Annotated in this window: 68 protein-coding genes and 4 tRNA genes (2 of these 72 cut by a window edge); 25 read left to right on the top strand and 47 right to left on the bottom strand. The window is 61.6% G+C overall.

Translation table 11 applies throughout. The features are described from left to right. From sucC to sdhC, 8 genes are all read right to left on the bottom strand, one after another. Positions 1-360 carry the 5' end (the start) of an ADP-forming succinate--CoA ligase subunit beta gene (sucC, locus tag KBY02_RS20855; protein ID WP_003316561.1) on the bottom strand. It extends 807 nt beyond the left edge of the window, so the window shows 360 of its 1,167 coding nt (coding positions 1-360); it begins with the start codon at positions 358-360; the stop codon falls past the left edge of the window. A 208-nt stretch (positions 361-568) separates the two neighbouring features. Then, positions 569-2,005 carry a dihydrolipoyl dehydrogenase gene (gene lpdA, locus KBY02_RS20850; RefSeq protein WP_011267378.1) on the bottom strand — a complete coding sequence of 479 codons (1,437 nt, stop codon included), beginning with the start codon at positions 2,003-2,005 and terminating at the stop codon, positions 569-571. Between the two features lie 172 nt (positions 2,006-2,177). Next, on the bottom strand, positions 2,178-3,413 hold the full coding sequence (gene odhB, locus KBY02_RS20845) for a 2-oxoglutarate dehydrogenase complex dihydrolipoyllysine-residue succinyltransferase (protein ID WP_011267377.1): 1,236 nt from the start codon (positions 3,411-3,413) through the stop codon (positions 2,178-2,180). Between the two features lie 41 nt (positions 3,414-3,454). Continuing rightward, positions 3,455-6,286 carry a 2-oxoglutarate dehydrogenase E1 component gene (locus tag KBY02_RS20840; protein ID WP_003366703.1) on the bottom strand — a complete coding sequence of 944 codons (2,832 nt, stop codon included), beginning with the start codon at positions 6,284-6,286 and terminating at the stop codon, positions 3,455-3,457. A 259-nt stretch (positions 6,287-6,545) separates the two neighbouring features. Beyond that, complete coding sequence (locus KBY02_RS20835; protein ID WP_003316554.1) at positions 6,546-7,250, bottom strand: succinate dehydrogenase iron-sulfur subunit; 705 nt, start codon at positions 7,248-7,250, stop codon at positions 6,546-6,548. Between the two features lie 12 nt (positions 7,251-7,262). Then, entirely contained in the window at positions 7,263-9,035 is a 1,773-nt protein-coding gene (gene sdhA / locus KBY02_RS20830; RefSeq protein WP_003394562.1) for a succinate dehydrogenase flavoprotein subunit, read from the bottom strand. Positions 9,036-9,038: 3 nt separating this feature from the next. Next, a complete protein-coding gene (sdhD, locus tag KBY02_RS20825; RefSeq protein ID WP_003316551.1) occupies positions 9,039-9,407 on the bottom strand; it encodes a succinate dehydrogenase, hydrophobic membrane anchor protein in 369 nt (122 codons plus the stop codon). Continuing rightward, a complete protein-coding gene (gene sdhC / locus KBY02_RS20820) occupies positions 9,401-9,775 on the bottom strand; it encodes a succinate dehydrogenase, cytochrome b556 subunit (protein WP_003423585.1) in 375 nt (124 codons plus the stop codon). The genes sdhD and sdhC overlap by 7 nt, the downstream gene beginning before the upstream one ends. A gap of 361 nt (positions 9,776-10,136) precedes the next feature. Between sdhC and gltA the strand changes: the two genes are divergently transcribed. Then, positions 10,137-11,426 (top strand): citrate synthase, encoded by a 1,290-nt coding sequence (gene gltA, locus KBY02_RS20815; protein WP_003366698.1) that lies wholly within the window; start codon positions 10,137-10,139, stop codon positions 11,424-11,426. A 66-nt stretch (positions 11,427-11,492) separates the two neighbouring features. Here gltA and KBY02_RS20810 read toward each other — a convergent pair whose 3' ends face one another. The 9 genes from KBY02_RS20810 to KBY02_RS20770 all read right to left on the bottom strand — a co-directional run bounded on the left by KBY02_RS20810 (position 11,493) and on the right by KBY02_RS20770 (position 18,725). After that, entirely contained in the window at positions 11,493-12,104 is a 612-nt protein-coding gene (locus KBY02_RS20810; protein ID WP_003406158.1) for an START domain-containing protein, read from the bottom strand. 56 nt (positions 12,105-12,160) lie between these two features. Continuing rightward, positions 12,161-12,418 carry a YkgJ family cysteine cluster protein gene (locus tag KBY02_RS20805; RefSeq protein WP_003406159.1) on the bottom strand — a complete coding sequence of 86 codons (258 nt, stop codon included), beginning with the start codon at positions 12,416-12,418 and terminating at the stop codon, positions 12,161-12,163. Between the two features lie 94 nt (positions 12,419-12,512). Continuing rightward, a complete protein-coding gene (locus tag KBY02_RS20800; RefSeq protein WP_080267729.1) occupies positions 12,513-13,154 on the bottom strand; it encodes a translation initiation factor 2 in 642 nt (213 codons plus the stop codon). 114 nt (positions 13,155-13,268) lie between these two features. Further along, on the bottom strand, positions 13,269-14,708 hold the full coding sequence (locus tag KBY02_RS20795; RefSeq protein ID WP_003366691.1) for a PLP-dependent aminotransferase family protein: 1,440 nt from the start codon (positions 14,706-14,708) through the stop codon (positions 13,269-13,271). Between the two features lie 217 nt (positions 14,709-14,925). Further along, positions 14,926-15,741 carry an OmpA family protein gene (locus tag KBY02_RS20790; protein WP_024660987.1) on the bottom strand — a complete coding sequence of 272 codons (816 nt, stop codon included), beginning with the start codon at positions 15,739-15,741 and terminating at the stop codon, positions 14,926-14,928. Next, entirely contained in the window at positions 15,738-16,091 is a 354-nt protein-coding gene (locus tag KBY02_RS20785; RefSeq protein WP_003406164.1) for a DUF4398 domain-containing protein, read from the bottom strand. Before KBY02_RS20785 ends, KBY02_RS20790 begins: the two co-directional genes overlap by 4 nt. Before the next feature lie 10 nt (positions 16,092-16,101). After that, entirely contained in the window at positions 16,102-16,929 is an 828-nt protein-coding gene (locus tag KBY02_RS20780) for a substrate-binding periplasmic protein (RefSeq protein ID WP_024660988.1), read from the bottom strand. A 116-nt stretch (positions 16,930-17,045) separates the two neighbouring features. Beyond that, positions 17,046-17,975, bottom strand: a complete 930-nt coding sequence (locus tag KBY02_RS20775) for an electron transfer flavoprotein subunit alpha/FixB family protein (protein ID WP_003366683.1) — start codon at positions 17,973-17,975, stop codon at positions 17,046-17,048. Beyond that, a complete protein-coding gene (locus KBY02_RS20770) occupies positions 17,976-18,725 on the bottom strand; it encodes an electron transfer flavoprotein subunit beta/FixA family protein (RefSeq protein ID WP_011267372.1) in 750 nt (249 codons plus the stop codon). Between the two features lie 519 nt (positions 18,726-19,244). Between KBY02_RS20770 and KBY02_RS20765 the strand changes: the two genes are divergently transcribed. Further along, entirely contained in the window at positions 19,245-20,900 is a 1,656-nt protein-coding gene (locus tag KBY02_RS20765; RefSeq protein WP_003406170.1) for an electron transfer flavoprotein-ubiquinone oxidoreductase, read from the top strand. 94 nt (positions 20,901-20,994) lie between these two features. Here the strand turns inward: KBY02_RS20765 and KBY02_RS20760 are convergent, their stop codons facing one another. Continuing rightward, positions 20,995-21,888: an AraC family transcriptional regulator gene (locus KBY02_RS20760; RefSeq protein WP_032654031.1), complete on the bottom strand. Its 894-nt coding sequence runs from the start codon at positions 21,886-21,888 to the stop codon at positions 20,995-20,997. Positions 21,889-22,067: 179 nt separating this feature from the next. Here KBY02_RS20760 and KBY02_RS20755 point away from each other — a divergent pair, with 179 nt between their 5' ends. Continuing rightward, positions 22,068-23,120, top strand: coding sequence for an NAD(P)-dependent alcohol dehydrogenase (locus KBY02_RS20755; protein ID WP_003406175.1), 1,053 nt, complete (start codon positions 22,068-22,070; stop codon positions 23,118-23,120). An 11-nt stretch (positions 23,121-23,131) separates the two neighbouring features. Here KBY02_RS20755 and KBY02_RS20750 read toward each other — a convergent pair whose 3' ends face one another. From KBY02_RS20750 to leuC, 9 genes are all read right to left on the bottom strand, one after another. Then, positions 23,132-23,941, bottom strand: coding sequence for an IclR family transcriptional regulator (locus tag KBY02_RS20750; protein ID WP_011267369.1), 810 nt, complete (start codon positions 23,939-23,941; stop codon positions 23,132-23,134). Between the two features lie 79 nt (positions 23,942-24,020). Further along, positions 24,021-25,331 carry an MFS transporter gene (locus KBY02_RS20745; protein ID WP_057457295.1) on the bottom strand — a complete coding sequence of 437 codons (1,311 nt, stop codon included), beginning with the start codon at positions 25,329-25,331 and terminating at the stop codon, positions 24,021-24,023. A gap of 326 nt (positions 25,332-25,657) precedes the next feature. After that, positions 25,658-26,863: a galactonate dehydratase gene (gene dgoD / locus KBY02_RS20740; protein WP_263870189.1), complete on the bottom strand. Its 1,206-nt coding sequence runs from the start codon at positions 26,861-26,863 to the stop codon at positions 25,658-25,660. 12 nt (positions 26,864-26,875) lie between these two features. Beyond that, positions 26,876-27,511 carry a 2-dehydro-3-deoxy-6-phosphogalactonate aldolase gene (locus KBY02_RS20735; protein WP_011267366.1) on the bottom strand — a complete coding sequence of 212 codons (636 nt, stop codon included), beginning with the start codon at positions 27,509-27,511 and terminating at the stop codon, positions 26,876-26,878. 1 nt (position 27,512) lies between these two features. Next, on the bottom strand, positions 27,513-28,517 hold the full coding sequence (locus KBY02_RS20730; protein WP_011267365.1) for a 2-dehydro-3-deoxygalactonokinase: 1,005 nt from the start codon (positions 28,515-28,517) through the stop codon (positions 27,513-27,515). Between the two features lie 180 nt (positions 28,518-28,697). Beyond that, positions 28,698-29,810, bottom strand: coding sequence for an aspartate-semialdehyde dehydrogenase (gene asd, locus KBY02_RS20725; protein WP_002552957.1), 1,113 nt, complete (start codon positions 29,808-29,810; stop codon positions 28,698-28,700). A 70-nt stretch (positions 29,811-29,880) separates the two neighbouring features. After that, the gene (gene leuB / locus KBY02_RS20720; RefSeq protein WP_011267364.1) at positions 29,881-30,963 is read right to left on the bottom strand and encodes a 3-isopropylmalate dehydrogenase; all 1,083 of its coding nucleotides are present in this window, start codon (positions 30,961-30,963) and stop codon (positions 29,881-29,883) included. 155 nt (positions 30,964-31,118) lie between these two features. Continuing rightward, positions 31,119-31,760 carry a 3-isopropylmalate dehydratase small subunit gene (gene leuD / locus KBY02_RS20715; protein ID WP_011267363.1) on the bottom strand — a complete coding sequence of 214 codons (642 nt, stop codon included), beginning with the start codon at positions 31,758-31,760 and terminating at the stop codon, positions 31,119-31,121. A gap of 10 nt (positions 31,761-31,770) precedes the next feature. Continuing rightward, positions 31,771-33,195, bottom strand: coding sequence for a 3-isopropylmalate dehydratase large subunit (gene leuC, locus KBY02_RS20710; RefSeq protein ID WP_003406190.1), 1,425 nt, complete (start codon positions 33,193-33,195; stop codon positions 31,771-31,773). A gap of 145 nt (positions 33,196-33,340) precedes the next feature. Between leuC and KBY02_RS20705 the strand changes: the two genes are divergently transcribed. Both KBY02_RS20705 and KBY02_RS20700 read left to right on the top strand, forming a co-directional pair. Then, on the top strand, positions 33,341-34,213 hold the full coding sequence (locus KBY02_RS20705; RefSeq protein ID WP_003345646.1) for a LysR family transcriptional regulator: 873 nt from the start codon (positions 33,341-33,343) through the stop codon (positions 34,211-34,213). A gap of 63 nt (positions 34,214-34,276) precedes the next feature. After that, positions 34,277-36,469, top strand: coding sequence for a putative bifunctional diguanylate cyclase/phosphodiesterase (locus tag KBY02_RS20700; protein WP_024660962.1), 2,193 nt, complete (start codon positions 34,277-34,279; stop codon positions 36,467-36,469). A gap of 66 nt (positions 36,470-36,535) precedes the next feature. Here KBY02_RS20700 and KBY02_RS20695 read toward each other — a convergent pair whose 3' ends face one another. From KBY02_RS20695 to uvrB, 9 genes are all read right to left on the bottom strand, one after another. Further along, complete coding sequence (locus tag KBY02_RS20695; protein WP_003316521.1) at positions 36,536-36,979, bottom strand: Hsp20 family protein; 444 nt, start codon at positions 36,977-36,979, stop codon at positions 36,536-36,538. 129 nt (positions 36,980-37,108) lie between these two features. Further along, the gene (locus KBY02_RS20690) at positions 37,109-38,074 is read right to left on the bottom strand and encodes a tRNA dihydrouridine synthase (RefSeq protein ID WP_024660961.1); all 966 of its coding nucleotides are present in this window, start codon (positions 38,072-38,074) and stop codon (positions 37,109-37,111) included. 29 nt (positions 38,075-38,103) lie between these two features. Then, positions 38,104-38,565, bottom strand: a complete 462-nt coding sequence (locus KBY02_RS20685; protein WP_003397383.1) for an acyl-CoA thioesterase — start codon at positions 38,563-38,565, stop codon at positions 38,104-38,106. A gap of 525 nt (positions 38,566-39,090) precedes the next feature. Further along, positions 39,091-39,166, bottom strand: a tRNA-Glu gene (locus KBY02_RS20680). A gap of 46 nt (positions 39,167-39,212) precedes the next feature. Continuing rightward, a tRNA-Ala gene (locus tag KBY02_RS20675) sits at positions 39,213-39,288 on the bottom strand. Between the two features lie 51 nt (positions 39,289-39,339). After that, a tRNA-Glu gene (locus tag KBY02_RS20670) sits at positions 39,340-39,415 on the bottom strand. An 88-nt stretch (positions 39,416-39,503) separates the two neighbouring features. Then, positions 39,504-39,579 (bottom strand) — tRNA-Ala (locus tag KBY02_RS20665). A 148-nt stretch (positions 39,580-39,727) separates the two neighbouring features. Further along, positions 39,728-41,209, bottom strand: coding sequence for a glutamate--tRNA ligase (gene gltX / locus KBY02_RS20660; protein ID WP_011267360.1), 1,482 nt, complete (start codon positions 41,207-41,209; stop codon positions 39,728-39,730). A gap of 857 nt (positions 41,210-42,066) precedes the next feature. Next, positions 42,067-44,082: an excinuclease ABC subunit UvrB gene (uvrB, locus tag KBY02_RS20655; RefSeq protein ID WP_225650725.1), complete on the bottom strand. Its 2,016-nt coding sequence runs from the start codon at positions 44,080-44,082 to the stop codon at positions 42,067-42,069. Between the two features lie 401 nt (positions 44,083-44,483). Here uvrB and KBY02_RS20650 point away from each other — a divergent pair, with 401 nt between their 5' ends. Both KBY02_RS20650 and KBY02_RS20645 read left to right on the top strand, forming a co-directional pair. Then, entirely contained in the window at positions 44,484-45,680 is a 1,197-nt protein-coding gene (locus KBY02_RS20650) for an amino acid aminotransferase (RefSeq protein WP_003407696.1), read from the top strand. A gap of 208 nt (positions 45,681-45,888) precedes the next feature. Next, positions 45,889-46,200, top strand: a complete 312-nt coding sequence (locus KBY02_RS20645) for a hypothetical protein (RefSeq protein WP_003407694.1) — start codon at positions 45,889-45,891, stop codon at positions 46,198-46,200. Between the two features lie 52 nt (positions 46,201-46,252). On the opposite strand, the gene KBY02_RS20640 is transcribed toward KBY02_RS20645, so the two are convergent. After that, a complete protein-coding gene (locus KBY02_RS20640; RefSeq protein WP_096127023.1) occupies positions 46,253-48,592 on the bottom strand; it encodes an acylase in 2,340 nt (779 codons plus the stop codon). A gap of 186 nt (positions 48,593-48,778) precedes the next feature. Here KBY02_RS20640 and KBY02_RS20635 point away from each other — a divergent pair, with 186 nt between their 5' ends. The 3 genes from KBY02_RS20635 to KBY02_RS20625 are packed head-to-tail and all read left to right on the top strand — an operon-like array spanning position 48,779 to position 53,321. Beyond that, entirely contained in the window at positions 48,779-49,951 is a 1,173-nt protein-coding gene (locus KBY02_RS20635; protein ID WP_011267357.1) for an efflux RND transporter periplasmic adaptor subunit, read from the top strand. Further along, on the top strand, positions 49,952-51,925 hold the full coding sequence (locus KBY02_RS20630; RefSeq protein ID WP_011267356.1) for a MacB family efflux pump subunit: 1,974 nt from the start codon (positions 49,952-49,954) through the stop codon (positions 51,923-51,925). It begins immediately after the preceding gene. Positions 51,926-51,932: 7 nt separating this feature from the next. After that, entirely contained in the window at positions 51,933-53,321 is a 1,389-nt protein-coding gene (locus KBY02_RS20625) for an efflux transporter outer membrane subunit (RefSeq protein ID WP_024660359.1), read from the top strand. Positions 53,322-53,668: 347 nt separating this feature from the next. Here KBY02_RS20625 and KBY02_RS20620 read toward each other — a convergent pair whose 3' ends face one another. Then, the gene (locus KBY02_RS20620) at positions 53,669-55,303 is read right to left on the bottom strand and encodes a hypothetical protein (protein WP_024650678.1); all 1,635 of its coding nucleotides are present in this window, start codon (positions 55,301-55,303) and stop codon (positions 53,669-53,671) included. Between the two features lie 182 nt (positions 55,304-55,485). Here KBY02_RS20620 and pvdM point away from each other — a divergent pair, with 182 nt between their 5' ends. The 6 genes from pvdM to KBY02_RS20590 all read left to right on the top strand — a co-directional run bounded on the left by pvdM (position 55,486) and on the right by KBY02_RS20590 (position 66,026). Then, a complete protein-coding gene (gene pvdM / locus KBY02_RS20615) occupies positions 55,486-56,880 on the top strand; it encodes a pyoverdine-tailoring dipeptidase-like protein PvdM (protein WP_024659947.1) in 1,395 nt (464 codons plus the stop codon). Next, complete coding sequence (locus KBY02_RS20610; protein ID WP_024659946.1) at positions 56,873-58,153, top strand: aminotransferase class V-fold PLP-dependent enzyme; 1,281 nt, start codon at positions 56,873-56,875, stop codon at positions 58,151-58,153. The genes pvdM and KBY02_RS20610 overlap by 8 nt, the downstream gene beginning before the upstream one ends. A gap of 47 nt (positions 58,154-58,200) precedes the next feature. Further along, complete coding sequence (locus KBY02_RS20605) at positions 58,201-59,061, top strand: formylglycine-generating enzyme family protein (protein WP_024650675.1); 861 nt, start codon at positions 58,201-58,203, stop codon at positions 59,059-59,061. Positions 59,062-59,127: 66 nt separating this feature from the next. Further along, on the top strand, positions 59,128-60,804 hold the full coding sequence (locus tag KBY02_RS20600; protein ID WP_024659945.1) for a cyclic peptide export ABC transporter: 1,677 nt from the start codon (positions 59,128-59,130) through the stop codon (positions 60,802-60,804). Positions 60,805-61,110: 306 nt separating this feature from the next. Then, entirely contained in the window at positions 61,111-63,342 is a 2,232-nt protein-coding gene (locus KBY02_RS20595) for a TonB-dependent siderophore receptor (RefSeq protein ID WP_032654054.1), read from the top strand. Between the two features lie 272 nt (positions 63,343-63,614). After that, the gene (locus KBY02_RS20590; RefSeq protein WP_024660310.1) at positions 63,615-66,026 is read left to right on the top strand and encodes a TonB-dependent siderophore receptor; all 2,412 of its coding nucleotides are present in this window, start codon (positions 63,615-63,617) and stop codon (positions 66,024-66,026) included. A gap of 438 nt (positions 66,027-66,464) precedes the next feature. On the opposite strand, the gene KBY02_RS20585 is transcribed toward KBY02_RS20590, so the two are convergent. The 4 genes from KBY02_RS20585 to KBY02_RS20570 all read right to left on the bottom strand — a co-directional run bounded on the left by KBY02_RS20585 (position 66,465) and on the right by KBY02_RS20570 (position 91,174). Next, positions 66,465-75,095, bottom strand: coding sequence for an amino acid adenylation domain-containing protein (locus KBY02_RS20585; RefSeq protein WP_225650724.1), 8,631 nt, complete (start codon positions 75,093-75,095; stop codon positions 66,465-66,467). A gap of 1 nt (position 75,096) precedes the next feature. Continuing rightward, complete coding sequence (locus KBY02_RS20580; RefSeq protein WP_412548792.1) at positions 75,097-86,109, bottom strand: amino acid adenylation domain-containing protein; 11,013 nt, start codon at positions 86,107-86,109, stop codon at positions 75,097-75,099. 113 nt (positions 86,110-86,222) lie between these two features. Then, positions 86,223-89,633 (bottom strand): non-ribosomal peptide synthetase, encoded by a 3,411-nt coding sequence (locus KBY02_RS20575; RefSeq protein ID WP_225650722.1) that lies wholly within the window; start codon positions 89,631-89,633, stop codon positions 86,223-86,225. 563 nt (positions 89,634-90,196) lie between these two features. Then, positions 90,197-91,174, bottom strand: a complete 978-nt coding sequence (locus KBY02_RS20570; RefSeq protein WP_011267343.1) for a TauD/TfdA family dioxygenase — start codon at positions 91,172-91,174, stop codon at positions 90,197-90,199. Positions 91,175-91,470: 296 nt separating this feature from the next. Between KBY02_RS20570 and KBY02_RS20565 the strand changes: the two genes are divergently transcribed. From KBY02_RS20565 to KBY02_RS20530, 8 genes are read left to right on the top strand one after another with little or no spacing between them, the layout of a single operon-like run. Next, complete coding sequence (locus KBY02_RS20565; RefSeq protein ID WP_103753977.1) at positions 91,471-92,694, top strand: PepSY-associated TM helix domain-containing protein; 1,224 nt, start codon at positions 91,471-91,473, stop codon at positions 92,692-92,694. Then, on the top strand, positions 92,691-93,236 hold the full coding sequence (locus KBY02_RS20560; protein WP_003406929.1) for a hypothetical protein: 546 nt from the start codon (positions 92,691-92,693) through the stop codon (positions 93,234-93,236). Before KBY02_RS20565 ends, KBY02_RS20560 begins: the two co-directional genes overlap by 4 nt. After that, the gene (locus tag KBY02_RS20555; RefSeq protein ID WP_003406932.1) at positions 93,233-93,565 is read left to right on the top strand and encodes a hypothetical protein; all 333 of its coding nucleotides are present in this window, start codon (positions 93,233-93,235) and stop codon (positions 93,563-93,565) included. Before KBY02_RS20560 ends, KBY02_RS20555 begins: the two co-directional genes overlap by 4 nt. Next, positions 93,562-94,128 carry a DUF6162 family protein gene (locus tag KBY02_RS20550; protein WP_024650818.1) on the top strand — a complete coding sequence of 189 codons (567 nt, stop codon included), beginning with the start codon at positions 93,562-93,564 and terminating at the stop codon, positions 94,126-94,128. Before KBY02_RS20555 ends, KBY02_RS20550 begins: the two co-directional genes overlap by 4 nt. A 35-nt stretch (positions 94,129-94,163) precedes the next feature. Continuing rightward, positions 94,164-95,096 carry a metal ABC transporter substrate-binding protein gene (locus tag KBY02_RS20545; RefSeq protein WP_011267340.1) on the top strand — a complete coding sequence of 311 codons (933 nt, stop codon included), beginning with the start codon at positions 94,164-94,166 and terminating at the stop codon, positions 95,094-95,096. Then, complete coding sequence (locus KBY02_RS20540) at positions 95,093-95,857, top strand: metal ABC transporter ATP-binding protein (RefSeq protein ID WP_096135617.1); 765 nt, start codon at positions 95,093-95,095, stop codon at positions 95,855-95,857. Before KBY02_RS20545 ends, KBY02_RS20540 begins: the two co-directional genes overlap by 4 nt. Continuing rightward, a complete protein-coding gene (locus KBY02_RS20535) occupies positions 95,857-96,756 on the top strand; it encodes a metal ABC transporter permease (protein ID WP_003406943.1) in 900 nt (299 codons plus the stop codon). Before KBY02_RS20540 ends, KBY02_RS20535 begins: the two co-directional genes overlap by 1 nt. Beyond that, a complete protein-coding gene (locus KBY02_RS20530; protein ID WP_096135618.1) occupies positions 96,757-97,674 on the top strand; it encodes a metal ABC transporter substrate-binding protein in 918 nt (305 codons plus the stop codon). It begins immediately after the preceding gene. Positions 97,675-98,352: 678 nt separating this feature from the next. Here the strand turns inward: KBY02_RS20530 and KBY02_RS20525 are convergent. The 4 genes from KBY02_RS20525 to KBY02_RS20510 all read right to left on the bottom strand — a co-directional run bounded on the left by KBY02_RS20525 (position 98,353) and on the right by KBY02_RS20510 (position 114,094). Next, a complete protein-coding gene (locus KBY02_RS20525) occupies positions 98,353-98,571 on the bottom strand; it encodes an MbtH family protein (protein WP_003304661.1) in 219 nt (72 codons plus the stop codon). Positions 98,572-98,652: 81 nt separating this feature from the next. Continuing rightward, positions 98,653-100,065 (bottom strand): aspartate aminotransferase family protein, encoded by a 1,413-nt coding sequence (locus KBY02_RS20520; protein WP_011267338.1) that lies wholly within the window; start codon positions 100,063-100,065, stop codon positions 98,653-98,655. Between the two features lie 164 nt (positions 100,066-100,229). Continuing rightward, positions 100,230-113,240, bottom strand: coding sequence for a non-ribosomal peptide synthetase (locus tag KBY02_RS20515; protein WP_263870188.1), 13,011 nt, complete (start codon positions 113,238-113,240; stop codon positions 100,230-100,232). Positions 113,241-113,335: 95 nt separating this feature from the next. Further along, positions 113,336-114,094 (bottom strand): thioesterase II family protein, encoded by a 759-nt coding sequence (locus KBY02_RS20510; RefSeq protein ID WP_225650721.1) that lies wholly within the window; start codon positions 114,092-114,094, stop codon positions 113,336-113,338. A 316-nt stretch (positions 114,095-114,410) separates the two neighbouring features. Here KBY02_RS20510 and KBY02_RS20505 point away from each other — a divergent pair, with 316 nt between their 5' ends. Then, a complete protein-coding gene (locus KBY02_RS20505; protein WP_060400629.1) occupies positions 114,411-114,947 on the top strand; it encodes an RNA polymerase factor sigma-70 in 537 nt (178 codons plus the stop codon). 77 nt (positions 114,948-115,024) lie between these two features. Here KBY02_RS20505 and KBY02_RS20500 read toward each other — a convergent pair whose 3' ends face one another. Further along, a protein-coding gene (locus KBY02_RS20500) for an SgcJ/EcaC family oxidoreductase (RefSeq protein ID WP_003406965.1) crosses the window boundary here: on the bottom strand, positions 115,025-115,343 show its 3' portion. 206 nt of this gene lie beyond the right edge of the window; only the last 319 of its 525 coding nucleotides appear in the window; the start codon falls outside the window, past its right edge; its stop codon occupies positions 115,025-115,027.

Genomic DNA, 115,343 nt, shown 5'->3' with positions numbered 1-115,343 from the left:
ACGACGGCTGGAACGATCGACCACAGCGCCCAGATACAGCTCTTTGGCGATGTCGGTGCAGGACTCGACCAGGATCTTGGTCACTGGCTGACCGTTGGCGTCAGTCTGGTAAGTCACCAGGCGCTTGCCCAACCACTGTTGAGCGAACGCTGCAGCGTCTTCCTTGCTGCGAACCAGCTTTACGCCGCCCGCTTTACCGCGACCACCTGCGTGAACCTGGGCTTTGACGACCCACTCGGTCCCGCCGATCTTGTCGCAGGCTTCTGCTGCTGCTTCCGGGGTGTCTACCGCGTAACCCTTGGATACTGGCAGGCCGTACTCAGCGAACAGCTGCTTACCCTGATACTCGTGAAGATTCATGCTTATTACCGTCTTCGTTTAGGTACTGCGCATTCGGTGCTGCACGTCAGCGTGCCGCACCACCTGTGACCGCTACTCCGGGTGGACTCCGCAAATGCCGTGGGACACTCATGAAGCCGCCTGAGAGGTCGAGTCCGGCGCAGATTCCGCGGTAAGCCCTGCTTGCAAGGCCAACGACGGGCACTGCGCCGTGGTTTCTCTTGTTGTCTTAGCGTTTCTTGCGATTCTGAATGTGGATGGCGCCGCCATTCACAGCCAGTGCAGCTTCATGCAATGCCTCGGACAGGGTCGGGTGCGAGAAGACCATCATGCCGATGTCCTCTGCACTGGTACCGAACTCCATCGCGATTGCGCCCTGCTGTACCAGTTCGGCAGCGCTCGGGCCAATCACGTGAACACCCAGAACACGGTCGGTCTTGGCGTCGGCAATGATCTTGACGAAACCGCCGGTGTCGTTGGCTGCCATGGCACGGCCACTGGCTGCGAACGGGAACGTACCGACATTGACTTCAACGCCTTCGGCCTTGAGGGTCTGTTCGGTCTTGCCTACCCAGGCGATTTCCGGGTGGGTGTAGATAACCGACGGGACCAGGTTGTAGTTCATCTGGGCCTTGTGGCCCTTGATGCGCTCGACAACCATGATGCCCTCTTCCGAGGCCTTGTGCGCCAGCATCAGACCGCGAACCACGTCACCGATGGCGTATACGCCCGGTACGCTGGTGGTGCAGTAGTCATCGACGTAGATGAAACCGCGCTCGTCCAGATCGACACCGCTGTCCGAAGCCAGCAGGTCAGTGGTAACCGGACGACGGCCCACGGCAACGATCAGACGATCGAAGGTGATCGACTGTTCGCCGGCAGCGTCGGTGTAGCTGACCACAACCTGTTCGCCTTCGACCTTGGAACCGGTCACGCGAGCGCCCAGCTTGATGTCCAGGCCCTGCTTGTTGAAGGTTTTCAGTGCTTCCTTGGAAACCGCTTCGTCGGCTGCCGGGATGAACTTGTCCAGCGCTTCCAGAACGGTGACCTGGGCACCCAGGCGAGCCCACACGGAACCCAGTTCCAGACCGATCACGCCAGCGCCGATGACGCCCAGACGCTGTGGAACCTGCTGGAATTCAAGAGCACCGGTCGAGTCGACGATGATTTTCTGATCAACCGGAGCGGGTGGAATGTCGATAGGACGCGAACCCGAAGCCAGGATCACATGGTCCGCTTCGATGATTTCGACAGTGCCGTCGGCAGCGGTCAGCTCGACTTTCTTGCCGGCCAGCAGTTTGCCGTGGCCCTGCAGCGTGGTCACGCCGTTGGCCTTGAACAGGCTGGCAACGCCGCCGGTCAGGCCTTTGACGATGGTCGACTTACGGCCGATCATCGCCGGAACGTCGATGCTCACGTCGGAGGTGGAGATGCCATGTACGCTGAAACCGTTCTTGGCTTCATAGAATTTCCAGGAGCTGTCGAGCAGTGCCTTGGAAGGAATGCAACCCACGTTCAGGCAGGTACCGCCGAGGGCCAGTTTGCCCTCTTTGTCCTGATACTTCTCGATGCAGGCAGTCTTGAGACCAAGTTGCGCAGCCTTGATGGCGGCAACATAACCGCCAGGGCCTGCGCCAATCACTACCACGTCGAATTTCTGGGACATAAAAAAGAATTCCTCTATAGCTGCGAGCTTTTAGCTGCAAGCTGCAAGTCAGTCCGCGTTTCATCGCGAGGCCGACTTGCGACCTATTGAATTAGGTGAAACACATCAGCCCCGACTGCTCGCCTTTCGCTTCTGACTTGAAGCTTGAGGCTTGCAGCTCGAGGCTACTCCATCAGATATCCAGCAGCAGACGAGCAGGATCTTCCAGCAGGTTCTTGATGGTCACGAGGAAGGTTACCGCTTCCTTGCCGTCGATCAAACGGTGATCGTAGGACAACGCCAGATACATCATCGGGCGAATCACAACCTGACCATTGACTGCCATCGGACGCTGCAGAATGTTGTGCATGCCCAGAATTGCAGCCTGTGGCGGGTTGACGATCGGCGTCGACATCATCGAACCGAAAGTACCACCATTGGTGATGGTGAACGTACCGCCGGTCATCTCGTCGATGGACAGTTTACCGTCACGGGCTTTCTTGCCGAAGGTGGCGATGCCGCCTTCGATTTCAGCCAGGCTCATGTGCTCTGCGTTACGCAGAACCGGTACGACCAGACCGCGATCGCTGGAAACCGCGACACCGACGTCGGCATAGCCGTGGTAAACGATATCGGAACCGTCGATCGACGCGTTGACGGCCGGGAAGCGTTTCAGCGCCTCGGTGGCAGCCTTGACGAAGAACGACATGAAGCCCAGGCGTACGCCGTTGTGCGACTTCTCGAACAGGTCCTTGTACTTGGAACGCAGTGCCATGACTTCGGTCATGTCGACTTCGTTGAACGTGGTCAGCATCGCCATGTTCGACTGGGCTTCGACCAGACGCTTGGCAACCGTTGCACGCACGCGGGTCATCGGTACACGCTTCTCGGTGCGATCGCCAGCGGCGACGACAGGAGCGGCGGCAGCAGCAGGCTTGGCAGCAGGCGCAGCGGCCGGAGCGGATTTCTTCGCTTCAACGGCAGCAACGATGTCTTCCTTGGTAATACGGCCGTCTTTACCGGTGCCCTTGACGCTGGCCAGGTTGATGCCGTTTTCTTCAGCCAGTTGACGCGCAGCAGGCGCAGCAATCGGGTCTTCTTCGCCAGCAGTTGCAGCCGGTGCAGCGGCGGGTGCCGAAGCAGGTGCCGCGGCAGGCGCAGCAGCAGGTGCCGGAGCAGCAGATGCTGTAGCACCGTCATTCAATGTCCCAAGCACTTCGTTGGACAGGACGATGGCACCCTCTTCCTTGGTGATCGTTCCCATCACGCCGTCAGCTTCGGCCAGCACTTCGAGGACAACCTTGTCAGTCTCGATATCGACCAGCATCTCGTCGCGCTTTACCGCATCGCCCTCTTTTTTGTACCACTTGGAAATGGTGCCGTCGGCAACGGATTCCGGGAAAGAGGGGGCTTTGATCTCGATAGCCATTATCTGTAATTCCTTAATTCGGTTTCTAATGCGCGAAGGCGTTAAACAGTGAAGGCATCTTGCAGCAGTTTTTCCTGCTGCTCGGCGTGCATCGAAGCGTAACCACACGCCGGAGCGGCAGAAGCATCACGACCGGCGTACTCGAGAACGAGTTCACGTTTGTGGTTGCCCATGCTGCGACGCAGGTGGTGTTGACTGCTGTACCAGGCACCCTGGTTCATCGGCTCTTCCTGACACCAGACCACATGCTGCAGGTTGGTGTAAGGCGCGATGGTTTCCATCAAATCATCTTCAGGGAACGGATACAGCTGCTCGAGGCGAACGATGGCGATGTCTTCACGCCCTTCGGCACGGCGTTTTTCCAGCAGGTCGTAGTAAACCTTGCCGCTGCACAGCACCAGACGCGTGACCTTGGCCGGATCGAGGGTGTCGATTTCCGGAATGACGGTCTGGAACGAGCCTTCGGCCAGATCTTCCAGGGTCGAAACAGCCAGCTTGTGACGCAGCAGCGACTTCGGTGTCAGCACGATCAGCGGCTTGCGCAGCGGACGGATGACCTGACGACGCAACAAGTGATAGATCTGCGCCGGAGTCGTCGGTACGCACACCTGAATGTTGTGCTCGGCGCACAATTGCAGGTAACGCTCCAGACGGGCCGACGAGTGCTCTGGCCCCTGCCCTTCATAGCCATGAGGCAACAGCATGGTCAGACCGCACAGACGGCCCCACTTGTGCTCGCCGCTGGTGATGAACTGGTCGACAACCACCTGGGCACCGTTGGCGAAGTCGCCGAACTGGGCTTCCCAGATAACCAGTGCATCAGGCTGGGTGGTCGAATAACCGTATTCGAATGCCAGTACGGCCTCTTCCGAAAGGAACGAGTCGTACAGGTCGAAACGTGGCTGACCGGAGTACAGATTCTGCAGCGGGATATAGGTCCCGGCGTCTTTCTGGTTGTGCAGCACGGCGTGACGGTGCGAGAACGTACCACGACCGATGTCCTGGCCGGTCATGCGGATCGGGTGACCTTCGAAGGCCAGTGTGGCGTACGCCATGGTTTCGGCGTAGCCCCAGTTGATCGGCAAGCCACCGGCCTGCATCTTCTGGCGGTCTTCGTAGATTTTCTGAACCTGACGCTGCACGACGAAGCCTTCCGGCAGCTCCATGAGCTTGGCGGACAGTTCCTGCAGGGTCTTGAGATCGAAGCGGGTGTCGTGACGCGCAGTCCAGGCATGGCCCAGGTATGGACGCCAGTCGACGAACAATTCCTTGTTCGGCTCCTTGACCAGGCTTTTCACCACGTGCAGACCGTTGTCCAGCGCGCTGCGGTAGTCGTCGACCTTGGCCTGAACGCGGGCATCGTCAAGAACGCCGGTCTTGATCAGATGCTCGGCATACAACTCGCGCGTGGTGCGCTGCTTGGTGATCTGCTGGTACATCAGAGGCTGGGTACCGCTCGGCTCGTCAGCTTCGTTGTGACCACGGCGACGGTAGCAGACCAGATCGATCACGATGTCGCGCTTGAACTGCATGCGGTAATCGATGGCCAGCTGGGTCACGAACATCACGGCTTCCGGATCATCCCCATTCACGTGGAGGATCGGCGCCTGGATCATCTTGGCAACGTCGGTGGCGTACTCGGTGGAACGCGAGTCCAGCGGGTTGCTGATGGTGAAGCCCACCTGGTTGTTGATGACGATGTGGATCGTGCCGCCCGTCTTGAAGCCGCGAGTCTGCGACATCTGGAAGGTTTCCATGACCACGCCCTGGCCGGCAAAGGCCGCGTCGCCGTGGAGGGAAATCGGCAGAACCTTGTCACCGTTCGGATCGTTGCGACGATCCTGACGTGCACGCACCGACCCTTCGACCACCGGAGACACGATCTCCAGGTGAGACGGGTTGAAGGCCATGGCGAGGTGAACCTCACCGCCTGCGGTCATGACGTTGGAAGAGAAGCCCTGGTGGTATTTGACGTCACCGGAACCCAGCTCCACTTTCTTCTTGCCTTCGAACTCGTCGAACAGGTCGCGAGGATTCTTGCCGAAGGTGTTCACCAGTACGTTGAGGCGGCCACGGTGGGCCATGCCGATCACGACTTCCTTGGTGCCATAGGACCCGGAACGCTGAATCAGCTCGTCGAGCATCGGAATCAGGCTTTCGCCGCCTTCCAGACCGAAACGCTTGGTGCCCGGGTATTTGGTGCCCAGGTATTTTTCGAGGCCTTCGGCTGCGGTAACACGCTCGAGCAGGTGGCTCTGAATGTCAGCCGAGAACACCGGACGGCCACGAACACTCTCGAGACGCTGCATGAACCAGTTGCGCTGCTCGGAATCCACGATGTGAGTGAACTCGGAGCCAATGGTGCGACAATATGTCTGCTGCAACGCTTCATGAATTTCGCGTAGGCTCGCTTCCTCTTTGCCGATGAACAGGTCGCCGGCACGGAAGGTCGTATCAAGATCGGCATTGGTCAAGCCGTAATGATTGATCGACAGATCCGCAGGCGCAGGGCGCTGCCACAGGCCCAGCGGATCGAGTTGGGCAGCCTGGTGGCCACGCATCCGATATGCCTGGATCAGTCGCAGCACTTCAACCTGCTTCTTCTCGTGTTCGCTGCTCACACTGCCGGCGGATACCGGTTGAGCGCGGCGCTGGTTTTTGGCCAGCAACACGAAATGATCGCGAATGGTCGAGTGCGATACATCAGTGGCAGAGCTGCCATCAGCTGGCAACTTCTGAAAGTAGGTGCGCCATTCTTCTGGCACAGCGTTAGGGTCGTGCAGGTAAAGCTCATAGAGCTCTTCCACATAGGCAGCGTTACCACCGGATAGGTGGGCACTGTTCCACATGCGCTGCATCACGCTTTCTTGCATGCTTGGTCACCCTCGGTAAGGGGACACCACCGGCGAAGACACCAGAGCAATCCTGAAATAGTCGTGTGCAGCGACTGTATCAAGTCACCAGGGATCACGCAGATAGTCCGGGTACCAGCCCGGATGCCCCTGCTGGTCTCATTTCTTCAAAATAAGAGCCGCAGCTTTGCGAGCTACTGCTCAGGTTAAAACTACGGCGCCGGTTGAAGCCTGCGCCGTAGCCACTTCGGTGTAACGGTGTAACAGATAAAGCAATGAATCAGACGCCGTTCTGCAACAACATGTTGCGCACGTGACCGATAGCCTTGGTTGGGTTAAGGCCCTTCGGACAGACGTTGACGCAGTTCATAATGCCGCGGCAGCGGAATACGCTGAACGGATCATCAAGCGAAGCCAGACGCTCACTGGTGCGAGTATCACGGCTGTCAGCCAGGAAACGGTAGGCTTGCAGCAGTGCAGCAGGACCCAGGAACTTGTCGGGGTTCCACCAGAAGGACGGGCAGGAAGTCGAGCAGCAAGCGCACAGGATGCACTCGTACAGACCATCGAGCTTTTCGCGCTCTTCCGGCGTTTGCAGACGTTCGATGGCCGGAGCCGGCGTGTCGTTCTGCAGGAACGGCTTCACCTTCTCGTACTGCTTGTAGAAGATGCTCATATCGACGACCAGGTCACGGATAACCGGCAAACCCGGCAGCGGACGTACGATCAGCTTGTTCTTGGCAACGACAGCCGACAGCGGCGTGATGCAGGCCAGGCCGTTCTTGCCGTTGATGTTCATGCCGTCGGAACCGCACACGCCTTCACGGCACGAGCGACGGTACGAAAAGCCTTCATCCTGCTCTTTGACCAGGGCCAGCACGTCCAGCACCATCAGGTCCTTGCCACCGGTATCGACCTGAAACTCCTGCATGAATGGTGCAGCGTCCTGATCAGGGTTGTAACGATAAACACTGACTTGCAACATATCGGTCACCCCTTAATAAGTCCGAATCTTCGGTTCAAAAGTCGGGACAGTTTTCGGCGAGAAGTTCACGGCACGTTTGGTCACACTCTTGTCACCCGGGAAATACAGGGTGTGGCACAACCAGTTCTCGTCATCGCGATCTTCGAAGTCTTCACGAGCGTGAGCGCCGCGGGACTCTTTACGATGCTCTGCGGCAATCGCCGTGGCTTCGGCAACTTCCAGCAGGTTTTGCAGTTCAAGCGCTTCGATACGGGCGGTGTTGAACGCCTGGCTCTTGTCGTTGATCTTGACGTTGGCGATACGTACGCGCAGATCAGCCAGCTGGGCAATACCCTTCTGCATGTATTCGCCAGTACGGAATACACCGAAGTAGTTCTGCATGCAGCTCTGCAGTTCTTTGCGCAGGGTTGCAACGTCTTCACCAGTGGTGCGCTCGTTCAGGCCGGCAAGGCGTGCGAGGGCAGCATCGATGTCGGACTCGGAAGCGCGTGCATAATCGACGCCCTCACGCAGAGCCTGCTCCAGGTGGATACCCGCAGCGCGGCCGAACACCACCAGATCGAGCAGCGAGTTGCCGCCCAGACGGTTGGCGCCGTGAACCGATACACAAGCCACTTCACCGACCGCGAACAGACCAGGAATGATCTGATCGACGCCCGCCGCATCCTGAGTGATCGCCTGGCCATGAATGTTGGTGGCAACGCCGCCCATCATGTAGTGGCAGGTCGGTACGACAGGAATCGGCGCGGTCGCAGGATCGACGTGAGCGAAGGTCTTGGACAGTTCCATGATGCCTGGCAGACGGCTGTGCAGCACTTCTTCGCCAAGGTGATCGAGCTTGAGCATCACGTGATCGCCATCGGGACCACAGCCGTTACCGGCAATGATTTCCTTGACCATGGAACGTGCCACAACGTCACGACCGGCAAGGTCCTTGGCGTTCGGAGCGTAACGCTCCATGAAACGCTCGCCGTGCTTGTTGATCAGGTAACCGCCTTCACCGCGGCAACCTTCGGTGACCAGTACACCTGCGCCGGCAATGCCGGTCGGGTGGAACTGCCACATTTCGATGTCCTGAACCGGCACACCGGCACGCAGCGCCATGCCGATACCGTCACCGGTATTGATCAGGGCGTTGGTGGTCGACGAGTAGATACGGCCTGCACCGCCGGTCGCCAGCACGGTTGCATTGGCGCGGATGTACGAGGTTTCGCCCGTCTCGATGCAGATCGCGATGATGCCGACAAAGGCGCCATCGTTGTTCTTCACCAGATCCACTGCATAGTATTCGTTGAGGAATACAGTGCCGGCCTTCAGGTTGGCCTGATACAGGGTGTGCAGCAGCGCGTGACCGGTACGGTCGGCAGCAGCGCAGGTACGGGCAGCCTGCCCGCCCTTGCCGAAGTCCTTGGACTGGCCACCGAACGGACGCTGGTAGATACGGCCCTGCTCGGTACGGGAGAACGGCAGGCCCATGTGCTCGAGCTCGAAGACCGCTTCCGGACCTACGGAACACATGTATTCGATAGCGTCCTGGTCGCCGATGTAGTCGGAACCCTTGACGGTATCGTACATGTGCCAGCGCCAGTCATCGTTCGGATCGGCGGAAGCGATTGCACAGGTGATGCCACCTTGGGCGGATACGGTGTGCGAGCGGGTCGGGAAGACCTTGGTGACCACGGCAGTCTTGTGACCGCCCTGGGCGAGCTGCAGCGCAGCGCGCATGCCGGCACCGCCACCACCAATGATGATGGCGTCGAAAGAAAGCGCATTAATGTTAGCCATGGATCAGATACCCCAAAGAATCTGCACGCCCCAGACGAAGTAGGCGAACATCAGAACGCCGCATACCGCCTGGAACAGGAAACGTACTGCAGTGGCGGACTTGCCCAGCGCCATCGGCGTCAGGTAGTCGGTCGCAATGGTCCACATGCCGACCCAGGCGTGAGCGCCAAGGGCAACGAGGGCCAGGAGACTGAAGATACGCATTCCGTTGTGAGCGAACAGACCATGCCATTGGGCGTAGCTCAGACCCGGGTGAAAGACCATGTAGCCGATCAGGAAGATGAAATAAGCCGCGAGCACGACTGCGGAAACACGCTGAGCCATCCAGTCATAGAGACCCGAACGCGACAGGTTGGTGACGTTGGTTACCATATCCATACTCCCGCCAGAAGAATCAGAATCACGGAGACCGCGATAACGATTTTGGAGCCCAGCTTGCCGCCTTCAAGCGTCTCGCCTACCCCCGAGTCCATGATGAGGTGACGAATACCGGCCACCAGGTGGTACAGCAGGGCAGACAGAAGTCCCCAGATGATCAGCTTGGCCAGCGGACTGGTCATATACGCCTTGACTTCACCAAATCCCTCTTCGGAGGCCAGCGACTTGTCCATTGCATACAGCATGATTGCAATACCGACAAAGAGGATGACACCGGAGATGCGGTGAAGGATGGACGTGTAAGCGGTGACTGGGAGCTTGATGGTCCTTAGGTCTAGATTTACAGGTCGTTGGCTATTCACGGCTTTTTTTCACACTGAAGAGCCCCTAACAATCAGGGCAAGTTGTTGGGAAGTGCACTGGTCAGGTACCCACCACCCAGGAAGTGACGACCCCCTTGAAACAGGCCAAAAGCCTCTGGCGGTCGGACGCCGAGTATAGACAGTTAGGTTACTAATGACAACGCGCAGACGTACCGCCAATAGCGCATTGCGTTGCCGCGACAAAAGGCGTAAACGGCAGTAAACCGTCTGCAAAATCCACGGCCGGGCCCTTGCGGAACACGACTTTAGGCAAATTGACTTTAGAATTTATCTCACTATAGTGATGCGGGCCCTGCGTGGGGGGCCTGTCTGATGATTTGAAGCATAAATAGGAGGCCACATGGCTGACAAAAAAGCGCAGTTGATCATCGAGGGCGCTGCCCCCGTCGAGCTGCCAATTCTGACCGGTACAGTGGGTCCGGACGTGATCGACGTACGCGGCCTGACCGCCACCGGCCGCTTCACATTTGACCCTGGTTTCATGTCCACGGCGTCTTGCGATTCGAAGATCACCTACATCGATGGTGACAATGGCATTCTGCTGCACCGCGGCTACCCGATCGAACAACTGGCCGAGCAGTCCGACTACCTCGAAACCTGCTACCTGCTGCTCAACGGCGAACTGCCCACCGCCGAGCAGAAAGCCCAGTTCGTGGCCGTGGTCAAGAACCACACGATGGTTCACGAGCAACTCAAGACCTTTTTCAACGGTTTCCGTCGCGACGCCCACCCGATGGCCGTCATGTGTGGCGTAGTCGGTGCCCTGTCAGCGTTCTACCACGACTCGCTGGACATCAATAACCCGCAGCACCGCGAGATTTCCGCGGTACGCCTGGTCGCCAAGATGCCGACCCTGGCAGCGATGGTCTACAAGTACTCCATGGGTCAGCCCATGATGTACCCGCGCAACGACCTCAGCTACGCGGAAAACTTCCTGCACATGATGTTCAACACCCCGTGCGAGATCAAACCGATCAGCCCGGTGCTGGCCAAGGCGATGGACAAGATCTTCATCCTCCACGCCGATCACGAGCAGAACGCTTCGACCTCCACCGTGCGCATGGCAGGCTCTTCGGGCGCCAACCCGTTCGCCTGTATCGCAGCCGGCATCGCAGCGCTCTGGGGCCCTGCCCACGGCGGCGCCAACGAAGCGGTACTGACCATGCTCGATGAAATCGGCGATGTGTCGAACATCGACACGTTCATTGCCAAGGCCAAGGACAAGAACGATCCGTTCAAGCTCATGGGCTTCGGTCACCGCGTCTACAAGAACCGTGACCCGCGCGCCACTGTAATGAAGCAGACCTGCGACGAAGTACTGAAAGAGCTGGGCATCACCAACGATCCTCAACTCGAACTGGCCATGCGCCTCGAAGAGATCGCCCTGACCGATCCGTACTTCATCGAGCGCTCGCTGTACCCGAACGTCGACTTCTATTCGGGCATCATCCTCAAGGCCATCGGCATTCCGACCAGCATGTTCACCGTGATCTTCGCCCTGGCGCGGACTGTCGGCTGGATCTCGCACTGGAAAGAAATGCTCTCCAGCCCTTACAAGATCGGTCGCCCTCGCCAGCTGTACACCGGCAACGTGCAACGCGACATCGTCGCCCTGCAAGACCGCAAGTAAGCGCCACACGCAAAAAAAAGGGCTGCCATTGGCAGCCCTTTTTTTATGCGCGCTATCCGGTGCGGATCATTTGGTTTGCGCGGCACGCTCCCTGAGCGCTTTCAAGGTATTGAACGGCGCATCGACAACGAACTTGTTGGCCAGCATCGACGGCACACTGCCACCCGGCTCGGTGTGAACCTGATAGGTCACTTCAGTCTGGTTCGGCCCTTTGGGCACCATTTTCCAGAAGCCCTTGACCTCGGTTACGCGCACATACCCCTTCTCCTCGGGGATATACGAAGGCTGCTCTTCTAGGTTGCGGGTAACACTCCCGTCAGGACCTTCCTGAGTGGTGATCAACAGTACCGAATCGCGAGGCGTCACCGGCCAGGGAGTATTGAACTGGCTGTAGGTCCAGGTCTTGTTGCCTTCGTGCTTGAGCACTTTCTGCAACTTGCACTCATGGATCCAGGCGCAGGCCCCCGTGACATCCTCCTGGAGCGCACGCAACTTGCTTACGCTGGCATTGATCAGCGCAATACCCTGATACGCCTTGTAATCGGAACCAGGCACGTCGCTCAACGAGACCTTGATGCCATCCTGATTCTTGACCTCCTTCCACTCTTCAGCCTGCGCCGTTCCGGCAAGCATTACAGTGAAGCCACAAGCAACAGCCATGCGATACAGCGGACCCATTGTTTTATTCCTTGTTTTGAAGTTCCGAAGAAGCATTTGTGCTCGAAAACACTTTTTCAGGCCACCGCAGTGGCTTTTTCCCACCAACCGATCAGGCGAATGGCATCCGCCTGATCGGCACCGCAGACATCCTCTGCCGCCTTGAACTGACTGCACACCGCGGGCCGCTCAGCCCTGCCGAACAAGGCGCACAAAAACTCGACCGACAGATGCAGACAGCGTTCGCCAGCAGGCTTTCCGTCGGGCATACCGGGTATGGGAGACGTGATGGAAGGCGCTATGCAGCACGCGCCACAACCGGAACGGCAGTCCATGACCAGACACCCTTGTTTGAACATTGAAAAAGAGAAAGGATATTAACCGTCAAAACGTCTGTTTGAAAACGCCGTATCGGGCGACAGGCAGGACTTACTGCTTGAATTTGAAGTCCAGCGCAGCACCTTCTACATCGCGACGGTTGTCATTACGCATCTGCAATTGCATTTCGTTGGTCAGCAATCGCCCCTCGAGCTCGAACGGGCCGGGGTTCGCAGAATCGCCCTTGTCGCTGAACATCTGCGGCAATATCGGCTTGCGCTTGTTGGTAATCACCTTGGCAGGCGGGTCGAGCTCCTTGACCAGCTCGGGAGGCAGGCTCAGGTCCAGCCTGGGTGCTTTGATTCGCACATCCTTGACGCTGGCGGTCTTGGCATCCTTGGCGTTCTTGCGCTTGCTCGCAGGCGCCTTGGCTGCCACAACCCTGGAAGAGGTTTTTTCGGAAGTCGCCGATTTGACGCTCTGAGGTGCTGCAGGTTCTGATTTTTCCTTTCCGACCACCACAGGCACGACAGGCACGCCCGGCATCAGCTGATGCATGGTGTCCGGCGCCTTGATTTGCTTGGCATCGGTGGCGACTGCCTGCGCAGGTGCCTCAGTCTTCAGATGCACCTCGGGCGATACCGGCGCGGTGATGACCGCCTCGGCCTTGGGTTTGGGCACAGAGGTGTCCGGAGCGTCACAACCACTCAGAAGTACGACGACAAGCAATCCGAGACAGCGAAAAACATTCATAGGCAAAGAGTCAGGCAAGACAGTGGCAAAAAGCCGGAAAGAAACACATGCTGTCCTTTTGAGGCCAACCTGACAAGACAAGAGTTCCGAAGAATTGACAAAAATCTTTGCCGATCAATACGCCTGAACAGCCTCCTGACATAACTGCTTGGCCAGAATCCCCAATGTCATCAAGGCCCGTTCGGCTTCCTTGTTCCATTTCATGCCGCAATTCAAACGAATACAGTGGTTGAACTGCTCGGTGTTACTGAAAATCAATCCGGGCGCAATGCTGATGCCCTGCTCGAGCGCACGCACGTGCAACTCCTGGGTGTTGACCCTGCCCGGCAGACTGACCCAGAGGATAAAGCCTCCCGCGGGACGACTCATCTGCGTGCCTTCGGGGAAGAACTGCTGCACCGCCAGCTGATAGGCACTGAGATTCTTGCGGTATTCGAGACGGATGAAGCGCAGGTGCCGATCGTAGCCGCCGTTTTCGAGGTAAGCCGCGACAGCCATTTGCGTGACGCTGCACGCCGAGTGAGTGCTGAAGGTTTGCAGGCGCTGAATTTCCGCCTGGTATTTGCCGGCTATCATCCAGCCGATGCGCACACCCGGCGACAAGGTCTTGGAGAAGCTCGAGCAGTAAATCACCCTCCCCAACCGGTCGAACGCCTTGAGCGCCTTGGTCCGCCCTACTTCGAACATCAACTCGCCATAGACGTCGTCTTCAACCACCTGGATATCGAAATCCGAGGTGAGCCGCAGCAGATTTTTCTGCCGCTCCTCCGGCATGGTGCCGCCCAGTGGATTGCTCAGCCGTGAGGTCAGCACCAGAGCCTTGATGGACCATTGATTGGCCGCCAGCTGCAAGGCTTCAAGACTGATGCCGGTGGCCGGATCACTGGGGATTTCGATGACCTTCAAACCCAGCAGGTCGGCAAGTTGCAGCAACCCGTAATAGGCTGGCGATTCGGCGGCTATCAGATCGCCGGGCCGGGTCAGCACCCGCAGGGCCATCTGCAGCGCATCCACGCAGCCGTGAGTGATCACCACTTCAGACGGATCGACCACCACCCCGGCGTCGCGCATACGAATCGCGACCTGCCTGCGCAAGGGTTCGAAGCCGGGGCTGAACATGTAACTGAAGGCCCGCGGACTGTGAAAACGCGTGACCTTGGCCAGTTGCTGATGCAGCGCGCGTACCGGCAGGTAATCCACATGGGGCACCGCAGCCCCGAGGGCGAACACGCCTTCGCGGCGGGACTCTTCGAGGACCTGCTGGATAATGCTGCTGCGTGTAACCAGGCCGGGCCGCTCGACCCGCGCGATATCCGGGGTCGATGCCGTCAGCGCAGGCGTTTGATGGACGTAATAGCCGGACTGAGGACGTGCCCGGATCAGCCCCTGGTCTTCAAGGTTCGCGTAAGCCTGCAATACAGTTGCATGGCTGACGTTGAGCTGCGAACTCATTTTGCGAACGGACGGCACACGCTCGCCGGGCTGATAAACACCACGACGGATGTCTTCGGCCAACTGCTGAGCGATACGCTGGTAGAGCAAGAGATTGGTCATGACACAGCCTCAAAAAGACCGGTGATTTATTATTTTTGAACATACAGATGCGTAATAACCGGCACAGATCGGAAGTGTACGGGAACAGTTTGAAATCAGGCCAGCATTGATGCTTGCTGAGTGAAAATAAACGCGGGCAGAAACGCCATAATCAACGTGATTAAAGACAAAAAAGCCCGAGGCCGTTTCCGGCGTCGGGCTTTTTACCGGCTTTTTATCAGCGAGCTGCGCCCAGCTGACCTTTTTCGTCCGAGAAAACGATCTCGACACGCCTGTTTTGCGCGCGACCCCGCTCGGAGGTATTGGCATTCACAGGAAACTCCTGCCCATAGCCTTCGACATGGATACGTTTTTCATCTATGCCCAGGTCCATCAGCACGTCAGCGACGGCTTGTGCCCGGTCTTTCGACAGCTTCAGGTTTTCCTGACGATCGCCCGTGCTGTCGGTATAACCCTCGATACGGACCACTCGGCGCGGGTTGATCTGCAGAAACTGTACAACCTTGAGAATGGTGCGACTTGCCGAGTTTTTCAGCTCGGCATGTCCGGCGTCGAACAGCACATCGCCCAGGGTCATGACCAGCCCGCGGTCGGTTTCGGTGGTGGCCAGGCTGAGAATCTGATCCTCCAGCCAACGGCCCTGCTGCTGGGCGCTGGCCAGCTTGGCTTCACGCAGTGCCAGCTGCATACGCTGACGCTCCATGTCCATTTTCGCCAGACGCTCCTGGCTCAACATCAGATTGCTGTGCTCACGCGCGATCTCGCTGTAGCGGCTGCTGAGGTAGGCGTAGTGAGCGACATCGGCACCGCTTCCCAGATAACTGGACAGACGCTCGGCGCGGGCCAGTGATTCACCCGCGCGAATGACATCCTTGGGCGCACTGCGCAGCACATCGGTATCTTCCTTGACCTTCTGGAAGTCGGCACTGGCCTGCTGCAAGGCCTGGCCACTGTCCTTGTGACCGGCACAACCGTATAGGCCAGCCGCCCCCAGCAACAGACACACACTCAGGACACGAGGAATACGCTTCATTGCGCCCCCCCCAGCTGCTTGCGCAAGCGATTGAGGCGGGTATTCAACTGATTGATCTGCTCCTGGCTCTTGAGGGTCAGCACTCGCGCCTCGGCCAGGCGCGCATCAAGCTCGGCCTGCTCGGCTTTCATGCGCGCGTCCTTGTAGGCGTGGCTTGCCATGGAGGCGCGGGCTTCGGCGAATCCGGCCTGAGCGACTTCCATCTCGGGTTGATCGTCACTGGCGCCGACCGCCTTGGCCTGCTCCAGCGCCTGCTCGGTCAGTTTGAACTGCTCGGTTGGTACCGGATCACTGGCGCAGCCGGCCAGCGTGGCGATTGCCATGACGGCAATTGAAAAACGAATACTCACAAAAACATCCCTACTTGTTGGGTGCGCTGGCGCTGGCAGGCTGCAGCAGTTGGGCTTTCCACAATGCCAGGTTGTGCCTGATGACATCGCCCGCAAGGCCAGAGGCGGCCGATTCTGTCATCTTTTTCGCCAGCTGTCCGCGCAACCATGGTTCATTGCAGGCCGAGTTGAACGACAAGGCCAGGTAAAAACCCGGTGTATCGACCGGTAACGGCTGCGCTGTCAGGTCTGTGGAAAGACCTAGCGTCTGCACCATAACCATACCGGCATAACGCCCGGCAAGCACGTAATCCACCTCACCCAAGGCCAGCTTCTGAAAGGCAGGCGTGAGTGCAGGCAGGCGCTCCAGAGTCAGATTCTGTCTGGCCAGCGCATCAAAGGAAGGCGTCAAACGGGTCTTTTCCGACATGGCGCCGGGATGGCCCTGCAGCTCGCTGACGGCATTGAACGGCACGCTGTGATCGTGACGCGTCCAGACCATGATCTCGTTCTGCACGATCGGCGGATGAATGTAATCCAGCGCTTCGAGTTGTGCGGCATTCAACGGTGCGTCAGCCAGCAGGTCCATGCGCCCGGTGCGCACTTCTTCGAGTGCCTGACTGCGCTTGCCGCCATACAGAAACTCGACCTTGATACCCAGCTCGCCTGCTGCCTGCGTCAGCAGATCGGCATTGGCGCCCATCAGGTGCCGCGGGTCCTGGGGATCACGCCACAGATAAGGCGGCGCGTCCGGGCTGCCAGTCACGATCAGACGCTCGCACTTGCCTGCGGCGAAGGCCAGCGTCGGCAGCGTGATCAGCCCGAAGAGAAGCGAAGACAGCAGCCGGGAATGCACCATGAGAAGTCCTTTCGATACCCAATAAAAAACCCGTTCGATCCGGGCAGGCGCACCGTAAACCGCCGGTGCGCGAACCCCGAATCGAACGGGTTCTCTTTATAGTGCAAGCGCGTGGCTTAAACCAGCTTCTCCAGCTCGGGGATGGCTTCGAACAAGTCAGCCACCAGACCGTAATCGGCGACCTGGAAGATCGGCGCCTCTTCATCCTTGTTGATCGCAACGATCACCTTGGAATCCTTCATACCGGCCAGATGCTGAATCGCACCGGAAATACCGACCGCGATATACAACTGAGGCGCAACGATCTTACCGGTCTGACCGACCTGCATGTCGTTGGGTACGAAACCGGCGTCGACCGCAGCGCGGGAAGCACCCACTGCCGCACCGAGCTTGTCGGCCAGCGTGTACAGGTGCCTGAAGTTGTCGCCGTTCTGCATGCCGCGACCACCGGAAACGACGATCTTCGCTGCTGTCAGCTCCGGACGATCGGATTTGGCCAGTTCTTCACCCACAAAACTGGACTTGCCCGCATCGTGAGCAGCCGAAACCGCTTCAACAGCGGCCGAGCCACCCTCTGCAGCCACCGGATCGAAGCCGGTGGCACGTACGGTGATGACCTTGACCGCAGCCGTCGACTGCACGGTGGCGATGGCGTTACCGGCGTAGATCGGACGGGTGAAGGTGTCGGCGGACACCACCGAAACGATCTCGGAGATCTGGTCGACATCCAGCTGCGCAGCGACGCGCGGCAGGATGTTCTTGCCATTGGACGTTGCCGCAGCCAGAACATGGCTATGGCCCGCAGCCAGCTCTACAACCAGGGGAGCGATGTTTTCAGGCAGTTGGTGCGCGTAGGCTTCGTGGTCAGCCACCAGGACCTTCGTCACACCGGCAATTTTGGCGGCGGCGTCGGCAACGGCGCTCACGCCGGAACCGGCCACCAGCAAATGAATGTCACCGCCGATCTTCTGGGCAGCAGCAAGGGTGTTGAGCGTAGCCGGGGCTACGGTCGCATTGTCGTGTTCAGCGATAACCAGGATCGTCATTTAGATTACCTTCGCTTCGTTTTTCAGTTTCTCGACCAGTTCAGCCACCGACTTGACCTTGATGCCGGCGCTGCGTGCAGCCGGCGCTTCGACCTTGAGGGTCTTGTTGGTCGAGGCCGTGGAAACGCCCAGTGCATCCGGGGTCAGCACTTCAAGCGGCTTTTTCTTGGCCTTCATGATATTGGGCAGCGAAGCGTAGCGTGGCTCGTTCAGACGCAGGTCCGTGGTCACGATGGCTGGCAGGCTCAGGGAAACGGTTTGCAGGCCGCCGTCGATTTCACGGGTCACGGCAACCTTGTCACCGGTCACTTCAACCCTGGATGCGAACGTACCCTGCGGGTAGCCGCTCAACGCAGCCAGCATCTGGCCGGTCTGGTTGTTATCACTGTCGATGGCCTGTTTGCCAAGGATCACCAGTTGCGGCTGCTCCTTGTCGACCACGGCCTTGAGCAGCTTGGCCACGGCCAGAGAAGTCAGCTCCTCGGCGGACTCGACCAGCACGGCGCGGTCGGCACCCAGTGCCAGGGCGGTACGCAGTTGTTCCTGAGCGGTGGTCGGGCCGATGGTGACGACGACGATTTCGCTTGCTACGCCCTTCTCTTTAAGACGAACCGCCTCTTCAACGGCGATTTCGCAGAACGGGTTCATGGACATTTTGACGTTGGCAAGATCGACGCCGGAGTTGTCCGCCTTGACGCGAACCTTGACGTTGTAGTCGACCACTCGTTTGACAGCTACAAGAACCTTCATGGATTCCTCACTCTCCGGTGAAAAGAAGTCGCCCGGCGGCACCAGGCGATCGATATGTGTCCTCAACAAGCAATCGCTATGCGTGCAGGCCATTCGGACGGCTTTAAAAAGCCCTATAAAAGCCGGGAGTCACCCGTCAAGCAGCGGCTGGGTGTGTAAAATGCGCCGTGCGACGTTGACCTGTTGCCTGCAGCGCGTCTGCCTGATGCCTTTTCAGAGATTGCCCGCAATCCGGGAACCTCGTTTCAGCCTACGGCAAACGCAAAACCGCCCGTATATTGACCGCAACGCCTTTTCCGGTCAATACGCCAAATCGGCCAGTTCCGAGTCTGGTGTCTTTGATTTATCTGGCCTGCGGCCGATTCAAACAAACGTTTGTATTGGACCCGCGCAGTGGTGTAGATATAATGCGAACCATTAAAAGACGGGGCGGTTCAATACCTCCATGCGTCGGCCTGCAGCGACTAAAAAAGCAGTGCCCATAAAAACACCGTGAGCCTTGAGAGTAGGAGATAGCCTGTGGAACGCGAATACATGGAATTCGACGTCGTTATCGTCGGAGCCGGCCCGTCCGGGCTTTCTGCCGCTTGCCGCCTTAAACAGAAGGCCGCTGAAGCTGGCCAGGAAATCAGCGTCTGCGTGGTGGAAAAAGGCTCCGAAGTCGGTGCGCACATCCTCTCCGGTGCCGTGTTCGAGCCCCGCGCGCTGAATGAACTGTTCCCCAACTGGCAGGAACTGGGCGCCCCGCTCAACACGCCGGTCAAGCGCGACGACATCTATATGCTGCGCGATGCCGAAAAAGCCCAGAAAATACCGGACTTTTTCGTCCCCAAGACCATGCACAACCATGGCAACTACATCATCTCGCTGGGCAACCTGTGCCGCTGGCTGGCTCAGCAGGCTGAAAACCTCGGTGTCGAAATCTATCCGGGCTTTGCCGCCCAGGAAGCGCTGTTCGACGAGAACGGTGTGGTACGCGGCATCGTCACCGGCGATCTGGGTGTCGACCGCGAAGGCAATCCGAAGGAAGGCCTGTACACCCCCGGCATGGAACTGCGCGCCAAGTACACGCTGTTCGCCGAAGGCTGCCGTGGTCACATCGGCAAGCAGCTGCTCAAGCGCTTCAACCTCGACGACGAAGCCGACGTGCAGCATTACGCTATCGGCCTCAAGGAAATCTGGGAAGTCGACCCGGCAAAACATGAACAGGGGCTGGTGGTTCACACCGCAGGCTGGCCGCTGAACGATGACAATCCGGGCGGCTCGTTCCTCTACCACCTGGAAAACAATCAGGTAGTGGTGGGTCTGATCGTCGACCTGTCCTACAGCAATCCGTACCTGTCGCCGTTCGACGAATTCCAGCGCTACAAGCATCACCCGGTCATCAAGCAATACCTGGAAGGCGGCAAGCGCATCAGCTACGGCGCCCGCGCGATCACCAAGGGCGGCCTGAACTCCCTGCCAAAAATGGTTTTCCCCGGTGGCGCGCTGATCGGCTGCGATCTGGGCACGCTGAACTTCGCCAAGATCAAGGGCAGCCACACGGCGATGAAGTCCGGCATGCTGGCTGCCGATTCGGTGGCCGACGCGCTGCTGGCCGGCAAGGAAGGCGGCGACGTGCTGACTTCCTACGTGGATGCCTTCAAGGCCAGCTGGCTGCACGAAGAGCTGTTCGCCAGCCGCAACTTTGGCGTGGCGATCCACAAATACGGCGCGATCAAGGGCGGCGCATTCAACTTCATCGATCAGAACATTTTCGGTGGCAAGCTGCCGTTCACGCTGCATGACACCAAGCCGGACTACGCCTGCCTCAAGCTGGCAGCCGACTCGAAGAAGATCGATTACCCGAAACCCGACGGCAAGCTCAGTTTCGACAAGCTCAGTTCGGTATTCCTCTCCAGCACCAACCATGAAGAGGAACAACCCTGCCACCTGAAGCTGACCGATCCGAGCATCCCGATCAGCAAGAACTTGCCGCTGTATGACGAGCCGGCTCAGCGTTACTGCCCGGCCGGCGTGTATGAAGTCATCACCAAGGAAGACGGCGAGAAACGCTTCCAGATCAACGCGCAGAACTGCGTGCACTGCAAGACCTGCGACATCAAGGACCCGTCGCAGAACATCACCTGGGTGGCACCGGAAGGTGCTGGCGGCCCGACCTACCCGAATATGTGAGGTGAAGCAGCTGCAAGTTGTAAGCTACAAGCTACAAGCTACAAGCTACAAGCTACAAGCTTTGATCTTGAAGCTTGCAGCTTGAAGCTTGCAGCTAACCCCTACATCCCTCTTCGCCCGGTCTGCGCTCAAAGTAACGTTTGTATTCACGACTGAACTGCGACGCGCTTTGATAGCCGACCTTCAGCGCGACCTGCGCCACACCCAGGCCCTCGGCCACCAGCAATTGCTGAGCCTTGAGCAGGCGCAGGCGCTTGAGGTACTGCACCGGCGACAACAGCGTGCTGCGCTTGAAATGTTCATGAAAGGTCGACGTGCTCATGTTCGCGCAACTGGCCAGCGTGTCGACGTTCAGCGCGTGGTCATAATGCTCATGCAGATAGGTCACGGCCGAGGCAATTCGCGCAAACTGCCCCTGCTGTTCGACCAGTGCACGCAACACCCCGGACTGCGGTCCACGCAGCGCGGTGTACAGCACCTCGCGAATCCGTGCCTGGCCCATGGCCTGGCACTCCAGCGGATCATGCAGGCAACGCAGCAGACGCTCGACACTGTCACGCATGGTGTTGTCGATGCGCACCGAGGTCATGGATTCCGGTGTCTGCACCTGACTCTCGTGTCCAGTGACCGGGCCCATCGCCTGCACCAGCTCACCGAGCAATACCCGGTCGATGGCCACTGAAACACCGTAAAGCGGCTTTTCCGGATTGGCAAAGGTTTCGCACTTGAACGGCACAGAGAGCGCCTGAATCAGGTAATGCCCGGTGCCGTATTCGAACGTACGCGGCCCCAGGCACGCGACCTTGCTGCCCTGCACCACGATCATCAGGCTCGGCTCGTAGATCTGCGGGCTGCTGGCGACATAACCAAACGCCGAAAGCACGCGGACCTCCGGCAACGGCGTAGCGACAAACCCCGGGCGCACCGCCAGCGGCTGGATCAGGGAAACAAGGGTGGCATTGCCATCCGGCATAACAGGTAAGGTCATGGGCACAGCCTGACAGAGAAACAGACAGCCGTATCATCGCAGATTTGCGCCTCAGCGCCGACCCTGAAATATCAGGCCGGAGGAATAGGCATGAAACACGGAGGATTCACCATAGCCGCGAAGGGCCCGTATCAGGACAATGGTTCGCCTCTCTTCCGTCACACCTTGCGAGGTCAAACATGTACACAGCTATCGGTTACGCCGCACAGTCAGCTACCGCTCCCCTCGCCCCGATGACCTTCGAACGTCGCGCTCTGCGTGCCGACGACGTTGCCATCGAAATCCTTTATTGCGGCGTCTGCCACTCCGATATTCACCAGGCACGCAACGAATGGGGCATTGCCGTCTACCCGCTGATGCCGGGCCACGAAATTGTCGGTCGCGTCACTGCCACCGGCAGCAGTGCAACCCAATACCAGGTCGGTGACATGGTCGGTGTCGGCTGCATGGTCGATTCATGCCGTGAATGCTCGGCCTGCAAGTCGGACCTCGAGCAGTACTGCCTGGAAGGCCCGACCATGACTTACGCCACGCCGGATCGCGTGGACGGCAGCAACACCATGGGCGGTTACTCGAACAGCATCGTGGTCGCCGAGCACTTCGTCGTGCGCGTCCCGGAAAAACTCGATCCGGCCGCTGCTGCGCCGATTCTCTGCGCAGGCATCACCACCTATTCGCCGCTCAAGCACTACGGCGTCAAGGCGGGCGACAAGGTCGGCATTCTGGGCATGGGCGGCCTGGGCCACATGGGCATCAAGTTCGCCAAGGCCATGGGCGCTGAAGTGACCCTGTTCACCCGCTCCGCCGCCAAGGCTCAGGAAGCACATCGTCAAGGCGCCGATCATGTGATCGTGTCCACCGATGCCGAACAGATGAAGGCTGCTGCCGGGCACTTCGACTTCCTGCTCGACACCATTCCGGTGCAGCACGACCTGAACCCCTACCTGGAAACCCTGCGTTTCGATGGCGCCCACATTCTGGTCGGCCTGATCGAGCCGATCGAGCCACCAGTACACGCAGCCAATCTGGTAATGAGCCGCCGCGTGCTGGCCGGTTCGTTGATCGGCGGTATCGCGGAAACTCAGGAAGTGCTGGATTTCTGCGCCGAGAACGACATCACCTGCGACATCGAAATGCTCGATATCCGCAACATCAACGAAGCCTACGAGCGCATGCTGGCCGGTGACGTGAAGTACCGCTTCGTGATCGACATGGCCACGCTGAAGGCCTGATCGACTGTCGATCAGCCGCCGAGATCGGCCGAGAGTTCCGCCGCGATGGTTTTGATCAGCGGAACCAGCTCGGCCATCTTCTCCAGCGGCATGTAGGGCACGGTACTGGCGACACTGATGCCGGCAACGATCTGTTTGCTGGCATCACGTACCGGCGCTGCGACACAACGGATCGACGGTTCGTTGTCCTCCAGATCGAATGCATACCCTCCTTGTACATACTCCTCCCGCCGCGCCTTCAACTGCTCCCAGGTTTGCTGCTCATGAGCAGGCCATAGCGGATTTCTGCCTGTGCTCGGCATGCTGATTTCATACAGCCGTTGCCACTCGGACTGAGCACTGTCCAGCAGCAGTGCCTTGCCGATACCGGTGCGCACCAGCGGCATCCGATGCCCGACCCGCGAACGCATTTCCGGACCATTGCGACCGGGATTCTTGTGCAGATAGAGCACGTCATCCCCTTCCCGCACCGCCAGATGCACGGTATCGCCGGTCAGCTCCGACAAGCGATCCAGATACGGCCGGGCCAGCATCGCCAGGGGCACTTCTTCACGCGCCTGAAACCCCAGCTCGATCAATTTCGGCCCAAGCAGATAGCCCACCTGAGGAACGATGCGCAGGTAACGCTCCTCGACCAGGCAACTGGCCAGACGGTGCGTGGTACTGCGCGTGGTGCCGATCAGCCGGGCGATCTCCTTGAGGTCCCGTGCGCCACCGGCAACCGCCTGCACCACCCCCAGCCCGCGCAGCAAGGTCTGGGTCCCGGTGGGTACGGATTCCTTGCCGATAGTCTTTTCAGGAGTGATCGAATCGTTATGCATGAAAAACCTTGCTCGGATCAAAAGGGTTCGGATCGAAAACGGGCGGCATTATCACCGCCAGTGTCCAGACGCGTCGACATCAGAGCTCGATACGCTCCACCTTCCCTACCAGCAGGATGTAAGACAGCGCGCCCAGCAGTGCCAGGACCGATATGTAGGTAATGGCAGGCGCAAACGAGTCTCCCGACGCCAGAAAGCCGATCACGATCGGGGTGGCGATGGCAGAGAGGTTGCCGATGAAGTTGAACGTGCCACCGGTCAGGCCCAGCAGGCGCGCTGGCGCCAGGGTCGAGACCAGCGACCAGGTGATCGACGCCAGACCGTTGCCGAAGAACGCCAGCGCCAGAAAGGTGATCACCAGCGGCGTGGAGTCGACGAAGTTGGCACCGATGATCGAGGTCGAGATCAGCAGCCCGGCAATGATCGGCAACTTGCGCGCAAAGCCTACGCTATGCCCGCGACGGATCAGCCAGTCGGAGAAGAAGCCCGAGCACAGCACACCGACAAACGCGGCGAGGAACGGCAACGACGCCAGCAGGCCCGATTTGATGAAGTCCATGCCCCGGTATTTCACCAGGTAGGTCGGGAACCAGGTCAGGAAAAACCACAGCGTGGAGTTCAGGCAGAATTGCCCCAGGTAGATGCCCCACAGCTTGCGCTTGCTCAACACAATACCCAGGTCCAGCCAGCTGAACGCCTGCTTCTGTTTTTCGACGTCCTTCTGGATGTCCACCAGCCCGCCGCCCTCCTGGATCAGTTCGATTTCCTGCTGATTGACGCCATTGAAATCACGTGGCTCGCGATACACCGTGTACCAGATCAACGCCCACAACACGCCGACTCCACCGGTAGCGACAAACACCATGTGCCAGCCGTAGTGCGCCTGCAGCCAGGCCAGTACCGGGGTCAGAAACGCCAGGCCGACGAACTGCCCGGAGGTGTAGACGCCGATGGCGGTAGCCCGCTCGCGCTCGGGAAACCAGGTGGTGACCACGCGGCTGTTGATCGGATAAGCAGGCGCTTCCAGCGCACCAACCGCCATGCGCAGTACGAACAGGGCGATGAAGCTGGCGGCGAAGCCGAGCATGATGGTCGCGATGGACCACAGCAGCAGGGCTGCGGTGTAGAGAATGCGCGGCGGCACGCGGTCCACCAGCCAGCCCCCGGGCAGTTGCATGGCGGCGTAGGTCCAGCCGAACGCGGAAAAGATCAGCCCGACATGCACCGGGTCAAGGCCCAGTTCGGAGGTCAGCGCTGGTGCGGCAATCGACAGGTTGCTGCGGTCCAGGTAGTTGATCACTACGGTGATGAACAGCAGCACCATGATAAAGAAACGTTTGCGGGACGGCGTCACCAGGGATGCCGCACCCTCCAGAGTTCGAGTGCGCATGGAATGTAGCCTCTTGTTGGATTTATTGAGGTCTGTATTTCGATATAACCGAGCTGAAGGCACGCCGATTCTCGTTCCCACGCAGAGCGCTCATCGTTATACGCAAGTGCGCTTTTGATTCTGGCCGAAGGCCGTAGGAGCGAACTTGTTCGCGAAGACAATTGTTCAAACGAAACATTTTCAGAGAACATGTCGGCCTTTTCGCGAACAAGTTCGCTCCCACGCCCTGCGGGCAGAAGCCTGAACGCCCATTTTCCAGGCTCTTCAGGACTTATGTATGGCAATGAGCGCAGAGCGCCGAAAAGATGGCTAGCGGATTTGCTGTTCTACCACTCCGCAAAACTGCCATCCGCATGACGCCAGATCGGGTTGCGCCAGCGGTGGCCGATGGCGGCGCGTTCGATGACGTATTCTTCGTTGATTTCGATGCCCAAGCCGGGGCCGTTGGGGATCTTGACCATGCCTTTGTCGTAGTCGAAGACTTCCGGGTGTTTGACGTAATCGAGCAGGTCGTTGCTTTCGTTGTAGTGGATACCCAGGCTCTGCTCCTGGATGAAGGCGTTGTAGCAAACCGCGTCCAGTTGCAGGCACGCCGCCAGCGCGATAGGCCCCAGCGGGCAGTGCAACGCCAGTGCGACGTCGTAGGCTTCAGCCATGTTGGCGATCTTGCGGGTTTCGGTAATGCCACCGGCGTGCGAGGCATCCGGCTGGATGATGTCGACGTAGCCTTCGCTCAATACGCGCTTGAAGTCCCAGCGCGAGAACAGCCGCTCGCCCAGCGCAATCGGCGTACTGGTCAGCGGCGCCAGTTCCTTCAGTGCTTCATAGTTCTCGCTGAGCACCGGCTCTTCGATGAACATCAGCTTGTACGGGTCCAGCTCTTTCATCAGCACCTTGGCCATCGGCTTGTGGACCCTGCCGTGGAAGTCCACACCGATGCCGACATTCGGCCCCACCGCATCACGCACGGCGGCCACGTTGGCCAGCGCCAGGTCGACCTTGTCGAAGGTGTCGAGAAACTGCAGCTCTTCGGTGCCATTCATCTTCACCGCCGTAAAACCGCGCTCCACCGCTTCCTTGGCGGCGCGCGCCGTGTCGGCGGGCCGATCACCGCCAATCCACGAGTAGACGCGAATTTTGTCACGCACCTGACCGCCGAGCAGGTCGCTGACCGACACACCCAGCGCCTTGCCCTTGATGTCCCACAACGCCTGATCGATGCCGGCCAGCGCACTCATGTGGATCGCGCCGCCGCGGTAGAAGCCGCCGCGATACAGCACCGTCCAGATGTCTTCGATGTTGCGCGGGTCTTTGCCGATCAGGTAATCGGACAGCTCTTCCAAGGCAGCGGCGACGGTATGCGCGCGGCCTTCGACCACTGGCTCGCCCCAGCCGACAACGCCCTCGTCGGTCTCGACCTTGAGGAAGCACCAGCGCGGCGGAACGATGAACGTGGTGAGTTTGGTGATTTTCATGGGTGCGGTTTCTCTTGTTGATTCTCTTATTGGATAGCGGCTACTGCACGGCGGCATCTGCTGCGCCGGTCAGTCTGCAAGCGCTGCGCTGTGCTGCTTCCAGGCCGCCACATAGGCCTGGGCACGCTCGGTGACGTCTGCGACGCTCATGCCAGGTTTGAACAGCCCGGAGCCCAGACCAAACCCCTTCACACCGGCGTCGAGAAATACCTTCATGTTGTCCGGCGAGATACCACCGACCGGCAGCAGAATCGTGCCCTTGGGCAAGACCGCCAGCCACGCCTTGACCACCGCCGGCGACATCTGCTCGGCAGGAAACAGCTTGAGCACATCGGCGCCTTCGGCCAGTGCCGCAAAGGCTTCGGTCGGCGTCGCGACGCCTGGCGACAGGAATAGCCCGGCCGCCTTGGCCGCACGCAGCACCTTGGCGTCGCTGTGCGGCATGACGATCACTTGCCCGCCGGCGTCCTTGACCTGAGTCACCTGCTCAGGGGTGAGCACAGTGCCAGCACCGATCAGGCAATCGGCAGGCAACTGCTGTCGCAACAGGCGGATGCTGTCGAACGGTTGCGGAGAGTTGAGCGGCACTTCGATGACCCGAAAACCCGCTTCGTACAGCGCATCGCCCATGGCAGGCGCTTCTTCGGGACGCAAGCCGCGCAGAATCGCGACCAGACCATTTTCTTTCAATGCTTGCTTGAGCATGTCAAACCTCTCGAATGTGTTGGGACGAGCGGCGCGCGATCAGGCCAGCCTGCACGGCGACCTGCCAGAGGCCGCGCTCGGTCGCCTGCTCGGCCAATGTCACCCCGGGAAAGCCACAAACGGCCAGCCCGCGTGCATAGCGCGTGCACAGCGAATCGCTGCCGATGAGGATCACCGCAGGCAATTGTTCGTGGTTGTGCAGATGCAGCCTGGCGATGGCGCCCAGTTCATGGCCAATCAACAGGCCGGAAAGATAGTCAGGTTGCGCGCTGGCACTCAATTGCCCGGTCAGGCCGAGCGTTCGCGTGCTGAAAATAGTCGACAGTGGCCCGGCGGAGCCCGCGTCGGACAGGGCAATCGACAAGCCGCGGTCAAAGGCCTGCTCATCGAACGCCTCGGCAGGCTGCATGGTGCGCCCGAGAATGGTGTGGGCGCAGAGCGCGGCGTAAACCTCACCGGTCATGAAGGTATCGAAGTGAACGATGCGACCGCGCTCTACCTGCACCCATTTGGAGTGGCTGCCCGGCAGACCGATCAGCAGCGGCTGGCTGCCCTGCCCGTCTTCGAGCCCTGCCAGCACACCCAGCACCTGGGTTTCTTCGCCACGCATGACGTTGGGCAGGGTCGAGCGCTGCAGGACGCCGGGGATGATGTGCACCGTCACGCCGCGCACGCTGCGTACCGTCTGCAACGCTGCGCTCAGCTCGTTGACGCTGGCCGGCGTTTCCCGATAAGCCGCCTCGCGCCAGCCCTGCGCGCTGCCGACCATGCCGCAGGCAATCACCTGCAGATCCGGCTGGGCATCGAGCCAGTCGCCGCACGCCTGGTCGAAGGCCAGTTCGAAACCGTCACTGCAGAACTGCCCCGCGATCAGCCGCGGCGTGGTTGGCAACTGCATGATGCCCGCGCTCAACGCGCGCTGTTCCAGTACCTGGCCATGTTCGCCAAGTCGATAAGCACGAAGTGAGGTTGTCCCCCAATCGAGCGCGATCAATTGCGCCTGCATTGCGTCACCTGTTGTTTTTTTGGAAGTGAGTGCAGGACGACTATAAACCCGTTGTTACACTTATCTCAATATGTAAATTTCAATCCCATATATAGGGACAAAGGGCGATCAACCAAAAGTATCAGCCATTAAAAAACCCGCTTCCCTTTCAGGAAGCGGGTTGGCTGTGAAACCGAAGCCTCAACGCTCCAGCAGGATTCTCAGCATGCGACGCAGCGGCTCCGCAGCGCCCCACAACAGCTGGTCACCCACGGTGAAAGCGCCCAGGTACTGCGAACCCATGTTGAGTTTGCGCAGACGCCCTACCGGAATGCTCATGGTGCCGGTCACGGCGGTCGGGCTCAGCTCGTGCATGCTGGCTTCGCGGTTGTTCGGCACCAGCTTGACCCACGGGTTGTGCTGGCTGATCAAACCTTCGATGTCCGCAATCGGCACATCCTTGTTCAGCTTGATGGTCAGCGCCTGGCTATGGCAACGCATGGCGCCGATGCGCACGCAGATGCCGTCCACCGGGATCGGGCTCTTGAAGCGACCGAGGATCTTGTTGGTCTCGGCCTGGCCTTTCCACTCTTCGCGGCTCTGGCCGTTTGGCAGGGCCTTGTCGATCCACGGGATCAGGCTGCCCGCAAGCGGTACGCCGAAGTTCTCGGTAGGGAACGACTCGCTGCGCATGGCTTCAGCCACCTTGCGGTCGATGTCCAGAATGGCGCTGGCCGGGTTGGCCAGATCATCGGCCACCGAAGCATGCACCGCGCCCATCTGCCTGATCAGCTCACGCATGTTCTGCGCGCCGGCGCCGGAGGCCGCCTGATAGGTCATGACGTTCATCCACTCGACCAGACCGGCATCGAACAGGCCGCCCAGCCCCATCAGCATCAGGCTGACGGTGCAGTTGCCACCGATATAGTTCTTGGTGCCCGCGTCCAGTTGCTGGTCGATGACCTTGCGGTTCACCGGGTCAAGCACGATGACCGCATCATCCTGCATGCGCAGGCTGGACGCCGCATCGATCCAGTAACCCTGCCAGCCCGCTTCGCGCAGCTTGGGGAACACCTCATTGGTGTAGTCGCCACCCTGGCAGGTCAGCACCACGTCCAGGGTTTTCAGCTCGTCGATGCTGTAGGCATCTTTCAGGGGCGCAACATCCTTGCCCACCGAAGGCGCCTGGCCACCGACATTGGAAGTAGTGAAGAACACCGGCTCAATGAGATCGAAGTCCTGCTCTTCCCGCATCCGCTGCATGAGCACGGAACCGACCATGCCACGCCAACCGATCAGACCTACACGTTTCATCGCAACTACACCTTGAATAAAAGTGGGACCGCCGCTCTGCGCGTACACAGCAGGCGGCGGGCCAGAGAGATTACAGATTCCGCAGCGCGGCGACTACCGCATCGCCCATTTCCTGCGTACCGACTTTGACTTTGCCTTCCGACCAGATGTCGCCGGTGCGGATACCCTGATCCAGAACCAGGCTGACAGCCTTTTCGATGGCATCGGCCGCATCGGTCAGATTGAAGCTGTAACGCAGCATCATCGACACCGAGAGAATGGTCGCCAACGGGTTGGCGATGCCTTTGCCGGCGATGTCCGGCGCCGAACCGTGACATGGCTCGTACATGCCCTTGTTGGCCGTGTCCAGCGAGGCCGACGGCAGCATGCCGATGGAGCCGGTGAGCATCGATGCCTGATCGGAGAGGATGTCGCCGAACAGGTTGTCGGTCACGATCACATCGAACTGCTTGGGTGCACGCACCAGTTGCATGGCAGCGTTGTCGACGTACATGTGGCTCAGTTCGACTTCAGGGTAATCCCTGGCGACCTGCTCGACGATTTCGCGCCACAGCTGGCTGGACGCCAGCACGTTGGCCTTGTCCACCGAGCAGAGCTTCTTGCCACGCACCATGGCCATGTCGAAACCGACCTTGGCAATGCGGCGGATCTCGCTTTCGCTGTAAGGCAGCGTGTCGTAAGCCTGACGCTCGCCATTATCCAGCACCCGCGTGCCGCGTGGCGCGCCGAAATAGATGCCACCGGTCAGCTCGCGAACGATCATGATATCCAGGCCGGCGACGATTTCCGGCTTCAGGCTCGACGCGTCGGCCAGTTGCGGATAAAGGATCGCCGGACGCAGGTTGCCGAACAGGCCCAGTTGCGAACGGATTTTCAGCAGACCGCGCTCAGGACGGATGTCACGCTCGATGGTGTCCCATTTCGGTCCGCCGACTGCGCCGAGCAGCACGGCGTCGGCCGCACGGGCACGCTCCAGGGTTTCATCGGCCAGCGGCACGCCGTGCTTGTCGATGGCCGCGCCGCCGATCACGTCGTGGGTCAATTCAAAGCCCAGTTGATACTTTTCGTTGGCCAGCTCCAGCACCTTGACCGCTTCGGTCATGATTTCCGGACCAATACCGTCACCTGGGAGAATCAGAATCTGCTTGCTCATAACATCCTCGATTTTGTGCATCGGCGTCTTTGACAACGCCTGCTTGAAACGCTCAATACCACAGAAAATTTAGCGTCCGGCCAAAACACTTTTGCCAGCAAGGCGCAATTACACCTTACTGGCAAACATGCATCCGCTGTCGATCGATCAATCGATCAGTCGCGGAACAACCACGGCTGGCTGGCGCGGTGCCTGCTCTCGAAACCGGCGATGGCCTCGGCGTCCATCAGCGTCAGGCCGATGTCGTCCAGACCATTGAGCAGGCAATGCTTGCGGAACGCATCGATTTCAAAGCTCAGGACCTTGCCATCCGGACGGGTCACGGTCTGCGCCTGCAGATCGATACTCAACTGATAACCGGGCGAGGCTTCCACCTGCTTGAATAGTTGATCAACGTCTTCCTCGGACAGGATGATCGGCAACAAGCCGTTCTTGAAGCTGTTATTGAAGAAGATGTCCGCGTAGCTCGGCGCAATGATTGCGCAGAAACCGTACTCTTCCAGTGCCCAAGGCGCGTGTTCGCGGCTGGAACCGCAACCGAAGTTCTCCCGGGCCAACAGCACGCTGGCACCCTGATACCGCTCATGATTGAGCACGAAGTCAGGGTTCAGCGGGCGCTTGGAGTTGTCCTGATACGGCTGGCCGACATCCAGATAACGCCATTCATCGAACAGGTTCGGGCCAAAACCCGTGCGCTTGATCGACTTGAGAAACTGCTTGGGAATGATCTGGTCGGTGTCGACATTGGCACGATCCAGAGGAGCGACCAGGCCATGGTGCTGGGTAAAGGCTTTCATACGGGACTCCTCAGTGCTGGATCAGGTCGCGAACATCGATGAAACGGCCATTCACTGCAGCGGCAGCGGCCATCGCCGGACTCACCAGATGCGTCCGGCCACCGGCGCCCTGACGACCTTCGAAGTTACGGTTGGAGGTCGACGCGCAATGCTCGCCGGAACCCAGGCGGTCCGGGTTCATCGCCAGGCACATGGAGCAGCCCGGTTCACGCCATTCGAAGCCGGCTTCGATGAACACCTTGTCCAGCCCTTCCTTCTCGGCCTGCGCCTTGATCAGCCCCGAACCCGGCACCACGATGGCCTGCTTGATGGTTGAAGCCACCTTGCGGCCCTTGGCGACATCCGCAGCAGCACGCAAATCTTCGATGCGCGAGTTGGTGCAGGAACCGATGAATACCCGGTCCAGCTGGATATCGGTAATCGGCTGATTGGCTTTCAGGCCCATGTACTTGAGCGCACGTTCGATGGAGCCGCGCTTGACCAGATCCGGCTCTTGCGCAGGGTCCGGCACGTTCTGATCGACCGCGAGGACCATTTCCGGCGAGGTGCCCCAGCTGACCTGCGGCTTGATCTGTGCGGCGTCCAGCCTGACCACGGTATCGAACACAGCGTCCGGGTCGGACACCAGGTCCTTCCAGGCTTCGACAGCGAGGTCCCACTCCGCGCCCTTGGGTGCGAACGGACGGCCTTTGACGTACTCGACGGTCTTCTCGTCGGTGGCCACCATGCCGACCCGGGCACCCGCTTCGATGGACATGTTGCAGATGGTCATGCGCCCTTCGATCGACAGGTCGCGAATCGCGCTGCCGGCGAACTCGATGGCGTAACCGTTACCGCCTGCGGTGCCGATCTTGCCAATCACTGCCAGCACGATGTCCTTGGCCGTCACGCCGAACGGCAATTGCCCTTCGACCGAGACCAGCATGTTCTTCATTTTCTTGGCGACCAGGCACTGGGTGGCGAGCACGTGCTCGACCTCGGAAGTGCCGATACCGTGGGCCAGCGCACCGAATGCACCGTGGGTAGAGGTGTGCGAGTCGCCGCAGACCACGCTCATGCCTGGCAGGGTTGCGCCCTGCTCCGGGCCGATCACATGGACGATGCCCTGGCGCGGGTCATTCATCTTGAATTCGGTGATGCCGTACTCGTCGCAGTTGTCGTCGAGGGTCTGCACCTGCAAGCGCGACACCTGATCCTCGATGGCACCGATGCCACCCTTGCGTTCGGCCGTGGTCGGCACGTTATGGTCAGGCGTGGCGATGATCGAGTCGATCCGCCACGGCTTGCGCTTCGCCAGCCGCAGACCTTCGAACGCCTGCGGCGAGGTCACTTCATGGATGATATGACGGTCAATGTAGATCAGCGCCGAACCGTCGTCGCGCTGTTTGACCAAATGCGAATCCCAGAGCTTGTCGTAGAGCGTTTTCCCGGCCATCGGACGTACTTCCTCATCAGCTTGTTTCTATGCCTTGGGCAATCGTGGCGATGACCCTTTGGCTTGTGCGGTCATCCTATGGAATATGCTTAAATAACTCAAATTCATAATTTTCATACTTTGGATAACCAACTGGAATCTGACCATGGACCTGGCCAACCTCAATGCCTTCATCGCCATTGCCGAGACCGGCAGTTTCTCCGGGGCAGGCGAACGCCTTTACCTGACCCAACCGGCCATCAGCAAGCGCATCGCCGGTCTGGAGCAGCAACTCAACGTGCGCCTGTTCGATCGCCTGGGCCGCGAAGTCAGTCTGACCGAGGCCGGACGCGCCCTGCTGCCACGCGCCTACCAGATTCTCAACGTGCTGGATGACACCCGCCGGGCACTGACCAACCTGACCGGGGAAGTCACCGGGCGGCTGACTCTGGCGACCAGCCATCACATCGGCCTGCACCGTTTGCCGCCGATATTACGGGCCTTTACCCGCACTTACCCGAAGGTTGCACTGGACATTCAGTTCCTGGATTCGGAAATCGCTTATGAAGAAATTCTTCACGGGCGCGCCGAGTTGGCAGTCATTACACTGGCGCCCGAGCCGCATGCACTGATCCGCGCCGTGCCCGTATGGGACGATCCGCTGGATTTCGTCGCTGCACCCGAGCACCCGCTGGCCAACAGCGGCCCGATGAAGCTGGAGGATATTGTGCGCTATCCGGCGGTATTTCCCGGCGGTAACACGTTTACCCATCACATTGTCAGCGGCTTGTGCGAGGCCCAGGGCCTCAAGCCCAACATCGCCATGAGCACCAACTATATGGAGACCATCAAAATGATGGTTTCCATAGGCCTGGCCTGGAGCGTTCTGCCGCGCACCATGCTCGACGAGCAGGTGGCGCGCATTCCGCTGCCGGGCGTACAGCTCAATCGCCAGCTAGGCTACATCCTGCACACCGAACGCACGCTATCGAATGCGGCACGGGCATTCATGAAACTGCTCGATGCGCAGACACAGTGAATAGAGGCTGCAGGCCGCAGACAGATCGCTCTGGCGGCTCCATCGATCAAAGGCTCGGATAACATGCCCAACCCACCGGATAACGCCGCGCCGAAAACCACCGTACAGACGGCCTCTGCCAGGCTGTCGCTGAAAGACGCAGAGCGGGCCCTGCAGGAAACCCGTGATCGCCTGGAGCTGGCACTGGACCTGGCGCAAATGGGCACCTGGGATCTGGATATCGTCCGCAACCGGCTGCAGGCTTCGGCACGCGCGGCGCTGTTGCACGGCATGCCGGCACTGCCCGTCGACCAGTCTGGCGGGCAGTTCTTCGGCAGCCTGCCCGCCGAAGAACGCCGTCGCATGCGTGCAATCTACGCTGCGGCACTCGAAACCGGGCAGGACTGCCTGCAAGTCACCTACCGGTTTCAATTGAAGAACGGCACGTCACGCCTGCTTGAAGGCCGCGCGCGGATTTATCGGGATGAACAGGGCCAGCCCGTCAGGCTGTCCGGCACCCTGATGGACATTACCCAACAGTGCGCTCAGGTCGCCCTGGAGGCCAGCGAGGAAAAATTTGCCAAGGCGTTTCATTCAAGCCCCGACTCGATCACCATCACTGAAATCGACTCGGGCCGCTACGTCGAGGTCAACGATGGCTTCAGCCGCCTGACCGGTTTCAGCGCCCAGGAAGTGCTTGGCCGTACAGCGCATGAAGTCGGCATCTGGACCGACACCTTGCAGCGCGAACACATGCTTGAAGAACTGCGCCAGAAAGGCCGCGTGCATCACCGCGAAATGGACGGTCGGGACAAGCATGGCGCGCCGCTGGTGCTGGATATATCGGTCGAGTTCATCACCCTGAACAACACCGCTTGCCTGCTGATGAACGCCCGCGACATCGGCGCGCTTAAAAATGCCCAGGCGCAGATTCAGCACCTGGCTTATCACGACCCGCTGACCGGGCTGCCCAATCGCGCACTGCTGCTCGACCGCCTGAGCCAGCAGGTGTCGCTGCTTCAGCACCAGAACCTGCGCGGCGCCCTGCTGTTTCTCGATCTGGACCATTTCAAGCACATCAATGACTCGCTCGGCCATCCGGTGGGCGACAGCGTTCTGAGCATCATCGCCGCGCGCCTGGAAGCCAGCGTGCGCCAGGAAGACACCGTGGCGCGCTTGGGCGGCGACGAATTCGTGGTATTGATCTGCGGCCTGGAAGGCTCGCAGGACGAGGTCACCCGACAAGTGCGGGAGCTGGCCGACAACCTGCGCAACCTGCTGGCCGAGCCGATGTTTCTCGACGGCCATCGCCTGCAGGTCACCCCGAGCATCGGCGTGGTGCTGATTCCGGATGATGGCCTGACCCCGGCCGATCTGCTCAAGCGCGCCGATATCGCTCTATATCGGGCCAAGGATTGCGGGCGTAACGCTTCACAGTTTTTCCATGTGTCCATGCAACAGGCCGTCAGCCAGCGTCTGCGCCTGGAAAATGACTTGCGCCTGGCCCTGACCCGCAACGAATTTCACCTGCACTTCCAGGCCCAGGTCGACTGTCGCAACGAATACATCACCGGCGCCGAGGCCCTGCTGCGCTGGCAACACCCGGAATACGGCTTGCTGGCGCCCGATCAGTTCGTGCAGATACTTGAAGAAAGCGGGATGATTCTGGAGGTCGGCAGCCATATTCTGAATGAAGCCTGCAAAACCGGCGGCCTGCTGTTAAGACAAGGGCTGATCCCGGAAAACAAATTCCTGATGGGTGTCAATATCAGCCCGCGGCAGTTTCTCCAGCACGATTTCATCGAGCGCGTGGAGCGCAGCCTGACGCTGCACCAGTTGCCGGCGTCCATGCTCAAGCTGGAAATCACCGAAGGTATCGTCATCCAGAATCTGGACGACACCATTCTCAAGATGCTCAGCCTCAAGGCGCTGGGCGTCAGCTTTGCGATGGATGATTTCGGCACCGGCTATTCGTCCCTGACCTATCTCAAGCGCTTGCCGGTGGATACGCTGAAGATCGACCAGTCCTTCGTCCAGGACGCCACCAACGACCCCAATGACGCAGAAATCATCCGCGCCATCGTCGCCATGGCGCAGAGCCTCAACCTGAACGTGATCGCGGAAGGCGTGGAAACCTCCGAGCAACTGGCGTTTCTTGAAAGAGTCGGCTGCTACACCTATCAGGGCTATCTGTTCAGCGAACCGCTGCCAGGCCCGCAGTTCGAGTCCTTGCTGGAGCTCAAACGGCCTGCGCAGCAAACCGCACATCAGGACTGAAAAAAAGGAAGGCGCCCTGAGGCGCCTTCCCTGTTACGTGCCGCTGACTCAACATCACCTGACGGATCAGTTTTCCAGCGCTTTCTGGCTATTGAGCGGAATGCGTTTCGGTTTCGCTTCTTCCGGCACGTTGCGCACCAGGTCAATATTCAGCAGGCCGTGAGACAGATCGGCCCCTTTGACCTCGATATTGTCCGCCAGCCTGAACGACAGCTTGAATTCACGCCGGGCAATACCCTGATGCAGATACGTCACGTTTTCGGCTTCTTGCTCGCGCTTGTTGCCGATCACGGTCAGCACACCTTTTTCAACCTGCAACTCGAGATCCTGCTCTTGCATGCCTGCTGCAGCGATCACGATTCGATAATGGTCATCGGTGTGCCGCTCGACGTTGTAGGGCGGATAGCCGCTGGTTGTCTCATTTCGCGCCGCCGACTCGAAGAGGTCGTTGAAGCGGTCGAATCCCACTGAGTTGCGAAACAGTGGAGCCAGAGAAAATGCAGTAGCCATAACAATTCTCCTGTTTATCAGCGAGTGGTTTAAGCGACCCGTTTTCGGCATCGCCTGATCACCAAAATAGGGACAGCCTTTCGCTTTTCAAGAGACTTTTTTCAGGATTTTTTTGACCGTTCGTCGGGATCAGCTTTTGGGTAAGCAACCGGGCGCGCAGCCCAGCAATACGCTGATGCGATCGCAGTCGGTCTCGCGGCGCAACGTATTGAACATCAGGATCGCCTCGGGGTAGCTTTTGGTCAGCAGCACCAGCCACTGCTTGAGCCGACCCGGTGCCTGAATCAGCGTCATCTTCACCAGACAGTCCTGCCAGAAGACCCGCAGCATCGGCTGCAACGCGTCCCAGGTCATTGGCACGACCTCTTCGCCCTTCTGCGCCGCAGCAATCTGCCGGGCCAGATCGGGGCGCGCCACCAGCCCGCGACCGATCATGATGTCCCGCGCGCCGCAGATTTCGCGGCATCGCCGCCAATCCTCAACGGTCCAGATTTCCCCGTTGGCAACTACCGGGACCTTGACCACTTCCTGGATGCGCGCGATCCACTCCCAGTGCGCCGGCGGCTTGTAGCCGTCGACCTTGGTGCGCGCATGCACGACGATTTGCTCGGCCCCGCCGTCAGCCAACGCTCTGGCGCAATCCAGCGCCAGGTCGGTGTTTTCGTAGCCCAAACGCATCTTGGCGGTGACCGGTATGTCTTTGGGCACAGCACGGCGCACCTGGCTGACAATGGTGTGCAGCAGTTCCGGCTCCTTGAGCAGAACTGCGCCACCACGGGAACGGTTGACGGTCTTGGCCGGGCAACCGAAGTTCAGGTCCAGCACCGGCGCGCCCAGCTCGCAGGCGAACGCGGCATTCTCGGCCAGACACACCGGATCGGAGCCCAACAGCTGGAGCCGTAAAGGCGTACCGGCGTCAGTCTTCGCGCCGTTATGAAACTCCGAAGCGTACTTGTAGAAGTAGTGCGCCGGCATCAAACGCTCGGACACCCGGATGAATTCGGTCACGCACCAGTCGATGCCGCCGACTTTCGTCAGCACATTACGCAGGATGTCGTCGACCAACCCCTCCATGGGCGCCAGAGCAATTTGCATGGGTCACACTCGAAAAAAAGTCCGCCAGTTTACTGCCCGACGTGCGGATTGGGAACGGCGCTGTCAGAGATGGCTGCGCCATAGCCCTCGATGAACTCGGCAGGCATGCGCTTGGGTCGCCCACTGGACAGTTCGATGCAGACAAAGGTGGTTTGCGCGCGTAATAGCGTCAGGTTGTCGGCAGGACGCTTGAGCTGAAAGCAGCGGGTCATTTTCAGGCGGCGGTCCCAGTCGACGATCCAGGTCGCCAACTGCAGTTCGTCGTTCTCGTAGGCGCTGGCCAGGTAATCGATCTCATGCCTGACCACCGCCATGGCCCGGTCCAGACGCCGATATTCAGTCAGGTCCAGCCCGAGAAACTGCGAATGACGCCAGGCACAGCGCTCCAGCCAGGACACATAGACGGCGTTATTGGCGTGCCCCAGCCCGTCGATGTCTTCGGCGGCGACATTCAGATCAATGACGAAAGGCGTTGCCCGATCCCAGACCATGCGTGCTCCTGCTTGAGTAGATGTGATTGGCGGGAGTGTAGCGGGTCATGGCGCGCGTTCACACGCGCTGGCATGAAAAGCGCCCCTCGGAACGCCTTTTGCTCTTCACGCTACAGCGCTCAGAGTCACACACAAGTCTGGATAAGCCCGGATAAAAGGCCTGAAACCGTACGTGCAGACTGGACACAGACCTGTGGGAGTGAGCTTGCTCACGAAGACGATGCATCCAACCCCTATTTCCTGGGAGCTATACCGGCCTCTTCGCGAGCAAGCTCGCTCCCACAAGACTTATGTATAACCATGAGGGCTGTAGCGCGAGGATGCAGTTCGCGGCGCACTGCGTTGCGAACGCATAGAGGACGCGGAGTGTCCCGAACGGCATGCCAACGCAGTATCGGCACGAGAGTCGGTTACAGTTGAGTGTGGCAATAGATAAAAACAGAAAGGAGGGGTTTTCAAACCCCTAAAAAACAAAAGGGCCATTCAATAATCGAATGACCCTTGGTCCCGCAGAGCGGGAAATCGTGGCGTCCCCTAGGGGACTCGAACCCCTGTTACCGCCGTGAAAGGGCGGTGTCCTAGGCCACTAGACGAAGGGGACGCAAAACCTTCAGTCAGGTTCATCGAACGATGAACCCTGGCAAAATTGGTGGAGCTTAGCGGGATCGAACCGCTGACCTCCTGCATGCCATGCAGGCGCTCTCCCAGCTGAGCTAAAGCCCCGGATTTACGCCTCTCGGCGGAGATCAACCTTCCGGCATCACTCGGTGAAACTGGCGTCCCCTAGGGGACTCGAACCCCTGTTACCGCCGTGAAAGGGCGGTGTCCTAGGCCACTAGACGAAGGGGACAAAACCTTCTCGTAAAGCAAACGGTCGCTGGATCCGCTTGTTTCACATCATTTCAGAGCAGTGTAGCAGCACTCTGAAACGCTAAATTTGGTGGAGCTTAGCGGGATCGAACCGCTGACCTCCTGCATGCCATGCAGGCGCTCTCCCAGCTGAGCTAAAGCCCCACATCAGTGGACGGGGCGCATATTAAGCGTGAGTGACAGGGCTGTCAAATTTATTTTCTACAATCTGCAAACTTTTTTGTCGGTAATACAACCACTTACCATTCAACCCCCGGAAAACCGGGGGCGATTCACAGGAACAGGTAATGCCTCAGGCGATAGAGCCCAGAAGCTTTTCCCATTCCTTGTTTTCTTTCTTGGAAACGCCACCGAGCAAATCGAGGGCCTGACGCAGCCGGAAGCGGGTCAGGTCCGGACCGAGGATTTCCATCGCATCGGTCACCGACACCGAGTTGGCCTGGCCGGTGATCGCAGCGAACATCAGTGGCATGGCATCACGCAGCTTGAGTTCGAGATGCTCGACCACGGCCTGGATGCAGCCCATGATCCGCTCCTTCTCCCACTGACGCAGCGATTCCAGCTTCCACAGGATCAGTTGCATCACCTGACGCACCTGCTCCGGGGACAGCTTCTTGTGCTCGAACAGCTTCACATCAGGCGTGACGCCACCGGCGAAGAAGAAGCCGGCCAGCGGTGCGACCTGACTGAAGGTCTCTACCCTGCCCTGCACATGCGGTGCAATCTTCATCATGTAGTCAGGATTCAGCGCCCAGGTCTTCAGACGCGAGGCGAACTCCTCGACCGGCAGATCACGCAGCCATTGGCCATTGAGCCAGGAAAGCTTCTCGATATCGAAGATCGGCCCGCCCAGCGAAACACGCGACAGGTCGAAGTTGTCGACCATCTCCTGCAGGGAGAACTTCTCGCGCTCGTCAGGCATCGACCAGCCCATGCGCCCCAGGTAATTGAGCATCGCCTCGGGCATGAAGCCCATGCGCTCGTAGAAGGTGACTGAGGTGGGGTTCTTGCGCTTGGACAGCTTGCTCTTGTCGGGGTTACGCAGCAGCGGCATGTAGCACAACTGCGGCTTGTCCCAGCCGAAGTATTCGTACAGCAGGATCAGTTTCGGCGCCGATGGCAGCCATTCTTCACCGCGCAGTACGTGGGTGATGCCCATCAGGTGGTCATCGACGACGTTGGCGAGGAAGTAGGTCGGCAGGCCGTCGGTCTTCATCAGGACCTGCATGTCCATACGGTCCCACGGGATTTCGACTTCGCCACGCAGCATGTCAGGTACTACGCAGACACCTTCGGTCGGCACTTTCATGCGGATAACGTGTGGCTCGCCGGCATCCAGGCGGCGCTGAACCTCTTCCTTGGAGAGCAGCAAGGCACGACCGTCATAGCGCGGGGTTTCGCCCTTGGCCTGCTGTTCGGCGCGCATCTGGTCGAGTTCTTCGGCGGTGCAGAAGCACGGGAAGGCATGGCCCATGTCGACCAGTTGCTGCGCGTATTTCTGGTAGATGTCGCCGCGCTCGCTCTGCCGGTAGGGACCGTGAGGACCACCGACGTCGGGGCCTTCGCTCCAGTCGATGCCCAGCCAGCGCAGTGCGTCGAAGATCTGCTGTTCGGACTCGCGGGTAGAGCGCAGTTGATCGGTGTCTTCAATGCGCAGGATGAACTCGCCGCCATGCTGTTTGGCAAAGCAGTAGTTGAACAGCGCGATGTAGGCCGTGCCGACGTGGGGGTCGCCTGTGGGCGATGGCGCGATGCGGGTACGAACGGTGGTCATGGAAAATCCCGAATGAGGTCGATCAAGCGCGGAATGTTAACAGGCCGGGGGCATGGGGCTCCAGCACGGGCAATGTGATTGCGTTCGCGCTCCGCGCTCAGCGCTGCTCACAGGGCCCGATGGGTGCTGAAAAAAGGCTTCAAGCCACGATAGTTCTCGTTCCGCACGCTCCGCGTGGGAATGCAGTTCGTGACGCTCTGCGTCACAAAGCGGTTCTGCGATGTCAGGTGGATTGAGGTTCGGCTCAGGTCACCTTTTCACCCCTCGGCGACTCACTTTGAGGGACCAAAGTGAGCAAAGTCCCTGCTCGGCGTGGATATCGTTCCCACGCTCCGCGTGGTAATGCAGTTCGTGACGCTCTGCGTCACACGACGGCTCTGCGCCGTCAGGTGGATTGAGGTTCGGCTCAGGTCACCTTTTCGCCCCTCGGCGACCTACTTTGATGGGGCCAAAGTAGGCAAACCCCCTCGCTCCTGTTTCCGGCCCGACTTCGTCGGGTTCCTTCGCCCTGTCACTGATCCGGGGGTCGCCGCAACGGACCATCCATGGTCCGGTGCGGCTAGCCTGGCGTCCTGCCAGGCTACCCCCGGATCAGCGCCAGGACTCAGCCGTCACTTACGTCGCACTCTGCGTCGTCTGTGCCATCGCGCTCAAAAAGCACTTTAGGGCAATTTGGCTAAAGGCACGGCTCGGGAGTTGATGACTATCGTTCCTCACGCTCCGCGTGGGAATGCAGTTCGTGACGCTCCGCGTCACACGGCAGTTCTGTCAGGTGGATTGAGATTTGACAACGGCATGCCAACGCAGAGCATTGGCACGATGATCAACGCGGATTGACGCGAGAGTCGGCTAGCCAATCAAACCGCCAGCAAGCGCTCGCGCAGTTTGCCGATTTCGTCGCGCATCTGCGCAGCGGCTTCGAATTCCAGGTCGCGGGCCAGTTGGTACATTTTTTCTTCCAGTTGGCGAATGCGTTTGTTGATCTCGCTCGGCGAGCGCAGTTCGTTCTCGTAGCGGGCGTTCTCTTCGGCGGCTTTGGCCATGCCTTTGCGCTTCTTGCTGCGCGAGCCAGGCACGGTGGCGCCTTCCATGATGTCGGCGACGTCCTTGAATACGCCTTTGGGCGTAATACCGTGTTCCAGGTTGAAGGCGATCTGCTTCTCGCGACGTCGCTCGGTCTCGCCGATGGCGCGCTCCATCGAGCCGGTAATCCGGTCGGCATACAGAATCGCCCGGCCGTTGAGGTTCCGTGCCGCCCGGCCAATGGTCTGGATCAGCGAACGGTCGGAGCGCAGGAAGCCTTCCTTGTCGGCATCGAGAATCGCCACCAGTGACACTTCAGGCATGTCCAGACCTTCGCGCAGCAGGTTGATGCCCACCAGCACGTCGAACGTCCCCAGTCGCAGGTCACGGATGATTTCGACACGTTCCACCGTATCGATGTCCGAGTGCAGGTAGCGCACCCGCACGCCGTGGTCACTCAGGTAGTCGGTCAAATCCTCGGACATGCGTTTGGTCAGCGTGGTGACCAGTACCCGCTCCTCAAGCGCAGCATGCTTGTGAATTTCCGACAGCAGGTCGTCGACCTGGGTCAGCGCCGGACGAATCTCGATCTGCGGGTCCACCAGGCCGGTCGGACGCACCACTTGCTCGACGATACGCCCGGCGTGCTCGGCCTCGTAGTTACCCGGAGTCGCCGAGACGAAAATGGTCTGCGGGCTGATCGCCTCCCACTCATCGAAGCGCATCGGCCGGTTATCCAGTGCCGACGGCAGGCGGAAGCCGTACTCGACCAGAGTTTCCTTGCGCGAACGGTCACCTTTGTACATCGCGCCGACCTGCGGCACGCTGACGTGGGATTCGTCGATCACCAGCAAGGCATCGGGGGGCAGGTAGTCAAACAAGGTCGGTGGCGGCGCACCGGACGGACGACCCGACAGGTAGCGCGAGTAGTTTTCGATACCGTTGCAGTAGCCCAGCTCGAGCATCATTTCCAGATCGAAACGGGTGCGCTGCTCGAGACGCTGGGCTTCCACCAGTTTGTTCTGGCTGCGCAGGTATTCGAGGCGCTCCTGCAGCTCGACCTTGATGTTTTCCATCGCCTCGATCAGCGTTTCGCGCGGGGTAACGTAGTGGCTTTTCGGATAGAAGGTGAAGCGCGGCAGCTTGCGAATCACCTCGCCGGTCAGTGGATCGAACGCCGACAGGCTCTCGACCTCGTCATCGAACAGTTCGACCCGGATCGCTTCCAGATCGGATTCGGCCGGGTAGATGTCGATCACGTCGCCGCGCACCCGGAAGGTCGCACGGGCAAAGTCCATGTCGTTACGGGTGTATTGCAGATCGGCCAGGCGGCGCAGCAAGGCACGCTGATCGAGTTTGTCGCCGCGATCGATGTGCATGACCATGCGCAGATAGGTTTCCGGACTGCCCAGACCGTAAATGCACGACACCGTGGTGACGATGATCGCATCCTTGCGCTCCAGCAGCGCCTTGGTCGCCGACAGGCGCATCTGTTCGATGTGGTCGTTGATCGACGCATCCTTCTCGATGAAGGTGTCGGACGACGGCACATAGGCTTCGGGCTGGTAGTAGTCGTAGTAGGAAACGAAATACTCCACGGCGTTGTTCGGGAAAAACGCCTTGAATTCGCCATACAACTGCGCGGCCAGGGTCTTGTTCGGTGCCAGCACCAGCGTCGGACGCTTGATCTGGGAAATCACGTTGGCGACGCTGAACGTCTTGCCCGAGCCGGTCACCCCGAGCAAGGTCTGATGCGCGAGCCCTGCGTCGATCCCTTCGACCAGTTGGCGAATGGCCTCGGGCTGATCGCCGGCTGGCTCAAAGCGGGTAACGAGCTGGAACTCGGACATAACTGACCTCTTGAATGGTGCGCGTGTGACGGGTTCGCGTGAATCTGTCCGCGACCTGACCGCCTCGACGGCACAACTGGAAATATTCGTCGGCGCATGACGGCGCGCCATGACGAAATCATCGCAAACAGCCGTTCCCGCCGGGAAGCAGGCGTGCGATGTTTTGAAGTGATGGCTAATAGATGGAGTCATATATCAGCCTTTCAAGGCATCCACTTAAAGCATTGAGGTTTTAACCGAACGAACGTTCTACAAATATGCGCAAAAACCTGTAAAAAACCCGCCCTGCACTGTCGATCACTGAGGGGATGCTCTCTATACTACGCTCTGTTTGCGCACCGCTTTGGCGCATCGAGCCTCAGCGTGTCCCCTTCCCACTCTTCACCAAGAGCCGCCGCACCATGAGCCTGTTTTCCGCTGTCGAAATGGCACCCCGCGATCCGATCCTGGGTATCAACGAAGCCTTCAACGCCGACACCCGCAGCACCAAGGTCAACCTTGGCGTAGGCGTCTACTGTGATGAAGACGGGCGCATTCCCCTGCTGCGCGCCGTGGCCGAAGCCGAGAAGGTCCGTGTCGCCCAGCATGCTCCGCGTGGCTACCTGCCGATCGACGGTATTGCCGCCTATGACCAGGCCGTGCAAAAACTGTTGCTGGGCGCTGATTCGCCGCTGATCGCCTCGGGCCGCGTGCTGACCACCCAATCGGTCGGCGGCACCGGCGCACTGAAGATCGGTGCCGATTTCCTCAAGCAGCTGCTGCCCGATGCCGTCGTCGCCATCAGCGACCCGAGCTGGGAAAACCACCGTGCGCTGTTCGAAACCGCAGGCTTTGCGGTGCAGAACTATCGCTACTACGACGCTGCCACTCACGACGTGAACCGTGCCGGCATGCTCGAAGACCTGCACAACCTGCCGAACAACTCGGTGGTGGTGTTGCACGCCTGCTGCCACAACCCGACCGGCGTCGACTTGAGCCTGGATGACTGGAAAAAAGTGCTGGAAGTGGTCAAGGCCAAGGGCCACGTGCCGTTTCTGGACATGGCCTACCAAGGCTTCGGTCAGGGTATTCAGGAAGATGCGCTGGCAGTGCGCCTGTTTGCCGAGTCGGGCCTGACCTTCTTCGCCTCCAGCTCGTTCTCCAAATCGCTGTCGCTGTATGGCGAACGCGTCGGCGCGCTGTCGATCATTACCGAATCGAAGGAAGAAACCACTCGCGTCCTGTCCCAGGTCAAACGCGTGATCCGCACCAACTACTCCAACCCGCCGACCCACGGTGCGATCATCTCCGCTGCGGTGCTTAACGACCCGACGTTGCGTGCAATGTGGGAAGAGGAACTGGGCGAAATGCGTCTGCGCATCCAGGGCATGCGCAAGGCGATGGTCGAGCGTCTGGCTGATAACCCGGCCGGTCAGGACTTCAGCTTCGTCGCTCGTCAGTGCGGCATGTTTTCCTACTCCGGCCTGACCGCCGAACAGGCCCAGCGCCTGCGCAGCGAGTTCGGCATCTACGCGCTGGACACCGGCCGTATCTGCGTGGCCGCGCTGAATCAGAAGAACATCGACGTAGTGTGTGACGCGATCAAGCAGGTTCTTTAAGTTTTAAGCTGCAAGCTGCAAGCTTCAAGCTTCAAGCTTCAAGCTTCAAGCTTCAAGCTTCAAGAAAAAGCAGAACTGCTCTTGCTTGTAGCTTGCAGCTTGTAGCTCCCAGCTCCCAGCTCCGCTGGGCACTTTCCATCGAACGATCTGAAAAAACCTGCCTCGAAACTCTGTCAGCACATTTTCTGAACCAGATATCGAGGTACTCATGTCTATCGAACCGCAACGTCAGAAAGAACCGACGCCAAATCAGGACGCACCTGCCAGCCCGGGCCCGGACCGCAACGATCCGGCAATCGAGCCGCAAGTCGGGGACGTGAAACCCGAGACTGAAAAGGGCAATGGCCAGAGCCAGGGCCAGACGCCTTCCCCCAGCCAGTCACAGACTCAGTCGCAGAGCCAGTCAACCAGCGACAGCGCCTATGTGCCTGACCATGAGCCGGAAGAAAAAACCGAGGACTTACGCAATCATCAGCCAACCACGGGTGTTGACGCTGATATCGATACACCCGGCGGCTGATTGCCGATAAGCGCATTTGGGCCGCATGGCCCAAACGCTTTTCTTGCCTCTTTCAGCGATCAGGCTCCTCGCTTATCACCTGCACCTCATACGCAGGATCAGCCTTGATCTGCTGTTCAGTGAACGGCAACGCCTGCCATTGTTTTTTTGAAAATGCTTCAGTCTGGTCACTTGAATGGGCTGACTGTGGATTGCTCGATTCCGAGAACGCCAGTAAACCCTGCGCCTTGGGGCCCTGCTCGTCGAACGTCACCACCTGCAGGTAGCTGGTGCCACTGACCACCTCGCGCTTGCCGTCCTTGCCCGCCACCGTTTGCATGGCGTTGTAGACGCCGAGCCCGGCCGGACCGCCGTGAATCGGGATCTGCTTGCCGCTGATGCTGGAGACCTGAATGTCGCCCCATTTACTGCCTGCCGGGAGGCCTGCCTTGGCCACGTCATCGACCGCTGCGAGCATGGCCGCGCGCAGTGCGGTGGCAACAGATGAGTTTTCAATCGCCAGCCCGCTCGGCGTGTGAACCGGGTCCTGCGGGTCGAACGCGACGCGCCAGCGTGAGGCAACAGCTTGCATGGACGTCATGATCTTCTGGAAGTACACGAAGCCGATGCCACTGTTCAGGTCAGCGCGCCCGTCCCAGTCTTTCAGTGCAGCGCACAACGGTGCCAGACGGGCAGCGTCGTCACCCAGCTCCGAGGCGCAGAATGTGAGCAGATCCGGCAGCACTTGCCCGGCCTGATAGACCTCGTTGTCCATGACCATCGCTTGCAGGTTCTCGACGCTGATCTTGCCCGCCGTCTTCAGGCTCTCCAGCCGATCCAGCGCAAAACGTGCTCGCTGTCCCAGCGGCTGGCCGTCCTGGCTGATCAGCGGCGAAAAGCCCTGCAGCGGCGCAGCGGGATTGACCATCCACGCCGAATCGTTGGAATGCTGCACGAAATCGGTCCGCAGCAACTGCGGCTGGCGCGAGGACGGATAGATGCCGGCTTGTGCTGCCTCTGCGGAGACCTCCCAGTTGCATTCACTGCGCGAGCCGTCGAGCACGATCAGCTCTGTGCCGATGCGCGGATCACTGCACCTGGCAAGCCTGGCGGCATCAACGTTCGGCACCACCGAGAGGTTCATGTACAGCGCCTGCCCCTGGGCATCCACCGCCAGGGTGTTGACCCACGGGATGCCCTGGATCTTACGTACCGAATCCTGAAACGCCTTGAGGCTGTCGGCCTTGTCCATCGCATACCACTGCTGCAACACCCGATCATTTTGCAGGTTGGCATCACGCAGACTGAAGGCAAACTTACTATCCCAGTCCAGCTTGCCCGGCCATTGCACCACCGGACCGAATATGGACGAATAGACGATGCGTGGCACCGACTTCAGGCTGCCATCCGCTTGCTTCACGTCGACACTCACCTGCTGCTTGCCCATGGCAACCGATTGGCCATCCAGCAGGTAACGGGTGGAATCCTTCGGGTCGAGCTGCAGGCGATGCAGCGTGAAGTGTTTCGACGTGTCGACGGTATGGCTCCAGGCCAGATGCTGATTGAAGCCGATGTTGATCAGCGGCAGGCCCGGCAGCGCTGCGCCCATCACGTCGAGTTTGCCGGGAATGGTCAGGTGCATTTGATAGAAACGCATGCCGCCGCCCCATGGGAAATGCGGATTGGCCAACAGCATGCCGCGTCCGTTGGCGGACAGCTCGCGTCCTATTGCCACGGCATTGCTGCCGCGTTCCAGAGCAAAACGCTGGTTACGCGCAGCGGCCAGTTGCAGCGCCTGAGCCTGCTGAGCATCGACCTGCAGTGGTTTTTGCTGTGCAGGCGGCGTGGCACCGGCCAGCGCTTCGGCAAACTGCCCAACGCCCCCCTCGACCAGCAGGCGGCGGGTCAAACGCAGCAGATCATCGGTGCTGATCGGTCGAACCCACTCGGCCGCACAGGGTTGCGGCAGGCCTTGGGTGGTCTGCTCGGCCAGCGAACGGTTGTAACCGGCGACATAACCCTGCATCAACTGGCGAATCTCCCGCGGCTGCGCATTCCAGAAATCCGCCAGTGCCTGCGGCGTATTGAGCCACTGGAACAGCAGGTCGCTGGCCATGTTGTTGCGCTGCTCAAGGGTCGCCTTGTCCGGGCCGAAATAGCGCGAGCGCTGGCCATTGACGGTGACCACCTCATTGGCCAGCAGGCACAGGTTGTCCTGCGCGTAGGCATAACCGATGCCGTAGCCCAGACCGCGCTCATTGGCGGCAACGATGTGCGGCACGCCAAAACCGGTCCGCCGGATCTCGGCCCTGGCCGCCTGATTTCCAGGCTCAACCAAGGCCTGCGCAGGCAAAATCACAGCGAATGAAAGACCTGCAAACAGAAAACCGCACAGGGGTCTGAAAATAATCACGCTGACTCCAACTCGACAAGACGACCCGAATTAGCCGCTCCCGTTAAACGAAGCACGGACGCTGATGTTTAGCCGAAGCGGACAACCCGTGATCGACGCTAAATTCCTGCCGGCATGCCTCGTTTAAAGGGCAGCTCTCGTGGCCGTCGCTCACCGACCGACTGATCTCCCAGCGCAGGAATCTGCATGAAACGCTCTCGACATCCTCGACGCGCCCTCCTGGTGGCGCTGTGCCTGTTCCCGGTCATTGCCGTATGCGCCTGGCAGATCCTGCCCGACAGCAAAAGCAGCGCCGCAACTGTGACGGTGACCCGCGGCACGATCGAAAACAGCGTCACGGCGTTGGGTACCCTGCAGCCGCGCAGCTACGTGGACGTGGGCTCGCAGGCCAGCGGGCAGATCATGAAAATCCACGCCCAGGTCGGCGATCAGGTCAAGGAAGGCGACTTGCTGGTCGAAATCGATCCTTCGACGCAAAAAGCCAAGCTCGACGCCGCACGCTACGCCATCGACAACCTCAAGGCGCAATTGCAGGAACAGCGTGCGCTGCACGAACTGGCCGAACAGAAGCAGCAGCGCCAGAAGCGCCTCGCCGCAGGCGGTGCCACGCGGGCCGAGGACGTGCAGGCTGCGGAATCGGAATTTCGCGCCACCCAGGCACGGGTCGACATGTTCAAGGCGCAGATTCTCGAAGCCCAGGCCGCCCTGCGCAGCGACGAAGCAGCGCTGGGCTACACCCGTATTTTCGCGCCCATGAGCGGCACAGTGGTGGCCCTCGACGCACGTGAAGGCCAGACGCTGAACGCACAACAACAGACGCCGCTGATTCTGCGCATCGCCCGCTTGTCGCCGATGACGGTCTGGGCCGAGGTCTCGGAAGCCGATATCGGCCATGTCAAACCCGGCATGACTGCCTATTTCACCACCCTGAGCGGCGGCAACCGGCGCTGGAGCAGCACCGTGCGACAGATCCTGCCAGTACCGCCCAGGCCGCTGGATCAAGCCAATCAGGGCGGCGGCAGCCCGAGCAGTGCGCGCAAGAACGGCGGTGGCCGGGTGGTGTTGTACACCGTGCTGCTGGACGTGGATAACAGCGATCAGGCGCTGATGGCAGAAATGACCGCGCAGATATTTTTCGTCGCCGATAAAGCCGAGAACACACTTACCGCGCCACTCGCGGCGTTGCGAAACGGAGCGCAGACCGATCGGCAGACCGCCCAGGTGTTGTCTGCCAATGGCGAGGTGCAGAACCGTCAGGTACGCACCGGCATCAGCGACCGCCTGCGCGTGCAGGTACTCGACGGCCTGAATGAAGGTGAGCGCCTGCTGGTGCCCGCCTCTGTCGGCAGCGGGGGCTGAATGCGCACGCCGCTGATCGACCTGCGAGGCATTCGCAAATCCTACGGCGGAGGCGACAGCCCGCTGGTCAACGTGCTGCGCGGCATCGATCTGTCGATTCATACCGGTGAGTTCGTGGCGATTGTCGGCGCTTCCGGGTCCGGCAAGTCGACGCTGATGAACATCCTCGGTTGTCTGGACCGTCCAACCTCGGGCGAATACCTGTTCGCCGGAGAAAACGTCGCCGCGCTGGGCAGCGACGAACTCGCCTGGCTGCGCCGCGAGGCATTCGGGTTCGTGTTTCAGGGCTATCACCTGATTCCGTCCGGCTCGGCCCAGGAAAACGTCGAGATGCCGGCGATCTACGCCGGGACGCCCGCCGCAGAGCGTCATGCCCGAGCCGCCGCCCTGCTCGACCGGCTGGGCCTGGCGTCGCGCACCGGCAATCGGCCGCACCAGTTGTCCGGCGGCCAGCAGCAACGGGTGTCCATCGCCCGCGCCTTGATGAATGGCGGGCACATCATCCTCGCCGACGAGCCCACCGGTGCGCTGGACAGCCACAGTGGCGCGGAGGTCATGACTCTGCTCGACGAACTGGCGAGCCAGGGCCATGTGGTGATCCTCATCACCCATGATCGCGAAGTGGCGGCGCGCGCCAAACGGGTCATCGAGATCAGCGATGGGCTGGTGATCAGTGATACGGCTCAAGATGCTTCTGACGTGCAGCGCTCAGTCAATCCAGCCGCGCTGCAGGCGGTCGACCTGCGCAAGCGTCTGAGCGAAGGCAGCGGCAGCCAAAGCGCCTGGCAAGGCGAACTGTTCGACGCGATTCGGGCGGCGTGGCGAGTGATGTGGATCAACCGCTTCCGAACCGCGCTGACCTTGCTGGGCATCGTCATCGGCGTGGCGTCGGTGGTGGTGATGCTGGCTGTCGGCGAAGGCAGCAAACGTCAGGTGATGGCGCAGATGTCCTCGTTCGGTTCCAACATCATTTACCTCAACGGCAAGGCGCCCAACCCGCGTGCGCCCAAGGGCGTCATCACCCTGGAGGAAGTCGCTGCGCTGGGCGAGTTGCCCGAGGTGAAAATGATCATGCCGGTCAACGGCGGCCAGGCCGGGGTGCGCTACGGCAACCTCGATCATTCCAGTTACGTCGGCGGTAATGACACGCACTTTCCGGCGATCTTCAACTGGCCGGTGGTGGAAGGCAGTTATTTCAGCGAGGCTGATGAGCAGAACGCAGCCGCCGTGGCAGTGATTGGTTACAAGGTTCGCCAAAAACTGTTCGGCGAGCAGAGCGACCCTGTCGGCCAGTACATCCTGATCGAAAACGTGCCTTTTCAGGTGGTCGGCGTGCTGCAGGAAAAAGGCGCCACATCGGGCGATCTGGACAGCGACAATCGCATCGCCATCCCCTACTCGTCGGCCAGCATCCGCCTGTTCGGCACACAGGACCCCGAGTACATCACCATCGCCACCCGCGACGCCAACAACGTCAAACAGGCTGAACAGTCGATACGCAACCTGCTGCAACAGCTGCATCACGGCAAACAGGATTACGAGCTGACCAACAACGCCGCGATGATCCAGGCCGAAGCCCGCACCCAGAACACCCTGTCGCTGATGCTCGGCTCGATTGCCGCCATTTCCTTGCTGGTCGGCGGTATCGGAGTGATGAACATCATGCTGATGACGGTGCGCGAACGCACCCGTGAAATCGGCATCCGCATGGCCACCGGCGCGCGGCAGAGCGACATCCTGCGGCAGTTTCTCACCGAGGCGGTGATGCTTTCCGTGGTCGGCGGGCTGGCCGGTATCGTGCTGGCGCTGGGCATGGGCGCAGCGCTGCTGCTGAGTAAGGTGGCCGTGGCGTTCACCCTGCCGGCTGTGGCCGGGGCGTTTGCCTGCGCCCTGATCACCGGCGTGATCTTCGGTTTCATGCCGGCCCGCAAGGCTGCCCGCCTCGACCCGGTCGCGGCCCTCACCAGTGAATGATCGATCAATGAAGCCGAGTCTCTCCGTTTTGACTGCCTGTCTGTTGCTGAGCGCCTGCCAGACACCCGCCCCGCCGCCGGACAGCGGCATCCAGCCACCGGCAAGCTGGGCGTTTGCCGAAAACGCCGCCGCGCAGCGCAGCGACGTGCGTTGGTGGCAGCAGTTCGGCAGCCCGCAGCTGGATCGCCTGATCGAACAGGCCAGCCGCGACAGCCACGAAGTCGCTGCGGCGATGGCGCGGGTTCGTCAGGCACAGGCCAGCGCCATCATCGGCGGCGCGCCCTTGCTGCCGGAACTGGCCTTTGACCTGCGCGGCGAACGTAACCGGTTCCTGCGCAACAGCGACCGCAAGGCCAACCCTTCCGACGACAACAACACCAACAATTTCACCAGCGACCTGACCGCCAGCTATGAAGTGGATTTCTGGGGCGGCATCGCAGCGGGACGCGACAGCGCACTGCAAGGCCTGCGCGCCAGCCGGTTCGATCAGGCGACCGTGGAGCTGACCCTGCTGGCCAACGTCGCCGACCGCTATGCGCAAACCCTGGCGGCGCGCGAGCAAGGGCGGATTGCCGAGCTGAATCTGGCCAACGCGCAAGACGTGCTGCGCCTGGTGCAGACCCGCTATGAATCGGGCTCGGCAACGGCACTGGAGCTGGCACAGCAGAAGAATCTGGTTGCAACCCAGCAGCGTGAACTGCCCCGCGTTCAGCAACTGGCCAACGAGCAGTTGATCACCCTGGCGGCCTTGCTCGGTCAGCCGGTGCAGAATCTGCACCTCGCGGATCAGCCCTTCGACACCCTGAACTGGCCGGACATCGGCGCAGGTGTACCGAGCGAGTTGCTGACCCGCCGCCCTGATCTGGCCAAGGCCGAGGCTGACCTGGCAGCGGCACAGGCCAATGTCACCGTCGCCCGCGCCGCCATGCTGCCGAAACTGACCCTGAGCGCCAGGCTGGGCACCGAAAACACCCGCGCCGAAGACTGGCTGCGTGCACCGTTCAGCAGCCTCGCTGCCGGGCTGGTGGGGCCGATCTTCAACAATGGCCGCCTGGCTGCCGAGCGCGACAAGGCCACAGCGCGTCAGGAGGAACTGCTGGAAACCTATCGCGGCGCGATCATCAACAGCTTCGCCGACGTGGAAAAAGCCCTGAACAGCATTCGCGGCCTGGATCAACAGCGCTACTGGCACGAAGAAGAACTCAAACAGGCACAAACTGCCTTCCGCATCGCCCAGAGCCGCTATCAGGAAGGCGCCGAGGACCTGCTCACCGTACTGGAAACCCAGCGCACGCTGTACCTGGCGCAGGATGTCAGTGTGCAACTGCGGCTGGCGCGCCTGCAGGCGAGCATTGCGCTGTACAAGGCACTGGGTGGGAGCTGGCAGGTGCACTGAGCGCCACGCAAGGAACGATAATCCCGACTACCGTGCTGAAGCACTGCGTCGGTCTGCGCGAACAACTCATTATCGTGCGACGCTCTGCGTCGCATGCCGTTCTGGACGCTCTGCGTCCTCTTGCGACGCAGAGCGTCGAGACCTGCATTCCCACGCGGGAGCGTGCGGAACGATAATCCCAACTACCGTGCTAAAGCTCTGCGTCGGTCTGCGCGAACACCTCATTATCGTGCGACGCTCTGCGTCGCATGCCGTTCTGGACGCTCCGCGTCCTCTTCCGCCACAGAACGTCATGGACGGCACTCCAAAGCCGGAGCGCTGGGAACGATAACCTCCACTGCCGTTGGTCAGAACCACCTGTCCGGCAACAAATTCCGGGCATACCACGGCCTGCGGGGCACGCGGCGTAGCAGGTTGCTCAGTTTGTCATCTGCCGCAAAGGTGATGCGCAGCGCCAGCTTCATGACTTCCGGGTCCATTTCCATGGTCGTGCCTGCGGTCTGGCCGGGCACTGTGCTGCAACCGTGCGTTTCAGGCCCCAGCCACGGGTCGCTGACTTCGACCCAGCGGCCCGCTGCGAACCACGGCACGCCGTTGACTTCCAGGCGCTTCACTTCACCCGGATGGAAGCGCTCGTGGGCGCGGAACCAGTCCTCGATGCGGTCGTCGATCCAGCCGTGGAACATCCAGAACACCGGGTTCACGTGCGATGAAAACGGGTCGGCGAGAAAGTCGTTTTCCGGCTCGAACCAGCGCTCGGCAAAATCATCCGAACGACGTGCCATCGGCACCGGCTGGCCGTTGGCCGGGTCGCGGGCCACCGAGGCCCAGCGCATGTGCAACCAGTCGTGCAGTTCCAGCTCGACCTGCGAACCGAACTGCCCCAAGGTCAGCTTCGACAAGAAGCGCGGATCGCGATACTGCGATTCCCAGACCTGAAAATGCGTATGAAACGTCTCGTGGCTTTTGATATCGCTGACCAGCTGGGTGTATTCCTCGTCACCGTGCGCCAGCCAGTTGGGCGGCAGCGAACAACCGTCGTGATTGTCGAAATAGCGGGCAAAGCCCAGCCGGTCGCGCTCCAGCTCAGGCTGCGGCAGTGGAAAGCGCGGCCATGACGGCAAGTCCTGAATCCTGCGTGCCTGGATCAGCATGTGCCGGTGCATATAAAAGAAGTCTTCGCCCGAGCCGTTGCGGTCCTTGTGCGGGCCACGCGCATCGCGCTCATGCTCACGCGGGCCCGGCTGCCAGCCAATGCCGCGCAGGGCGTCACGCTTGTCTTCGGGCAGTTTGTGCCATTTGTCTCGCGAGGCATGCCAGAGCTGATGGAACAGACGATGCTCCCTGGACACCAGCCAGGCCAGAAACGGCGGGCTCAGACCGACCCTTTCCCGCGCCTCTGGAAACACCTGCTTGATCGCGATCAGACGGCTTTCCAGTTCCGGCAGGGCCAGCGCTCGGTCCAGACGTTCGATACGCCCGCTCAGGGTGCCGCTGCCTGCGTTACCGAATGCGCCCCAGACTTCATCGAGGGTCAGGCTGAATTCGTAATCCGGGTTGTCGCTGTGCGGGTCATTGCCGGCATGGCCGTCCATGACCCGCAGGTAGAGTCTTGCGGCGTTGGCCGGTTGCAGATCGCCAATCACCCGAAAACGCGGCAGTCCATCGCTGCGCAATCGTTCGGCCGTGTCGATATAGCCGCGCAGGCCGCGACCGCGCGGGGCAATGTCGAGAAACATTTCCAGGCCTTCGAGCGGCGCACCGCTCAGCCCGGCATCGCGCCCCTCGAAACGCAGGGTCCACACCCCGCGCAGCTTGTCGGCCAGGCGCTGAGTGGCGGTATCGGCAGGCCCCGCCGTCGCTTCGCCCGGCGTTTCGGGCAGGTCGACCCGGGTGAGTTCCCGATGCGCGTAATACGCTGCCGGAACTGCCGCACCGGTCAGCGCCAGCCCCGCTATGAACCCTCGTCGAGAAATCGTCATTACCCTACCTGTTCCAGCCCCGAGACAGCCGTTATCCAAGCTAGAACGTAAACCCGGCAGACAAATTTAGCGCTGCACACACATCCATGACCCCGCGCTAAATTTATCGGCGATCCGCTCGTTCTCCACCAGATAGCAACAGCCGTCGCAGGCTGCGCAACGGTTAACCACACGAGACGGAAATGACAAGACCGCGTTGGAAAAAAGCTCTCTTCATCGGCCTGCCGCTGGCCCTGGCCATCAGTGCAGGTGCGGGCTTTCTGGCCTGGAATTACTGGTCGCCAGCAGGCTACCCGGTCAAGGTTATGCAACAGGCCGACGACCTGCAGGAGCGGATCATTTCCTTCGACAGCCACATCACCGTGCCGATGAAATTCGGCAGCGAGGGCAACGAAGCCGACAAGGACGGCTCGGGGCAATTCGACCTGGTGAAAGCCGCGCGCGGACGCCTGTCCGGGGCTGCACTGACGGTATTCGGCTGGCCGGAGATCTGGAACGGCGACAACGCCCCGCATCGTCCGACACCCGGTTTCGTCGACGAAGCACGCCATCAGCAGGAAGTGCGTTACAAAATCATCACCGGCATGGTTCGCGACTTCCCCAATCAGGTCGGCATCGCCTACACCCCGGACGACATGCGCCGCCTGCACGGCGAAGGCAAGTTTGCCATATTCATCAGCATGCTCAACGCTTACCCGCTGGGCAATGACCTGAGCCTGCTGGACCACTGGACCGCACGCGGCATGCGCATGTTCGGTTTCAGTTATGTCGGCAATAACAGCTGGGCCGACTCTTCACGTCCCCTGCCCTTTCTCAATGACACGCCCGACGCACTGGGCGGCCTGTCGGAGATCGGCAGGCAGGCCGTGCAACACCTCAACGATCTGGGCGTGATCATCGACGTGTCACAGATGTCGAGCAAGGCGCTGCAACAGGTCAGCGAGCTGAGCCGCACGCCGATGGTCGCCTCGCACTCGACGCCGCGTGCGCTGGTGGACATCCCGCGCAACCTCAGCGACGAGGAACTGCAGCTCATCAAGCGCAGCGGCGGCGTGGTACAGATCGTGGCGTTTCCGGCCTATTTGAAGCCGCTGAGCCAGAAGACCCAGGACAAGCTCAACGCGCTGCGCAAGGACTTCGACCTGCCGCCGTTGCCGAACCTGGCCATGGCGCTGATGCCAGGCGACCCGATCATCACCGTCTGGCCGGAACAACGCTTCGGCGCCTATGCAAGCAAGCTGTACGCGATTCTCGAGGAGGAGCCCAAAGCCACGGTCCAGGACTTCGTCGACGCCATCGATTACACCGTCCGCAAAATCGGCATCGACCACGTCGGCATCAGCTCCGACTTCAATGATGGCGGCGGTGTGAAAGGCTTCAATGATGTCAGCGAAATCCGCAACGTGACGGCCGAACTGATCGAGCGCGGCTACGCCGAGGCGGATATCACCAAGCTGTGGGGCGGCAATTTCCTGCGCGTCTGGGAGCAGGTTCAGGCTGCTGCTCGTCCGGATGTGAAGCACATGAATCTCTCAAACGCCGCTACCCGATCCTCAGGCGCAGACGCTCATGACTGATCGCAGAACCTTCCTCAAACAGGCCGGGCTGCTCGCGGCAGCCCTGCCCCTGGGCTCCGGCCTTGCAACGGCAGCCGTGACGCCAGCGACTCAGCCGGCCTCCACGGACAAATGGACGCGCCTGAAACAATTGTTCAATCAGGACCCGGATTACGTCCACCTCTCCAATTTTCTGGTCACCTCGCACCCTGCTCCGGTTCGCCAGGCCATCGAACAGTATCGCGCGCATATCGACCGTAATCCCGGTCTGGCCATGGACTGGGACCTGGGAGAGACCGAGCGCCGCGAACACGAGGTTCGCGTCTGGGCGGGCAAGTACCTGAACGCCCAACCCGGCCAGATCGCCCTGACCGGCAGCACCACTGAAGGCCTGGCAATCATCTACGGCGGTCTCCATGTGCGCCCGGATCAGGAGATTCTGACCACCGAACACGAGCATTCCTGCGTCCGCGATATCCTCAAATTCCGTCAGCAGCGCGACGGCACGCAGGTGCGCAAGATTCGCCTGTTCAAGGACCCGGCGACCGTCTCGGCCGATGAAATCATCGGCTCCATCGCGCGCAGCATTCAGCCGAAGACGCGGGTGCTGGGCATGACCTGGGTGCAGTCCGGCAGCGGCGTGAAACTGCCCATCGCGGCCATCGGCGATCTGGTCGAGGAACACAACCGTAACCGTGACGACCAGGAGCGCATTCTCTACGTGGTCGACGGCGTGCATGGCTTTGGCGTCGAGAACCTCGATTTCCCGGAGATGAAGTGCGACTTCTATGTCGCCGGCACCCACAAGTGGCTGTTTGGCCCGCGCGGCACCGGCATCGTTTGCGCACGCTCGGAACAGGTCAAGGACCTCACGCCGCTGATCCCGACGTTCTCGGAAGCCACCGGTTTCAGCACGATCATGACGCCCGGTGGGTATCACTCGTTCGAACACCGCTGGGCGTTGAACGAGGCCTTCAAACTGCACCTGCAACTGGGTAAGGCCGATGTGCAGGCACGCATTCACCAGCTCAACAGTTACCTCAAGCAGCGCCTCAAGGCCCAGCCCAATGTCGAGCTGGTGACGCCGGTGGACCCTGCGCTGTCGGCGGGCTTCAGCTTCTTCCGGCTCAAGGGCCAGTCGTGCGACGACGTGGCGGCCTGGCTGATGAAGCAGCGCATGGTCGTTGACGCGGTAAGTCGCGACGTCGGCCCCGTGGTGCGCACCGCGCCGGGACTGCTGAACAGCGAAGCCGAAATCGATCGTTTCATGACACTGCTCGCCCGGCGCGCCTGACACGCCCGAACCGATCACCTGTTTTCCGTTTTCCATCGAGACCCGACATGAAAAAAACACTGCTGCCCCTGTCCGCCCTGCTCGGCCTTCTGCTCTGCGACAGCGCCCTGGCCGCCACGCCGGTATCCGCGCCAGGTAAGGTGTTCAAGGACTGCAAGGACTGCCCGGAAATGGTCGTGCTGCCTGCGGGCACCTTCACCATGGGTGCGCCCGAAGAGGAACTGGGTCGTCAGCCGGACGAAGGCCCGCTGCATGACGTGACCTTCGCCAAACCGTTCGCCATCAGCCGCTTTCAGGTACTGGCTGGCGAATGGGCCGCCTATATCAAAAGCTCCGGTTACAAAATGCCGGATGGCGATACCCGGCCGGGCCGCGAGTGCAAGGCCGGCAAGCCGCGCTACCCGCTGAGCCCGCGTCAGCCTGCGGTGTGCATGGACTGGAACGAAGCCAAGGCGTATGTCGAATGGCTGTCGAAAAAAACCGGCAAGTCCTACCACATGGTCAGCGAAGCCCAGCGTGAATACGCGGCACGCGGCGGCAGCAAGGGCTCGTTCCCGTTTCCGATGGACGAAGGCAAGCCCTACAGCATTGCCAAACACGCCAACACCTACGGCCCGGAAGACGGTTTCAGCTACACAGCGCCTGCCGGCAGCTACAGCCCCAACGATTTCGGCATCTACGACGCCCACGGCAACGTCTACGAGTGGACCGCCGATTGCGAGACCAGCAACTACAACGGCGCGCCCACCGATGGCAGCGCGTGGCTGGCCGGTGATTGCACCTGGAAGATGATTCGCGGCAATGACTGGACCGAAGCGCCGATCTTCTCGCGCTCCGGCAACCGCAACAGCCGCCAGCCGGATGTACGGGGTGACTGGCTGGGTTTCCGGGTCGCCCGCGACCTCTGACGGACTTCATGCGCCCCCGGCCTGAACCAGCCCAAGCCGCACTCACGGACACTGACGAGACACACCATGACCCGCACAACTGAAAGCCTCGCCCGGGAAACCCTGAGAATCCTCAAGCCGTTCTGGTGGCTGGTGGCGCTGTCGACCTTGCTGGGGATTGTCAGCGGCCTGAGCGTCACCGGCCTGCTGGCCACCATCAACAACGCGATGAACAGGCCAGGCGGGCCGGACACGCAGACCGCGCTGCTGTTCGCCGGCCTGTGTGTGCTGACCCTGGCGTGTTCGACCCTGTCCAACCTGTCGACCAATTACGTCGGCCAGCGAGTCGTCGCCAACCTGCGCCGCGAGCTGGCGGCCAAGGTGCTGGTCGCGCCCATCGAGCAGCTGGAACGCTATCGCGCGCACCGCCTGATCCCGGTGCTGCTCAACGACGTCAACACCATCAGCACCTTTGCCCTGTCGGTCGCACCGATGGTGATTTCGTTTACTGTCACACTAGGCTGCCTGGCCTATCTGGCCGTGCTGTCCTGGCAGATTCTGGCGCTGACAGTGCTCACCGTGGTGCTCGGCACCGGCGCGCAATACCTGGCGCATGCGTTCGGCATGCGCAGCATTCTGGCGGCGCGCAACAGCGAAGACGAATTGCAGAAGCACTACCAGGCGCTGTCCGCAGGCGCCAAGGAGCTGCGCATTCAGCGCAAACGTCGTCAGAACATGCTCGACGAAAAGATTCACGGGGCCACTGAACACATCTGCCGCTCGAACATTCGCGCTGCCAACATCTTCGTCAGCGCAGAAACCTTCGGCTCGATGCTGTTCTTTGCCGTGATCGGCATGGCCATCGCCTTCCAGGCCATGTGGCCGACCACCGAGAAAACCGTGCTGGGCGGCTTCGTGCTGGTGATGCTGTACATGAAAGGCCCGCTGGAGCGCCTGATGACTGCCCTGCCCGGCATCAGCCGCGCGCAGATCGCCATGCGCCGCATCGCCGAGCTGTCGTGGAAATTCTCCAGCCCCGAACCGCACCTGTTGGTCAGTGACCGCCCGACGTCGCTGGCCAGCATGCACACGCTGGAACTGCACAACCTGCGCTATGACTACCCGCCGGTCGAAGGCAGCGACGCCTTTCACCTCGGCCCGGTCGACCTGAGCATCAAACAGGGCGACATCGTGTTCATCGTCGGCGAGAACGGCTGTGGCAAGACCACGCTGATCAAGCTGCTGCTGGGCCTGTACACCCCGCAACAGGGTGAGATCCGCCTGAATGGCCAGGCCGTTACCGCGGAAAACCTGGATGACTACCGCCAGCTGTTCACCACGATTTTCGCCGACTACTACCTGTTCGACGAGCCGTTGCAGGGCCAGGCCGCGCTGCCGCAGGACGCGGGCAAGTACCTGGAGCGCCTGGACATCGCGCACAAGGTCAGCATCGAGAACGGTGTCTTCACCACCACCGATCTGTCGACCGGTCAGCGCAAGCGTCTGGCACTGATCAATGCGTGGCTGGACGAGCGTCAGGTGCTGGTCTTCGACGAGTGGGCCGCCGATCAGGACCCGGCGTTCCGTCGCGTGTTCTACACCGAGCTGCTGCCGGAACTGAAGCAACAGGGCAAGACCATCATCGTGATCTCCCATGACGACCGCTATTTCTACGTTGCCGATCAGTTGGTGCGGATGCAGACCGGGCAGATTCAGGTCGAACAGGTTCACAGCGAAACCCGCGACAAAACCATTCCGGCGTGATTCATCCAAGCCTGGAACGCCCCGCCCGGCCAGCCCGCGAGCGGGGCTTTTTTTTGCCTGTGCATTCCGCGCCACGCTCAATTACTAGCCAAGCGCCATCTTTTTTCGTGGATTTTGAAAAAACCATTAAATAAACGTTATTCGCTTTCGTTCTCATTAACAGCGAATTGCGTGCCCAGCCATCTCTCGCGCACCGCCCCATAAAAAAGTGGCTCATGCCTGCCCGGTCGACGGCTGGACCCGACTGCGCAGACCTGAACGACGCCCCCGATCTCCTTGCCGATACTCACTGGAAAGAGCCAATTCATGCACAACCCGTCACGACTCACCCCGCTCAGCAAAGCGTTGATGCTCAGTCAGATGTTCCGCTCCCGGCCATCCATGGCGGCCATGGGTCTTGCGCTGTGCATGCCGGTGGCCGGCCAGGCGCAGGAAACTGTCGCAGACGATTCGAACACGACGGGCACGGTCAATCTGGCCCCGACCGCAATCGACTCGCATTACCTGGGCACCACCACCGACGGCACCGGTTCCTACACCACCGGCGCGGTGAGTATCGGCAAGGGTGCACCGCAATCGCTACGCGAAACACCGCAATCGGTGAGCGTGGTGACCCGGCAAGTCATGGATGACAACAACCTCACCAGCCTCAGCGACGTGCTGGAAGACACCCCGGGTATCACCTTCCAGTACCGCAACTTCGGCGGCCACGTGTACACCTCGCGTGGCTTCTCGTTGCTGGCGGAAAGCTTCCTGGTCGACGGCATTGGCGGCCAGGGCTATCAGATCACCGGCTGGATGCAGCCGGACATGGCGATCTACGACCGCGTGGAAGTGCTGCGCGGCGCGTCAGGGCTGCTGGTCGGTGCCGGTCAGCCCGGCGGCGCGGTCAACCTGGTGCGCAAACGCCCGACCGCCGAGAACAAATTCTCGATCACCACCCGCGCCGGTTCTTGGGACCAGTACCGGGTCGACCTGGACGGCAGCGGCAAGCTCAACGATTCCGGCACCCTGCGCGGGCGCATGGTCGCGGCCTACGATGACAGCGGCTCTTACCTGGACGGTCGCGACAGCCGCACGCCGCTGCTGTACGGCATCGTCGAAGCCGACCTGAGCGACGACACCACCCTGACCATGAGCCTGCGTCGTCAGGAGCAGGTCATCAACGGCTACTCGATCTATGGCCTGCCGCGCTACAGCAACGGCCAGTCGCTGGGCCTGTCACGCTCGACCAACCTGGCGCAGAAGTGGAACCGCCATGAAAGCGACATGACCGAGGTGTTCACCGAAGTCGCGCATCGCTTCAATGAAGACTGGACCAGCCGCACGTCATTGACCTATTCCCAGGGTGGCTTCGATCAGAACATTGCCTTCGCACGGGGCGCAGTGAATCCCGTGACGCTGGCGGGCTCCAACTTTCAGGGCACGCTGTTTCGCAAGGACGAGGTCGACAGCGTCGGTCTGAACAGCCAGCTGGAAGGCAACTTCAACGCGTTCGGCCTCGAACATCAGGTGACCCTGGGTGCCGACTGGTCGAAGCAGAACGCCAACACGCATCAGGCGACCGTGACCAGGCGCACCGCCGTCAACGTCTTCGATGTCGATCAGAGCGCTTTCGCCAAACCAGCCCGTCCAGCCTGGCAAACCGACATCGACACCACCGAAGAACGCGCGGGCCTGTACGCCAACACGCGCATTCACCTGAGCGAACCGTTGAGCGTGGTGCTTGGCACGCGCCTCAGCTGGTATGACTACAAGTACGACGTCAAAACCGGTGCGGCAAACAGTTACGAATCCAAGCAGACTCAGGAATTCACGCCGTTCGCGGGCGTCATCTATGACATCAACGACAGTTGGTCGTGGTACGCCAGTTATGCCGACATCTTCACGCCACAGGCCAACTACGTAACCTCCGCCGGCTCGCCACTGGACCCGGCCATCGGTTCCAACTACGAAACCGGCTTCAAGGGTGAGCTGTTCGACAAGCGCATGAACCTGTCGATGGCGCTGTTCTACATCAAGCAGAAAGATGTAGCTGCCGTTGATGTGAACACCACTGAACTGTGCCCTACCAGCTCCGACGGCTCCTGCTACCTGCAGGACGGCATCAGCCGCAGCAAGGGCGTCGATGTCGAGGCCAGCGGCGAAGTGTTGCCGGGGCTGCAAGTGTTCGGCGGCTACACCTTCAACATGCTGCGCAACAACGGCGACTCGGATGTGGCTTACGAAACGCCGAAACACATGCTGCGCCTCAACACCAGCTACAACCTGCCGGGTGCCTGGAACCGCCTGACCCTGGGTGCTGGAGTGTCGGCGGATTCGGGTTACGAAGTGCCGTCCAACAAGGAGCTGGGCGTGGCCGGCCGGGCCATCTGGGATGCCAGGGCGTCGTGGAAACTGGACGAAAACTGGAAGGTGTCACTCAACGCCGAAAACCTGTTCGACCGCAAGTACTACACCACCTCGATCGCCACCGACCGCTCCAACGTCTACGGCGAACCGCGCAGCTACGTCCTGACCTTGCGGGGGGATTTCTGATCTAAGTAAACGATAGGCGTGATTCTAGCGCCTACGCTCTGCATTCAGCGTTATACACAAGCCCGCTTTTGATTCTGGCCGAAGGCCGTGGGAGCGAACTTGTTCGCGAAGACTGTAGTTCAGACGATGCATTTTTGGACAACATACTGGCCCATGAGCGTTTGAGCGAGCGGAACGCTGGGGGCCGGGACACTCAGCAAACATCTGCATACCACCAACTCCACCGCAAATGCATTATCCTTCGCCATTGATCTCAACGAGCCATCCCTCCCATGCAAACATCCTCCAGCCGTCTGCGCACAGGCCGCGTGAAAACGCTCGGCCTGCGTCTGGGCGGTGTGGGGCTGGTGCTGGCGTTGAGTGTTCAGGGGCAGGCGCTGGCGGAGGAATTCGAGTTCGATATACCGGCCCAGACGCTGAGCAGTGCCCTGAAGGAATTGGGCCGCCAGTGCGATCTGCAAATCCTCTATAACCCCGACGACCTGAACGGCAAGCTCAGCAGCCCGGTGCATGGCAGGCTGACGCCCGAACAGGCAGTTGCCGATCTGCTGAAAAAAGCCAACGTAGCGCACAGTCTTGAAGACAACACCCTGACCCTTGGCGCTGCTGCCTCCGCACACACCATGAATCTCGGGCCGGTGGCGATCAAGGGCGACTCGTTCGGCATCACCTCCGAGGGCAGCGGCTCGTATGCGGCCACTGGCGTGAGTATCAACAAGACGGCTCAGTCGCTGCGCGAAACGCCGCAGTCGGTTACCGTCATGACCCGCCAGGTGATGGACGACAAAAACCTCACCGGCCTCGACGAGGTGATGGCACAGACGCCCGGCATCACCTTTTCCCAACGCAATTTCGGCTCTCATGTCTTCAGTTCGCGGGGCTTCGCGCTGGAGGACGAGAGCTACATCATCGATGGCGTGGCCGGCCAGGGTTACAGCGTGACCGGCTGGATGACCCCGGACATGGAAATCTACGACCGCGTCGAAGTGCTGCGCGGCGCGGCCGGCTTGCTGATCGGCGCGGGCAACCCCGGTGGCGCGGTCAATCTGGTCCGCAAGCGCCCGACCGCCCTGCCGCAGTTGTCGATCACCAGCCGCGCAGGCAGTTGGGACAACTACCGGGTCGATCTGGATGGCAGCAGCAAACTCAACGATTCAGGCAGCATCCGCGGGCGTTTTGTAACGTCCTATGAAGACCGCGGCTATTTCACCGATGGTCTGCAGAAAACCGCACCGTTGCTCTACGGCATCCTGGAAACCGACCTGAGCGAAGACACCACCCTGACCCTGGGCGTGCGCCATCAGAACGCCGACACCCAGGGCTTTTCGATCTTCGGTCTGCCTCGCTACAGCAACGGCAAGGCCATCGACCTGCCGCGTTCGACGTCGCTGGCCCAGCACTGGAACCGCCACCAGACCCGTACCGACGAAGTGTTCAGCGAGCTGGAAACCCGCTTTGACGACAACTGGAGCGGCACACTGTCTGCCACCCACTCCGATGGCGCTTTCGATCAGAAGGTCGCCTATGCACAGGGCGCTATTGATCCAGCGACGCAGAGCGGTTCCCGGCTGGTCAGAACCCTGTTCCGCTCGGACGATATTCATAGCAATGGCATCGACGCGCACCTGGATGGCCGGTTCGACGCCTTTGGCCTGAGTCACCAGTTGACCGTCGGCGGCAACGGGTCCGAACAGAAACGCGAGTCGCGCTATGCCACGGTCAACGCCAATCAACCGCTGGCTATCTTCAGCCCCGACCACGACGCGATTGCCGAACCTGCGCGTCCGGCCTGGAGCAGCACGGACTACAGCGACAAGCGCTATGGCGTCTACAGCAACCTGCGCCTGAGCCTGACAGAGTCGTTGAGCCTGGTGATGGGTGGCCGGGTCAGCAGCTATGACTATCAGACCAGGTCCGCAGGCGTGACCCGTCGCGCCCAGGAGGACAATCAGGTCACCCCGTTTGCGGGGGTCATCTACGACCTCAACCGGGACTGGTCGTGGTACGCCAGTTACACGGATATTTTCCTGCCGCAAAGCGCCTATCGAACCGCATCAGGCACACTGCTTGATCCGGCCATCGGCGCCAGCCATGAAACCGGAATCAAGGGCGAGCTGTTCGACAAACGTCTGAATGTGTCACTGGCGCTGTTCTATGTGAAGCAGAAGGATGTGGCCGTCGAGGATGATGCCAATGCTGGTCAGTGCGTTAGCAATGATGCCTATGGGACCTGCTACCTGAACGGTGATATCCGGCGCAGCAAGGGCATCGACATGGAAATCAGCGGCGAGCCGTTACCGGGATTGCAGACCTTGGCCGGCTACACGTTCAACATCACCCGCGGCAGTGACGGGCAATCGATTTCAGCGGAAACACCCCGGCATATGTTGCGCCTGACCAGCAGCTACACCCTGCCCGGCACCTGGCGTCGCTTGACCATCGGCGGCGGGGTTTCGGCGCAGAGCGGCTACTCGGAACACGAATCGACCCAGCCCATCGATAACGCTGGCCGGGCCATCTGGGATGCGCGGGTCGCGTGGAAAATCGACGAACACTGGACGGTGGCGCTCAACGGCAACAACCTGCTGGATCGCAAATACTACAAGGCCACCGGCGACATCGACCGCGGCAACTACTACGGCGACCCACGCAACTACGTCCTGACCCTGCGCGGTGATTTTTAAGCGACGCTCGCCCCTCGTGATCAACAGCGTCCAGAAAGGCACGCTCCAGCCCAGATACCTGTCGTTCCTCACGCTCCAGCGTGGGAATGCCGTTCGTGACGCTCTGTCACACCAGCTACGCCGCGCCACGCACTCAAGAGAGGACGCAGAGCGTCCAGAAAGGCATGCCCACGCGGAGCATGGGCACGATGGTGTTCTTCAGGACGCTTATCGTTCCTCACGCTTCAGCGTGGGAATGCCGTTCGTGACGCTCTGCGTCACACCAGCTACGCCGCACCACGCACTCAAGAGAGGACGCAGAGCGTCCAGAAAGGCATGCCCACGCGGAGCATGGGCACGATAGTGTTCTTCAGGACGCTTATCATCCATCACATCCCAGTCCAGACACCCATCGTTCCTCACGCTCCAGCGTGGGAATGCCGTTCGTGACGCTCTGCGTCACACCAAACGCTCGGCAAGCCCCTGCAGAAACGCTTCCGCGATCACCAGGTTGTCGTGCCGTTGATCGATCGTTGTCGAGCTGCGCAGTCCGTTGACCGAGCACTGTTCCAGCAGCACCGCTTCGGCCTTGGCAATCTGCCCCGGTTTACGGCTCTGCCCTGCCCACCAGCAATCGACCTGCACATTGAGGGTTTTCAAGGTAAACGCCTGGCTGAGTTTTGCGTTGGCTTCCAGTAACTTGTAACCGGTTTCGATTTCGTCCTGCACCGCGATGTCCTGGAACATGCTGCGCAGGCTGTCGACGTTCATCGCATGTTGCAGTGCGATCTGCTCGATCACCTGATCAATGACTTCACTCTCCCCGCTCACCGACTGCCGGGTGTTTTCGATCAGGTCGACAATGGTTTGCTCCTGCAAGCCCGGCACAAAGGCCTGCAGGCTCTTGATCAGGCTGCGGTAGTAGTTTTCGCCCTGCTGCTGCGTGGTGACTTGCGGGTCCTCTTCGACCCATTGCATGCCCACCGATGCCGGTAGCTGGGTGTCGACCAGCCCGAGAAAGCTCACCACCTCGCCAGCGCGCTCCAGCACATGCGCGACCTCGACGGCCAGCGCGCCGCCCATCGACCAGCCCAGCAGGTTGTAAGGCCCGTGCGGCTGGGTCATGCGGATCTGTTCGACGTAGTAGTCGACCATGTCCTGCCACGACGTATCGAACCAGCCCGGCACCACGTAGGCCTTGTTGACCAACCCGTAAACCCGTCGGCTGTCGCTCAACCTGCCCGCCAGCGGGTAATACGAATAGGTGCCACCGCCGCCCGGCGGCAGGCAGAACAGTGGCGCATGCGTCGAGCCATTGGCGTTCATGGCGATGACCGCCGATTTGACCCGAGCCTTATCGGCACGCATGAAATCGGCGAGCTCACCCAGGGTCTGCAGCAACAGCAAGTCATGCAGCTTGATGGAGATATCGAACGTCTCGCGAATCCTGCCCGCCAGTGAAACCGCCAGCAGCGAGTGCCCGCCCAAGGCAAAGAAGTTATCGTTGAGCCCGACCCGTTCGACGTGCAACACCTGCTCCCACAACGCAGCAAGACGTTGCTCGAATGCCGTACGCGGCGCCACGTAACCCTGCTGTGAGCGGGCCACGTCCGGTTTCGGCAGTGCTCTGCGATCCAGCTTGCCATTGGCGGTCAGCGGCATCGAATCGATAAAGACAAAGTAGCCCGGCACCATGTAATCCGGCACGTGAGCCTTGAGGTGGGCCTGCAGACGCTCGCGCAGAACGTCCGGCGCCTCAGCGGCATCGGTTGGCACCAGATAAGCCGCCAGTTGCTTGCCGGACGGCCCGTCGATGTCGATCACCGTGGCTTCACGCACAGCGGCATGCTCATGCAGACGCGCTTCGATTTCGCCCAGTTCGATGCGCAAGCCGCGAATCTTCACCTGGTGGTCGATACGCCCTGCGTAGTCGATGACACCTGCGTCGCGATAACGCGCCAGATCGCCGGTGCGGTACAGCCTGGCGCCGCCCTGCTCGTCGAACGGGTCCGGCACGAAACGCTCGGCCGTCAGCGCGGCACGGTTGTGATAACCACGTGCCAGACCGACGCCACCCAGATACAACTCCGCCGCCACGCCCTGTGCGGCAGGCAGCAGGCCGTCGTTGAGGATGTGGGTTTTCAGGTTGTCGATCGGCCGCCCGATCGGCACGCTGAGGATGTCATCCGTGCTGCACGTCCAATGGGTCACGTCGATGGCCGCTTCGGTGGGGCCATACAGGTTGTACAGACCGGCCAGCGGCAGACGCTTGAGCACCTGGGCGGCCAGTTCGGCAGGCAGTGCTTCACCGCTGCATACCACTCGGCGCAGCGTGTTACAGCTTTCCACCTGCGGATGAGTCATGAACGCCTGCAGCATCGACGGCACGAAGTGCAGCGTTGTGACCTGATGCTCACGGATGGTCTGCACCAGCCGCTCGGGGTCGCGGTGCTCACCCGGCAGCGCCACGGCCAGACGTGCGCCGGTCATCAGCGGCCAGAAGAACTCCCAGACCGACACGTCGAAACTGAACGGCGTCTTTTGCAGAACCGTATCGCTGCCATCCAGCGCGTAGGCCTTCTGCATCCAGTGCAGACGGTTGACCAGCGCACGATGGCTGTTGCCCGCGCCCTTGGGCTTGCCGGTCGAACCCGAGGTGTAAATCACGTAAGCCAGATTCAATGGGTGGCTGAGGTTGACCGGGTTGGCGGTGCTGTAACCTTCCAGCCAGTCGCCGTGCTGATCCAGGCACAGGCTCTGCACCTGGGGCGGAACCGGCAAACGCTCCAATAACGCCGTCTGGGTCAACAGCAGACCAATCCCGCTGTCCTGCATCATGTAAACCAGCCGATCCTCGGGGTAATCCGGGTCCAGCGGCACGTAAGCGCCACCGGCCTTGATGATCGCCAGCAGGCCGATCACCAGTTCCAGGCTGCGCTCGACGCAGATCCCCACCAGCACGTCCGGACCGACGCCCGACTCACGCAGGCGATGTGCAAGCTGATTGGCGCGGGCGTTGAGTTGCGCGTAGCTCATCTGCTCGGCGGCGAAGATCAGTGCCGGAGCGTCCGGTGTCGCACGCACCTGGGCTTCGATCAGATTGTGCAGGCACTGCTCGCTGGGGAAGTCTGCGGCTGTGGCGTTCCACTCGCGCAGCACATGCTGCTGCTCGTTGTCACTCAACAGCGCCAGTTCGCCAAGCGCCGCCTGCGCGTCATGCGTCAGCGCCTGCAGGACCTGCTGGAAATGCGCCGACAATTGCGCCATCTGCTGCTCGCTGAAGTACTGACGGGCGTAACTGAAGCGCAACGACAGGGTTTCACCGAGATTGACCACCAGCGTCAGTGGGTAATGCGTCTGCTCCTGCGTATGCAGACCGCCGAACACCAGCCCCGGCGGCGCAGCTTGTTGCAGGGCTTCGGACACCGGGTAGTTTTCGAACACCAGAATAGTGTCGAACAGCGCCTCGCCAGCGCTGCGTGCCCAACGCTGAATCTCGTACAGCGGCGTGTGTTCGTGCTCTCGCAAGGCGATGTTCTGCGCCTGCACCTGTTGCACCCACTCCGCCACGCGCTGCTCTGCACGTGGGCTGGCGATCACCGGCAGAGTATTGATGAACAGCCCGAGCTGCTCCTCGACACCCGGCAGGTCCGCCGGACGCCCGGCCACGGTTGCGCCAAAGGTGACGCTGGACTGCCCCGTGTAGCGTTGCAGCACCAGCAGCCAGGCCGATTGCACCAGTGTGTTGAGGGTCACGCGCTGCTCGCGGGCAAACTCACTCAGTTGACGGGTGTTCTCGGCGTCGATCAAGTGCAGGTAATCACCGTGCCCCTCGCCGTTCTCAGGCGCCTTGAAGGCCTGCACCAAGCGCGTGGGCTCATCGAGTCTGGCCAGCTGACCGGTCCAGAAACGCTCGCTGAGCCCGGCATCCTGGCGCTGCAACCATTCGATGTAGTCGCGATAGCGGCTGACCTGCCTAGGCAGTGTCTGGCCGCTATAACGCTGCAGCACTTCACCTAACAAACGCGAGCTGCTCCAGCCGTCCATGAGGATGTGATGGCTGGTGTAGATCAGTTGATGGCTCTGCTCGCCGGTGCGCACTACAGCCAGGCGCAGCAACGGCCCCTGGGCCAGATCGAAACCCTGCTGGCGGTCGGCATCGGCCCATTGGTCGATCCAGTCAGACGACTGCCCCCGCGCATCCAGCTCGACAAAAGGCATGCGCACATCACGCAAGACCACTTGCAGCGCTGGCTGCAGATGGCTGATGAAAGCACTGCGCAGCACCTCATGGGCATCCAGCGTGGCCTGCCAGGCGGCGCGGAAACGCGGCACGTCCAGACCGCTGACGTCGATGCGCATCTGGTTGATGTAATTGCCCGCCTCCTGCTCGAACAAGGTGTGGAACAGCATGCCCTGCTGCATCGGTGCCAGCGGGTAGAGGTCTTCGATCTGCCCGGCAGCTATCGGCAAACTGCTCAACTGTGACTGGCTCAGGCGCGCCAGCGGGAAGTCCGACGGAGTCGCCCCGGCCACGCCTTCGGTGGTGCAATGGGCAATCAATTGTTGCAATTCGGCGGCGTACTCATCGGCCAGACGCTGCACGGTCTCGCGCTCGAACACCGCGCCACTGAAGGTCCAGCTCAGGCGCAGCTCACCGGCATAGACCTGACCGTTGATGCTGATCGGCGCAGCCAGCGGCGCATCGGCACTCTGTGAGGCACCGCTGCTGTCGGCCGAGGGTGTGAACAGTGCCTCTGGTGCGTCGAAGCTGCCGTCGAACTGCCCCAGGTAATTGAACACGATGCTGCCCAGCGGCAGGGCTTGCAGGGTCTGCCGCGCCGATTCGCGGCCCAGGTAACGCAATGCGCCATAACCGACGCCCTTGTCGGGTACTGCGCGCAGTTGCTCCTTGATGGTCATGATCGAATCGGCCAGCGAGGCCTGCGGGGTGAGCCTGACCGGGTACACATTGCTGAACCAACCCACCGTGCGGCTCAGGTCCAGTGCGTCGAACAGGTCTTCGCGGCCGTGGCCTTCAAGACGAATCAACGCATGCGGTTGCGCGGTCCAGCGGCTGACCACCCGCGCCAGCGCGGCCAGCAGCAGGTCATTGATCTGCGTGCGGTAGGCCGCCGGGGCGTCCTGCAGCAGTTGCCGGGTCAGTTCGCTGTTCAGTTGGGTGACCACCGACAGCGCATGCTGCTGTTGCTGGCCGCCATGCGGATGATCACACGGCAAGGCATCGCTGACATCCTGCAATTGCGCCTGCCAGTAGCCCAGTTCCTGCTCCAGCGCCGGGCTGTGCGCGTAGGCCTGCAGATGCTCGGCCCAGGCTTGCAGCGAGCTGGTTTTCGCCGGCAGCAGCGCTGGCTGACCTGCTGCCAGTGCGATGTACGCCTGTTGCAGGTCTTCCAGCAACACCCGCCATGACACGCCGTCCACCACAAGATGGTGAATCACCAGCAACAGGCGCTGCTCGCCCTGCGGCAGGTTGATCAGTACGGCACGCAACAGCGGGCCGTTTTTCAGGTCCAGGCTGCGTTGCGCCTCATCGGCCAGTTCAGGCAAGCGCTCGATGCTGTCCAGCTCATGGGCCCAGAGCAGCTCGCGAGTGTTCGGCGCGCCGAAGGTGGCCTGCCATTGGCCGCTCTGCCGGGTGAAACCCAGACGCAACGCATCGTGCTGTTCGACCAACGCAGTCAATGCAGCCTGAAGATAAGAGGCCTCCAGCGTTTGCAAAGGCTTGAGCATCAGCGCCTGATTCCAGTGCTGACGCTCGGGGATGTCCAGTTCGAAGAAGCGTGCCTGAATCGGCAGCAACGGCAACGAACCGCTGATCTGCTCTGCCACGGCGGCGGGCTTTTTCTGAATCAGTTTTGCCACCGAAGCCAGTTGGCCGATGGTCTGTTTTTCGAACAATTGCTTGGGGCTGAGCTTGATGCCCTGGCGCTTGGCGCGGGCGATGATCTGCAGACTGAGGATCGAATCGCCGCCCAGTTCGAAGAAGTTGTCGGTGCTGCCGACCTGCTCCAGTTTCAGCACGTCCGCCCACACGGCGGCGAGCTTTTCCTCGATCTCGCCGACCGGTGCGGTGTAACGCTGCTTGACCACGCCGGGTCTGGGCAAGGCGCGCTTGTCGAGCTTGCCGTTGGCGGTCAGTGGCAGACTGTCCAGCAGCATGATCTGCGCGGGCACCAGATACTCCGGAAGGCGAGCCGCCAATTGCTCGCGCAGCTTGTCGACATTGAGGCTCATGCCGGCCGCTGCCACGCAATAGGCCACCAGTTGCAGACGTGTTTCATCGCTTTCCAGCGGCTGCGCCAGCACCACGGCTTCGGCCACGTTGTCCAGGGTTTGCAGAAGCTGGCCGACTTCACCCGGTTCGACCCGGTAGCCGCGGATTTTCACCTGATCGTCAGCACGGCCCAGGTATTCCAGCACGCCGTCCACCCACCGCGCACGGTCGCCTGCACGGTACAGGCGCTGACCATTGGCGTCCGGGTCCGGCACAAAGCGTTCGGCGGTCATTGCCGCACGGCCCAGATAACCCTGCGCCAGCCCGCGCCCGCCCAGATACAGTTCACCGGCCACCCGTTCGGCCACCGGATTGAGGTAAGCGTCCAGTACCCGCGCCTTACCGTTGGCCAGCGGCTGACCGACCGGCACACTGCGGCAGGCGCTGAGAGGCCCGGCCACTTCGTGGGTCAGGATGCCGACCGTGGTTTCGGTCGGGCCGTAGTGGTTGATGATCCGGCAGCCCGGCTTGAGCGCACGCACCTGCTCGATCAACGCCCAGGCGCTGGCCTCGCCGCCCAGAATCAGCACTTGCCCAGGCAGCACGTCCGCCGGGTTGGCGGCCTGCAGCAGGCCCTGCAAATGGCTGGGCACGATTTTCAGTACGTCAACCTGATGCTCGACCATGTAACGCGCAAAACCGTCAGGGTCGAACGCCTGTTCGTGAGACAGCAGGTGCAGCGTCCGGCCGGACGCCAGCGCACCGAACAACAGCGTGTGTCCCAGGTCGGCAGCGACCGTCGACACCATCGCCATGCTCGCCCCGTCGTTCAATGCCAGGCGCTCAAGCACGCCCTGCACATAGTTGGCCAGCGCGCCGTGGCTGATCACCACGCCCTTGGGCTGCCCGGTGGAGCCGGAGGTGTAGATGATGTACGCCGATTGCCCGGGCAGCACCCGAACGTCCAGCGTCTGGCTGTCGACAGCGGCCCACAGCGCAGCATCGAACGCCAGCACCGGGCACACGCCCAACCGCGCGGCCTTGTCGTCATCGGGCGCATGCACCAGCAGCACGGCGCCGCTGTCACGGGCCAGTTGCTGCAAGCGCTCGGCCGGTTGCGCGCTGTCCAGTGGCAGGTACACCGCGCCCAGCTTCAGCACCGCCAGCAGGCTGACCACCCATTCCACGGAGCGGTCCAGGCACAGCGCGACGGTCATGCCCGGTTTGATGTCCTGGGCGTGCAGGTAGCGGGCGAATTGGTTACTGCGTGTCTCAAGCTCGTCAAAGCTCAACACCTGCTGGCCCACACGTAAAGCAGTCTTGCCACGCCCGGCACGCAGGCCCTGTTGCCAGAGGCTAAGAAAATCGGTGCAGGCAAAGTACTGGGTTTGCTCGGCGACCGGCGAAGATACCGCGTGAGGATGATCGGCCAGACGCCGGTCGGTGTCAGAGACCAGTGCGTGCAGCACGCTGCGCAACGCGTCGGCGATACGCTCGATGGTCTGCGCTGCGAACAGGTCGGTGGCGTAGGTGAAATAACCGCGTATCCCGTCGGGCGTGTCGGTGAAGTCGAAGGCCAGATCGAAACGCGCATCGCTGCTGTCCATCGGGAACTCATCGACCGTCAGGCCCGACACGCGCTGCCCGTTGCCATCGGCCGCCAGCACGTGCTGATTGATCTTGAACTGGAACAGCGGGTTGTGACCCGGATTGCGCTCCGGCGCCAGGGCATCTACCAGGTGCTCGAACGGCAGTTCCTGATGCGACTGCGCGCCCGTCACCACCTGCTTGACCTGATCCAGCAGCTCGGCAAAGCTCTGCCGCTCGTCCACCTGCACACGCAGCACCTGAGTGTTGATGAAAAAGCCGATCAGCCCTTCCAGCTCGCTGCGGGTGCGCCCGGCATTGGGGGCGCCGATGCGGATGTCGGACTGCCCGCTGAAACGCGACAGCACCACCGACAGCGCCGCCAGCGTCACCATGAACAGGGTCTGGCCGTTGTTTCGCGCCAGGCTTTTCAGTTGCGCGGACAGTTGCTGCGGCAGGTCGACGCGCACCATTGCACCGCGATGGCTGGGTTGCAGCGGACGCGGATGGTCCAGTGGCAGGCTCAGCAGCGGATGTTCGCTGCCCAGTTGCTGTTTCCAGTAGTCCAGTTGCCGCTCGCCCTCCCCGGCCTCCAGCCAGGCGCGTTGCCAGATCGCGTAGTCGGCGTACTGAATCGCCAGCGCAGGCAACGGCACTGGCTGCCCCGATACCTGCGCCTGATACAGCTGCACGAACTCGCGAATCAGCACTTCGCCGGACCAGCCATCGGACACCACGTGATGCATGCACACGGTCAGTACGTGTTCGCGTTCACTCAGCTGGAACAGTTTGACCCGCAGCAGCGTACCGCTCAGCAGATCGAAGGGCTGTTGCAACTCGGCGCGTACCTGCTGCTCGATGTCTGCGGGCGCCACCGACGCGAACTCAAGGGCGACCGTGGCCTGCTCGAGAATCTCCTGGTAGAACGAGCCGTCCTCTGACACGAAGCGGGTGCGCAGGGTTTCATGGCGTTGCACCAGCCGGTCCAGCGCCGCGCTCAGGGCCTGCCGGTCCAATGCGCCATTCAGACGCACGGCCATGGGCACGTTGTAGGCCGCGTTGCCCGGTTCCATCTGCCAGAGGAACAGCATGCGCTGCTGCGCGTAAGACAGCGGAATACGCGCTGCGGCATGCCGGGTCACGGCGATGGGCAGCAGTTTGAAGCTCTGTCCGGTCTCGTGCATCTTGGCGAGGATCTGCCGGCGCTGTTCGACGGGCAAGCCGACGAAACGCTGGGCGATACGCTCTGCTGCAGACTTGTCCATGTCAGATACCCGCCATTTCATTCATCATTTTTTCAATATCGGACAAGCCGTCCTCGGTCAGCGACAGGCCACTGTCGGCGAAGGCCTGAATAAATTCGTTCAATTGCGGTTTCTCGAAGATCAGGCGCAGCGGAATGTCGATTCCCAGGCCGCTGTGGATTCTGGAAATCAGCTGCGTCGCCAGCAGCGAGTGGCCACCGAGCTCGAAGAAATCGTCGCTCAGGCCGACACGCTCGACTTTCAGCACATCGGCCCAGATCGCCGCTATCTGCTGCTCCTGCTCGGTACACGGAGCGACGTACTGGCGCTGCAACTGGCTGGCGTCCGGTTTCGGCAGTGCCTTGCGGTCGAGCTTGCCGTTGGCGCTCAGCGGCATCCTGTCGAGGAGGATGAAGTGCGTGGGCACCATGTAATCCGGCAGCGATTCCTTGAGGAAGGCTTTGAGCGCATCACGCAACTGATCGTCATGGTGCTCGACCACCAGATACGCCGCCAGCTGCTTGCCGGACGAGCCGTCAACGTCGATCACCACCGCCTCATGAACGCTGTCGTGCTCCAGCAGGCTGGCTTCGATTTCGCCCAGTTCGATGCGCAAGCCGCGAATCTTCACCTGGTGGTCGATACGCCCTACGTAGTCGATGACGCCCGCGTCGCGATAACGCGCCAGATCGCCGGTGCGGTACAGCCTGCCGCCGCCCTGCTCGTCGAACGGGTCCGGCACGAAACGCTCAGCCGTCAGTGCGGCACGGTTGTGATAACCGCGTGCCAGACCGACGCCACCCAGATACAACTCCGCCGCCACGCCCTGTGCGGCAGGCAGCAGGCCGTCGTCGAGGATGTGGGTTTTCAGGTTGTCGATTGGCCGCCCGATCGGCACGCGGAGGATGTCATCCGTGCTGCACGTCCAATGGGTCACGTCGATGGCCGCTTCGGTGGGGCCATACAGGTTGTACAGACCGGCCAGCGGCAGACGCTTGAGCACCTGGGTGGCCAGCTCTGCAGGCAGTGCTTCACCGCTGCATACGACCCGACGCAGCGTGTTACAGCTTTCCACCTGCGGATGAGTCATGAACGCCTGCAGCATCGACGGCACGAAATGCAAAGTCGTGACCTGATGCTCACGGATGGTCTGCACCAGCCGCTCGGGGTCGCGATGATCACCCGGCAGCGCCACGGCCAGGCGTGCGCCGGTCATCAGCGGCCAGAAGAATTCCCAGACCGACACGTCGAAACTGAACGGCGTTTTCTGCAAAACGGTGTCGGATTCGTTCAGCCCGTAGGCCTTCTGCATCCAGTGCAAGCGGTTGACCAAAGCACGATGGCTGTTACCCGCGCCCTTGGGTTTGCCGGTCGAACCCGAGGTGTAAATCACGTAAGCCAGATTCAGTGGATGGCTGAAGCTGACTGGATTTGCAATGCTGTAACTCTCCAGCCAGTCGCCGTCCTGATCCAAGCACAGGCTCTGCACCTGGGGCGGAACCGGCAAACGTTCCAATAATGCCGTCTGGGTCAGCAGCAAGCCAATCCCGCTGTCCTGCATCATGTAAGCCAGCCGATCTTCGGGATAATCCGGGTCCAGCGGTACATAAGCGCCACCCGCTTTAATGATCGCCAGCAGACCGATGACCAGTTGCAGACTGCGCTCGACGCAGATACCCACCAATACGTCCGGGCCGACGCCCGACTCACGCAGGCGATGCGCAAGCTGATTGGCGCGGGCGTTGAGGTGTGCGTAGCTCAGTTGCTCGGCGGCGAAAATCAGCGCCGGCGCCTCCGGCGTGGCGCGCACCTGAGCTTCGATCAGGCTGTGCAGGCAGTCCTCGCTGGGGAAGTCTGCGACTGTGGTGTTCCAGCCGTGGAGAATCTGCTGCCGTTCAGCCCTGTCGAGCATCGGCACTTCGGCGATCCGCTGTGCGGCATTGGCGCAGATGGCCTGCAACAAGGCCAGCCAGTGCCCGGCCATGCGCTCGATGGTGCGCGGGTCGAACAACGCTGTCGCGTAGGTCAGGCCAGCGCTCAGGCCACCGTCATGTTCAGCCGTGTTCAGGGTCAGGTCGAACTGTGCCGGGTAACTGTCCGGCAGCAGTGCCTCGACCTGCAGACCGGGCAGCGCGCGGACATCGGCGCTGGCCTGGCTCTGGTGATTGAACATCACCTGAAACAGCGGGCTGTGGCTGAGGCTGCGTTGGGGCTGCAGGGCTTCGACCAGTTGCTCGAAGGGCAGCTCCTGATGCGCCTGGGCTTGCAGGGCGGTGTGTTTGACCTGCTGCAGCAACTCGTTGAACGTCGTGTGCACGTCAAACTCGGCACGCAGCACCTGCGTGTTGACGAAGAAGCCGATCAGGCCTTCGGTTTCAGCGCGGTTGCGGTTGGCAATCGGCACGCCGACACGAATGTCCGACTGACCGCTATGACGGTGCAGCAGGCTCTGGAATGACGCCAGCAACAGCATGAACAGGGTCACGCCCTGTTGCCGCGCGACCTGCTTCAAGCCATCGATCAGCGCGGGTTCCAGTTCTACCGCCAGCCGCGCACCGGCATGGCTTTGCACCACTGGCCGCGGGTAATCGGCGGGCAGTTCCAGAATCGGCTGCTGATCGCCCAGTTGCTGCTTCCAGTAATCCAGCTGCCGGGCCTGCTCGCCGGCCTCCATCCAGGTCCGCTGCCACAGCGCGTAGTCCGCGTATTGCAGGTCCAGCGCGGTCAAGCTCACCTCACGGCCCTGACTGTAGCCCTCGTAAAGGCGCACCAGTTCATCGACCATGATCGGCATCGACCAACCATCGGAGACAATGTGATGCTGGGTCAGAATCAGCACATGCTCGTCGGTGTTCAGGTTCAGCAAACGGACTCGCAACAGCGGCCCTTGCTCCAGATCGAACGGGCGCTGCATTTCCTGCTGCACGCAGGCTTCAAGGGTCTGGTCGCTGGGCACCGACTCGACCGGCAGGGTCAAGGCGCGTGGCGCATGAATGACCTGTACGGCATGCTCGCCCTGCTGGCGGAAGGTCGTGCGCAGGGTTTCATGACGTGCGATCAGCGCGCTGAAACTGTGCTCCAGTGCCGCGATGTCCAGCGAACCGCGCAGGCGCAGGGCTGCGGGAATAATGTACGCCGTGTTCTCCGGGTCAAGCTGCCAGAGGAACCACTGCCGCTGCTGCGCGTAGGACAGACCCAGCGGCTGCTTGCGGTCGGCCTTGATGAAGCGCGGCGCACCGTTGCCCTGCCCCGCACCCGCTGCCAGCGCGAAGGCCGCCAGATCACGCGCTTCGAACAGGTCGCGTAACGACAGCTCGACATCCAGCTGCTGACGAATGCGCGAAATCACCTGAGTGGCCAGCAGCGAATGCCCGCCCAGCTCGAAAAAGTTGTCGCTGCGCCCGACCCGCTCGAGTTTCAACACATCGGCCCAGATCGCGGCCAGTTGCTGCTCCAGCTCGCCTTGCGGGGCGCTGTAGGTGGCCTGTAACTGACTGGCGTCCGGCGCAGGCAGCGCCTTGCGGTCCAGCTTGCCGTTGGCAGTCAGCGGCATGCTGTCGAGGACGATGAAATGGGTGGGCACCATGTAATCCGGCAGGTGCGCCCTGAGTTGGTTTTTAAGCATTTCACGCAGGGTTGGCTGGTCCTGATCAGGCTCAGCAGGCACCAGGTACGCCGCCAACTGCCCGTCCAGCGCCAGCACGCTGACTTCGCGCACCGCCGGGTGCGCTTGCAGCCGCGCTTCGATTTCGCCCAGTTCGATGCGGAAGCCACGAATCTTCACCTGGTGGTCGATGCGCCCGGCGTATTCGATGGTTCCGGCAGCGCGATAACGCGCCAGGTCGCCGGTGCGGTACAGACGGCCGCCCTCGTTGGAGAACGGGTCCGGCACGAAGCGTTCGGCAGTCAGCGCGGCGCGGTTGTGGTAACCCCGCGCCAGACCGGCATGGCCGATGTGCAGCTCGCCGCTGCAACCTTGGGCGACCGGGTTGAAATCGGCGTCCAGCACGTACCAGGACAGGTCGGGAATCGCCTCGCCAATCGGGCTGGCCGGGTTCTGCGTGTCGGCCTCGGCTATTGGTCTGTAGGTGACATGCACGGTGGTTTCGGTAATGCCGTACATGTTGACCAGTTGCGGCGTCTGATCGCCGAAGCGTTCGAACCAAGGCTTCAGGCTGGCGACGTCCAGCGCCTCACCACCGAAGATGACTGTCTGCAGCGACATCGACATCGGCGAATCGCAGGCCACGCGCATCAGTTGCTTGAACGCCGAAGGTGTCTGGTTGAGCACCGTAACCTGCTGCTCGACCAGCAGCGCATGAAACTCTTCCGGCGAGCGGCTCACTTCACGGGGCACGATGACCAGTCGACCGCCATGCAGCAGCGCGCCGAAAATCTCCCACACCGAGAAGTCGAAGGCGAAGGAATGGAACAGCGTCCACACGTCCTTTTCGCTGAATTTGAACCAGTCGTCCGTCGCGGCAAACAGGCGCATCAGGTTGTGATGGGCGAGCAAGGTGCCTTTTGGTTTGCCAGTCGAGCCCGAGGTGTAGATCACGTAGGCCAGGTTGTCCGGCGCGGTCTGATTGAGCGGGTTTTCCGTGCTGTAACCGTCCAGTTCGTCAGCTAGATCGAGCGTCTGCACCTGTTCGGGGATCGGCAGTTTGCCAAGCAGCGGCGCTTGGGTCAGCAACAGTTCGATACCACTGTCGTGCATCAGAAAGCTCAGGCGATCCTGCGGGTAATCCGGGTCCAGCGGCATGTAAGCACCACCGGCCTTGAGGATGGCCAGCAGGCCGACAATCATCTCCAGACCGCGCTCGGCGGCCAGCCCGACGCGCACATCCGGGCCGACGCCCTGCTCGCGCAGTTTGTGCGCAAGCTGGTTGGCGCGCTGGTTGAGCTGCCGGTAACTCAGTTGCTGATCGCCAAAACTCAGGGCGATGGCCTGCGGGTTACGCTCGACCTGGGCTTCGATGCGTTGATGCGCGCAGTGCTCGCTCGGGTAGCGCTGCACGCTTTGCGTCCAGGCGGTCGGCAATGCCAGTTCGCCGAGTGGCGTGGTTGCCGATGCGCAGAGGCTCTGCAGCAGGTGATCGAAATGCGCCGCCAGTTGCAGAATGCCTTCGGCGCTGAAGTGCTGGCGGTCGTAGCTGAAACGCACCGACAGCACCTCAGTGGCCTCGACCACCAGGGTCAGCGGGTAATGCGCCTGCTCCTGATTGCGCAGGTCGCTGAAGACCAGACCGTCCGGCGCGCGCTGAAGGGCTTCGGACACCGGGTAGTTTTCGAACACCAGAATGTTGTCGAACAACGCCTCGCCACTGTTGCGCGCCCAGCGCTGGATGTCATACAGCGGCGTGTGCTCATGCTCGCGCAGCGCAAGGTTCTTCGCCTGCACTTGCTGCACCCAGTCGGCCACCGTCTGCTCGGCTCGCGGGCTGGCGATGACCGGCAAGGTGTTGATGAACAGCCCCAGTTGTTCTTCGACACCCGGCAACTCGGCCGGACGCCCGGCCACGGTCGCGCCAAAGGTCACACTGGACTGGCCGGTGTAGCGTTGCAGCAACAACAGCCAGGCCGATTGCAGCAGCGTATTGAGGGTGACGCGCTGCTCGCGGGCAAACGCGTTCAGGCGTCGGGTGCCATCGGCATCGATCAACTGGATGTAATCGCCGTAGCCCCCTCCCTGCGCCGAAGACTTGAACGCTTGCAGCAAACGGGTCGGCTCGTCCAGTTCCGCCAGCTGCGCAGTCCAGAAACGCTCGCTGAGGGCGGCGTCCTGATGCTGCAGCCACTGAATGTAATCACGATAGCGGCCTGCCTGTTTCGCTGGCATCTGGCCGCTGTAGCGTTGCAGCACTTCACCGAGCAGGCGCGAGCTGCTCCAGCCATCCATGAGGATGTGGTGGCTGGTATACACCAGATGCCACGCGTCGGCGGCGGTACGCAACACGGCCAGGCGCAACAATGGCCCTTGCGCCAGATCAAAACCCTGCTGACGGTCGGCCTGCGCCCAGTCGTCCAGCCAGCTTTCCGGCTGGCCGCGCGCATCCAGTTCGACAAAGGGCAACGTCACCTGGCGCTGCACCACTTGCAGCGACTGTTCGCGCTGACTGACAAAACAGCTGCGCAGCACGTCGTGATGGTCTACCGCGGCCTGCCATGCGCTGCGGAAACGCGGCACATCCAGCCCACCAATGTTCACCCGCAACTGGTTGATGTAGTTGCCCGCGCCCTCATCGAACAGCGAATGAAACAGCATGCCCTGCTGCATCGGCGACAGCGGGTAGATATCCTCGATCTGGCCCGCCGCAATCGGCAGACCGTCAAGCTGCGCCTGGGTGAGGCGCACCAGCGGGAAGTCCGACGGCGTGACGCCTTGATGCCCGGCCGTGCAATGTTCGATCAGGGTGGTCAGCGCCTGCTCGTAGCGACGCGCCAGGGTGTCGATGGTCGAGGCGTGATACACCTCGCGGCTGAAGCTCCAGTCCAGTTGCAACTGGCCGTCGAACACCTGGCCGTTGAGGCTCAGCCAGTTGCCCAGCGGCCCGTCCTCGCACAGCGCAGTGCCTGTACTGTCGGCACTCGGTACGAACAGCGCGCCTTGATGTTCGTTGAAGCTGCCGTCGAACTGGCCCAGGTAATTGAACGTGACCCGCGCCTGCGGCAAGGCGGCCAATTGCTGCGCGAAAGACGCCTCGCCCATATAGCGCAACACGCCGTAACCAATGCCCTTGTCGGGCACTGCACGCAATTGCTCCTTGATGCCAGACAGGCTTGCACCCGGCGCGATCTGCGGCGTGAGGCGCACTGGAAACAGGCTACTGAACCAGCCGACGGTGCGGCTCAGATCAGTTTCGTCGAACAGGTCTTCACGGCCATGCCCTTCCAGCTGGATCAGCACCGAGGGCTGCTGGCTCCATTCGCAGAGGACCTGGGCCAGCGCCGTCAGCAGCAGGTCGTTGACGTGCGTGCGGTACGCAACAGGCGCGACTTTCAGCAGCTTGTGGGTCAGGTCCCTGCTCAGCCATGACGACGCATGGGCCGCGTCGCGATTGCGCATCGTGCCTTCGGGCTTGTCGCGAGGCAGCGGCTGGTCCGCGCCCTGCAAGGCCTGCAGCCAGTAATAGCGCTCGGCCTTCAGCGTCTGGCCGGTCGCGTACTGTTGCAATTGCTCGGCCCAACGCTGGAGCGACGTGGTTTTTGCCGCGAGTGCTACCGGCTGGCCTTGCGCCAGGGCGAGGTACGCCTGTTGCAGGTCTTCCAGCAACACCCGCCATGACACGCCGTCCACCAGCAGATGATGAATCACCAGCAACAGGCGCTGTTCGCCTTGCGGCAGGTGGATCAGCACGGCACGCAATAGCGGTCCGTTTTTCAGATCCAGGCTGCGTTGCGCCTCAGCGGCCAGCTCAGGCAAGCGCTCGATGCTGTCCAGCTCATGGGCCCAGAGCAGCTCGCGAGTGTTCGGCGCGCCGAAGGTGGCCTGCCATTGGCCGCTCTGCCGGGTGAAACCCAGACGCAACGCATCGTGCTGTTCGACCAACGCAGTCAATGCAGCCTGAAGATGAGAGGCCTCCAGCGTTTGCAAAGGCTTGAGCATCAGCGCCTGATTCCAGTGCTGACGCTGGGGGATGTCCAGTTCGAAGAAGCGTGCCTGAATCGGCAGCAACGGCAACGAACCGCTGATCTGCTCTGCCACGGCGGCGGGCTTTTTCTGAATCAGTTTTGCCACCGAAGCCAGTTGGCCGATGGTCTGTTTTTCGAACAATTGCTTGGGGCTGAGCTTGATGCCCTGGCGCTTGGCGCGGGCGATGATCTGCAGACTGAGGATCGAATCGCCGCCCAGTTCGAAGAAGTTGTCGGTGCTGCCGACCTGTTCCAGTTTCAGCACGTCCGCCCACACGGCGGCGAGCTTTTCCTCGACCTCGCCGACCGGCGCGGTATAGCGCTGTTTGACCACCCCGGGCCTGGGCAAGGCGCGCTTGTCGAGTTTGCCGTTGGCGGTCAGCGGCAGACTGTCCAGCAGCATGATCTGCGCGGGCACCATATAGTCCGGCAAGCGCGCAGTCAGTTGCTCGCGCAGGCTGTCGACACTCAGGTCCGCACCGCCTGCCGCGACGCAATAGGCCACCAGTTGCAGGCGGGCCTGATCGTCATCAATGGGCAGCGCCAGTACGCTGACCTGCGCCACCGAAGCCAGGCCCAGCAACACCCGCGCGACCTCTGCCGGCTCGACACGATAACCGCGCACTTTGACCTGATCGTCGGCCCGGCCGATGAATTCCAGCAGGCCCTGATGATTGCGGCGCATTCGGTCGCCGCTGCGATAGACGCGCGTGCCGTCCTGCGCGAACGGGTCCGGCACGAAGCGCTCGGCGGTCAGCGCAGGCTGGCCGATATAGCCCAGCGCCACGCTGTCACCGCCGATGTACAGCTCGCCGGCGACCTGAGTGCCGACCGGGTTCAGCACGTCATCCAGCACGTAGGCGCTGGCCCCTGGCAACGGCGTGCCGACCGGCACGCTGCGCAGAGGGTCGCCAGAGTGTGCAGTGCTCTGTGGGAAACATGGGAGCTGTGGGAGCGAGCTGGGCGACGCTTCGCTTGCTCGCGAAGAGGTTTGTACATTCTTGCGAGATGGGAAAGCCGGACTATCGCTTTCGCGAGCAAGCTCGCTCCCACAGGGATTCGAGTCCGCTTTCAATTTTTGATCAAGGCATGATGAAGCTGGCACCTCATAAGTCAGCACACCAACAGTGGTTTCGCTCGGCCCGTAGTGGTTGATCACCCGGCAACCCGGCTTGAGCTGACGCAACTGCTCGACCAGCGCCGGCGAGCAGGCTTCGCCGCCGACGATCAGTGCATGTTGCGGCAGTACGTCGGCTGGCTGGCCGGCCTGCAACAGCGCGGCCAGATGACCGGGGACGATTTTCAGCACGCCCACCTGATGCTCGGCCATGTAGGCCGCGAAGGCATCCGGGTCGAAACCCAACGCCTCGGTCAGCACGTGCAGCGTGCGCCCCGAACACAGCGCGCCGAACAGCACGGTATGGCCGAGGTCGGCGGCGATGGTCGAGACCAGCGCCATGCTTGCCTCTGGCGCCAAATGCAGTTGTTCCAGCAAGCCGCGCAGGTAACTGGCCAGCGCACCCTGGCTGACCAGTACGCCCTTGGGCTGCCCGGTCGAGCCGGAGGTATGAATCACGTAGGCCGCCGAATCGGCTGAAGGCCGGGTATCAGGGCGACTGACAGGCAGGTCCTGCCACAGCGCAGGCGTCCAGGTCAGGCCCTGACAACCGGCGACACCCAATGACGTCTGCCGCACATCACCCTCGGCACACAGCAGCACCCTCGCCTGCGCATTGATCAGCATCTGTTGCAATCGCGCATCCGGGGCTTTGACATCCAGCGGCATGTACACGCCGCCGGCCTTGAAAATCGCCAGCACGGCGGTCAGCCAGTCCAGCGAACGCTCCATCAATACCGCGACCGGCTGGCCCTCGCTGATGCCCATGCGGATCAGGTGATGAGCCAGCTGATTGGCGGCCTGCTCCAGTTGCAGCGTGGTCAGCGTGCGCTCCAGGCAGCGGGCTGCCTGGGCATGAGGTTGCAGTTCGACCTGCCGATCCCACAGTTGCAGCATGTGCGGCGCGGGTTCACGAGCTTCGCGCCTCGGCTCGACCGTCAGTGCTCCCAGGCTGAACAGCGGTGCCTGCGGCGCGTCGAGCAGGGTTTCGAACAGTGCGAGCAGTTCCGGGATGAAACCTTCGACGGTGGTGCGTCGATACAGGTCGCTGGCGTAGGCCATGTCGCCGTGGATCAGTGTGCCGTCGTCAGTGATGTCCAGCGCCAGGTCGAAATGCGCGCCCTGTTTGTCGAAGGCATATTCGCTGACCTCCAGCCCGGCCAGCCTGAGCGCGGTTTTCTGCTTGAGGACCACGTTCTGGTTGAACTTGGCTTGGAACAGCGGGTTGTGGCCCAGGCTGCGCTCGGGTGCCAGTTGATCGACCAGTTGTTCGAAGGGCACGTCCTGATGCGCCTGCGCACCGAACGAGGTGTCGCGAATCTGCGCCAACAAGTCAAGGTAGCTCAGGCGTTCGTCCACCTGGCAGCGCAAGACCTGAGTGTTGATGAAGAAGCCGATCAACCCTTCGGTTTCCGCGCGACCGCGGTTGGCATTCGGCACGCCGATGCGGATATCACGCTGCCCGGCCTTGCGCGACAGAAACAGCGAAAAGCCGGCCAGCACAAGCATGAACAGGGTCATGCCCTGTGTACGTGCAAAGGCGTTGAGCCGCCGCGACAGATCAACGCCGAAATCGAAGCGCAGGTGCTCGCCCTGATAGCTCTGCGTGGCCGGACGCGGGAAATCCGGCGCAGCGTCCAGCAACGGCTGCTCTTCGCCCAACTGGTTACGCCAGTAGTCCAGCTGACGTGCGCCCTCGCCTGCCTCCAGCCAGCTGCGCTGCCAGATCGCATAGTCGGCGTATTGCAGCGGCAGTTCCGGCAGTGCGGGCTCGCGACCTTCGCAGTACGCCTGATAGCAGTGCACGAACTCCTGAATCATCACGTCCATCGACCAGCCGTCGGAGACGATGTGGTGCATGCTCACGATCAGCACATGCTCATCGCCCGCCAGGCGGAACAGGTGCGCGCGCAGCAGCGGCCCGGTGCGCAGATCAAACGGCTGGCCGGTGACTGTGGCCACTTGCAGCGCCAGCTCGGCATCGCGCAGTTCGACATCGGCCAGACCGGCCAAATCAATGCTTTCCAATGCGACTGTCTGGTCGTGCAGCAGCACTTGCTGTGCCTGATCGCCATCGGTGTGAAACACCGTGCGCAGCACCTCGTGGCGTTCGATCAGATGATCGAATGCGCGGCGCAACGCAGGCTCATTCAACGTGCCGTGCAGACGCAGGCCGGTGGTCATCTTGTACGCGTCGCTCGAGGGACCCAGTTGCCAGAGGAACAGCAGGCGTTGCTGAGCGAAGGACAGCGGAATGGCGCTGACATCATGCCGACTGACCGGCACCGGCAACAGGCTGAAATCCTTGCCTTCCTGGCGCAACCGGGCGAGGAACTGCTGGCGTTGCTCCAGCGACAGGCCGACAAAACGTTTCGCGATGCGTGCAGCAGTGGTCCCGGTCATGCGCCGAATTCCTCCAGTGAATCCATGAACTGGTCCATGTCGCTCCAGTCGTTGTCCGTGCTGTTGTCGGTCAGCGCTGCCACTTCGACGGCGAGCTCACCGAGCAGCGGTTTTTCAAACAGGGTGCGCAGCGGCAGGCTGACGCCCAGCTGCGTCTTGATCCGGGCGATGACTTGTGCGGCGAGCAGCGAATGCCCGCCCAGTTCGAAGAAGTGATCGTCCAGGCCCACCTGGGGTGCGTGCAGGACGTCCTGCCAGATGGCCGCCAAGCAGATTTCCACCTCGCTGCGCGGCGCCCGATAACGCGCCTGCAACTGGCTTGCGTCGGGGGCCGGCAATGCCTTGCGGTCCAGCTTGCCGCTGGGCGTCAGGGGCAGCTCGGGCAACAGCAGCATGTGCGTCGGCACCATGTAATCCGGCAGGCTGGCTTGCAACTGGCTGCGGATACTCTGGCGCAGGGCCAACTGTTCGGCCTCTGTGGAGGCGGCAACGTCCGGCACCGCGTAGGCGACCAGCTGCGTGCTGCCCGCCAGTTCGACGGCCAGCACCACGGCCTCGCGCACGCCCTTGCATTGCTGCAGGCGCGATTCGATCTCGCCCAGTTCAAGGCGGAAACCGCGAATTTTCACTTGATGATCGACCCGGCCGATGTACTCGACAGCGCCATCGGCACGCAGTCGGGCGCGGTCGCCGCTGCGATACAGGCGCTCACCGCTGCCAAACGGATCGGCGACGAAACGTTCGGCACTCAGACCCGGCTGGGCGTGATAACCCCGCGCCAGGCCAGGACCACCGATGTACAACTCGCCCACCGCACCTTGCGGCAGCAGGTTCATTTGATCGTCGAGAACGTACAGGCGTCGTCCTGTCAGCGCCTGGCCAATCGGCACGCCGCGCCATGACACCTGCTGCGGGGTCAGCGTGCTGCAATCATGGATGCTCGACACCACGGTGGCTTCGGTCGGACCATAGGTATTGAGCAGCCGCACATGTCCCAGCCCGGCCTCGTGCCACAGGCGCAGACCTTCGACGGCCATGGCTTCGCCGCCGACATGCACCTGCCGTAGCGCGCCGTAATGCGCGGGCAGGCTGGCGGCGAAGTCCTGAACCAGCATCAGCCAATAGGCCGCGGGCAAGTCGGCGAGGGTCACGCCATGCTCGACGATGGCCTGATGGAAGGTGGCGCTGTCCCACAGGCGTTCGTCACGCAGCACAACGGCCGCACCGCGACACAACGGTGGGTAGAACTGCTCGACGAAGCCGTCGAAGCTGTGGGTGGCGAATTGCAGGACCCGGTCGCCTTCGTGCAGGTCACTGTAGTCAGCACCCAGGGTGACGAATTCGGCCAGCGCCGCATGACTGATCGCCACGCCTTTAGGCCGCCCGGTCGACCCCGAGGTGTAGATCACGTAGGCCAGACTGGCCGGATCGATCGGGCCGTCGAGGTTTTGCACGCTGGCGGTTTCGCTGTGCATCCGATCGATGCACAGGCATTGAATATCAGCCAGTTCAGGCAGCCCGGTCAGCTGATCGCTATGGGTCAGCAGCAGTTTCACGCCACTGTCCTCGACTACATGACGCAAGCGTTCGCTCGGCGCATTCAGGTCCAGTGGCAGATAGGCACCGCCCGCCTTGAGCACGGCGAGCAGCGCCACGGGCATGTCCAGCGAGCGGCCTAGCGCCACGCCGACCAGCACGTCCGCACCGACACCCCGCTCGCGCAGTTGCCAGGCCAGACGGTTACTGCGCTGGTTCAGTTCGGTGTAGCTCAGGCTCGGCGATTGACCTTCACGGGCGAGGATCAGCGCCAGTGCGTCCGGTGTGCGTTGTACTTGCGCTTCGAACTGGCGATGCGCGGGAGTTGTGATGTCGGCTTTGGTGGCGTTGTCGACATCCAGCAGTTGCGTGCGCTCGTCGGCCGAGAGCATCGACAGCTCGGCGATGGTCTGCAGCGGGTCGGCACAGACAGAGGCCAACAGGTTGCGCCAGTGCCCGGCCAGGCGAGCGATGGTCGACTCGTCAAAGATGTCGGTGGCGTAGGTGAAGGCGGCATGCAGTTGCTCGCCTTCACCGCTGGTGGCCAGCATCAGGTCGCTGGCGGCAGCGTGCGAGCGCTGCGCCAATGCCTGTTGCCCGGCAGGCAGATTGGCCACGCGCAGGCCGCCGCTCAACTGTTTGTCGAGCAGGTCGGCAACCACCGGCTGGTGATTGAACATCACCTGAAATAAAGGGTTATGGCTCTGACTGCGCTCCGGCTGCAGGGCGTCGATGATGGCGTCGAACGGTAGCTCCTGATGTGCCTGGGCACCGGTCGAGGCGTCGCGCACGATGCTCAACAGGTCGACGAAGCGGGTCTGCGCCGTCACTTCACTGCGCAGTACCTGAGTATTGATGAAGCAGCCGATCAGCCCTTCGGTTTCGCTGCGGGTGCGGTTGGCGATCAGGCCGCCGACACGAATATCGGTCTGCCCGCTGTAGCGATGCAGCAGGCTTTTGAAGGTCGCCAGCAGCACCACGAACAGGGTCACGCCCTGACGTTGCGCGAGGCTTTTCAGGTCGCGCAGCAGCTCGGGCTCCAGTGCCAGTTCCAGGCGCGCGCCATCGTGGCTGGGTAAGGCCGGATACGGACGGTCGGTGGGTAGCTCCAGCAGCGGATGCTCTTCGCCCAGGTGTCTGCGCCAGTAGTCCAGCTGACGCTCCTGCTCACCGGCTTCCAGCCAGCTGCGTTGCCAGACCGCATAATCGCGGTACTGCACGAGCAGCGGCTGAAAAGGCAGCGGTTTACCGGCCAGCAGTGCGTCGTAGCCGCGCAGCCATTCGTCGATCAGCACGTTCATCGACCAGCCATCGGTGATCATGTGGTGCAGGTTGAGCAGCAGCAGGTGCTCCTGTTCGGCCAGACGCAGCACCTGCACGGTGAACAGCGGCCCACGCTGCAGATCGAAGGTTTGTGCGCCCTGTTCGGCCATGGCCTGCCGCGCACTGGCCCAGCGCTGTTCGGGCGGCAAGGCGCTCAGATCGGTCAGGCGGATGCTCACTGGCGCTGGCGGCGCGACACGCTGAAACGCCCGGTCGCCCTCCTGGCCGAAAGTGGTGCGCAGGCTTTCATGTCGCTCGACCAGCGCACTGAAGGCCCGCTCCAGCAGCGGCAGCTCCAGCGGACCGTTCAGGCACACCGACATCGGCAGGTTGTAGGCCGCGCTGTGCGGGTCCAGTTGCCAGAGAAACCACATGCGTTGCTGGGCATAGGACAGGCCATCACGCTCGGCCAGACCGGCACAGGAAGGGATCGGGAACAGCGAGAAATCCATGTTCTCCTTGCGCATGCCGTCGAGGAACAGGCGGCGTTTTTCAAGGGGTAACTCGACAAAACGGCGGGCGAGTTTCTGGGCGTGTTCGGGGTTCATGGGTCGATCCTTGCTGAGTGGGGCTGACCGTCGGGCGGGGTCGTATCAACAAGAACGAATTGGCGAGGAAATATTTAGAAAGGTTTCTCGGGGGGGGGGGGTGAGGCTCTGCATTGCACCGCGCACTCAAGAGAGGACGCAGAGCGTCCAGAACTGCATGCCTACGCGGAGCGCAGGCACGATAATCAAAGCAGGACAACTATCGTTGCGCACGCTCAAGTGGACCGCCTGGTGGGAGCTTGCTCGCGAAGAGGCCAGTGCGCCCTCTGTGACTCTCGCCTCCACGTTCGGCGTGGGAATGTGACGCTCTGCGGTCAATAGCATCGCACTCGAAAAGCGCTTATGGGACAGTGGCTGGCAATGAATGACCATCGTCCCCACGCTCCGCGTGGGAATGCAGTTCGTGACGCTCTGCGTCACACGGCTGTTCTGTGATGTCAGGTGGATTGGGGTTCGACTCAGGTCACCTGTTCGCCCCTCGGCGACCTACTTTGATGGGGCCAAAGTAGGCAACCCCCCTCGCTCCTGTTTCCGGCCCGACTTCGTCGGGTTCCTTCGCCCTGTCACTGATCCGAATGCCCCTGTGCCATGGCGACCACCACTTTGCGTTTGCCGGTGAACGGTGCGCGGGAGTGGGCGGTGAGCATGTTGTCGAGCATCAGGACGTCGTTTTCCAGCCATGGGAAGCTGACGGTGCATTCGTCGAGCACGCCGCGGATTTCGTCCAGCAGGGTTTCTTCGAGTGGCGAGCCGTCGCCGTAGTAGACGTTGCGCGGCAGGTCTTCTTCGTCCACTACGTCGAGCAGGGTTTCGCGCACTTCCGGCTGCAGGTTGGAGATGTGGAACAGGTGCGCCTGGTTGAACCAGACGCTGTCGTGGGTCACCGGGTGGCGCGATACTGCCTGGCAAATCTGCCGGGTGCGCAGTTCGCCGTCGTCTTTCCATTCGCATTCGATGTTGTGCGCCCGGCAGTAGGCTTCGACCACGGACTCATCTTCGGTGTTGAACACCTGACTCCATTCCACATCGAGCCCGTTGCCGTAGTTACGCACGTACATCAGTTTCTTTTCGACAAAGCGTTCGCGAATGCGCGCCGGGATGCGTCGGTAGATTTCGCGGCTGTCAGCGATCGGTGTTTCGCCACCCGTCTGCGCCGCGATCATGCTGTAAAACCAGATCTTCATCGGCCATTCCAGCGTGTACGCTTGCTCGTTGTGCAGCGGGATGCTCTGGTGTGCCGGGTACTCGGTCGAGGTGTACACACCTTTGGTGACGTTGCTGCGCGGCGTAGAACCGAATTCGTAGTTGAGCAGCGGATCGCCGAAACCGGCGGCGAACTCGCGAAACGCTTCTGCACCGCCCACTTCGAAACCGCGAAACAGAATCCCACCGGCGCTGTACAGGTGCCCGGCGACCAGCGGCTTGAGTTCGCCCAGCGCTTCCATCAAGTCCAGACCGGGCTCGGGTGCCTGCACCAGCATCGGCAAGCTGCCCGCCCCTGCCAGCAATGGCCGGATATCCAAACTCAACGCATGACTCATGATGTCTCTCCCTTGATGGCAAAAGCGCCCGAGCCCCTGCGGCCTGGCGCAACACCAATGTCCAGATTGAACGTACTGCGTCGCTGAAAAATTAACCGTACCGCCCTATTCATGCAGCATGCGGAGGTGTTCGGCCGTCCTGAAACAATTTTTTGCATTTAAACGCAAAAAATTCCTATAGGAATTCAGTTCTCATTCGTCTTTGACTTAATGTGACGCTTTTATATCGCCCGCGCGTACAGACAGAGGGGACCGCCCTGCGGCCGCTCCACATCGTGAATCGAGATTGTTTATCCATGTCGAAGAAGTCCCGTTCAAAAATCTGGTTTCTCGTCCACAGCTGGCTGGCCCTGCCGATCTGGTTCTTCGTGCTGATCGTCTGTGTGACCGGCACGCTGGCCGTGGTCAGCAAGGAAATCATGTGGCTGGCCAACCCGGAGATGCGTGACAACCGTCCTTCCGACGATGCCCAGCGCCTGAACTTCGAACAGATTCGCGCCACCATCGAACGCAACCAACCGGACCTGATCGTCGGCACCATCATGCAGCCGGACGGCGACTACTTCGCCTTGAGCGTGTTCATCACTTACCCCGACGGGCGTTCGGTGCCGGCTTACGTCAACCCTTACACCGGGGTGATTCAGGGCATTACCCCGTCGTTCGACTTCCGCCGCTTCACCCGCGCGCTGCACGGCTGGTGGCTGGTGCCGTTTACCAACGGTTATTCGTGGGGCTGGTATCTGGTGTCGATTCTCGGCCTGCCGTTGCTGGCCTCACTGGTGACCGGGCTGGTGGTCTACAAGAAATTCTGGCGCGGCTTTTTCAAGCCCGTGCGTTTCAGCCAGGGCCCGCGGATTTTCTGGGGCGACCTGCATCGCCTCAGCGGCGTCTGGTCGATCTGGTTCATTGCGGTGATTTCCATTACCGGCACGTGGTTTCTGATCCAGGCGATTCTGGGCGACAACCAGATCAGTATTTCCAGCAAATCCCAGGTCGCGTCGATCATCCCGCACAGCGCCGTACCACTGACTGCCGACGGCAGACCCGCGCCGACCATCAGCCTGGAGCGCGCCGTGGAAATCGCCAGGGAGCGGATTCCGGGCCTGGAAGCCAGCTTCATCACGCCGCCGTTCAATGCCTACAGCAACCTGCAGGTGGGTGGGCGCAGCTGGTATCCATTGATGTTCCAGACTGCCGAAATCAACCCGTACAGCGGCGAGATTGCCGCCTCGCACCTGCTGTCGGACCGCAACAAACTGGAGTTCGTCACCGAGTCCATGCGTCCGCTGCACACCGGCGATTTCGGCGGCATCTGGATCAAGCTGATCTGGGCGTTCTTCGGTCTGCTGCTAAGCATGATGGTGCTCAGCGGCCTGTTGATCTGGAGCAAGCGTACTGCACTGGCGACGCTCAACGCCCTCAAGCGTGGAACCCGAGCCCGCCCGGCAACGGCCGCTGCAACCCCACGAAACACCTCGCCCTCGCCGCTGGCGACCCGCACCCCGGAGAACAGCCTGTGAGCAAGGCCGCCACTGTTGCACAACCTGCATCGTCATTGAGTCGTTTCTGGCACAAATGGCGCTTCCATATCAACGTGCTGCTGGTGCTGATCCCGCTGGGTTTCATGCCCAAGTACTTTTCCGATAACGCGCTGGATCGCGGTGATCAGGGCCTTGGCCAGCGCGAGATCGGCGAGATTCAGGTCGGCCCGTGGAGCCTGCGCCTGGCAGAAGACCGCAACGAAGCGCCGCGCCTTTCCGGCCCATCGGGCTACATGAAAAGTTTCAATGCGGCGCTGTGCAACGCCTGCATCGACCGGGTCAAGGCCACTTATCTGCGCATCGGCAAACCGCGCAGCCTGCGCACCGCCGGGGTGATTTTCTTCGGTGGCGGCTACCGCATGAGCGCCTTCATGCAGATTGCGCAAAACACCGATCCCGACGCCGAGCTGTGGATCACCATGGAAGGCTGGGACGGCGCCGTGCATCAGACCTCCATCCCCCTGCAACAGGCTTCGCCCAGCACCGTGGCGTGGCTGAAAAAACAAGGAGCCCAACCATGAGTGCCCGCCCTTCCCTGCGCTGGCTGACGGCCAGTGCCCTGTGCCTGCTTGGCCTGAGCAGCAACGCCCTGGCGCATAACCCGATGTGCGAATGCAAACAGATCGACACCGAGCAGATCCGCTGCACCGGCGGTTTTTCCGACGGCAGTGGTGCACCGGGTGTGACCCTGGACGTGATCGGCTACGACGAAACCATTCTGGTGCCCGGCAAGCTCGGCGAAGACTCGACCGTGACCTTCAAGCGCCCGGCTTCGGAGTTCTACGTGCTGTTCGACGCCGGACCCGGTCACGTGGTGGAAATCGATCAGGCGGATATCCAGGCCCCATGAGCGCACCGACCCGACATATCGTCCGTCCGGCAGGCGCCGGGCATGAAACCCTGTACGTCCTGTTGCTGTGCCTGCTGATCCTCGGCAGCGCTGCCGGCGTGATCAGCCTGCACCGTGATACTCAGGAAACGCACAGCGTCTCCAGCCATCAACTGGACGCACGACGCGACCTGAGCGCTGCGGAACAAGGCATTTACGCCGACCTGCGCGTGACCCTCGATGAAATCCGCCTGCTGGCCACCGAGCAGCAGACACCGATCACCCCAGAGCAACTGGGCGATGAAGGCTTTGCGCCGTTCGCCAAAGATGCCAGTTCGGTGAGCCGTGGCGATCATGCCTGGCAGATGATCGAGCGGTCCTATCTGGGGCTGAGCCGGACGCCGAGCGTGGCCGGTTCGTTTCTGATGCGTGTCGATTCCGGCGAGCAGCCGGACATCTGGATCAACCGCAACGCCTCGCCGGCGGCGGTCAGCGACCTCGGTGACCAGGCCCTGATCGATTCAGGCTGGAAACAGGTCGTCGCGCAATTCGATGCTGGCGTGACCCGTCAGCACCCGCACTGAAACTCCGCATTCCTTTGAAAGAAGACCGCTTGCCCATGCCTATTTCACTCAAACGCCGTCCCTTGCTGCGCGTCCTGCTGACGGGGCTGATGGTCGCCCTGCTGGCGCCGTCCGGCTTCGCCGCCGAACCGGCCAAACGCCTGCGCATCGGCATTACCCTGCACCCTTACTACAGCTACGTGAGCAATATCGTCGGCGACAAGGCCGACGTCGTGCCGCTGATCCCGGCGGGCTTCAACCCGCATGCCTATGAGCCGCGCGCCGAGGACATCAAGCGCATCGGTTCGCTGGACGTGATCGTACTCAACGGCGTCGGCCATGACGACTTTGCCGACCGCATGATCGCCGCCAGTGAAACGCCGAACATCAAGACCATCGAGGCCAACGCCGATGTGCCGTTGCTGGCGGCCACCGGGGTGGCGGCGCGAGGTGCCGGCAAAGTGGTCAACCCGCACACCTTCCTGTCGATCAGTGCGTCCATTGCGCAGGTCAACAATATCGCCCGCGAGCTGGGCAAGCTGGACCCGGACAATGCCAAAACCTACACCGCCAATGCCCGTGCCTATGGCAAACGCCTGCGCCAGATGCGCGCCGACGCGCTCGCCAAACTGACCAAGGCACCCAATGCCGACCTGCGTGTGGCCACGGTGCATGCCGCCTACGACTACCTGCTGCGCGAATTCGGCCTGGAAGTCACCGCCGTGGTTGAACCGGCGCATGGCATCGAGCCCAGCCCGAGTCAGTTGAAAAAAACCATCGACCAACTGCGTGAGCTGGATGTGAAAGTGATCTTCTCGGAGATGGACTTCCCGTCCACCTACGTCGAGACCATTCAGCGTGAATCCGGAGTTCGGCTGTACCCGCTGTCGCACATTTCCTATGGCGAGTACACCGCCGACAAGTACGAAAAGGAAATGGCCGGCAACCTCGACACGGTGGTACGGGCCATTCAGGAGTCGGGCGCATGACGGCTGCACAGCACCTCGACATCATTAGCCAGGGGCCGGGCATCGAATTCAATCAGGTCAGCCTGACTCTCGGGCGCACCACGATTCTCGATCAGGTTCACTTCAATGTGCGCGCCGGCAGCGTACACGCACTGGTCGGACCGAACGGCGGTGGCAAAAGCTCGTTGATCAAGACCCTGCTCGGACAGACACCGCATCAGGGCCAATTGAGCCTGCTGTGGCCTGCTGCCCCGGGCCTGATCGGCTATGTACCGCAGGCGCTAGAGTTCGACCGTGGCCTGCCGATGACCGTCGACGATTTCATGGCGGCCATGTGTCAGCGACGCCCGGCGTTTCTGGGCTTGTCGAAGCACTACGCAGCAGCGATTGGCGAGGCACTGGAACGGGTCGGGATGCAGGACAAGCGCAAACGGCGCATGGGCGCGCTGTCCGGTGGCGAGCGGCAGCGCGTGCTGCTGGCGCAGGGGCTGATTCCTGCGCCGCAATTGCTGGTGCTGGATGAGCCAATGTCGGCGCTGGATGAGGCGGGTATTCAGGTGTTTGAGCGGTTGTTGGGTGACTGGCGCCGAAGCGGGGTCACGGTCCTGTGGATCGAGCATGATCTGGATGCCGTCAGGCGTCTGGCCGATCAGGTCACGGGGCTCAACCGACGCATCCTGTTCGATGAACCGGCCGCCACCGCGCTGACCCCGGAGCGGCTGCTGACCCTGTTTTCCGCGCACCCGCGCACGATGGATAGCAGCGCCGTGAGGATCGCGTAATGGATTACGAAACCTTTCGCCTGTTCATTCAGGGCCTCGCCTCGTCCGGTTACCTGCCCGAGGCGCTGGCCTACGGTTTCGTGGTCAACGCCCTGCTCGCCGGGCTGTTGATCGGCCCGGTGCTGGGCGGTCTGGGCACGCTGGTGGTGGTCAAGCGCTTCGCGTTTTTCTCCGAAGCCGTGGGTCATGCGGCACTCACCGGGGTGGCGATCGGCATTCTGCTCGGCGAACCCTACACCGGCCCCTATGGCGCCCTGTTCGGCTATTGCCTGCTGTTCGGCATCGTCCTCAATTACCTGCGCAACCGCACCGGGCTGGCACCGGACACGTTGATCGGCGTGTTCCTGTCGGTCTCCCTGGCACTGGGCGCGAGCCTGTTGCTGGTGCTGGCCGGCAAGATCAACGTGCACATTCTGGAAAACGTGCTGTTCGGCTCGGTGCTGACCGTCAACGGCAACGACCTGCTGGTGCTGCTGATCGTCGGTTCGCTGGTCATGGGCCTGAGCCTGCCGCTGTACAACCGCATCATGCTGGCCAGCTTCAATCCGCAGCTGGCTGCGGTGCGCGGCGTGGCGGTAAAGACGCTGGATTACCTGTTCGTGATTCTGGTGACGCTGATCACGGTCGCGGCGGTGAAAGTCATCGGCGCAATCCTGGTCGGTGCGTTGCTGGTGATTCCAGCGGCGGCGGCCCGCTTGTTGAGTCAGTCGCTCAAGGGCTTTTTCTGGATTTCAGTGGCCATTGCAACCATCAGCACCCTGTGCGGCATCCTGCTGCCCATCGTCTTCGACCTGCCTGTGCCGTCCGGCGCGGCAATCATTCTGGTGGCGGGCATTGCTTTCGCCCTGGCCGCCATCGCTCGCGGCACGCTGCCGAGCCTGAAAGGGAATATTGGATAAATGCCCACGTTACGTACCTTGAGTCTGGCGCTGCTCATCACCGGCCTGTTCAGCAACAGCCTGCAGGCGGCCGACAGCAAAACCGATAAACCGCAACCGGTGCGAGTGCTGGCCAGCCTGCCGATCACCTATGGCCTGGGCGAAATACTGCTCAAGGACAGCGGTGTGGTGCTGGAGCGCGCTGCCGCGGCCAACCTGCCGGGCTCGCGTCAGACCGCGTATTTCACCGGGCGTGGTGCCGATGCCTTGCGCGGGCTGGCGAACAACGCCGACGCGGTAATCGGCTTGCGCTCGATCTGGGCCGATGATCCGCTCTACCCCAATGCACGGCGCAGCAATATTCGTATCGTCGAGATCGATGCCGCACGTCCGGTGGACGGCAGTCTGCCGGGCATCGCCGTACAGCCGGGTCAGGGCAATGACGGATTGAACAGTCAGCCGTGGCTGGCGAGCAATAACATGGGGCGTATGGCGGATGTGCTGGCGGCGGACCTGGTGCGCCTGGCACCGGCCGCCAAACCGAAAATCGAGGCCAATCTGGCGGCGTTCAAACAGCAGCTACTCAAGCTCAGCGCCAGCAGCGAAGCCGCGCTGGCCGGTGCCGATAATTTGAGTGTGGTGAGTTTGTCGGATCGCTTCGGCTATTTGATCAGCGGGCTGAATCTGGAACTGATCGACACTCAGGCGCTGACGGACGAGCAATGGACGCCAGAAGCCTTGAGCAAACTGAGCGCGACCCTGAAGGATAACGACGTGGCCTTGGTGCTCGATCACCGCCAGCCACCCACGCCGGTCAAGGCCGCCATCGAGGCGGCTGGCAGCAAGCTGTTGGTGCTGGGGATTGACGGCGCTGACCCGCTGACGGAGTTGCAGGGGGATATTCAGGGGATTATCGGGGTGCTGGCTGGCAAGGAGTGAGATTATCGTTCCCTACGCTCAAGCGTGGAAATGCAGTTCACGACGCTCTGCGTCGCAAGAGGACGCGGAGCGTCCGGAACGGCATGACGACGCGGAGCGTCGCACGATAGTTGAGTTGCCTGACGCAGGGCTTCGGCACGAAGTTGAGATTATCGTTCCGCACGCTCCAGCGTGGGAATGCAGTTCTCGACGCTCTGCGTCGCAAAGAGGACGCGGAGCGTCCGGAACGGCATGACGACGCGGAGCGTCGCACGATAGTTGAGTTGCCTGACGCAGAGCTTCGGCACGGAGTTGAGATTATCGTTCCTCACGCTCCAGTGGGAATGCAGTTCTCGACGCTCTGCGTCGCAAAGAGGACGCGGAGCGTCCAGAACGGCATGACGACGCTCTGCGTCGCACGATAGTTGAGTTGCCCGACGCAGAGCTTCGGCACGAAGTTGAGATTATCGTTCCGCACGCTCCAGCGTGGGAATGCAGTTCTCGACGCTCTGCGTCGCAAAGAGGACGCGGAGCGTCCGGAACGGCATGACGACGCGGANTCGACGCTCTGCGTCGCAAAGAGGACGCGGAGCGTCCGGAACGGCATGACGACGCAGAGCGTCGCACGATAATCGGATTGTCCGTGCAGACCGACGCGGAGCGTCGCACGATAATCGAAGTATCCGTGCAGACCGTCAATCAGGCCGTCTGCGCTTCCATTTTCTGGCGCAGGCTCAGGGGGCGCATGTCGGTCCAGACTTCTTCGATGTAGGCCAGGCATTCTTTCTTGAAGCCGCTCTTGCCCACGGTGCGCCAGCCATTGGGGATCGCCTTGTAGTCGGGCCAGATGGAATACTGTTCTTCGTGGTTGACTACAACTTGAAAGACGATGTCTTCCCGATCGAATACTGAAGTCATTGCTACTCTCCATGTGTGTTCAGGGCTGCCGCGCCAATTCATGGCAGCTATAGGGATTGAACGTATCACTACGTCGAAAAATTAAACCTGGGCGACAGCGGCGTTCAGCGCACGGCCGAAGATCTCTGCCACTTCGTCGATCTGCTCGGCGGTGATGATCAGCGGTGGCAGAAAACGTACCACGCTGGCATGTCGACCGCCCAGTTCCAGAATCAGCCCGCGCTTGAGGCATTCACGCTGGATCAGCGGCGCCAAGCGCGAAAATAGCGGCGGATGACCCTGTGCATCGCGCGCACCGGACGGGTCGACCAGCTCGACACCGAGCATCAGCCCGCGCCCGCGAATATCGCCCAACTGCGGGAAGTCACGTTGCAAGGCACGCAAATGCCCGGACAGACGCGCGCCCATGGCTGTCGCGTGTTCGCAAATAGAGTGTTCCTGAAGATAGCGCATTACGGCAGAACCGGTAGCCATGGCCATCTGATTGCCGCGAAACGTCCCGGCGTGTGCGCCCGGCAGCCAGGTGTCCAGCCAGGAACGATAGACCACCACCGCCAGTGGCAAGCTGCCGCCAATGGCTTTGGACATGACCACCACGTCCGGGATGATCCCGGCATGTTCGAAGGCAAACATCTTGCCGGTGCGTGCGAAACCGCTCTGGATTTCATCGACGATCAGCGCCACGCCGGCCTTTTCGGTGATGCGTCGCACGCCGCGCAGCCAGTCCAGATCAGCGGGGATCACTCCACCCTCGCCCTGCACCACTTCAAGAATGACCGCTGCGGGCAATTGCACGCCGGCTTCCGGGTCATTGAGCAGGTTTTCCAGATAATGCAGGTTGGCGCGCACGCCCTGTTCGCCGCCAAGCCCGAACGGGCAGCGGTAATCATAGGGGTACGGCAGAAACTGCACGCCGGTGCCGAGCAAGGCACCCAGCGGCTTTTTCGGCCCCAGGCTGCCCATCAGGCTCAATGCGCCCTGGCTCATGCCGTGATAACCGCCCTGAAATGACAAGACCGTGCTGCGCCCGGTAGCGGTGCGTACCAGCTTCAACGCGGCTTCCACTGCATCGGTGCCGGTCGGGCCGCAAAACTGAATCTTCGCGTCATCGGCCAGCGCTGGCGGCAACAGGCCGAACAGGTCCTGAACGAACTGGTCCTTGACCGGCGTGGTGAGGTCCAGCGTATGCAGCGGCAACTCGTCGGCGATCACTTGCTGGATCGCTTCGATAATCACCGCATGGTTATGCCCCAACGCCAGGGTGCCCGCGCCTGCCAGGCAATCGATGAAGCGCCGCCCTTCGACGTCCTCGACGTGAATACCCTTGGCGCGTTTGAGCGCCAGCGGTATGCGCCGCGGGTAGCTGCGTGCGTTGGACTCCTGGCGACTCTGTCGGGCCAGCAGTGGCGATTCGTCGAACTGGTAGAGCGTCTCAGCCGCAGCCGGGGCAACCCGTGTCGGCTGATCATCGATAAACCTGGTAGCGACTGACATCTGTGCAACCCTCAATACGCGGCTTGAATGACCTGAAGCATGGGCGTTGGCGCATGCCGCTTCAGGTGTGTGTTCGTTCCTTGGAAAACGCGCCAGCGAGCTGCGGATTTACACTCAGTAACGAGTTTTTTATCCGCAGCCCCGGCGTCCCGACGAGAGGCTGATCAGAGCCCTTCCAGCTCCGCCATCAAGTCCGCCAGACGATCGAATTTCTGCTCGTCGACCTGTGCTCCAGCAAGGCTTTCCAGGTGCTGCGCCAACGCCTGAACGGTGTTGAACTCGAACATTGCCCGCAACGGCACGTTACGTTGCAAGCGCTTCTGCGCACGGGTCACCACTTGGGTCGCGAGCAGCGAGTGCCCGCCCAGCTCGAAGAAGTTGTCGGTAATGCCCACGCGCTCGACCTTGAGCACATCGGCCCAGATCGTCGCCAGCTGCTGCTCCATTTCCGTCTGTGGTGCCTGATAATCCTGCTGCACCAGGCTGACGTCCGGCGCCGGCAGGGCCTTGCGGTGCAGCTTGCCGTTCGGGGTCAGCGGCATGGCTTCCAGCAGCACCAGATGCGTCGGCACCATGTAGTCCGGCAGGCTGGCCTTGAGGTGGTTTCTCACCTCGTCACGCAAGGCCTCGTGATCCTGCGTCGTGGAGCGCGGCACCAGGTAGGCCGCCAGCACCTTGCCCAATGGGCCAGCGACGTCCAGCACCACCGACTCGCGGATGGCCGGATGCTCCAGCAGACGGGTTTCGATTTCGCCCAGCTCGATGCGATAGCCACGAATCTTTACCTGATGATCGACCCGGCCGACGTACTCCAGCACGCCGTCCTTGCGCCGCCGCGCCAGGTCACCGGTGCGGTACAGACGCTCGCCCGGCGCACCGAACGGATGCGGCACGAACACCGGCACGGTGCGCCGCGGATCAGCGACATAACCGCGACCGACGCCGGCCCCTGCCACGCACAGCTCACCGACGGCACCCAGCGGCACGAGGTCCAGCGCATCGTCGAGCAGGTACAGGCGATTGTTGTCGGTCGGCGATCCGATCGGCAGATAAGCGCTGCGAGTGGACTGCGCATCGACCCGGAAAAACGCCACATCGTCGGAGCACTCGGCCGGACCATAGGCATTCACCAGGCCGATCTGCGGGTAACGTTGCAGCCACTGGCTGGCCAGTTCCGGCGGCATGGCTTCACCGGTCGGCAGCATCCAGCGCAGGCTGTCGAGCGCTGCCTGCGGTTCGGCGAGCAGGCCGGTGATCAGCGACGGCACGCTTTCCAGCACGCTGATGCGCTGCGCCTGAACATGCGCCAACAGCGCCTGCGGATCACGGGCGATGTCGTTCGGCACGATATCCACCCGAGCGCCAAACAGCGGCGCGGCAAGGAACTGCCAGACCGAAATGTCGAAACTCTGCGAGGCGGTCTGGGCGATCACATCGCGGTCGCTCAGGCTCAGGTAAGGCACTTTGCTCAACTGGTTATTGAGCATGCCGCGCTGCTCGACCATCACACCCTTCGGCAGCCCGGTGGAGCCTGAGGTGAAGATCACATAAGCGAGGTTGTCCGGCGCGCTGTAGCGACCAGGGTTGTGCTGCGCGGAATCGCTCTGCTGCACGTTTTCCCAGACCCGCAACTGCGGTCGACTCGCTTCGGGCAGCGCATCAAGCAGCGCCCTGCCCTGTTCCAGACACTCAGCGCTGCACACCAGCAGCGGCGTGGCGCTCTGGCCGATGATGCCGCTCAGGCGGGAGTTCGGCAGCGCCGGGTCCAGCGGCAGGTAGCCGGCACCGGCCTTGAAGCTGCCGATGATCATGCCCGGCAGTTCAACGCCACGCTCGGCGAGCACGGCAACCGGCTGATCGAAACCGACACCGGCCTCGATCAGGGCATGGCCCAGACGGTTGCTGGCGATATTCAGCGCGGCATAGCTGAGCTGACGATCCAGGCAACTGACCGCAATACGCTCCGGATGCGCCGCGACCTGCGCTTCAAACAGTTCTACATAGCTTTTATCCAGCGGGTAAGCATGGTCGCTCTGATTGCAGCCGTCGATCAGGAAAGCCCGCTCCTGCTCACTGACCAGCGCCAGCTCGGCCATGTCGCCATGAAAGCCTTCGACCAGCGCCAGCAGCAGGCGCTTGAACTCACCGAGCATGCCCTGCACGGTGGATTCGTCGAAATAGCGCTGATCGTAGGACAGGTGCAGGCCCAGGTCGTCGCCCGGATAGCAGACTGCAGTCAGCGGGTAGTTGGTGTGGGTGCGACCGGAATCCGAGGTGGCATTGAGGCTTTGCGCACGGTCCAGCACAGAGACCTCGACCGGCGCGTTCTCGAACACGAACAGGCTGTCGAACAGTGGCTGACCCTTGGGCAGCTCGCTGTTTTCCTGAATGGTCACCAGCGGCAGGTATTCGTACTCGCGCAGTTGCATGTTGCTGTCCAGCAACTGGCCGAGCCATTGGCGAACGCTGCAACGCTGATCGTCGGCCGGCATGCCGACACGCAGGGCGATGGTGTTGATGAACAAGCCGACCGTGCGCTGCATCTGCGGCAGTTCCACCGGCCGCCCGGCCACGGTAACGCCGAACACCACGTCGCGATCACCGCTCATGCGCCGCAGGGTCAGCGCCCAGGCCGCCTGGGCGAAGGTGTTGACGGTCAGTTGATGCTGCTGCGCCAGTTCGCGCAAGTGTGCGCCGTCGCGTTCATCGAGACGGGTGTAGCAGTCGCCCACCACCATGCCACCGCTGTCGCCCGCATGTTCACGCAGGAACGGCCGGTCGCTGGGGATCGGCGTGGGCCGCTCGAAGCCGCGCAGGTTATCTCGCCACCAGTCACGTGCCTGCGTCAGACCACGGCGTTGCAACCAGCCGATGTAGTCGCGATAGCGCGGTGCGGGGGCCAGTTGCGCATCGCGGCCTTCGCCCAGCGCGGTGTAAATGTCGAAGAAGTCGTTCATCAGCAGCGAGCGGCACCAGGCATCGATCAGGATGTGGTGGTTGCTCATCATGAACCAGTAGCGCGCCTCGTCGACGCGGATCAGGCGCAGGTGGAACGGCGGTTGATCGAGCAGCGCGAAACCGGCCTCGCGCTCGGACTTGAGCAGGGCCTGCAAGTGCGGCTCCTGCTGCTCCGCCGGCACGTCACGCCAGTCCAGATAATCAATCGGCGTGCTGCCCGGTTTATGAATGACCTGCAGCATGGTCTCGCCGATGTTCCAGCAGAACGAGGCACGCAGCGCTTCGTGACGGGCGATCACCGCTTGCCAGGCCTGGGCGAAACGCTGCGGGTCCAGCGCGCTGTCGATGCGGTAGCGGTCCTGCATGTAATACAGCCCGGTGCCCGGCTCCAGCAGGGTGTGCAGCAGCATGCCCTCCTGCATCGGGGTCAGTGGGTAGACGTCTTCGATCTGGCTTGGCGGAACCGGCAGCGCGTCGAGCTGCGCCTGATCCAGGGCAGCCAGCGGGAAGTCCGACGGCGTCAGGCCGCCGCTGCCATCGGCCAGGCAATGGGCAATCAGCGCCTGCAACTGACTCAGGTAATCCTGCGCCAGCGCTTCGATGGCAGCGGGTTCGTAGCGCTCGGCACTGAAGGTCCAGCGCAGCAACAACTCGCCGCCATACACCTGACTGTCGATGCTCAGTTCGTTGGGCAGCGGCGCCTGCGGATCGTGAGCCACACCTGTCGACTCTTGCAGCGGACGGAACAGCGCATCGTCAGCGAAGCTCTGATCGAACTGGCCAAGGTAGTTGAAGGTGATCGGCGCCACCGGCAGTGCCTGCATGGCGGCCTGGCTGGCGCTATCGGCCAGGTAACGCAGCACGCCATAGCCCAGCCCCTTGTGCGGCACCTGCCGCAGTTGCTCCTTGATCGCCTTGATCGAGTCGCCCGGTGCCGAATCGGCAGCCGGCGCTGGCGTCAGTCGCAGCGGATAGGCGCTGGTGAACCAGCCCACCGTGCGGGTCAGGTCGATGTCGTCGAACAGATTTTCACGGCCGTGACCTTCAAGCTGAATCAGTGTCGACGGCTGCCCGCTCCAACGGCAGACCACCTGGGCCAGCGCGGTCAGCATCAGGTCGTTGACCTGGGTTCGGTAGGCACTCGGCGCCTGTTGCAGCAATTGCCGGGTACGTTCGGCATCGAGGCGCACGCTGACCGTCTGCGCATGACGATTCTGCCGACCACCCTGCGGGTTATGGCACGGCAGACTCGTCGCAGAACCGCCCAACTGGCGCTGCCACACATGCAGTTCTTCACGTAACGACTCATTGCCGGCGTAGGCCTGCAGACGCGCGGCCCAGTCGCGGAAAGCGCTGGTCTTCGCCGCAAAGCGCACCGGCGTCGCGTCGCGCAGTTGACGATAAGCGTTTTGCAGATCGTCGAGCAGCACACGCCACGACACGCCGTCGACCACCAGGTGATGAATGACCATCAGCAACCGTTGCTGGCCCTGCGGACCGTCGACCAGCAAGGCGCGCAGCAGCGGACCGTTGTGCAGGTCGAGGCTGCGCTGGGTGTCGGCGTACAGGGCTGCGCATTCAGCCATGTCGCTGACCTGCGCCTGAATCAACAGGGTGTCGGCTGTCACTGCGCGGTGTTCTGCCTGCCACGTACCCTCATGCTCGGTGAAACTCAGGCGCAGCGCGTCGTGTTGTTCGAGTAGCGCACGCAACGCCTGCGCCAGCAGATTCGGGTCCAGCGCGCTGAGCGGCTCCAGCAGCAACGACTGATTCCAGTGCTGACGCTCGGGGATCGGCGTGTCGAAAAACCAGTGCTGAATCGGCGTCAAACCAGAATTACCGTCGAGCAGCCCCTGCTCGGCCTGAATCAGCTCGCGGGTGGTCGCCACGGCGGCCAGGGTCTGCACGGTCTGGTGCTGGAACAAATCACGCGGGCTGAAATGTATACCTAGCTGACGCGCCCGGCTGACCACCTGAATCGACAGGATCGAGTCGCCGCCCAGTTCGAAGAAATTATCGTTGAGGCCGACTTTTTCCACGTTCAGCACCGCACACCAGATTGCCGCCAGCTGCTGCTCCAGCTCACTGGCGGGCGCTACGTAGTGTTGACGATTGAGTTCCGGGTCCGGTGCAGGCAAGGCACGGCGGTCGAGTTTGCCGTTGGCGGTCAGCGGCATGCTGTCGAGCAGGATCAGGTGGGTCGGCACCATGTAGTCCGGCAGTTGCGCCTTGAGGTGCGACTTGAGCGATTCACGCCATTGCGCCTGCTGCTCGTCGCCCTGCCCGGCTACATCGCTGACCAGATAGCCCGCCAGTTGCTTGCCTGATGGCGTGTCCAGCGCCAGCACGATGGCTTCGCGAACGGCTGCGTGCTCCAGCAAGCGGGTTTCGATTTCACCCAGTTCGATGCGGAAGCCGCGAATCTTCACCTGATGGTCGATACGCCCCAGGTATTCCACCAAGCCGTCGGCGCGCTGGCGCACCAGATCGCCGGTGCGGTACAGACGCCCGCCATTGCTGGCAAATGGATCGGCCACGAAGCGTTCGGCAGTCATGCCGGGGCGCTGGTGATAGCCCTGCGCCAGGCCCGCTCCGCCAATGTACAGCTCGCCGCTCGCGCCTTGGGGTACCAGCGCAAGATCGGCGTCGAGAATGTACGCCACCCGTGCGCCGACCACGCGCCCGATCGGCACGCTGGCTTCGCCCTCCTCCAATTGTTGCGGGGCCAGGCTGGCCAGCGGCATGACCACAGTTTCGGTCGGGCCATAGGCATTGAATAATAGCTCGGGCTGGAACACCGCACGGATGCGTTGCAGGTGTTCGCCGGTCAGCGCTTCGCCGCCGGTGATGCACATGCGCACCGGCAGGGTCTGGCCCTGGGTCGCCAGCCACTGCGCCAACTGGCTGCCGTAGCTGGGCGTGAAACCGAGAATATTGACCTGCTGCTGGCGAATCAGCGTGCAGATTTCTTCGGCGTCCCACTGCCCCTGAGCACGCAGCACCACACGGGCGCCGCTGAGCAAGGGCACCAGCAGGCGCTCGGTGGCGGCATCGAAATTGATCGAATAGAAATGCAGCTCGCAATCGTCAGGGCGCATGTCGAAGCGCCGGATCACCGCCTGGCAATGCATGGCGATTTCACCATGGGACACCACCACGCCCTTGGGTTTGCCGGTCGAACCGGAGGTGTAGATCAGGTACGCCTGATGCTGCGGCAGGCTGATGAACGGCAGCTCATCGGACGAGAAAGACGCCAGCGACGGCTGATCGTCTTCCAGGCACCAACGGGCAACACCGGCAGGCAACTCGCCCAGTGCGGCAAACAGCGCACGGTCGCTCAACAGCAGGCCAACGCCGCTGTCTTCGATCATGTAGTGCAGGCGTTCCAGCGGGTATTCCGGGTCCAGTGGCACGTACGCACCACCGGCCTTGAGGATCGCCAGCAGGCCGACGACCATGTCCAGCGAACGCGGCAGCGCCAGACCGACGCGAACCTGCGGGCCGACGCCACGCTCGCGGAGCATCCAGGCCAGTTGGTTGGCCTTGGCGTCCAGCTCGGCATAGCTGAGGGTTTGCCCGGCGAACGTCAGCGCCGGCGCGTCTGCACGCCGGTGTGCCTGTTCGGCGAACAGGCTGTGAATGCATTGGTCGAGCCGTTGCTCACCCGCTTCGACGCCGAGGCTGTCGAGCAGTTGCTGGCGCTCTGTCTCCTGCAACAGCGGCAATTCACTCAGGCGTTGTTGTGGATCAGCAAGCAGCGCCTGCAGCAGGTTCAGCCAGTGCTCGGCCATCTGCGCGATGCGCGGTTCGTCGAACAGATCGGTGCTGTAGGTCAGGCAGCAACCCAGACGGTGATCCAGCTCGGTGACCTCCAGATTGAGGTCGAACTTGGTGGCTCGCGCATCGTTGACCAGGTACTCGACGGTCATGCCCGCCAGTTCGCGACTTTGCTGGAATTCCCAGCGCTGCACGTTGCACATCACCTGGAACAACGGGTTGTAGGCTGCGCTGCGTGGCGGTTGCAGGGCTTCGACCAGATGATCGAACGGCAGGTCCTGATGCGACTGGCCTTCGATCACCGTGTGGCGAACCTGTTCGAACAGTTGGGCGACACTCATCTGCCCATCAAGCTGCACGCGCAGCACCTGGGTATTGAGGAACGCGCCGATCAGCCCTTCGCTTTCCGGACGAATGCGGTTGGCCACCGGTGCGCCAATGCGCAGGTCGTTCTGGCCACTGTAGCGGTAGAGCAATACCGCCAGGGTGGCGGTCATGGTCATGAACAGGGTCAGGCCGTTGCGGGCATTGAATGCACGAACTTTCGCGGCCAGGTCGGCGTTCAGGTCGAAGCGATACAGTTCGCCCTGATGGCTTTGCACCGGCGGACGCGGCCGGTCCGCAGGCAGCTCCAGCAATGGGTGCTCGTTACCCAACTGCGCGGTCCAGTAATCGAGCTGGCGCTGGCGTTCGCCGGCTTCCATCCACTGCCGCTGCCAGACGCTGTAATCCAGGTAGTGCACCGCCAGTGGTTCCAGCGGCGAAGGTCGTCCCTCGAGGAAGGCTTCGTAAAGCTGCCCCAGTTCGCGGGCGAAAATGTCCATCGCCCAGCCTTCGGTGACGATGTGGTGCAGGGTCAGGACGAAGTAATGCTCAAGGTCGCTCGCCTTGGCCAGACACGCGCGCAACAATGGTCCGGTTTCCAGATCGAAAGGCTGGTGCGCCTCACTGTCGGCCAGTGCCTGAATGCGCTGCTGACGAAGCTCGGCGGGCAATGCCGAGTAGTCCTGCCATTGCACGCGCAGGGCGGACTGCTCGCTGACCTGCTGACACGCAACACCGTTGACGCTCGGGAACGTGGTGCGCAGGGTTTCGTGGCGCAGGATCAAGGCTTGCAGCGCTGCCTCGAAGCACTCGATGTTCAGCACGCCTTTCAAGCGCGCCATGCCGCCGACGTTGTAGGCAGGGCTGTCCGGTTCCATCTGCCAGAGGAACCACATGCGCTGCTGGGAATAGGACAACGGCACCGGCTGGCTGCGGTCGACACGGGCAATCGGTTGCAGGCTGCTGCGTGCGCCGGACTGCTGAATGGCCTCAACCTGTTCGGCAAACGCGCCCAGCTCGCTGGCTTCGAACAGCGCCCGCAACGGCAAATCGATGTCGCAGGCCTGGCGCACGCGGGAAATGATCTGCGTGGCCAGCAACGAGTGCCCGCCCAGTTCGAAGAAATCATCGCGCAAGCCGACACGCGGCACACCCAGCACCTGTCGCCAGACAGCGGCGATCTGTTTTTGCAGGTCGGTCTGCGGCTCGACGTGCTCGCGGGTCTGCCATTGCGGCTCGGGCAAGGCGCGACGATCCAGCTTGCCGCTCGGGCTCAGGGGCATGCTGTCGAGGCGCACCAGCTGCGCCGGGACCATATAATCCGGCAGCTCAAGAGCCAGCGCCGACTTGATCCGCTCAGCCTCGACGTTCTGCCCTGCTTCGGCGGTGTAGTAACCGATCAGTTGCGGCCCGGCAACGGTTTCGCGCAGCAGCACGGCTGCCTGGCCTACGCCTGGCTGGGCCAGCAGGCGCGCCTCGATCTCTTGTGGTTCGACGCGGAAACCGCGCAGTTTGACCTGCTTATCCAGACGACCGAGGTATTCCAGCGCGCCATCGGCGGCCCAGCGCACCAGGTCACCGGTGCGATACAGGCGCTCACCCGCTTGCCCCAGCGGATCGGCGACAAAGCGCTCGGCAGTCAACCCGGGACGCCGCAGATAGCCACGCGCCAGACCAGTGCCGCCGATGCACAGCTCCCCGGCCACCCCGCGTGGCAGCGGATTCAGTTCGCTGTCCAGCACCCGGCACAGCACGTTGCCCAGCGGGCGGCCGATCGGCGAGCGCAGGCCGTCGCTGATCCGGCACTGCCAGTGGGTGACGTTGATCGCGGTTTCAGTCGGGCCATAGCGGTTGTGCAGTTGTACGCCGGGCAGTTGCTCGAGCACCCGGTTGCGCAGCTCGCCGGGCAATGCTTCGCCGCCAGAGAACAGGCGACGCAGGCTGTTGCACTGCTGCGCCAGGGGCTCATCGATGAACAGTTGCAGCAGCGGCGGCACGAAGTGCAGCGTGGTGACCGAATACGTATTGATCAACTGCGCGATGCGCTGCGGGTCGCGGTGTTCACCAGGGCCTGCCAGCAGCAGGCGGCAGCCAGTGATCAGTGGCCAGAAACACTCCCACACCGAGACGTCGAAGCTGATCGGAGCCTTCTGCATCAGCACGTCGCTTTCATCCAGTGCGTAGGTGTCCTGCATCCATTGCAGGCGCTCGGCCAGGGCCGCATGGGTGTTGCCGACGCCTTTGGGCTGACCGGTCGAGCCGGAGGTGTAAATCACGTACGCCAGGTTGTCGCCGTGCAGGTTCAGGCGCGGCGCACTGACCGGCCAGTTGTCCAGGTGCAGGGTGTCCATGGCGACCGTGCACACGCCTTCGGCGCTCGGCAGGTCGCCCAGCAGATGGCTCTGGGTCAACAGCAGTTCGACCCCGCTGTCCTGCAGCATGTAGGCGAGTCGATCCATCGGATAGTCCGGGTCCAGCGGTACATAAGCACCGCCCGCCTTGAGGATCGCCAGCAGCCCGATCAACAGCTGCGGCGAACGTTCGGCGGCGATCGCCACTTTGATGTCCGGACCAACGCCCTTGTCGCGCAGGTAATGCGCCAGGCGGTTGGCCTGCGTGTGCAGGCTGGCGAAGTCGAGGCTGCCGCCCTCCCACACCAGCGCGATACGTTCCGGGGTCTGCCGCGCCTGGCGGCCCAGCCGTTCAGGCAACCACAACGAGGCCGGCGTGCAAGACGCGGCGCTCCATTGCGCCTGCTGCTCCTGCTCCTCGGCGCTGAGCAGTTGCACGTCACCCAGCGCGAGCTGTGCCTGCTGGCTGACCTGCGTCAGCAGGCGTACATAGTGCTGAGCCATGGCCACGATGGTGTCGTGCTCGAACAGCTCGTCAGCGTAATCGAAGGACAGCGTCAGGCGCCCATTGCGGTCCTCCTCGCTGTGCAGTTGCAGATCGAACTTGGCCTCGCGGCTGTGCCACGGCAGTTCTTCGGCCAGCAGCCCCGGCAGACGACGCAGCGCGCCGAGGTCGCGTTGCTGGTGGTTGAACATGACCTGGAACAGACCGTGCTCGCGCGCCTGCGGAAACGCTTCGACCAGTTGCTCGAACGGCACGTCCTGATGGGCCTGGGCTTCAAGCGCCGTCTGCCGGGTCTGGGCCAGCAGCGTCGAGAATGGCAGACGCGGGTCCAACTGCGCGCGCAGCACCAGCGTATTGATGAAGAAGCCGATCAGGCCCTGGGTTTCATGGCGTGGCCGATTGGCGCCGGGCACACCGACGCGAATGTCGGCTTGCCCGCTGTAACGATGCAACAGAGTCTGGAACCCCGCCAGCAAGAACATGAACGACGTCGATTGCCAGGCTTGCGCGGTGTTGCGTACGGCGGCGCTCAGTTCTGCGCTCAGGCGCAGGCTGTAGCGCGAGGCACTGTGCTGCTGGCGGGCCGAACGCGGATGGTCGGTGTTCAGCGTCAGGACCGGCTGCTCGCCACCCAGTTGCTGCTGCCAGTAAGTCAACTGACGCTCGGCCTCGCCGTTCGCCAGCCATTCGCGCTGCCATTGGCCGTAATCGGCGTAACGCAGCGGCAACGGTGCCAGTTCCAGAGTCTGGCCCTGAACAACCGAGGCATAGAGGCGCGAGAACTCGTCGATCAGCACATTCAGCGACCAGCCATCGGCAATGATGTGGTGCAGCGTGACCAGCAGTTGATGCTCTTCTTCGTCCAGTCGCAGCAGGGTCACGCGCAGCAACGGGCCGTGTTGCAGATCGAACGGCAGGCGCGCCTGCTGTTCGCGAATCGCCACGGCACGTGCCTGACGCTCGGCGCCGGGCAGGTCGCTGATATCAAGGGTATCGAGGTGGAATTCACTCGGCGCATCGATACGTTGCAAGGCCACGCCGTCCTGCTCGTAGAAGCGCGTGCGCAACGATTCATGGCGCTCGATCAGGCGCTGGAAGCTGGAGCGCAACGCAGTGCTGTCCAGTTCGCCACGCAGGTGGAGCCCGCCGGGAACGTTGTAGGCGCTGCTATGCGGGTCGAGCTGCCAGAGGAACCACAGGCGGTTCTGGGCCATGGACTGTGGCAGATGCTCGTTGCCGGGCAGTCGGGCGATGGCGCTCTGCGTCTGGCTGTCGCCTTGCGATGCGGCGGTCTGCAGCGTTCCGACCTGTGCCGCAAAGGCCGCCAGCGTCGGCGCCTCAAAGAGCAGCCGCAGGTTCAGGTCGATCCCCAGCGTTTCGCGCAGGCGGGCCACGACCTGGGTCGCGATGATCGAGTTGCCGCCCAGCAGGAAGAAATGGTCGTCGGCACTGACCTGCTCGCACTGCAACTGCTCGCACCAGACCGTGGCGATCTGCGCTTGCAGGTCCGAGCCGCTGCTTGGGGCACAGCCTGCAAGAGTGGAATCGCTCGCGGGAAACACCGCGTAGCTGTCCAGGCTGCCATCGACCAGACGCGTGCGGCAGGCTGAGCGCTGCAATTTGCCACTGGAGGTCTTGGGCAGCGCGCCCGGATTGAGCAGCACCACGACACTCGGCGCCTCCTGAAACGCCTCGGCCACGGTCTGCCGGATGATTTTAATCAACGCGTCGGGCGTGAGGATTTTCTGCACGCTGCGACTGATTTCAGCAGCGATGCCGATGCCTTCGCTACCGTCCTGAGTGACGGCAAACGCCGCCACCCGGCCTTTGCGCACGACATCCACTTCACTCTCGATGAGCTTTTCGATGTCCTGCGGATACAGGTTGTGGCCACGGACAATCAGCATGTCCTTCAAGCGGCCGGTGATGTAAAGCTCGCCGTGACGCTGAAACCCCAGGTCGCCGGTGCGCAGCCAGGTCTGCCCGGCATGCTGCACGAACGCCCTGGCGGTGGCTTCAGGGTTGCGCCAGTAACCGTGGGCGATGCTCGGCCCGCTGGCCCAGACTTCGCCAACCTGATTTTCGCCAAGCACCTGCAGGCTGACCGGGTCGGCGATCAGCACGCCATGCCCTGGCTGGCCCGTGCCGCAGCTCATGACTGGCTGACCGTCGCCCGGTTCTACGACATTGCGCGCCAGCGCCTGCGCATTCAGGCGCAGCGATGGAATACCCTTGCCGCGCTTGCCACCAGCCACATACAGCGTCGCTTCGGCCAGGCCATAGGACGCCATGAAGCTGTCAGGCGTGAAGCCGCAACTGGCGAATTTATCGGCAAATGCTCTCAGGCTGTCTTCGCGAATCGGCTCGGAGCCCGAATACGCCACGCGCCAGCGACTCAGGTCCAGACGCTCCAGCGCCGAATCGCTGACCCGTGCGCTGCACAGCTGGTAGGCAAAGTCAGGCCCGCCGCTGATGGTGCCGCCGTATTCACTGATGGCTTCCAGCCAGCGCAATGGCCGGGCGAGGAAGTACGCGGGGGCCATCAGGATGCACGGGACGCCGCTGAAAATCGGCTGCAACAAGCCGCCGATCAGGCCCATGTCGTGGTACAGCGGCAGCCAGCTGACAATCACGTCGTCCGGGTTGGCGTCGATGCCGAAGCCTTGGCGGATCAATGACTCGTTGGCGACCAGATTGCCATGCGTGACCTGCACGCCCTTGGGCAGTGCGGTCGAGCCCGAGGTGTATTGCAGGAACGCGATGTCGTCGGCCTGCAACTGCGGGCCCTGCCAGTCTTGTGCCGGGGCAGCAGGCAACGTGTCGACACAGAGCAGTGGCGGCGCATCGACGGCGGCCAGCTCGTCCATCTGCAGCAAGGCAGGCTGCAAATCGGCGCCGGTCAGCAACAGACGCGGCTCGGCATCGGCGATGATCGACAGCAGGCGCTCCTGATGATGGCGACGGTTGGATTCCGGCGGATAAGCCGGCACGGCAATGACCCCGGCATACAGGCAGCCGAAGAACGCCGCGACATAGTCCGGCCCGCTATGAAACAGCAGAATCGCCCGATCACCCGGCACGGCCTGACGTTGCAGCGCAGCAGCGATGGTCCGCGCGCGCAGGTCCAGGTCACGGTAGGTCAACACCAGGCCCTGGTCGTTCTCATCGGTGAGAAAACGCAGCGCCAGCCGATCCGGCGTATGCAAGGCGCGACGCTGAAGAGCCTGAGCCAGAGTGTCGGGGAGTTCAAACGCATCCATGATGGGGTTCCTGCTAGATTCGGCGTGCCAGATAAAATCTGAATTTCAAAAAAGACGCGCGCCCTGCAAGGAGGCCGCGCGTGGGGCAAACAGGGTCAACCGGCGGCCCGGTTCATTTGCCGTGATGCGCTGTTGCGCCAGCGGGTCAGGTGCTGTTCGCAATAGCGTCGCAGCAGACGGAGCAGCTGCGTTTGCTCGTCGACCAGATAAAAGTGATGGCCCTCGAACATGTCCAGGGAGAAACCGGTGCAGGTCTCTTCCTGCCAGTCGAGCAGCTGCTCGACGCTGATGCTGTCCTGCTTGCCGCCAAATACATGGATCGGCACGCTGAGCGGCTCGCGCTTGCCGTACACAAAGCTGCCGCAGAGCAGAAAATCGGCACGCAGGATCGGCAGCATCAGTTGCATGAGTTCCTGGTTGGCGATGACGTTTTCGCTGGTGCCCTTGAGTTTGCGCAGTCGCTCGAGCAGTTGCGCATCGGTCTTGGCGACGGCGTATTCACTGACATCGCGGCGCACCGGACCGGCAGTCGCCGACGCGAACAGCGCCAGCGGTGCAGGCAGACCGCGCTCGCGCAAGGCGTGCGCCAGCTCAAAGGCCAGCAGCCCGCCCAGACTGTGGCCAAATAGCGCATAGGGCGTGTCCAGATCGGCACAGATCTCGTCGGCCAGATGTTTGGCCAGTTGCACGATGTCGGTCTGCAAGGGCTCGTCCATGCGCATGCCACGACCGGGAAGCTCCAGCGGGCGCACGTTCAGCCACTCCGGCAATTTGCGCCGCCAGGGGCTGTAGAACATCGCGCTGGCCCCGGAATAAGGCAGACAGAACAGCGTCAGGCTCACCGGCGTGCTCATATCGAAAGCGTCCGGCTGTGGGCGCGGATGTAACAGCGGCGATGCGCGTGATCGGAACGCATGGGGTTCTCCTGAGGTATTCCCTGGCCGCAACCTTGGTCGGGCCTGTCACCAATGAGAACGGATGGCGTCTGCAAATAATTAGGCGGATGCACGCGGTGAAGACATGCAGGACAAAAGCGCCCTTTTAAAGTGCGCTGATTGGCTTTCGCATTTGACAATAATTATCATTAAGGCTAATTTGTCGCCCCATGTGATGGCGCTGCTCCTTCCATGCGGCCCTCCCCTCCATTGTTAAAGCAGCAAGGTGAATTCCATGACGGAACACGTAATCACAAGTAAGTGCGACTCACCCTTACTCCAGGCATTCGTCGATAACTACTTGCTGCTGGTCAAGATCGCGGCCCGCATCGTGGGTTGCCGCTCGCGCGCCGAAGACGTCGTGCAGGATGCCTTTTTCAGACTGCGCTCGGCACCGCAGGCCACGCTGACCTTCAAGGCACAGCTCAGTTACCTGTTTCAGATCGTGCGCAACCTGGCCATCGATCATTACCGCAAACAGGCGCTGGAACAGAAATACACCGGCCCCGAGGCCGAGGGGCTGAACGTGGTGATTCAGGGTGCCTCGCCGGAGACCTCGCACATCAATTTTTCCAGCCTGGAGAAAATTGCCGACGCCCTGACCGAGCTGCCGCCCCGCACCCGTTATGCGTTCGAGATGTACCGCCTGCACGGTGTGCCGCAAAAGGACATCGCCAAGGAACTGGGTGTGTCGCCGACGCTGGTCAACTTCATGATCCGCGATGCGCTGATTCATTGCCGCAAGGTCAATGGCGCCCAGGCCGAAGCCTGATTGCGGGCGGTTCAGACAGGCAAAAAAATCCGGAGCACTGGCTCCGGATTTTTGTTTTCAGCCTGGCGGGCGACAGATCAGCGGCTGACCTGATACTCGGGCTGCACTTCCGGCATCGCCGAGGAGTGGTGGTTGAGAATCTTCCACTCGTTGCCGACGCGGTGGTAGAGGAACGAATAACGTGCCTGCACCTTGGTCTTCTTCCCGTCCGGCGCCGTCAACGTGAAGGTGTAGACACCGTTGTCCGCTGCGGCATCAGGCCCCAGGCGACGAATCTCACGGTAGTTGATCTCGCCAATCGGCTTGAGTGCCAGGAACTTGTCGAAGTAGTCCTTGATCTCTGCCGGAGTGGCACGCACTTTGTTGGAGACCGTAGGCTGCAGGACAGCGTCCGGC

Origin of the sequence: Pseudomonas sp. P129 (assembly GCF_020312195.1) — a bacterium.
Taxonomy (GTDB): domain Bacteria; phylum Pseudomonadota; class Gammaproteobacteria; order Pseudomonadales; family Pseudomonadaceae; genus Aquipseudomonas; species Aquipseudomonas fragariae.
Note: the sequence above shows the minus strand (reverse complement) of the source record. Positions and strands in the feature narration are given on the sequence as shown.

Excerpts from the sequence above, each read along its gene's own strand:
- KBY02_RS20730 (WP_011267365.1), bottom strand. The coding sequence starts at position 28,517 with ATGCAGGCGCAATTGATCGCGCTCGATTGGGGGACAACCTCACTTCGT.
- KBY02_RS20585 (WP_225650724.1), bottom strand. The coding sequence starts at position 75,095 with ATGGACAAGTCTGCAGCAGAGCGTATCGCCCAGCGTTTCGTCGGCTTG.
- leuB (WP_011267364.1), bottom strand. The coding sequence starts at position 30,963 with ATGAGCAAGCAGATTCTGATTCTCCCAGGTGACGGTATTGGTCCGGAA.
- gltX (WP_011267360.1), bottom strand. The coding sequence starts at position 41,209 with ATGACCACCGTTCGTACCCGCATCGCGCCATCGCCCACAGGCGACCCC.
- KBY02_RS20790 (WP_024660987.1), bottom strand. The coding sequence starts at position 15,741 with ATGAAGCGTATTCCTCGTGTCCTGAGTGTGTGTCTGTTGCTGGGGGCG.
- KBY02_RS20745 (WP_057457295.1), bottom strand. The coding sequence starts at position 25,331 with ATGCGCACTCGAACTCTGGAGGGTGCGGCATCCCTGGTGACGCCGTCC.
- KBY02_RS20520 (WP_011267338.1), bottom strand. The coding sequence starts at position 100,065 with ATGTCAGTCGCTACCAGGTTTATCGATGATCAGCCGACACGGGTTGCC.
- KBY02_RS20610 (WP_024659946.1), top strand. The coding sequence starts at position 56,873 with ATGACTGATCGCAGAACCTTCCTCAAACAGGCCGGGCTGCTCGCGGCA.
- asd (WP_002552957.1), bottom strand. The coding sequence starts at position 29,810 with ATGAAACGTGTAGGTCTGATCGGTTGGCGTGGCATGGTCGGTTCCGTG.
- KBY02_RS20570 (WP_011267343.1), bottom strand. The coding sequence starts at position 91,174 with ATGAGTCATGCGTTGAGTTTGGATATCCGGCCATTGCTGGCAGGGGCG.
- KBY02_RS20515 (WP_263870188.1), bottom strand. The coding sequence starts at position 113,240 with ATGGATGCGTTTGAACTCCCCGACACTCTGGCTCAGGCTCTTCAGCGT.
- KBY02_RS20545 (WP_011267340.1), top strand. The coding sequence starts at position 94,164 with ATGCCTATTTCACTCAAACGCCGTCCCTTGCTGCGCGTCCTGCTGACG.
- KBY02_RS20510 (WP_225650721.1), bottom strand. The coding sequence starts at position 114,094 with ATGAGCACGCCGGTGAGCCTGACGCTGTTCTGTCTGCCTTATTCCGGG.
- KBY02_RS20505 (WP_060400629.1), top strand. The coding sequence starts at position 114,411 with ATGACGGAACACGTAATCACAAGTAAGTGCGACTCACCCTTACTCCAG.
- KBY02_RS20775 (WP_003366683.1), bottom strand. The coding sequence starts at position 17,975 with ATGACGATCCTGGTTATCGCTGAACACGACAATGCGACCGTAGCCCCG.
- pvdM (WP_024659947.1), top strand. The coding sequence starts at position 55,486 with ATGACAAGACCGCGTTGGAAAAAAGCTCTCTTCATCGGCCTGCCGCTG.
- odhB (WP_011267377.1), bottom strand. The coding sequence starts at position 3,413 with ATGGCTATCGAGATCAAAGCCCCCTCTTTCCCGGAATCCGTTGCCGAC.
- KBY02_RS20525 (WP_003304661.1), bottom strand. The coding sequence starts at position 98,571 with ATGACTTCAGTATTCGATCGGGAAGACATCGTCTTTCAAGTTGTAGTC.
- KBY02_RS20700 (WP_024660962.1), top strand. The coding sequence starts at position 34,277 with ATGCCCAACCCACCGGATAACGCCGCGCCGAAAACCACCGTACAGACG.
- leuD (WP_011267363.1), bottom strand. The coding sequence starts at position 31,760 with ATGAAAGCCTTTACCCAGCACCATGGCCTGGTCGCTCCTCTGGATCGT.
- KBY02_RS20630 (WP_011267356.1), top strand. The coding sequence starts at position 49,952 with ATGCGCACGCCGCTGATCGACCTGCGAGGCATTCGCAAATCCTACGGC.
- KBY02_RS20810 (WP_003406158.1), bottom strand. The coding sequence starts at position 12,104 with ATGGGTCCGCTGTATCGCATGGCTGTTGCTTGTGGCTTCACTGTAATG.
- KBY02_RS20650 (WP_003407696.1), top strand. The coding sequence starts at position 44,484 with ATGAGCCTGTTTTCCGCTGTCGAAATGGCACCCCGCGATCCGATCCTG.
- KBY02_RS20770 (WP_011267372.1), bottom strand. The coding sequence starts at position 18,725 with ATGAAGGTTCTTGTAGCTGTCAAACGAGTGGTCGACTACAACGTCAAG.
- KBY02_RS20840 (WP_003366703.1), bottom strand. The coding sequence starts at position 6,286 with ATGCAAGAAAGCGTGATGCAGCGCATGTGGAACAGTGCCCACCTATCC.
- KBY02_RS20540 (WP_096135617.1), top strand. The coding sequence starts at position 95,093 with ATGACGGCTGCACAGCACCTCGACATCATTAGCCAGGGGCCGGGCATC.
- KBY02_RS20635 (WP_011267357.1), top strand. The coding sequence starts at position 48,779 with ATGAAACGCTCTCGACATCCTCGACGCGCCCTCCTGGTGGCGCTGTGC.
- KBY02_RS20695 (WP_003316521.1), bottom strand. The coding sequence starts at position 36,979 with ATGGCTACTGCATTTTCTCTGGCTCCACTGTTTCGCAACTCAGTGGGA.
- KBY02_RS20760 (WP_032654031.1), bottom strand. The coding sequence starts at position 21,888 with ATGACCTTACCTGTTATGCCGGATGGCAATGCCACCCTTGTTTCCCTG.
- KBY02_RS20685 (WP_003397383.1), bottom strand. The coding sequence starts at position 38,565 with ATGGTCTGGGATCGGGCAACGCCTTTCGTCATTGATCTGAATGTCGCC.
- KBY02_RS20575 (WP_225650722.1), bottom strand. The coding sequence starts at position 89,633 with ATGAACCCCGAACACGCCCAGAAACTCGCCCGCCGTTTTGTCGAGTTA.
- uvrB (WP_225650725.1), bottom strand. The coding sequence starts at position 44,082 with ATGTCCGAGTTCCAGCTCGTTACCCGCTTTGAGCCAGCCGGCGATCAG.
- KBY02_RS20555 (WP_003406932.1), top strand. The coding sequence starts at position 93,233 with ATGAGTGCCCGCCCTTCCCTGCGCTGGCTGACGGCCAGTGCCCTGTGC.
- KBY02_RS20835 (WP_003316554.1), bottom strand. The coding sequence starts at position 7,250 with ATGTTGCAAGTCAGTGTTTATCGTTACAACCCTGATCAGGACGCTGCA.
- KBY02_RS20705 (WP_003345646.1), top strand. The coding sequence starts at position 33,341 with ATGGACCTGGCCAACCTCAATGCCTTCATCGCCATTGCCGAGACCGGC.
- KBY02_RS20755 (WP_003406175.1), top strand. The coding sequence starts at position 22,068 with ATGTACACAGCTATCGGTTACGCCGCACAGTCAGCTACCGCTCCCCTC.
- KBY02_RS20795 (WP_003366691.1), bottom strand. The coding sequence starts at position 14,708 with ATGACCAATCTCTTGCTCTACCAGCGTATCGCTCAGCAGTTGGCCGAA.
- sdhD (WP_003316551.1), bottom strand. The coding sequence starts at position 9,407 with ATGGTAACCAACGTCACCAACCTGTCGCGTTCGGGTCTCTATGACTGG.
- leuC (WP_003406190.1), bottom strand. The coding sequence starts at position 33,195 with ATGGCCGGGAAAACGCTCTACGACAAGCTCTGGGATTCGCATTTGGTC.
- KBY02_RS20530 (WP_096135618.1), top strand. The coding sequence starts at position 96,757 with ATGCCCACGTTACGTACCTTGAGTCTGGCGCTGCTCATCACCGGCCTG.
- KBY02_RS20565 (WP_103753977.1), top strand. The coding sequence starts at position 91,471 with ATGTCGAAGAAGTCCCGTTCAAAAATCTGGTTTCTCGTCCACAGCTGG.
- KBY02_RS20750 (WP_011267369.1), bottom strand. The coding sequence starts at position 23,941 with ATGCATAACGATTCGATCACTCCTGAAAAGACTATCGGCAAGGAATCC.
- KBY02_RS20625 (WP_024660359.1), top strand. The coding sequence starts at position 51,933 with ATGAAGCCGAGTCTCTCCGTTTTGACTGCCTGTCTGTTGCTGAGCGCC.
- lpdA (WP_011267378.1), bottom strand. The coding sequence starts at position 2,005 with ATGTCCCAGAAATTCGACGTGGTAGTGATTGGCGCAGGCCCTGGCGGT.
- KBY02_RS20595 (WP_032654054.1), top strand. The coding sequence starts at position 61,111 with ATGCACAACCCGTCACGACTCACCCCGCTCAGCAAAGCGTTGATGCTC.
- KBY02_RS20735 (WP_011267366.1), bottom strand. The coding sequence starts at position 27,511 with ATGCTCAAGCAAGCATTGAAAGAAAATGGTCTGGTCGCGATTCTGCGC.
- KBY02_RS20780 (WP_024660988.1), bottom strand. The coding sequence starts at position 16,929 with ATGGTGCATTCCCGGCTGCTGTCTTCGCTTCTCTTCGGGCTGATCACG.
- KBY02_RS20535 (WP_003406943.1), top strand. The coding sequence starts at position 95,857 with ATGGATTACGAAACCTTTCGCCTGTTCATTCAGGGCCTCGCCTCGTCC.
- KBY02_RS20590 (WP_024660310.1), top strand. The coding sequence starts at position 63,615 with ATGCAAACATCCTCCAGCCGTCTGCGCACAGGCCGCGTGAAAACGCTC.
- sdhA (WP_003394562.1), bottom strand. The coding sequence starts at position 9,035 with ATGGCTAACATTAATGCGCTTTCTTTCGACGCCATCATCATTGGTGGT.
- KBY02_RS20805 (WP_003406159.1), bottom strand. The coding sequence starts at position 12,418 with ATGGACTGCCGTTCCGGTTGTGGCGCGTGCTGCATAGCGCCTTCCATC.
- gltA (WP_003366698.1), top strand. The coding sequence starts at position 10,137 with ATGGCTGACAAAAAAGCGCAGTTGATCATCGAGGGCGCTGCCCCCGTC.
- KBY02_RS20620 (WP_024650678.1), bottom strand. The coding sequence starts at position 55,303 with ATGACGATTTCTCGACGAGGGTTCATAGCGGGGCTGGCGCTGACCGGT.
- KBY02_RS20600 (WP_024659945.1), top strand. The coding sequence starts at position 59,128 with ATGACCCGCACAACTGAAAGCCTCGCCCGGGAAACCCTGAGAATCCTC.
- KBY02_RS20645 (WP_003407694.1), top strand. The coding sequence starts at position 45,889 with ATGTCTATCGAACCGCAACGTCAGAAAGAACCGACGCCAAATCAGGAC.
- KBY02_RS20605 (WP_024650675.1), top strand. The coding sequence starts at position 58,201 with ATGAAAAAAACACTGCTGCCCCTGTCCGCCCTGCTCGGCCTTCTGCTC.
- KBY02_RS20800 (WP_080267729.1), bottom strand. The coding sequence starts at position 13,154 with ATGAATGTTTTTCGCTGTCTCGGATTGCTTGTCGTCGTACTTCTGAGT.
- dgoD (WP_263870189.1), bottom strand. The coding sequence starts at position 26,863 with ATGCCGCCGTGCAGTAGCCGCTATCCAATAAGAGAATCAACAAGAGAA.
- KBY02_RS20690 (WP_024660961.1), bottom strand. The coding sequence starts at position 38,074 with ATGCAAATTGCTCTGGCGCCCATGGAGGGGTTGGTCGACGACATCCTG.
- KBY02_RS20550 (WP_024650818.1), top strand. The coding sequence starts at position 93,562 with ATGAGCGCACCGACCCGACATATCGTCCGTCCGGCAGGCGCCGGGCAT.